The sequence below is a fragment of the Planctomycetota bacterium genome (assembly GCA_039182125.1).
GTDB lineage: Bacteria > Planctomycetota > Phycisphaerae > Tepidisphaerales > Tepidisphaeraceae > JBCDCH01.
The window spans coordinates 1-115343 of sequence record JBCDCH010000001.1 but is presented as its reverse complement, the minus strand read 5'-3'; the positions used below and the strand labels follow the sequence as shown (position 1 = coordinate 115343).

Here is a 115343-nt window from a genome sequence, read left to right as displayed (position 1 = left end):
CGATTCCGCGTTCCCGCTCACAAATGACGCCCGCGAGCTTCAGGCCGTCGTGATAGAGATCGTTGGGCCATTTTATCTTCGTATCCGACGCTCCGAACCGGGCGGCGATGCGGCGGACGAGCACACCCACCACCAGCGGCAGGTGCTCGGGGCGGCGATCCGGGTCGGCCGAGATGGCGAATGTCGCCGTCAATGTCGAGGGTCCGCTGAACCAGACGTTGTCGCCCCGGCCGCGACCGGCGGTCTGATTACCGGTAACCACGAGGGCGGGGCAGTAAAGCTCGCCGGCTTCCTTCAGCTCGATAGCCCGGTCGCTGGTGCTGCGTAAGCGCGGATACCAGTGCAACCGCCATGGGGAAAGCTCGGTGCGGATCCGCTCCAGGTCATATTGTCGATGCGGCATAACATCACGGAAGAGAACTCACGAGGGGCGCAGAACCCCGGCACGGGAAGTAGTGCCCCCACTGTCGTGCCGTCACAGATTGAATCCTAACTTGTCACAACATTGCAAGTCGAAACCTATTTCAAAACGAGCAACAAGTCACCGGCCTGCACCGTGTCGCCGTCCGAGACCTTGAGCTGGGCGAGAATCCCGTTCCTCGGGGCGTAAACGGCGGTTTCCATCTTCATCGCCTCGATGCTCAGCACGCGATCGCCCTCGGTGACTTTGTCCCCGTTATCCACAACGACGTTCGTGATCTTGCCCGGCATCGGGGCGGCAAGGTGGCTCGGATCGTCGGGATCGGCCTTCTCGTGTCGGGCGACCGAGGCCTCCAGTGAACGGTCGACCACCACCACCTCGCGCGGCTGGCCGTTGAGTTCGAAGAACAGCACCCGCGTTCCGTCGTCCCGCGCATCGCCGAGGGCGACGTACTTGACCACCAGCGTCTTGCCCGGCTCGATCTCGACCGCCACCTCCTCGCCACGCTGGAGCCCGAAGAAGAAGTTGGGCGTCGGCAGCACGCTCGTGTCGGAGAAGCGTTGGCAATGACGGTCGAAGTCGGTGAAGACTGCGGGGTACAGCTCCGCGGAGATGACATCGGTGTCGCTGACCGCGCGGCCGAGTTTGGTCGTGAGCTCCTTCGCCGCCGAGTCGAAGTCGACTGCGGGCAGTGTCGCGCCGGGCCGGCCCTTGATCGGCTCGCGGCCCGCGGAGTCGAGGATGATCTTGCGTAGCTTCTTGGGCCAACCGCCCGGCGGCGTGCCGATCAGACCCGCCATCGCATCGACCACGCTCTGCGGGAAGCTGAGCTTCTTGCTCGGGTCCATCACGTCGGCTTCGGTGAGGTTGTTGGTCACCATGAACAACGCCATGTCGCCCACGACCTTCGACGACGGCGTGACCTTGACGATGTCGCCGAACATGCGGTTGACGGTGGCGTAGGCGTCGGCGATGTCGTCCCAGCGATCGGCGAGGCCGAGCGATTGGGCCTGGACACGGAGGTTGGTGTACTGGCCGCCGGGCATCTCGTGGCGGTACACGTCGGCCGTGCCGGCCATGACGTTCTGCTCGAAGGGGTAATACAGCTGCCGCGCCTGTTCCCAGTAGAAGTTGATCTGCTCGAGCAGGTCCACGGGCAGGCCGGTGTCGCGCGGGGTGTTGCGTAGGGCGGCGGTGATGGAGTTGAGGTTGGGCTGGCTGGTCGTGCCGGACATCGCGGCGATCGCGGTGTCGGCGACATCGACGCCCGCATCGGCGGCGCGCAGGACCGACGCGCTGTTGACGCCGGAGGTGTCGTGCGTGTGGAAGTGGACGGGGATGCTCACCGCTTTGCGGAGCGCTTTGAACAGCACCGTCGCCGCATACGGCTTGAGCAGCCCGGCCATGTCCTTCACGCAAAGCACGTGCGCGCCCAGGTCCTCCAACTGTTTGGCCATGTCGACGTAATAGTCGAGGTCGTACTTGGACCGGGCCGGGTCGAGGATGTCACCGGTGTAGCAGACGGCCGCCTCGCACACGGTCGTCTTCGTTGCGAGCACCGCCTTCATCGCGACCTTCATGTTGGTCACGTTGTTGAGCGAGTCGAACACGCGGAACACATCCATGCCGTGCTCGGCCGAAAGATCGACAAAGCGCCGCACGACATTGTCGGCGTAGTTCGTGTAACCCACCGCGTTGCTCGCGCGCAGCAGCATCTGGAAGCAGACGTTCGGAATCGCCTTGCGTAGCTGGGCCAAACGGTCCCACGGCGACTCCTGCAGGAAGCGCATCGAGGTGTCGAACGTCGCGCCGCCCCACATCTCGATCGACCACAGGTGCGGCGCGAGGTGGCTCATCGCCTCGGCGATCTGCAACAGGTCGTAAGTCCGCACGCGCGTCGAGAGCAGCGACTGGTGCGCGTCGCGGAAGGTGGTGTCGGTCAGCAGCAGGCGTTTCTGTTTGCGGGTCCACTCGGCGAACTTCACCGGCCCGTCGGCGAGCAGGCGATCGCGCGTTCCCTTGGCCGGGACGTCGTCCTTCTCGAACGCCGGGACGATCGGCTCGGGCAGCGTGCGACCGTCGGTCTTGCCGCGCACGTCGTCGCGGCCGTTGACGATCACGTCGCCGAGATACTCCAGCAGCTTCGTCGCCCGGTCCCGACGCGGTTGGAAGTCGAACAGCTCCGGCGTCTCGTCCACGAACCGCGTCGTCGCATGCCCGCCGGCGAAGGTCGGATGGCGGATGAGATTTTCGAGGAACGGGATGTTCGTCTTGACGCCGCGCACGCGGAACTCGCGCAGCGCCCGGTCCATGCGTGCGATCGCGTCGGCCAGGTGCAGGCCCGACGCGGTGAGCTTGACCAGCAGCGAGTCGAAGTAGGGCGTGATGATCGCGCCGGTGAACGCGGTGCCGCCGTCGAGGCGGATGCCGAAGCCGACGGCCGAGCGGTAGGTGCTGATCCGGCCGTAGTCGGGGATGAACTGGTTCTCCGGGTCCTCGGTGGTGATGCGCGCCTGCAGCGCGACGCCGCGGACGTTGATGTCGGGCTGCTGTGGGATCTCGATCACGTGGCCGTGCAGGTCGTGGCCCTGGGCGACGAGGATCTGGCTGCGGACGATGTCGATGCCGGTGACCTGCTCGGTGACGGTGTGCTCGACCTGCACGCGCGGATTGACCTCAATGAAGTAAAACTCCTCGCGTTTGACGTCGACGAGGAACTCGACGGTGCCGTCGTTGCACGGAGCAGTCGCGGTCCCAGAGGTGTACAAGGTTGCCGTGGGTGTCGGCGAGGATTTGCACCTCGATGTGCTTGGCGTGTTCGATGTAGCGTTCGAGGAAGACCTCGGATCGGCCGAAGGCGCCGGCGGCTTCGCGGGCGGCCTCCTCCCATTTGCCCTTGAGTTCCTTGGCCGAGCGGACCACCCGCATGCCGCGCCCGCCACCGCCGAAGCTGGCTTTGAGCATCAGCGGGTAGCCGACTTTGCCTGCGGCCTTCTCGACGTCGGCGAACTTGAGCAGCCCCTTCGCGGTGCCGGGGACGGTGGGGACCTTGGCCCGCTCGGCGAGTTTCTTGGCCTGGGTCTTGTCGCCGAACTGGCCCAGCACGTCGGCGGGTGGGCCGACGAAAGCGATGCCGTTCTCGACGCACTGGCGGGCCAGGTCGGCGTTTTCGGAAAGGAATCCGTAGCCCGGGTGGATCGCGTCGACGCCGACGTCGGCACACAGCTCCACCAGCGCGTCGATGTCGAGGTAGCCCTTGACCGGCGCGCCGCCCTCGGCCGGGCCCAGCAGGTACGACTCGTCGGCCTTGAAGCGGTGCAGGGCGAAGCGGTCCTCGTGGGTGTAGACCGCCACGGTGCGGATGCCCAACTCGCTGGCCGCACGCATGACACGGATCGCGATTTCGCCACGATTGGCGACGAGCAGCTTCTTGAAGGTCGTGGGCATGAACCGGGCATTGTTCAGCATGTGCGTGAGGTTGGCAAAAACGTCTTGACCGGGCCTTTGTGGCGATTCTTGGCCGTTGAACTTTTCGCCCCCTGACGCGTCCAACACGCACTCTTTGACACAACCGCGATCCCCGCGATACTGGGACCACAGCCATGACCAAGACGATCCAGAGATTCATCGCCGTCGCCGCCCTCGCCCTCGTGGGAGTCGGGTGCAATAAGTACGCCTCCGTGAACCCCACGGTGACGCCCGGTTACACGCTCCAGCAGCGTGACATCGAGATCGCCCGCAACATCGACATGGAAGGCAAGATGCTGCTCGATGACGCGGACAAGTATCTGCTGACGCGGCCGGTGAGTCAGTTGACCTACTGGAACGTCCGCAAGATGAGCCCGTAACTCGGGTCGTCTTCCGATGATCGATTGACGTGAAAGCCCGCGCCGTTCGGCGTGGGCTTTCCGCTGCGCGCCTACGCTGCCCCCGTGCTGCGGCGTGATGATTCCCCAACCAGTTGGCCGCAGCGTTTGAGCCAACTGGTGGCGTTCTCGCCGGCACGCCAGCCCTACATGGTGCGGCGAAACTACCGCCACGAGATCAAGTCAGCGTTCACGTTTCCACTCGCGATGGCAATGGCCGAAGGGGCGTTCGCGGGAGTGGTGGCCGGCAAGTACTTCGATGCGTCGCAGTTGCTGTTGGCGGTTATCACGGCGGCCCCGATGTTCGGGAACATCGTCGCGCTGTTCTGGGGCCAGGTCGCCGAGGGCCGGCGGAAGGTGCCGGTCATCAATGCTCTGCAGCTCGGTGTGGCGCTGGCCGTGGGAGCGGTGGGACTGACATGGTTCATCCCCGACACGAACGGAATGCCGCCCGCGTACGCCGGCTGGATTTTCGCCGGCCTGATCGTTCTGGCACGCGTCTGCGCCAGCGGGATCGTCACGCTCCGCAGCGCGGTCTGGCGGAGCAACTATCCGACTGCCAGCCGGGCCCAGATTGTCGGGCGGATCACCGTCGTGAACATGGCCACGCTCGCGGTGCTGACCACCGCGGGCGCGCTGCTGCTGGATCAGATGCCGGCCAGTTACGCCGTGATGTATCCGGTCTTCGCCGCCATCAGTGCGATCGGCATTTACGAGTTCAGCCGAATCCGCGTTCGTGGCGAGGCGTTGCACCTTCGCGAACAGCCCCGGATCCAGCGTCGCGGCGGGGTGTTGCGGACATACGCCGACCAGGTCTCGGCCGGCCTCGCGTTGCTCCGTGAGGATCGCGTCTTTGCCAAGTACCAGTGGTTTCAGTTCCTGCTCGGCGTGAGTTTCATGTTCGCCGCGCCGAGCCTGTACTACATGGTCAGCAAGGAGATGACCGATCCCGACCGGCAGTACACGCTTGCGGTGATCGTGCTCTCGCTGATCCCCGTGGTCGCCAGCACGCTCTCGATTCAGTTCTGGGCACCGTTGTACGACTCGATGAGCTTGTTCCGCTTCCGCACGATCCAGAGCGGGATCATCGTCATCTGTCAGGCCACCATTCTCGTGGGTGCGCTGACCGATCAGCTCTGGGTGGTCGCCGTCGGGATGCTGTTACAGGGCGTCTGCTTCGGTGGCGGGGCGTTGGCGTGGCAACTCGGCCAGCACGCGTTCGCCGGCCCCGACCGGATCGCGCAATACATGGGCGTCCACGTCATGCTCACCGGCGTGCGAGGTTGCTTGGCACCGTTTTTCGGTGTCGGGCTGTACTACCTGATCGGTCGGCCGGTGTTCGCGGTGAGCCTGTTCTTCAGCGCGATCGGCGTGGCGGGGTACTGGTGGATGAGCCGAAAGTACGTCCTGCCGTTGGAGAAGGTCTGACGCGGTCAGCCGGCCTTGCGGAGGTTGGATCGGGGGATCGGCTTGCGGCCGCCGGCGGCTTTTCGGGCGGCGATCTGTCGGCCGACCCAGCCGTTGAGCCGGACGTTGCGATCACTGGCGTGTCGGAGGTTTTCCAGATACGCCGCGAGGTCTTCCTCGTCGAAGCCGGCCAGAAACTTCCGGTCCGCGTTCGGATTGAACTCGAGAATGTCGGCAATGAGTTGCTCGGTGCGGGAGTCGGCGGGATTTGACGGGCGGACCATGCCTTGAATGATCGGCCAGACCGGCGGACCACGATGAACGATCCCAACACCGACAACACGGACGGCCAGAACGACGGCATCGCCGGGCTCGCGAAGATGAGCACCACCGCAGGCCTCGGCCACGAGTACCGCGCGGTGTCCGCCGTCGCCGTGACGGCACTGTCGGTCGCGGTGGTGGGGCTGTCGGCGTTGCTTGTCGATGCGCTTTTGATCCTGCCGGTGCTTGCGTTGGTGCTCGGCGTCGTGGCGTTGGTGCGGATCAGGCAAAGCGGCGGGACGCTCACCGGCGTCGGCGTGTCCGGGGCCGCGCTCGCGATCGGCGGACTCGTGCTCGTCGTGGCCGGATCGTCGGTGTTCGGCCGTTGGTCCCAACAGCGTGGCGACACGGCCCGCATCGAGGAAACCATCGGTGAACTCCGGTCAGCCCTGACCCGCGACGACTACGCCACCGCCTACACGCACACCGCGCCCCGCTTCCGAGATCGCTTTCCGGCGTCCTTCTTCTCCAACGTGTTCGACGGCATGCAGGGTGAGTTCGGCAACCTGACCGACTTACAGACCACGGGCCTGATCCGCTTCGACGAGTCGGAGCAGGGCATCCGCTATGCCCAGACGCAGTTGATCTTCACCGTCGAGAACCGCGAAGACCCACTTCGGCACAACGCGATCTTCACCAGCGAAGCGGGCGGGACCTGGCAGCTTTCGTCGCTGCAGGATGTGTTCGAATAATCCTCATCCGAGCGGCGACCCGTGTCCGATAACACGGCCATGCGGACCAAGCTCGGTACCCACCTGTCACTATCGCTTTCGTTGACGGCCCTCGGCTGCCTGTCGTTGTCGGGTTGCGGACTGCTCGGCGGTGGGGGTGGCCTTGATGCGATCACCTCGTTCAACGAGGACGAGAGTTTCACGCCGATCGATCCGGCCGAGTATCCCGACGCCCAGATCACCGAGTCCGGCCCGACCGGCCCCCGGCTCGCGCAGATCGACGCCGACCTGCCGATGTACCTGACCAACGCGCCCAAGGGCACGAACATCTTCGGCGAGTTCAACGAACTCGCGCCGGGGCCGCAGCGTCCGCCGGGGGCGTCCGGCTTCGCACAACTCACGTTCGTCGAGGACGGCTACGACGCCGACGTGTGCGTTGATCGGATCGGTAAAAACCTTGTCTTCGCCTCGACCCGCCACCACGAACGCCCGGAAATCTACTTGCAGAAGATCGGCGGGCAAAGCGTCACGCAGCTCACCGCCGACCCGGCCGACGACGCCTTTCCGACCTTCAGCCCCGATGGCTCGCTCATCGCGTTCGCGTCCAACCGCGCCGGCTCGTGGGACATCTACACCATGACCCGCGACGGCAAGGACGTCACCCAAATCACCGACGGATTCACGCAGGACATGCATCCGTCCTTTAGCCCCGACGGCAACCGCATCGTCTTCTCCCGCTTCGGCGGACGCAGCGGACGCTGGGAGCTATGGATCGTCGACCTGCGGACGGGCGTGAACAAGATGGTCGGCTTCGGTCTGTTCCCCGACTGGTCGCCCGACACGACCCGGGACGTCATCGCCTATCAGCGCGCACGGCAACGCGGCACGCGCTGGTTCTCGCTGTGGACACTGGAGATACGCAACGGCGAGCCGATGGCACCAACCGAGGTCGCCGTTTCGACCAACGCCGCGATCGTGGCACCGACGTGGTCGCCGGACGGCCGAGAGATCAGCTTCGGCACGATCATCGAACCGACCGCTGCCGATCAGCCGGGGCAGCAGGATGTGTGGATCGTCACGGCGGATGGAACGAATCGCCGCCGGCTGACCGACGGCATCGGCACCAACGCCACGCCGGACTGGGGTGCCGACGGTCGCATCTATTTCATCAGCGATCGCGGCGGCAACGAGTGCGTTTGGTCCGTCGCCGCTGACGGCAGCGAAAGCGTCGGCATTGACCAGAACCTCGCCGAGATCGATGCGGGTTTGATCGGTGAGTAGGTCACGAAGTTCGTTCAGGATGACATGATGGTTTCCAACACCTTTCGACATGCGTTGCTTGGTCTTGTTCTTCTGATGCTCACCGGCTGCTTCGGCGGCGGTGATCCGGAGTACGGCGTCGAACGCAAACTCGCCTTCCCCGGCATCCGGCAACAGACCTGGGCCGTCGCGCCCGCCATCAACCTCTCCGGCCAGCGCAGCGTCGACCCGCTGCTGCAGGGCGACTTGTTGTTCCAGGAGGTCAGCCAGACCGAGGGGCTCGTGGGCGTTCCTGTGAACCGGGTGATCGAGGTAATGGCCGCGCTCGGATTCGAGCAGATCCAGTCGGCCGACGAGGGCGCGATGGTGTGCGAGGCGCTCGACGTGGACGCGCTGGTGGTGCCGACGGTGACGATGTACGACCCGTACGACCCGCCGAAGTTCGGCGCGACGTTGACGCTGTTCTTTCGCGGCGGGGCAGTGCGGACCGAGTGGAACGTGGAGGTCCGCGACCTGCAGCGGATGAGCAGCAGCGCCGAGGTGGCGGCGTACGTACCGCCGACGACCTTCCTGCAGACGGCCGAGGTGTTCGATGCGGCCGAAGGCTCGACACGACAAAAACTCTGGGCCTACGCGCAGGGCCGCAGCGATCCGATGTCTGCCGCCCAGGAACGGGAGTACCTGATGGCGATGGACCGGTTCTGCACGTTCGGCTATGCGACGCTGTTGGAAGAACTGCTCAACACGCCCGGCGCGACCGGCCCGATCGTGCAGAAAGTAAATTCCCCTTCGGTGGCCCGCGCTTCAGGCCGATAAGGAGGAGGAGGTATCTGCATGGAATCCGAATCAAAGCCGACCGGCAACGTTCTCGAGACGCGCACCCTTGCCCTGCACAAGGGTGAGCACGAGCACCGCTTTCGTTACGAGCCGGGCGACGAGCGGTCGGTCCTCGATGCGGTAATCGGCATCGTCGGCGACACGACCGGCAAGGCCGACGACGCACATTTGGACTGGTTCGACGCCGCAGTGCTTTCTCACCAACTTGGTGAGCATTTGGCAAAAGAACTCGAAGCGATCATGCCGAAGAAAGCCGCATGAGGTTTGCATTACCGGTCGCTCGAATGCGAGGGTTCCGGTGTGTCGGGGTTTGAGAGTGCACGGGAAGAAAATGCCGGTCGGTCGCCTGCGGGAGTGTGGGTCGTCGATCGTCGCGGTCTGAGGATAAAGCCCGCTCGGGCCGTCAACGCCAAGCCTGCGAGACGTGGAACGTCTCCACGCACTTCGAGTGCCAGCAAGCGGAAGCACGACGGCAAGCCATTCCGGGATTGTTTCCCCCGCGGGACATGCGGTCACTGATGACCCAAACCCGCACCGCGGCACACACTCGATGTACGACGACATTCGCGATATCACCGACAACGGCTCCTTCGCCCAGCCCTCCACCGACACGCAAGACTTCTCCGAGCGCGGCGGCAGCCCCAATCACGGCGACCGGGTCACGGCGACCAACGACAAACCTGACACGGCCCGCGCCGAAACTCCGCAGGAAAAGCAGGTCTCGGACCTGGCCCGCGAGTTCCTCGACCACCTCAAGCTCGAACGGCACTTCTCCGACTACACCGTCCGTAGTTACGGCGCGGACCTGACACAGTTCTGTCAGTTCCTCATGGGCGAGATCGGTCGGAGCTTCAGTAGCATCGACCGTGAGGCCGACGCCCGGCCGATCGACGTGAAGCTCGTCGATGTCGAAGCCGACGTCGTGCGTGAGTTCCTCGCCTACCTCGCCGCCCAGAACTACACCAAGAGCACCACCGCCCGGAAGCTGGCGACGCTGCGGAGTTTCTACAAGTTCCTCATCCGTCGGGGCCGCGTCGAAACCTCGCCGATGAACGCCATCCGCACGCCCAAGCAGGACAAGCGCCTGCCCAAGTGCCTGACGCTCGAACAGATCCAACTCCTGCTCGACGCCCCCGGCGATGCGGACATCCTCTCGCTCCGCGACAAGGCCATGCTGGAAGTGCTCTACTCCAGCGGCATCCGTGTCAGCGAACTCGTCGACCTCACGCTTAGCGATATCGACCTTGAAGAGGGCATTCTCCGTGTCATCGGTAAGGGCCGAAAGGAACGCCTCACGCCCATCGGCTCACAGGCCATCGGTGCGATCCGTCGCTACCTGCAGAACCGCCAGCTCGACAGCCGCATCGACCCGCCCGGCCCGGACCAGAAGGTCTTCCTCAACAAGCACGGCGATCCGCTGAGCACCCGCAGCGTCCGTCGCAAGCTCGACAAGTACCTTGCCCAGGTCGGCCTCGATCCCGGCATCAGCCCGCACACGCTGCGTCACAGCTTCGCCACGCACCTGCTCAATAACGGTGCCGACCTCCGCGCGGTTCAGGAACTGCTCGGCCACCAATCACTGTCGACGACGCAGGTCTACACCCACCTGACCACCACCCGTGTCAAGGATGTCTACGACGACGCTCACCCGCGGGCCCGCACCGACGGCATCAACGGTTACGCGATGCCAAAGGCGTCCTAGGTCGAAGCAATATGTGAATCGCGAAAAGTGGAACGCGAAGTGCGGGGCCGGCCCTCGCACTTCGCGTTCCATGTTTTGTGTTTCACGCTCTCGAAACCGCCCCAACATTGACGAACACGCCCGTACTCGCGACAATCACTGCTCCATGCGATCACACGCCCTCCGTACGTCGTTGAAATCCGCCAAGCTCGCCCTGGCCGCCGCGGCCGTGACGCTGTTCATGGGTGCGGGATGCGACGATCCGGACTCGCCGGAGAACAAGATCAAGGCCGGCCTGGCCAACGCTTCCGGCTCGCTGGCTGCCGAGAACTACGACGCGCTTCGCGCCGACCTCACCGGCCTCACCAGCACCGGCGGCAGCCCGACCGAGCTTGCCAACACCTACGACCTGCTGGCCCAAGTCGAACTCGCATCGGCCCGTGCGATCCGTAACGACGCCAACGCCAAGCTCGTCGATGTCGAGAAGCGTCTTCAAGATCTCGCTGGCGTGTCATCGAACCTCGCCGACGTCAACCGCCGCATTGCCGCCCTCCGTTCGGCCGACCCCGGGCCGGCACTTCAGGCCATCGACGACACCGTCGCCGGCCTTCGCGGTGCCGGGAACGCCGAGACCTTCACCATCGGCGACGTCGATATCGAAACCGTCGGCACGCTCGAGCAGGAAGTGAGCCGACTCCAAGGCGAGGTTGCCAATCTCGAAGCACAACGTCAGCAACTCGAGACCACCCGCCTGGCCGCGCTTAAGCGTGCGTCCGAACTGTTCTCCCAAGCCGACAGCGAATCCGGCGACGCGGGCATGGACACGTTCCGCAACGCCATCGTCGCCCAAAAGGAAGCCTCCAACACCGCGACCCAGCAATCGCAGTTGGACGTCGAACTACTCGCCGTCCGCGGCGATCTCGAAGTGGCTCAGGCCAAGCTGGAATCACTGGCGAAGGGTGTCGAAAACATCGAAGGGCTGAAGGCTGCGACCGAAACGCATTGGGAAACGCTGCAGAATCAGATCGCCGTCCAGCAACAGCGGGCCGAGGCGAAAAAGGCCGAAGCCGACGCATTGATCAGTGGTGGCGATGGCGAATCGCTCGGCGAAGCACTTGCCCAGGCCCAGTCGCAGGTCGAAGCCGCGAAGACCGCGTTCGCGGCCGCCGTCCAACGGTTCAGCGAAGGTGCGAGTCAGGCGAACTCCGCAGGCCGTGACTCGGCCGCGCCACCGAAAGCGTACTTCGATCTTTCCACCGGAGCTGCCCAACGGGAGCAGGGCGAGTTGCTCATGTCCGTGGCGACCAGCGCGTATCTTCGCGAGATCATCGCTCGCAGCGCCGAGAACTCTGGCGTGACGCTGCCCGACGCGCTCTCGTCGTCGGCTTCCGCGGCCGATCTCGATGCCAATGCCGAGGCAGCCAGGGCCATTCTCGCGTCGGCCGAGCAAAGCTTTCTCGATGCCAGCAACGGCGGCGGAACGCTCGGTGCCGAAGCGCGTGCCGCCGTGTCCGACGCCGCGGCGTTCCTCACCGGGTTCACCCGCTTCTCGCTCTCACAAGTCGCGCTGCTCACCGGCAACGACACCGAGGCCGAGCAAGCGCTCAAGAGCGCCGTCGACGCGGTTAGCGAGTTGGACGACGCCGAGTTTTACCCGCTGCCCGTCGCGATGCGTGACTTGCTCAACGGTGTTTCGCGCAGCATGCCCGCCGACGCGCCGTCCGATGAGGAATCGCCTGCCGAGGTCGAGTCGATGGACGAGTCGGAAGAATCACCCGCCGACGACGAGATGTCGGAAACGCCCGACGCGTCCGAAGCCGGCGATGCCAAAGCGATGGAGAAGTAGATCGGCATTTCGCCTAAACTGATTTCGTCGCCAGGGGCGGCCGGCGTGGTGTCGGCCTGAGAAGCACCCTTGGAACCTGACCCGGATCATGCCGGCGTAGGGAGGCGGCGGGCCATCGCACATTCGTGAAGTCCCGCCGTGCTCAACCGCGCCGCTTTGAAGAAAGCCGCCGTGATGAGCACGCCCGATTCCAAGAACGTTCAGTTGGAGTTCCCCTGGACCCTGCCCGCCATCGGCGGCAACCCCGGTGACGAATCCGCCACCACGCCCGGCTCCTTCGCCAACACCCCCGACCTCGGCGGCCCGCTGTCCTTCAGCAGCCCCGACACCCCCGGCATGCCCGAGCCGTCCGGCAAGACGGCGTGGGACTTCCTGCCGGAGGGGTGGTCGACCGAGGTTGAGTACGGCTGTCAAGAATGCGGTCGTGATGAACCACTCACTCTCGAGTTACTTGGCGAATGGCGAAAGAACGCCGGTGATGCGAAGCAGATTCAGGTTCCGTTTTGGCAAGCAGACGGTGGTTCCCGAACAGTCGTCTGCCCAATCGACTTCGTTCCGGTCACCCAACTCGAACACGCTCGCCTCGGCATCATCACCGAGCAGATGCGGCGCGTCGCCGAGCGCGAGCCGCACCTGACCGCGGCGCAGGTCCGCGACGAGATCGCCGCCGGCCGACTCGTCATCCCCGCCAACCGCAAGCATCTCGGGTACAAGCTGGACCCCATGGCCATCGGCCGGTCGACCAAGACCAAGATCAACGCCAACATGGGCGCGTCCCCCGTCTCCTCCGGCACCGACGAGGAAGTCGAAAAGCTCCACTGGGCCGAACGCTGGGGCGCGGACACCGTGATGGACCTCTCCACCGGCGGCGACCTCGACGCCACCCGCCAGGCCATCATCGAGAACTCCACCACGCCCATCGGCACGGTGCCGATCTACTCGATGATCATCGGCCGCAAGATCGAAGACCTCGACGAAGCGATCATCCTCGACACCGTCCGCCACCAGGCCGAGCAGGGCGTCGACTACTTCACGATCCACGCCGGCATTCTGCGCGAGCACCTCAAGTTCGCGAAGGACCGCCTGATCGGCCTCGTCTCGCGCGGCGGCAGCCTGCTCGCCAAGTGGATGCTCCACCACGAGAAGCAGAACCCGATGAACACGTCTTGGGAGGCGATCTGCGACGTGATGCGCGAGTACGACGTAACCTTCAGCATCGGCGACGGCTGCCGGCCCGGCGGACTCGCCGACGCGACCGACAACCTGCAACTGCTCGAGCTCGCCGAGATCGGCAAGCTCACCGAACGCGCGTGGCGCCGCGGCGTGCAGGTCATGGTCGAAGGCCCCGGCCACGTGCCGTTCGACCAGATCGAGTACAACATGAAGCTCCAGCGGTCGCTGTGTCACGGCGCGCCGTTCTACGTGCTGGGCCCGCTGGTCACCGACATCTTCCCGGGCTACGACCACATCACCAGCTGCATCGGCGCGACCGCCGCCGCCTACCACGGCGCGAGCATGCTCTGCTACGTCACGCCCAAGGAGCACCTGGGCTTGCCGAAGAAGGACGACGTGAAGCAGGGCTGCATCGCCTACAAGATCGCCGCCCACGCCGCCGACGTCGCACTCGGCATTCCCAGCACCCGCGACCGTGACGACGAGCTGACCAAGGCCCGCGCCGCGCTCAACTGGCAGAAGCACTTCGACCTCTCCTTCGACCCCGACACCGCGCGGGCCTACCACGACGAAGACCTCGACGTCGACACCGACTTCTGCGCCATGTGCGGCCACGACTGGTGCAGCGTCCGCATCAGCAAGGAGATCCAGGATTGGGCCAGCGGCAAAGCCGAAGGCTTCGAGCGCGAAAAAGTCATGCGCTCCGCCGCCCTCACCGACGAGCAAAAAGCCATCCTCGAACAACGCGGCGTCCTGAGCCCCGAGGAGATCCACAAGCTCGCCACCAAAACCAAGAAGGCCGTGGACACCGACGACCACGGCAAAGCCGCCTGCCACAGCGACTACGTCGACGCCGACGAAGCCAAGGCGAAGCAGAAGCTCGTGCAGCTGAATAAAGCCCCGGCCATGAACATCCCGAGTGAGGACCGGGTGATCTAGACGATGCCACCACCGCGTCTGTTCGTGCTGTTTGCCGCTTCCGCTCCGATCGCGGCGGTCTTGCGTCGCGGTCCCAGCAAGCGCTGGCAAGTCTTCCGGTGGGAGCTCAACGGCGATCAACTAACGCCGGGCGACGTGTTCTTTGGAAGCGTCTATCCCGATGCATCGGATGTCTCGCCTGACGGGAGGTTTCTGCTGCTCAACTGGGGTGATTTCCACTGGCCGCCGCACGAAGAGGTCGGTGAGACATGGACGACACTAAGCCGACTGCCATCGCTTGTGCCGATCTGGCGAAGGCCGGATGAAGAAGGGCACTACTGCGTGGGTGGTCGATTCGTCACCAATGGCGTACACCTGAACACGTGGGTCGACGTCGAAGGGCAGATCGGTCCTTTCTCCCAAGCCACGCCAGACGAAACCGACCTGCTCTACTGGCGTCGCTCGCCCAACGTGTCACACTCAGATCGGCCGATGGATCTCACACTGCCTCACGGGGCCGCATGGGTGATGCGTGACACCCGGCGGCGTGCCATCTTCGTCCGGGACGGTTGTCTGTACCGCATCGCTCGCCACGGCGAGGTTCTTCTGCATGATTTCAACCCGATCGAGTTTGGTCCCCGCGTCGCCAATGAGATGGTAAAACAGTGGCGAGCTCGGCCCAGTACAATGCAATGATGCCAATCCATGACTGGACACGGGTGAGTGCGGGCGAGTTCCATGCCTTTCACACCGGCTGGCTTGTCAGCATGCAGCGTTCGCTCAACAACGGCTTGCTGCCCGACACCATTTACGCGTTGGCGGAGCAGCATGCCGGCGAAATGCACGCTGACGTGCTGACGCTTGAACGACCCGAGCCGGACGGGTCGATCGGGGACTCCGAACACGGCGGAACACTCGTACTTGACCGTCCACCCCAGACCTCCGTGAAGGCCACCATCGCGCGTGAGCCCATGCTCGAAGCGCGTCGACGCTCTCTTGCGATTCGCCATGTCAGCGGCAACCGGCTTGTTGCATTGGTCGAGGTCGTGTCGCCAGCGAACAAGGATCGCTCGTCGGCCGTCGAGCGGTTCATCGACAAGTGCGTGTCGGCCGTGCAAGCCGGAGTGCATCTCGTAGTGATCGATCTCTTTCCGCCGCGTGGCGAAGGAACGGGAGGACTTGGCGCAGCGGTGTGGCGTGAGATCGGTGGAGAACCTGATCTGACAGACCCCGCGACATCGCTCACGCAGGTGGCTGTCCGGGTCGGCTCGGAAGTCTTGGGCATCGGATGCGAGGTGTTCGCCGAGCATGTTCAAGTGGGTGTACCCATGCCTGATTTGCCACTGTTCTATGCCGCGGAGTGGTATGTCAATCTTCCGCTCGAGCGGACTTACAACGAAGCGTTTGATGGGGTGCCTCGCCACCTTCGGCGACAACTAGGCTTTCAAACAAGCGACTGATCCGAGGTTTACCGATACCGCCATGCCCGTCCGCTACGAACACGCCGAGCCGGTCGACGCTTCGCCTGCCGCCGCGTTTGCGCTGATCGACGACCTGCCCCGCGCGGCCGAGTGGCTCCCGCCGTGCGTTTCGCTCACCAACGTCACCGGCCCGCCGAACAACGTCGGCGACAAACTCCACTACGTCTTCAAGCAAGGCGGCAAGCAACAGGAGATGGGCGGCCAGATCGTCGAGCGCGTCGAGAACGAGAAGCTCGTCAACCGCTACGAGGACAAGGCGTTCGCCGTCGTCGTCGACCTCCGCGTCAGCCCCGACGGCGCGAACGCCATCACGCACCACGCAATCGAGATCACGCCCAAAACGTTCATGGGCAAGCTGTTCACGCCGCTGATCAAAATGGGTTTGAAGAAACAGACCCGCGACGCCGCGACAAACCTGAAGCGGCTGCTGGAGGCTGCCTAACCTCCCCCATGCCCACCATCGCACTCCAGCTCTACACCGTTCGTGACGCGCTCAACAACGACCTTGACGGCGGGCTCGCCGCGCTGGCGGAGATGGGGTATACGCATGTCGAACTGGCCGGGCTCTACGGCCTGACCGCCGAGCAGCTCAAGGCCAAGCTCGACGCCAACGGCCTCACCGCCGTGGCCGCCCACGAAGGCTGGATCCCCGGCGGCGATGCGACCGACGCGATCAACACCGCCAAGGTCTTCGGCTACAAGTACATCATCCAGCCGTACTGGCCCGACGACCAACGCACCGTTGCCGGCTACCGCAAGATCGTCGAGGCGATCAACGCACAAACCGCCGAGGGCATCACCTTCGGCTACCACAACCACGACTTCGAGTTCGAGAAGATCGACGGCGACACGACCGGGATGGACGTGATCTTCGACGGCACCGGCGTCACTGCCGAGCTCGACACGTGCTGGTCGGCCGTCGCCGGTGCGGACACGGTCGCGTGGATGCACAAGCTCGCTGGCCGACTGCCGCTGATCCACGTCAAGGACTGCGCCGACTACGGCACCAAGCAGCTCACCGAGGTCGGCACCGGCATCGTCCCAATCAAGGACATCCTCGCCGGCGCGGCGGAAGCGAAGGTCGACTACTTCGTCATCGAGCAGGACAACAGTTGGATCGACAATGACAGCCTCAAGAGCGCGAAGATCAGCCTTGAGAATCTCAAGGGCATGCTCGGCTGATGCAGTGCGACCTCGCCATCGTCGGCGCGGGGGCGGCCGGGCTGTCGGCCGGCATTTTTGCCAAGCAGGCCAACCCCGATGCATCCGTCGTGCTCCTCGACGGTGCGAGAAAGGTCGGCGCAAAGATTCTCGTTGCCGGCGGCGGGCGGTGCAACGTCACGCACCACGCCGTGGACGTGCGGGACTACAACGCGGCGAGCCGCAACTTCGTCAAGAACGTTCTCGCGAGCTTCACGGTCGAAGACACAACCCGCTGGCTCGATGACATGGGCGTGCAGCTCAAGCGCGAGCCGACCGGCAAGCTCTTTCCAACCACCGACAAAGCCCGCACCGTGCTCGACGCGCTGCTGGGTCGCTTGGCGGACCTCGGCGTCGACCTGCGCACCGAGTCGCGCGTCACCGGCATCGTGCCGACCGGCGACGGCTTCACACTGTTCATCAACGAAACCGAGAAGCTCACCGCGCGTCGACTCATCGTCTGCACGGGCGGCCGAAGCCTGCCCAAGACCGGCTCCGACGGCGGCGGCTATGCACTGGCCAAAGCGCTCGGCCACACCGTCACTGACACGCACCCGGCACTCGTCTCGATCGTCCTGCAACAGCACTTCTTTCACGCCAACCTGGCCGGCATCAGCCACGACGCGGAGATCGTCACGACGCTGGATCGCAAGCCGATCGACCGCCGGACCAGCTCGCTGCTCTGGACGCACTTCGGCCTAAGCGGCCCAGTGGTGATGGACGCGAGCCGACACTTTCTCGCGGCAAAGCTCGCCGGCGGCGAGCCGCAGTGGACGCTCAACCTCCTGCCCGGTGAGCGGTTCGACACGGTCGAGCCGAAGCTGCTCGGTCAGTCGAGCGTGACACTCCGCCGCGCGATCGACGGGCTCTCGCCGATGCCGGAGAAGGTCGTCGACGCGATGCTCGCCAGCATCGGCGTCGCGCCCGACACGCCGCTGGCGCAGCTCAAGAAGGATCAACGCCGCAAGGTCGTTCACACGCTCACGGCGTTGCCGTTGCCTGTCGAACAGGACCGCGGCTGGAACCACGCCGAGGTCACCGCCGGCGGCGTCCCGCTGAGCGAAGTCGCCTGGAAAACGATGAGCAGCCGCAAGCACGACGGCGTTCATCTGGCCGGCGAGATCCTCGATCTCGACGGCCGCATCGGCGGCTTCAACTTTCAATGGGCCTGGGCCACCGGCCACCTCGCCGGCAAAGCCGCCGCTCAGGCCTTAGCGTCCGACTTGTCGAACTCCACGTCGGCATAAACCTCCGCCAGCGGTAGGTCGACCTCGACCGAGTCCAATCGGGCCGTTGCGTCCAAGCCTACCGCAACGTCGAACGTCCACGTGCCATCATCGTTGCGTCGAAACACCCGAATCCGTGGTTCGGTCTGACTGATCACGACATACTCTTGAAGTGACTCGACAAGTCGGTAGTGGTCGAACTTCTCTCCAAGATCAAAGTCACTGGTGGAGTCGCTGAGCACTTCCACGATGACACGCGGGTTCAGCACGCTGGTGCGATGCTTGTCGTCCGGCGGGTACTCCGTGTCGCCACAGATAATCATAGCGTCCGGGTAGTAGCCCCGAAGCGCTGCGGGGACTTGAAGCTTCAGCTCGCTGCCGTGGACCTTGCACGGTTTACCTCGCAGGGCGGTGCGAAGTGTGCTCGAGACACCGATCGAGATTGACGAGTGATTCTCGGTTCCTCCCGCCATTCCTTCGGGCGCGGGTCCATCTCCGATCCATTGGATCGGTACGAGCTTGCCGTCGTGAAACTCGTGCTTCACCGGTGAGCTCTCCTCGAACGCGAGATACTCCTCCCATGTGTAGCGCTTGTTGGTCGGGACCGGCTGCTCCATGGGGCGATTGTAACACCGGCGGAGTCACGGTGCGTAGCGACCCACCAGGTGCGTGGTGGCGGCGGGCCAGAGTCGAGATAACGGACGTTGTCAGCATCGCTGTCACGATCGTCGACCGGCGCACGCCCGCCGTCATCTTCTCCGTCCGGGCCGACGGTCCAAACGCGTGGACGGGGATCGACCTCGTCGCCGGAGCTGTAGCGGATCGGTGTGCCGGTCATGGGGTTGATCGCCTCGACCGGCAAGTAGTCCGGCACACAGTCGGAGAGCGATTCGGGCCAGTCGCCGTGCTCGTTTCGATACAGCGAGGTTGCGATGACCGTCGCGGCGAGCAAGCGCGTTCGCTCGGACCGAAACCGCATCTCTGCCGCATGTCGGCCGTACACCGGATTCGCCATGATGTACGCGATGGTGCCGTACCAACTCTCGGGTTCGGGCGGAAGTTTGGCCTCGGTTTCGGCCATTGTCCCCGCTTGATCCAACGCCTGCTTCAACTCGATGGCGTAGTCGGCGAGGTCGGCGGCGCTTTGTCGGTGGGCCGGTCGGCCGACAACCCCAAACGCCGTCGCGTCGTCGTGACGGAGCTTCGTTTGTGCCACGGCTGTTGAGCCGGCGATGGCGTTGGTCAACGCGACGTTAATCGGATCGTCATCGAGCAACATGGCCAACCAAATCTCGGCCTCGGCACAAACCGAAGCGTCCGACAGATCGACCCAAGGCAGCAGTTCGGCGACACGTTCCGCCGCCACCGTGTGCGAACTGAGCGCGTAAACCCCGTCGAGCCAAACGTGTGTTGAACTGCCTAAGGCCTGGGCGTGAAACTCGATCAATCGAATTGTCGCAAGCGCGTCGGCGTGGTCGCCGTCGTGCCACTTCAAGGCGGCCGACATCCACACGAGTCGGTTCAATTCGCCAACGGCCTCAAGATGCGGCAGCTGCGCGTCGATCATCTCCATCACCGAAATGAGATTGCGATACGGATGCGGCCGACGTGCTTCGACGCGATGACCCTCGGCCAGTTGTTCAAGTGGGAAGAGCTCTTGAAGAGCTGCTGAGTTGTCGTCGACGGCGACGACCGCGGCCTGCCAACTGCTCGGGTACACCGTCGTCGCAAACCCATGCTCTGCGACCGCGACGATCGCCTGCTCGGAAGTCAGCCCGGCGTCGATGTATGTCGCGATCTCGGCCACCCGTAACATCTCCGTCTGCTCCTGCGGCGTTTGAGAGAGTTCGTCTTGCAAGGAAACGAGATGTAGGTCGCTGCAATAAGTCTCACGCATGGCGGCGGTTTCGAGCACGAGTGACTGCACGGCCTTGTCGATGATCGGTGCCGCGTTGCGGTCGTCGGGGATGTCGCCCAAGCGTTGCTGGGCGGTCACCACGTCGAATCCGAAGTCGGCATCGAGCAGGCGTTGGTGCCCGGCCTCCATCGCGCGGGTTGCGGCGAACGTCCACACCAGCCATGCCAGGACCAGCCAGACCGGCGTGAGCGTTACGAAGACGGACAAAAGCTTCAATGCTCGACGCATGCAGACACCGTAACGCTGATTAGTGAGATGGCTCGGGAGAAACCGTTGCGACGTTTCTAACGCCACCGGGTGCTGCGGTACGCTGTTCCGCATGTCCCTCGCCACCTCCCTCGACGCCAACATCCATGGCTTTGCGCACAAGCGGTCACGGACTTGGCCTTATGTGGTGGAGCGGTTGAGCGAGTCGGTGTGGGTGGTGGCGGATGAGCCGCGGGCGAAGGCGCGGGTGCGGGAGTACTTCGTGTTGCATGATGACGCGGCGGCGGCGGCGCGGTTCGTTCGGAAGCATGCCGGGCGGGCACCGTTCGTGTTTTGTGTTGGGCATACGAAGCTCGGGCGGGACAACGACATCGAAGCCGCGTACAAGGACGCAGGGCTGCGCTTGTTCGGCAACGAGGGGCTGTTCGTGCGCAAGCTGCCACCACGACCGAGGCGTACCGACAAGCACGATGTTCGCCGGATCGATTCGGTCGAATCCGCGCGGGCGTTGGCGAAGGCGGCAAAGGTGCGTCAGCTCACCGAGGACGAAGCCGCCGATCCCGACGCGGACTTGCGCGTTCACATGGCGGTTGTCGACGGAAAGCCGATCGGCTGGTGCGGATCGGTCCGCACCTCGAAGAAGAGCGCCACGACCATCGACGTCTACGTCGACCGCAACCACCGCCAGCGCGGCATCGGCAAGGCGCTCATGCGGGCCATGCTCGCCGACGACGCCAAGCGCGGCATCACCGCCAACCATCTCATCGCCAGCCGACTCGGCGGCAAGCTTTACGCCAGTGTCAGTTACGACCACATCGGCACCCTCGCCTGCTTCCGCGGCTAACCTGCCCCGATGCAGCGGACGCTCGAACTGTTGAACCAAGGCATCGCGGAGGGCTTGCACCCGGGCTACCAGATCTGCGTGATCCGCGGCGGCGAGACGGTCGTCGATCACCACGCCGGCGAAGCGCGGACGGGCGTGCCGATGACGGGTGACACGCTGACGCTCTGGATGAGTGCCGGCAAACCGATCACGGCGATCGCGGTGGCACAGCAGGTGTCGGCGGGGCGGGTCGACCTGAACACGCCCGTCGCCGAGTACATCCCCGACTTCGGCCAGGGCGGCAAGGGCACGATCACCGTCGCGCATGTGCTGACGCACACGAGTGGCTTTCGCAAGGTCGGCAGCAACTGGTCGACCGAGCCGTGGGACAAGGTGATCGAGCGGATGTGCGCGGCGGAGATCGAGCCGGGCTGGGTGCCGGGCGAGACGGCGGGGTATCACGTTGCGAGTGGTTGGTATGTGTTGGGCGAGATCGTGCGCCGGGTCGACCCGCGGCAGCGCTCGTTGGAGGTGTACCTGCGCGACGAGGTGTTCGAGCCGATGGGCATGGCCGACAGTTGGATCGGCATGCCGGCGTCGAGGTACGCCGACTACGGCACGCGCGTCGGCATGGCGTGGCACACCGAGAAGGGCGAGACCAAGCCGATGCCGTTCCCGCACACGCAACTCGGCTGCACGCTCTGCCGACCCGGCGGCAATGCACGGGGGCCGGCCCGGGAGTTGGCCAGGTTCTACCAGCAACTGCTCGAAGACCGCACGAGTGATCCGGTGATCCGCACGTTCACCCAGCACCAGCGCGACGGGCTCAAGGACCTGACCTTCGGTGCCGTGTTGGATTGGGGATACGGGTTCCTGATGAACGACGATCGCGGCAAGCGGCTGCCCTACGGCTATGGGCCGCACGCATCGCCGCGGACCTTCGGCCACAGCGGTAACCAATCGTCCTGCGCCTTCGCCGATCCGCAGCACGACCTGGCCGTGGCGTGGGTCACCAACGGCCTGCCCGGCGAACTCGCGCACCAACGACGACAGCACGCGCTCAACACAGCCATCTACGAAGATCTCGCGATCAGTTGACCCAACTCCGCGACACGCGAACTGCCGGGCAGGTCCAGCGCTTCGTGCCAGGGTCGGCGGACATGGCTGACCGGTTCCCGACCGTGGTCGAACCATTGCCAGATCGGATGGGCCCCGTAGGCGAACCCCGCGCCGCCGGCCTCGAGTCCGGCGCGGATCGCGGCTTCGACGTCGCCGGCATCGAACCAACCGACGTCGGGATCGAAGTCCATCGGATGGTCCTCGTAGCACGGCTCGGCATCGAGGCAGGGCTTGCCCGGGTCGGCGGCTTTCATGCGGCGGATCAGCTCGGCGGGGCCGGGGTCGGCGCGGTGGTGGCCGGACTGGCACATGTGGAAGTCGAGCCAATCCTCGCCGGCGAGATGGTCGGCGCTGGTCTCCTTGCCCTTGGGGTGGTAGCTCATCAGGTGCGGCGTCTGCTCGGCGGCTTTGATCCCTGCGGCCATCTCGCGCCAGACGGGCCGGTAGTCGACGCCCTCATGCACCGGTGGCCGGTCGCCACCGAGGACCCAGATGAGATGGTCGAGATGGCCGAAGCGTGCGCCGATCCAGGTACCGAAGGCCCGCGCGTTGTCGGCGTTGATGAGGATCGGCGCATTGCCCCAAAGGCGCAGGACGAAACTGCCCCACGTCGGCAGCAGCGCAACACGCAGACCCCGCTCGCCACAACGCCGGATCACGTCCTCGACGAAGTCCATGTACGCCGGGTTCGGTCGCGTGGGGTCCTGGTCGATCAGCGCGAGCTCACCGGCATGGTTCGGCTCGGATTCGCCACCGAGCTCGGCAAGGACCACGGCCTGAATCACCGTGAAACCCTTGGCCGCGCGGTCGTCGAGGTAGCGGTCGACCTCGTCGGGCGTCGCACGATGAAAGAGTTCCCACGCGGTATCGGCGATGTACGGGAACACCCGGCCGTCATCGGTCACGAGGCGATCAGCGGTGGTTGACAACGGTGACATTCGCCCAGCGTATCACGACGTCCGTCGGCATCACCCCAAACGCCAGTGATGCATGCCACCGGTGACGGTCGTTTCGACGTCGGGCAGACGAATGTCGGCGGTGATGGTCTCGGGCAGTTGGAGGTGGACGGCATCATCACGTTGCCAGCGGACGGTGATGTTGCCGTGGGGCGTCGGGAAGACGGTGTCGCACCGACCGACGCGTTGCCAGTCGGTGACGGGTTTGAACGTGACCTGATCCCATCCGGCCGCCGTCTGGCGAATGCCGCCGAGGGTACGCATGAGGTGGTACAGCGGATGCGCGGCCCAGGCGTGAGAAACCGTTTCCTGAACAAGATACGTGTCGGTGGCGAAGGACTCGAAGCAGCCGCCGTACGGGAGCATTGGTGCCCAGTGTCGGGCGATGTGATCGAGCATGGCATGTTCCATGCCGAGCTTCTCGGCGACGTCGTAGACGTAGGTGACCCAGTAGCTTGACGGGTTCGCACCGCCGTGGAGATCGCCGGCGAGGTAGTCGGCAATGCGCTGGTGCAGCGGTGCGTCGTTGCGTAGCTGGGCGAGTAAGGCGAGCGTCTGGCAATGGATCGAGTGACGCGGCACGTGCTCGCCACTGGCATCGAGGCCGTCGATGTACAAACCCGCGTCGGCATCGAAGAGCACCGCGTCGATCCGCTCGAGTTGCTCGGTGCGTTCGGCCCGTAGGACGTACGCGTCCTCTTCGCGATCGGCCGCATCGCAGACTTCGGCCAGCGCATCGAGCATCCAGGCGTGCCAGAGATTCAGCAGCGTCGGCGTACCCGTGTCGTGAAGGTCGCACCAATCAAGGAAGAGCCAGTACCGCGGGTCGTACTTGAGCAGACCGGCTTCGCCCAATCCTTCGGTGCGGAAGTAGCGCAGTACCTTCTGCACGTTCGGCCATTGCTCGAGGAACAAGTCGGTGTCGCCGGTCTGCCACCAGTGATCCCAAAGCGTCATCATCCAGATGAGCGAAAAGTCGGGCAGCACACAGGTGTGCGCCATCGTCGGCGCGTGGCCGTAGGTCAGGCCGTTGGGCAGTTGCTGGCCGATGATGGAGCGGATGCCGCGGACCAACGGCCGATCGTCGTTGACGAGGTGGAACGTGTTCTGGCTCTGCACCCGCGCGTCTCCCCACCACTGCGCCTGCTCCCGCCAAGGCGTATCGGTATACGCGTCGGTCAGACACACCCGCTGGGTTTCGCGGCACATCTCCCAGATCGCATCGACCTCGGCATCGTCGGTCTCGAACGTGCCGGCGATGTCCAGGGGGTAAATCGTCTCACGCAGCGTCGGCATGACTCGCACTTCGCCGGATGCTTGGATGAACAGGTAGCGATGCCCGATCGGTTGGAATGCCTCCCAATGCGTTTGACCCGCGTCGACGCGCAGTTTGGCGGCCATGTCGATGCGGTTGCGGACGGTCTTCGGCGGCAGGATCGGCTCGCCGTCGGCGTCGACGGCTTGAACGAAACTGATTTCCAATTCAGTCGGCGTTTCGGCATCAATGTCGAGGCGGAGCGTTCCCAGTCGTGTTCGTCCCAGGTCGAACGCCAACGTCGCGCCGTCGATCGGCTCGTAGTCGATGATGTCGGTCGTAAGGTGCGGAACGCCGCGCTCGGTCATGCCCGACCACGGTTCATGGCCGAACACATACGCCATCCGCGGCGGGTGCCAGTCGTAGTCGGACGCATCCCCGCCGACCAAATCGGGCGGCGGGCTGTCGGTGAGATCGACATGCTCCTGGTAGCCGAGTTGCACCGAGAGCTTGGGCGTGAGTCGGCTGTGCGTGGCGTCGAGTCGGGTGCCCCAGGACTCGTCGGTGACGATGCGTTGATCCGGCAACTCGATCGTGCAAAGCAGCCCGGCGGCGTCCTCATGGCGGTACTGGAACGTCCCGCGTCCGGGGTTGTGAACTTGGACGGCGATGATGTTTTCGCCGATTTGGAGATGCTCGGCGATGTCGTGCGTGTCGAACGGCCAACTGCGTTGGTATCCGCGGGCTGGACCACGGTTGACGTAGTGCCCGTTGACGTGCAAAACGTACTGAGCGTCGGCGGTGATGTGCATCGAAACCGATGCCGGGACTTCGTCGAGCACGAAGCTCCGCCGAAAGTCCGCGTAGATGTTGTGCAGCACCTCGTAGGAGCCTTGCGGCCAGATCCACATTGCCGACCGCAGTGGATGATCGGGCGGCAGCTCCTCGGGTACGGGCATCCCGGCGAGAATATCCGGCAAGCAAAGGCGACACAAACGTGCCCGAACCGTTCAGCCGTCCGTGCCGAAGCGGTAGACGGTTGTTTGCCGGTAGGTTTCACCGGGTCGTAGGACGGTGTCGCCCAGATGTGGGTGGTGAATGCCGTCGGGATAACCGTGGGCTTCCAGGCAGATTCCGCCGAACTGCGAGTAGGGCTTACCACCTTTGCCGATGTCGTTGCCGTCAAGATTGCGGCCGGTGTAGACCTGGAGCATCGACTCGGTGGTTTCAACATCCATGGACCGGCCTGTGGCGGGGTGCGTGAGCCGGGCGGCGGGGCGGAGTGTGCCAGGCTCACCGGAGACGAAGTACATGCTGCCGTGCTGTTGATCGAGTTGGTCAATGCGATCGGCGAGATGCACCGGCTCACGCATGTCATCGACGGTGCCATCGACACTATGCTTCGCGCCTGTCAGTACCGAGTCGGCGCGGGCCGGGCTGTTCTCGGTCGCATGGACTTGCAGCACGTGATCGTGGATCGACCCGCTGTCGTGGCCGGCAAGGTTGAAGTAGGCGTGGTTGGTCGGATTGACCAGCGTCGGCGCGTCGGTGGTGGCCGAGTACTCGATCGTCCACGCACCGTCGTCCGTGAGCTTGTATGTCACCGCGATGTCGAGATTGCCGGGGTAGCCCTGGTCGCCGTCGGGGCTGTGAAGAGTCAGTTTGAGCGTCGCGTCGTCGATCGGCTCGGCGGTCCAAAGTCGTTGGTCAAAGCCGTCGTGGCCACCGTGGATGTGGCTGATCTCCCCGGGCTCGTTGAGCCCGAGTTGGTAGGACTTGCCGTCGAGATCGAACTTGCCGTCGGTAAGCCGGCCGGCGATCCGTCCGACCAATGCACCGAAATATGGGTGGCGTTTCTGGTAGGGCGGCAGGGTGTCGTAGCCGAGGTTGACGTCGGCGGTGTTGCCGTCGCGATCGGGGGTGTGAATCTCGGTGACCACGCCACCGAGGTTGATGACGCGGAGCGTCACGCCGCCGGCGGAGAAGGTGTAGCGGTGAACGTCGTGGCCATCGGGCGTGGTGCCGAAGAGTTCGCGTTGCATGGGGCGGGTTATCGCCGACGGCGGCGCAAAATCAATCCGCTAGCGCCGTAGCCGGCCTTTCTCGCATCGGGAGGTCACGATTTGGGACGCTTGCCCTTCATTGCCGGGCCGCAACGTGATCCAGGTCACTTTTGCAGTTTTTCGGCGTTTTCGTCGTACCAGACGCAGAATCCCACGATCACAAACGGCAAGGCGATGCCACACCCTGCATGTTGTTCGGGGTTGTGGACAGGGTTTATGTTTCAATCAACGAAACCTTGAGGAGGTTCTCCCCATGCGTCAAAACAAAATGACCAAAGCCGCCTGTCGCGGCTTCACACTCGTCGAGCTGCTCGTGGTGATCGGAATCATCGCGCTGCTCATTTCCATCCTGCTCCCCTCGTTGCAACGAGCTCGCGAGTCGGCGAACTCGGTCAAGTGCCTTAGCAATCAGCGCTCGTTCACACAGGCGTTACTGATTTTCGTCGCCGACCGCAAGGACGGCGAGTTCATTGACTCGGAGATTCGTCGCGGCGCCTTCCCAACCGGAAACGGTCAGGGATCGGTGCCCAAGATTCTGAGTGACCTCGGGTATCTCAATCTGCAGGAAGACCCTGAGATCATCTTCTGCCCGTCCGCGGCCGATCCCGGCATCCAGATCGCAACGCAGCCGAACTTGCTGCACGGCACCGCTCAAACCCACTGGATTCGCGACTTCACAGCTGACGGTAGGGGCTTTGACCCGGCCAATCCGCTGGACAACCCGACGTTCTCCGAGGGCAGCTACGCCATGAACGGGTGGCTGATCTACACCAAGCAGACACCCGGCTCGGGCACCTTTACCTCCGGCGATGTGATTCGGGATCTGCGCGTTCAGGGTGGCCCGCGCGACTCGATCATCGACGAGATGTTCTATGGAAAGATCGCTCGCGTTCGTGACTCGGTGAACACCCCAGTCATCGGTGACGGCGTATGGTCCGAAGCATTCGCTTACGAAGGCGAAGGCGGTGAGTACACGCTCAAATCGCCTGATGACATCAACCCGTGGCCGTTTGCCAGTTCCGAGGCAATCACCGGCGAAAACAGCCAGATCAATCGCTTTCACATCGCTCGGCATGGCAATGGGATCAACATGGCCTTTGCAGATGGTCATGCCGAAAAAATCGACAACCTGAACAACATCTGGCGTCTCAAGCACCACGGTGCATGGGATGAAGACTTGGTCGATCCTGACATCCAAGCCGAGTGGTAGGCAATCGGCCAGCTTGGCTCCATCGGATCCAGTGTGAACAACGCCGTCGACCGTGTGAGGTCGGCGGCGTTGCTCGTTCTATCGCGGTGTGTCAAACCAAAAGCCGTTGCGTCATTGTAACGGTTACGCGGTTTGTCACATTCTGATCCCAAAAGTCACATATCACACCTGGTCAATCAATGTCACACAAACGGCCTTGTCCGCTCTGAAAAGCGGTTTACTTTCGGTGTATCGGCGGCTTGCCCTGGGCCAACGGGTCCGTAGTCGCTGCGAACCAGCCCTTTCCATTTGGAGGACCAATGCAACTTAGCAAAACACTTCTCGCCGCCGCGACCGTGGCGACCTTCGGTCTGGCGTCCACCGCCAGTGCCCAAATCTTCAGCGACACCTTCGACCGCACCAACGGCAGCGGTGACGCCAATGGCTTCGCCAACGGCACCCCGAACGATTCGGACTGGGGCTCCAACGATAATGGCCTCGGCGGAACCGAAGTTCAGACGTACACCTTCGACGAGTCGCGGGGTGGTGGTGCTCAGCAGACCACCAACGGATCGGTTGCTCAATTCGTCGCTGGCGGCGTTCAAGTCGAACTCGACCTCGCACCTCTCGCCCCCGTGGGCTACACCGTTGCCTTCGACTTCCAGCGTGCCGCCGGTGGCACCGCGTTCGTCGGCATGGCGCTCGGACTCGACGACACGGACCTGATCGAGAATACCGGTGGCTTCAACGCCAACACCTTCCTGTTCGCGGATGCTGCTAACGGTGCCGACGGAGCGATTCTGTTCGATGCCGGCGCGGCCGCAGGCGGCGTTGGTGGTGTCCAAGTCTTCGAAGCGGGCGTTCAGGTTCAAGACATTGACGAAGCCGATGGCTACACCGACGACGAGGCCGTAAACTCGGTCGTGATCACCGTTGACGCCCCGACGGGCTACGGTGCCGGCTCGGCCGGTGTTCTTAGCGTTTCCATCAACGGTGGAGCTTCGATCACCGAAGACATCTTGTTCGACGGCGTGTCGAGCGGATTCCTTTCGTTCTACAGCCCAGCGGTCGGTGATCCTACCACCGGCAGCTTCACCAACATCGACAACCTCGTCGTTACCGCGCTGCCCATTCCAGAGCCGGCCACGCTTGGTCTGCTTTCGGTCGCGGGCCTCGGTCTGATGCGTCGTCGGCGCTAAGCGCGTCGGTCGATCATCGTTTCAACTCCTCAACGCCGCGGCGGGCTCAATGCCCGCTGCGGCGGTTTTTGTTTGGAATCTCACAAAATCACTCTATTGGTGTCACACACGGAGTGTTACTGTCACAGAACGCCCGTAGCCGTGCCGTAGCCATGGTTTAAGCTCATCACATCGTGGCAACCAAGGCCATGACCGCCTCAAACGATTTCTTTGCGAAGGAACCCCCGATGTCCCGTGCTGCTTTCCCATGGTTGTCCGTTCCCCGGGGCCTGCTGGCCGTGGCTGGCGCGGCGTTGCTGCTCCCGATGACGTTGCGTGCCGACGAGGCGGCGAACCAGCCGCCGGTCGAGGGCGACCCGGCCAACGCCGCGCCCGCCGCCGACGAAGTCGTCACCCGGGAGCGCGCCGCCGGCGCGGCCGACGGTGCCCAGCTCAACGCCGAGATCCTCCCGGTCGTGCGGCTCACGCCGCGCGACGTGCGTCTGCCCGGCTTCGGACCGCGCGACGTGCTGAGTCTCGACGGCACTTGGCAGTACGCCCGCGTCGTCCCCGAAGGCTTCGACGGCACCGCCGCGAGCATCACCGACAACGGCGGCGAGTGGACCGACATCACCGTGCCCGGCTACGTCGCCTACCAGGGCTTCGAGCGTATGGAGAAGAACACGCCCGACGCCGTGGCGTGGACGCGCACCTTCGAGCTGCCCGAGAACTTCGCCGACAAGATCGTCCGCCTGCGGTTCGAGTCGGTCGACGGTTTGACCAAGCTGTTCGTCAACGGCCAGTACGTCGCGGAGAACGAGATCGCGGTGCTGCCGAGTGAGTTCGACATCACGCCGTTCCTGCAGGAGGGCGAGAACGAGATCACACTGCAGATCAACTGGAGCCTCGCGACGCACTGGGCCAAGCGTGAGCTCGGCGGGATGAGCCGAAGCGTGTACCTGCAGGCACTGCCGCCGGTGAACCTCGCGCGTGCTCATGTCACCACCGAGGTCGATGGCGAGCACGTCACCGCCGTCGCGCATGTGCGCGTCGCCAACGACTCTGACCAGCCGGTCGACGACGTGAACCTGCGGTTCAACATCTTTGACCAGGGCCAGCGCAAGGTCGCGACGGACCTGAACGAAGTGTCGTTGCCGTTGCCGCCTATCCCGGCGGGGCAGGTGCTGGAGATGCAGGTCCCGATCCCGGTGGTCGATGCGGTGGACCCGTGGACGGCCGAGACGCCGAACTTGTACCGCATGGACACCCAGCTCCATCGCGGTGACGAGCTGACGATGACCGCCCGCCAGCAGTTCGGCTTCCGCGAGATCGAGGTCGTCGGTAACGAGCTGCTGATCAACGGCACGCCGATCAAATGGCGTGGCACCAACTACCACATCCAGATGCCCGGCATCGGCGAGAACATGACTCGCCAGCAGATCGAGACCGACATCCGCATGTTCCACGAGTCGAACATGAACGTGCTCCGCTCGCGCCCGACGCCGAGCTACGAGTACGTGCAGGTCTGCGACGAACTCGGCATGTACACGACCGTCGAGGCGATGCTCACACTCATGATGTACGATCGCGGCCCGCGTCAGAAGCACGGCAACACCCCCGAGATCGGCCCCGGCGTGCGCCTGCACATCGCGACCATGATCGAGTCGTACAAGTCCAACCCCTCGGTCATCCTCTGGGGCCTGGGCAACGAGAACCCGTACTACGACTACTTCCGCACCGCCGCGGTGGGTGCGGCGATGCGTGACCCGAGTCGGCCGTTGTTCTTCGGCTCCGACGCACGCCTGGGCGTCGACATCGACTTCATGGACGTCAACGACGACCACTACCCGCGCGTCGGCAAGGTCAACCTCCCCGGCCCGCGTAACGCCTTCCTCGACATCCACGGCAACGAGTGGGACTACCCGACCGATCGGCCCAACATCTTCACCGAGTGGGCACACAAGCACATGAACAACCGGAAGGAGTACGCCTTCGATCCGGGCATCGATGACTACTGGGGTTACTACGCCCAGGCCCACGCCGACTGGACCTACGCCCCCGACAACCAGCACATCCTCGGCGGCTTCCTGTTCAAGGGCGCGCCCTACCGCAACCTCGGCACCGGCGACGATCCGATCTGGCGCGGCATCTTCGACGAGGACCGCCGCAAGAACGACTACTTCTGGCACGTCCAGAAGTCCCACTCGCCCGTTCGCATCGGCGACGTGCAGGGCAAAGTCGCCGACGGCAAAAGCGTCTTCGTCGTCGACAACCGCTACGACTACACGAATCTCAACGAACTGAAGATCGAGTGGTCGGCCGACGGTGAGCGCGGAATCCTTGATCCCGACGTCCCCGCACGCACCATCGGCAAGCTTGAGATTCCGACTACCGCCGCGCCGATCGAACTGACGATCACCGGCACCAACGACGTGGTCGTCGATCGCTACGTGCTCAACGCCGAGGCACCAGCGGTTTCGCCGCTGCCGACGGCCGCGATCGCCGAGGTGCGTGAGACGGATGCCGCGGTGTTCATCACCGCCGGCAACGCCGAGTACGTCATCAGCAAGGAGACCGGCCTGCTCGACGAGGGCACCGTCAATGGCGAGCCGGTCCTGCGCGGCACGCCGGAGCTGGTCGTCCGCCCGACGCAGTTGAAGAACTTCCGCGGCCAGCAGAAGCTCACGCTCGTCAACCAGGCCGCCAACTGGCAGGCCGAGGCCGAGAACGTCGACGTGCAGAAGCTCGACGACGGCGGCGTCCGCGTGATCACCACCGGCAAGTACGACACCGCCGAGGGCACCATCGCCACGTCGATCAACGCCGCCGGCGTCGCGACGATCTCCTACGACTTCAACTGGACCGGCACGCAGGAGTTCAACACCTTCGACTGGGGCTTCGCGCTGCGGGCCGCGCCCGAGGCTGACACGCTCAAGTGGAAGCGCGACGCACAGTGGTCGTGGTACCCCGAGGATCACATGGGCCGACCCGTCGGCACCGCCATCGCCGGCGGCGATGCGTCCTTGGCCAACCTCCGCGGCATCTACACCGGCGGGCTCAAGCCCTGGCCCTTCAGCCAGGACATGCTCGACGGCGTCACCAATGACTTCCGCGCCACCAAGTTCTTCATCCGCGAGGGCGGCCTGTACAACGGCGACGCCGGCGTCGTCGTCCACGGCGACCTCACGCCCGGCGAGCGTCAACACCTCAAGGCCCACCCCGTCGGTGGCGACCTGAGCGATCACGCCGAGGGCGAGGAGCCGACGAGGAACTTCATCTTCGTCGAAGAGAAGCACGGCGATCGCGGTGACGGCTACTGGCTGGAAGTGATCGAGTACCACATGGGCGGCACCGAGCCGCACCTGACCAAGTCGATCCGCATCAGCGACTACCTCACCACCAAGCCCGGCACCAAGTTCACCGGCGAGTTCACCTTCCACCTCACCGGCGGCGAAACCGGGGACAAGGTGACCATCGCCGAGTAACGCAAGACGCCTCCATCTCGACTACCCAACAACGCAAGCGCGTTCGGTGATCCGAACGCGCTTGCGTTGTTTGTAGGCCGCGAAGACGATCAAGCTTCACGCCAACCGGGGTCGCACCATGGGACAGGGTTTCGACGTCTTCATCAGCTACGCGTCTGCCGACCGGGAGTACGCGCAAGCCGTACACGATCAACTCAAAGCGGCGGGGCTTTCGGTCTGGTTCGACCAAGCCCGCCTCAAGCCCGGCCTCGACTGGCACCGTGAGATCGAGGCCGGCTGCGAAGCCAGCCGCGTGATGCTGCCGATCCTCACCCCGCGCTGGGGCGACTCGCGCTGGACCTGCTACGAGACGTACGTCCACAACGCGATCGTCCCGCTGCTGTTCGAAGGGACGGTGGAAGAGTCGTTCACGCCGCCGCTGCGGCGGTTCCAGGCGCAGTCGATCGACTTCCGCACCGTCGAGCAAGACGACTGGGATCGGCTCATCGAACTGGTGCGCGAGCGCGTCAAGCAGATCAAAGCCAACCCGCCCGTCCGCCCCGACCGCACGGCGACGACGGGCTTTCCGCCCAACCCGCACTTCCAAGGCCGTGAAGACACGCTCAACGCGATGATCGATGCGCTCTTCCGCAGCCCGACCACGGCCGTCACGCAGGGCCGCGCGGAGGTCGTCGCCTCCCTCGGCGGCATCGGCAAGACCACGCTCGCCAACGAATTCGTCCATCGCTACTGGCGGCTTTACCAGCACGTGTTCTGGGTCGATTGCCGGCGGGATATCACGACGCAGTTCGCCGACATCGCGCGCCAGCTCTGGCCCGACCAGAAGCTCGGCACCGACTTGACGACACTCGCCCTTGCCGCCGCGAAGGAACTGCACCGCCCGCTGCCGGCCGGTGCGCCGCTGCGGCTGCTCGTGCTCGACAACGCCGAGGGGCCGGACGAACTGAAGTACGAGATCACACTCCCGCAGCCCAACGGCACGATGCTTATCGAAGAGGGCAGCTGGCTCCCGACCTGCGGCAGCTGTCACACGATCCTCACGTCACGCTTCGCCAAGTGGCCGGGCAATGTAGAGATGATCACCCTCGACGTCCTCGACCGTCGGCCCTCGCGCGACCTCCTCGCCGAGCGCGCCGGCAAGCCGTACGTCCACCTCGACAGGGACGAGCGACGCGCGTGCATGACGTTGATCCGCGCGCTGGGCTACTTCCCCCTGGCCCTCGAAGCCGCCGGCGCTTACATCGCCAACGAAGGCCCCGGCTTCGGCATGGCCGACTACCTCGCCTTCTACCAACGCTCACAGGCCCGCACCCTCCGCGAACACGCTGAGGGTTTCACCGACTACCCCGCGTCGGTCTACACCACCTGGCGCGTCACGATCGAAAAACTCTCCCCCGAAGCCCGCGCCTTGCTACGCCTGTGCGCCTGGCTGGCCGCCACGCCGATCCCGCTGGCGATGTTCAGCGCGCAGGGCAAAGGCCTGGCGGCGGCCGGCGCGCTTCTCACCGGCGAAACGCCGACCAAAGAAGCCCCCGACGAAGACGACGTCCGCGGTTACAAGACCGAACTCGTGAACTACTCCATGGCCAAGGCCGTCGGCCTCGGTGACCTCGGCCAAGGCTTCACCATCCACAACCTCACCCAGGCCGTCGAACGCCACAAGACGCCGGAGGAGCAGGCGGATGAGTGGTTTAAGTCGACGGTGAACATATTCCAGGTATTTGCGCCAGCCGTGTTGAACAACCCTGCCGGTTGGCCAGTTTGGCGCTTAATCGAGCCTCACGCCCTGCAGCTTGCTGAGCATGCAGGCGATCAGGCCGGTTCGGACGTCCAAGGCGAACTCACGACCGATGTTGCGAACTACGCCTTCACCCAAGCGCGCTACTCGGAAGCCGAGCCGCTCATGCGGCGCGCGTTGTCGATCGACGAGGCAAGCTACGGCAAGGACCACCCCAACGTGGCCCGCGATCTCAACAACCTTGCACAGCTACTTAAGGCGACCAACCGGTTGGGCGAGGCCGAGCCGCTGATGCGGCGGGCCTTGGCGATCGACGAGGCCAGCTACGGCGAGGATCACCCCGAAGTGGCCATCGATCTCAACAACCTTGCTTCGCTGCTTCAGGCGACCAACCGGCTGGACGAGGCCGAGCCGCTCATGCAGCGGGCCTTGGCGATCGACGAGGCCAGCTACGGCGAGGATCACCCCAACGTGGCCATCCGACTCAACAACCTTGCACTGCTGCTTAAGGCGACCAACCGGCTGGACGAGGCCGAGCCGCTCATGCGTCGTGCGTTAGCGATCGACGAGACCAGCTACGGCAAGGACCACCCCAACGTGGCCATCCGACTCAACAACCTTGCGCAGCTGCTTCAGGACACCAACCGGCTAAGCGAGGCCGAGCCGCTCATGCGGCGTGCGTTAGCGATCGACGAGACCAGCTACGGCAAGGAACACCCCGAAGTGGCCACCGATCTCAATAACCTTGCACAGCTGCTTCAGGCGACCAACCGGCTGGGCGAGGCCGAGCCGCTGATGCGGCGCATGGTCGGCATATTCATGAACTTCACACGCTCGACCGGTCACCAACACCCACACCTGCTCGCCGGGGTCAACAACTACGGGGTTCTGCTCATGGAAATGGGCCACACGCAGGAACAAGCCATCGCCGAGATTCGGGTGATCTGTCCGGGGTTGTTCGCGGACTCGTGAAACCGTGTTTCGTCATGCCGGCGAACTACACCCCGGTGACTTTCGCGCCGTTTTCGCTACGTTCCGCTCATGTCTTTCCGCGACCCATCTCTTCCGCGCGAACAGCGCGTTCGTGACCTTGTCTCTCAACTGACGCTTGAGGAAAAGTGTGGCCAGATGCTGCACGAAGCCAAGCCCATCGAACGGCTCGGGATTCCCGCTTACAACTGGTGGAACGAAGGCCTGCACGGCGTCGCAAGGGCCGGGCGGGCGACGGTGTTTCCGCAGGCGATCAACCTCGGTGCGACGTTCGCGCCGGAGCTGATCGGCCGCGTCGCATCAGCGATCGGGGACGAGGGCCGGGCCAAGTATCATGCGGCCGCGGCCAACGACAGCCGCGCCCGGTACCAAGGCCTGACCTACTGGTCGCCGAACGTGAACATCTTCCGCGATCCGCGGTGGGGGCGTGGCCACGAAACCTATGGCGAAGACCCGTACCTCACCGGTCAACTCGGCTGCACGTTCGTCGGCGGCCTGCAGGGTGACGACCGCGAGCACCTGAAGATCGCCGCTTGTGCCAAGCACTACGCCGTTCACTCGGGGCCGGAGCCGCTACGGCACGTCTTCGACGTTAAGGTCTCCGACAAGGACCTGCACGAAACCTACCTGCCCGCATTCCGTTCACTCGTCGTCGACGCCGGCGTCATGGGCGTGATGGGTGCGTACAACCGCGTCGACGGTCACCCGTGCTGCGCTCACCCGGTGCTGATGGATGACATCCTCCGCGAGCAATGGCAGTTCGACGGGTACTTCACCAGCGACTGCTGGGCGATTCGCGACTTCCACGAACACCAGAAGGTCACGAAAAACTTCACCGAGTCGGCCGCGCTGGCGGTCAAGCACGGCTGCGATCTGAACTGCGGTGTGAGCTACGACCACCTGCTCGAAGCCATCGACGAAGGGCTCATCACCGAGGCTGACATCGACGTGTGCGTGACGAGGTTGATGGACATCCGCGTTCGGCTGGGCATGTTCGACCCCGAACCGGAAGGCCGCGACTGGCACGCCGAGGCCGAGGCGATCGTTCGCAAGCCCGAGCACACCGCCCTTGCCTGCGAGGCCGCCCAACGGTCCCTCGTGTTGTTGAAGAACCATGACAACATCCTCCCGCTGAGCCGGAAGGACACGCGGCACATGCTGCTTGTCGGCGCGCTCGCCACGGACGTCGACGTCATGCTCGGCAACTACTTCGGCACCAGCTCGCACGTCGTCACCGTGTACGAGGGTCTCGCCGCCGCGGCCGACGTCGGTTGCGTAATCGACTACTGGAAGGGCTGCCTGCTGAGCACGCCGAACCTCAACCCGCACGACTGGAGCCTTGGCACGATCGCCGAGACGCAGGTCGTCGTTGCGGCGCTGGGCATCTCGCCGATGCTCGAAGGCGAGGAGGGCGAAGCGTTGGCCAGCGATGCGACGGGCGACCGGCCGAACCTGGGCTTGCCGCCGAACCAGTTGCAGTACCTGCGCGACATCCGCGAGAAAACCGCCCGTCACGGCAAGCCGTTGGTCGTCGTGCTCTTCGGTGGCTCGGCGATCTGCGAGCCGGAACTCGACGAACTAGCCGACGCGATCCTCTGGGTCGGCTACCCGGGCGAGCAGGGCGGTACCGCGATCGCCGACGTGATCTTCGGCAACGTGTCACCGAGCGGCCGGCTGCCGTTCACCTGGTACGAGAGTGGCAGCGATCTGCCGCCGTTCGACAACTACAACATGTATCCCGCCGACCAAGGCGGAACCGGCAATGGCCGCACCTACCGCTACTTCACCGGCACGCCCAAGTTCCCCTTTGGATACGGACTGAGCTACGCACCGATCCGCTACGCGAGCGCCAAGGCTGCCGGCCCGCAACACGTCGAAGTCGAACTCACGAACGATGGCGACAGGGCTGTGACGGAAACGGTGCAGGCGTACGTCCGCCTCACCGGTGCGTCGGTGCCGACGCCACGTTGGGCATTGGCGGGCCTGGCGTCGGTGCCCGTCGAAGCAGGCGCCTCCGCAATCGCTTCGATCGAACTGTCCGAACGAGCGCTCGGGGTGGTGGGCAACGACGGCGTGTGGAGCAAGCACGACGGCGGCACAGAGGTGTACGTCGGTCCATCAAGCCCGATTTCCGACACCCCCGAAACGGGGCAACGCGTACAACTGCGCGGCTGACCGGGATGCTGCGACGTCGAGGCGGGTCGAGCGGCCTGTCGCGAATCGCTGTTTAGCGGCTCAAAACCGGAACACCGGGCGAGGTGCGTGACAATTGAGCACAGGGGTTGACCCCGCAATGTAACCGGTTACATTCGCGGTGATCCGCGATGAAACCGGTTTCATTCGTATCCCGCTCGCTTTCACCCACCGCGCTGTCATCCGCGCCGCAATTGGTGTCGAAGGCACCAACGGGTGACCGGCCGACGATCGCAGACATCGCCCGATATTGCGGTTTGTCCAAGGCCACGGTGAGCCGGGTACTCGGTGCGGGTCGGTCGGCCGACGGCGTCCGGGCGTTGGTCCGTCCCGAGACCCAGGCCCGCGTACAAGAGGCTGCCCGCGCCCTCGGTTATCTGCCGGACCTCAGGGCTCGCGCGTTGGCGGCCGGGAGCACCCACACGATCGGACTGCTCTACACCGGTGACGCCCCGATCCTCGACAGCGTGTACGAGCCGATGATTCGGGCGCTAACCCGACACCTCAGCCAAGCTGGCTACCACCTTGTGTTTATACCCGTCGGAGCCAACGCCGCCCCCGATCATCACAACAACACCCACCCCAGTTGGTCACGCATTGTGGACGGTTACGGGCTCGATGGCTGCATCGCGATGCACGCCATGTCCGATGCACTCCGCGACTACCTCCGCGAAGTCCGCAAGCCGATCGTGTTGCTCAACGTCACCGATGAGGAGCTTCGGCCGGTCGCACTGCCCGACGATGACAACGGTGCTCGGCTGCTCACGGATCACCTCGCCGATCTAGGTCATCGGCATACCTGGATGTGGATCAATACCGAGTGCATCGATCACTTCAGCAAAACAACGCGGGCCAAGTCGTTCGTCAATCAGGCCGAAAAGCATGGGATGCGAACGCGGGTCGAGCATGTGACACGCGATGCATTCCTGTCGATGTTCTTCGACGCACTGTCCGGAAAACCTGCCGATCGCCCGACGGCCATCATGGGATACTCCCATTCGGAGGGCATCGAGCTGCTTCACTTCCTGGTCAAACGAGGCGTCAAGGTGCCTGACGACGTAAGCGTTTGCTGTTTCAACGACGTGTATCCGACGGCGTATACGTCACCTGCACTGACGACGGTGGACGTCCCGGCCGATGCACTGGGCCGACTCGGGGCGACGTTGATGCTTGACGCACTCGACCGCGACAACAAGGGGCTCGAGGTCGATGACACAGCCGCACAAGCGAAGCACATTCTCGATGAACACGTCATCGTTCGAGCGTCGACCGCACCACCACGATCCGGAGCAACCCGAGTGGAGGACGACACCTGACTCATCTGCCGCGGCGTTGATCCGTCGCGACCGACCTTGGCCGTCCGTGGGATGGCCCAATCGCAACCTGTAGGAGGTTTGTTATGAACTGTTCGAAGAAGTTTTCGCAACGCTCGGGCTTCACGCTCGTGGAGTTGCTCGTCGTGATCGGCATTATCGCATTGCTGATCTCCATCCTGCTGCCGTCGCTGCAATCGGCGCGTGCCCAGGCTCAAACCGTCGCCTGCGCCGCAAACCAGCGGTCGATCGGTCAAGGCATCATGATCTACGTCAACGAGAACAACAACACGTTGCCATACGGTTTCTGGGACGGGTTGGCCCGAACTGACGGGAGTACCGCGACGGTCGACAACGGCGACAGCGGTGCCGACTGGACGGTCCTGATCCATTCTCTGATCGGCGGCGGCTCCGGCAACTACGCCGATGACGACGCGGCCGAGCAGGGGCGTGCCAAGGTTCGCCAGGTTTACGAGTGCCCAACGGCCATTGCCAGCGAGATATCGGCTGACGCACAGACGCAGCTCACGCACTACTCGGCCCACCCGCGTCTCATGCCAAACATGGGTGACCAAGACGGATACAAAAACGCCACGAGTACTTCCGGCCAACCCTACTGGTCACGGCCTTACAAGATCACACGTGTGACGAACTCTTCGAGCGTTGTACTGATCTTCGACGGTGCACAAGTGCCCAGCACATTCGATGACCCGGATACCCCGGAAGTCGACCTCAACTGGGGTGCCTTCTCTGGTGCATACCGGCTCGACGCGTTCCGCTTTTACTACGACACGTATCTCACCGACGACTACAGCCTCACCCCGGGCATCGAGTGGATGAACCCCGGCAACTCCATCGACATCACGGACGGCCTCGGCCAGTTCAACACCGATGGTGACCAGAATGGCGGCAACATTCGCTTCCGTCACAATGGCGATTCACTCGTCAATGCTCTTAGTGCCGACGGCCACGTCGAAAGCTACCGCGTGCGTGACCAGTTCCAGACCGAGATGACGCGCGGTCAGATCAACGTCCCCACGCCCAACTGATCGATCACTTCTCACGGCACCCGGCCGCCTGATCGCGGCCGGATGTTTTTGTTTCGCCCGCTACTCCACCGGGACCAACGCCATGCAACGCCTTCTCCTTTGCTTCGTCGCACTTCTGTGCATTGCTGCCGATGACCTTCCCGATGGTGGGACGCCGCTGATCGACGGACCGACGGTCGAAAAGCTTGAGGTTCACCTGCCCGATCCGGACATGGCCGAGGTTGTCGTGGTCGACGTGGACAAGGACGCAGGCGGCGATCTGCCGCCCGACGCAAAGGCGTTTCGGGTCCAGACCATCGGGCAACCAAGCAACCCGTGGGACATCCAGCTTCAGTTCTTCCCGGACAAACCGATCAAACGCGGCGACGTGCTGCACGCCAGGTTTTACATGCGATGTGCCGAGAGCATGACCGGGTCGGGCACGGCGGGCATCGTCTTCCAACTCAATCGCGACGGCTACGACACGTCGGTCAACTTCGAGTCGAGCACCGCCGGCGCTTGGAAGCGGATCGACGTGCCTTTCATCGCGGGCCGAGACTTCGACGCGGGTGATTCCCAGATCTGCATCAACACCGGGTTCTCCAATCAGACCGTGGACATCGCCGGCGTGGAGGTCCTTCACTACGGCGACGCGCTCGGAACGGCCGACCTCCCGAAAACCCCGGTGAGCTACTCGGGACGCGAGGACGACGCGGCATGGCGCCAGGCAGCGCTGGAGCACATCGAGCAAATCCGTACCGCCGACCTGACCGTCCGCGTCGTCGATGCCGCCGGCAATCCCGTCGAAGGCGTGCGTGTCGAGATCGACCAGACTCGCAACGCATTCGCCTTCGGCTCCGCCGTCGTTGCCAACCGGCTGGCAGGCACGGAACCCGCCGACGACTGGTACCGCGACATCGTCGACGAGTTCTTCAACGAAGTCGTTTTCGAGAACGATCTGAAATGGCCGTTCATGGAATTCAACGACTTTGGCGTGTCCAAGCCCGCCGACATCGACGCCGCGCTCTCGTGGTTGGACCAACACGACAAAACCGTCCGGGGGCATGTCCTGGTCTGGCCCGGCTGGCCGAACCTGCCCGAACGATTGCAAGCTCTCGCCGACGAGCCCGAGAAACTTCGCGCCGAGATCTACACGCATGTTCGCGAGACCGTGACCACCCATGCGGGACGGATCGACGAATGGGACGCGCTGAACGAGCCGTTCAACAACCACGACGTCATGGACATCCTCGGCGACGAGGTGATGGCCGAGTGGTTCGAAGCCGCCGATGAAGCCGCCACGGCCGCCGGTGCGGATGACACGAAGTGGTACATCAACGACTGGGGCATCCTCGCCGCCGGTGGTTCAACCAACACGCCGCACCATCAGCGATACTACGAGATCATCCAGATGCTCCTCAACGCCGGCGCACCGATCGACGGCGTAGGCGTGCAAGGGCACTTCGGCTACAGCCTGACCGCACCCGAAACCCAACTCGCGATCTACGACCGCATCGCCGAGTTCGGCCTGGCCATCAAGGTCACCGAGTACGACCTCGACGTCGACGACGATCAACTTCAAGCCGACTTCCTGCGTGACACGCTCATCGCCGCATACAGCCACGAAGATGTCGACGGGTTTTTGGTGTGGGGCTTCTATGCCGGCAATCACTGGCGACCACGGGCGGCCATGTTCGACGAGGATTACCAGCCCCGCAACCATGCCCATACCTGGCGCGAGCTCGTCCTCGATCAATGGCACACCGACATGGTCCGCACTACCGACGACGACGGGCTCGCCCAAGTGCGAGGCCATCTCGGCACTTACGACATCACCGTCACCCTCCCCGACGGCACGACCAAGACCCGCCAAATCGAGCTCACGCGCGACGGGGCTGACATCACCATGAACTGACCCAAGGTGCCGTCCAGCCCGATCGACATGAACTGACGTGTGCCAAAAAGAACATTCGGTGACCGAACCAGCGCTTCCTGATAGCGTTAAGTCGGCATGACGCAGTCTTTCGGCGGACGATCTCGACTTCAACCTATTCTCATCACCGCCGCCGCACTTTCGGTGGCGGGGTGTCTGTCACCCGAGGCGGCGGTCGAGGACGCCGACAAAACCGCGTACGACATCATCCAACAAAAGCAGGCGTCAGCCCTTGGTACGACTCGGCCGTTCTCGATCGAGTCGCCCGAAGACCAACTTCGTCGCCGGCTGATGATCGACCAGGCACTGCCCGGCGCGGGCCCGGCGAGCTTCGGCCGGGAGTACCTCACACCCGTCCCCAAGGAACCGGCCGGCGTGACCGGTGGCGTGCCGCTTCCGGAGAGCGCACACGTTGCTTCGCAGCGCAAGGTCAACGTCACCGGCACCCGCACGCCGACGATCGCCACGGACGTCTTTTCGACGCAGATCGGCACCGATCCCGGCAGTGCCGCACCCGCCGCCGACCCCGGCTTCGTCGGCCCGATCCGTCTCGAACGGGCCACCGGCGACAACGAACCCGAACCCGTCGTCCTCACGCTCATTGATGCGCTGAAAATCGGCGCTCGCAACAGCCGGGCGTACCAGACCGCGAAGGAGGGCGTGTTCATCACCGCGCTCAACCTCGACTTTGAGCGCGACCAGTTCGAGTTCCGCTTTGCCGGCCTGCTCGAGGCGGACGTGTTGAGCGAACTCGAAGGGGCCGACACCAGCGGCGTGGTCGTCTCGCCGTCGCTGAGCCTCGACAAGGCGTTCAAGACCGGTGCCTTGCTCACCACCCGCATCGGCCTCGACCTCTCGCAACTGCTCAGCGGAACGGAAGAAGAGTCATTCGGGCTGTTCGCCGATGCGTCGATCACGGTCCCGTTGCTGCAAGGTGCCGGCGTCGAGATCGTGACCGAGCCGCTCCAACAGGCCGAGCGGAACGCGATTTACTCCATCTGGGACTTCGAACGGTTCAAGCGCGAGTTCGCCGTGGATGTCGCGACGCAGTACTTCAGCGTGTTGCAATCGCTCGACACCATCGCCAACAGCCAGGCCAACTACGACCGACTGCGCTACAACGCCGAACGATCGCGTGCCTTTTTCGAGGAAGGTGAGCTGCCCGGAATTCAGGTGGACCAGGCGGTCAACAACGAGCTCGACGCCCTCACCCGTCTGATCAGTGCCGAGCAGCTTTACGAGGAGCAACTCGACGCGTTCAAGGTGTTCCTCGGATTGCCGCCGGACGCGACGATCGAACTGGACCCGGCGGAACTTGAGCGGCTGCAACCGTTGGCCGAGCGCGTGATCGGAACCGAAGCCATGGCGTCGATCAGGCTGCAGTCCACGACGTCACCCGCCACCAACCCCGGCAGGGCCGATGGTGATGCCGCGACCCAGCCCGCCACCCGGCCTTCCACAAGGCCGACGACCGGACCCGCCACCCGACCGGGAACCCAATCTGGAACTCAGCCAAGCACCCAACCGGGCCGGGACCGCTCCAGCGGCGAGAACACGTCGTTCGCCAATCCGCTGGAGGACGCCGACCGACTGTTCCGCGACTCGGCGATCAAGATCGCGCTGGCCAATCGGTTGGACCTGAGCATCGAGTTCGCCCAGGTGATCGACGCGCAGCGGGCCGTGGTCGTCGCGGCCGACGGTCTGGAAGGCGTGCTCGACTTCTCCGCCGGTGCCGCGGTGGGCAGCAGCCGGGGGCCGTTCAGCGGCAACCTCGATAACGACCTCGACCTAAACTTTTCAGACGGAACCTACTCCGGCGGGTTTCGGTTCGACCTGCCGATCGAACGCACCGCCGAACGCAACGCCTACCGCGTGGCGTTGATCGAACTCGACCGCGCCATTCGTGACGCACAGGAGTTCGAGGACGCCGTGAAATTCGACATCCTCTCAGCCCTGCGGTCGATCCGCGTCGCCGCCGAGAACCTCCGCATTCAAGCCCAGGCCATTCGCGTTGCCGAACGCCGGGCCGCGGCGGCGAATCTGCTGCTCGAGTTGGGCCGCGCCGAGGTGCGTGATGTCACCGAGGCCGAAGACGCCTTGGTCGACGCCCAAGACGGCTTCACGGCGGCTTTGGTGAGCTTCTACCTGTCCGAGTTAGAACTTCAACGCGATCTGGGCGTACTGGAAGTGAATGAAACCGGCATGAATTCAACGGTTTTGGACCTGATCGGAAGCCCGGACTCCTAAGCTATTCTTTTCTCCCCTTCCTCTTCCCAAGAACCATGACCGCCACCAACGCAACCCGTCGCACCAAGTCCGGCCCGATTGTCGCGGCCAGTGTCATCCTCGCGGCCGTCATCGGCGGGGCGGCCTACATGACCCTCGGCGGCGAGTCCGACAACACGGCCGACCAACTCACCTTCGTCACCAAACGCGGCCCGATGGTCGTCACCGTCAGCGAGTCCGGCACCATCAAGGCCGCCGAACAGATCATCATCAAGAACGAAATCGAGGGGCAAACCACCATCCTCACCCTCGCCGAGGAAGGCTCCCAAGTCGAGGAAGGCGATCTGCTGGCCGAGCTCGATGTCAGCCAATTGAGTGACCGGCTTGTCGATCAAGAGATCGCGGTCCAGAATGCCGACGCGGCTTACGTCCGCGCGACCGAAAACCTCGCCGTCGCCGAGAACCAGGCCAAGGCCGACGTCTCCAAGGCCAGGCTCGACTTCGACTTCGCTGTCGAAGATCGCAAAAAATACGTCGATGGCGAGTATCCCAAGCTGTTGATGGAAGCCGAGAACGCGATCGTGCTTGCCGAGGAAGAGTTCGAGCGCGCCAAGGAAAAAGTTGACGGCAGCCAACGTCTCTTCGATGAATCGTTCATCAGCGAAACCGAGCTCAAGGCCGACCAACTCAGTCTGAACCGCGCCGAGGTCAACCTGATGCTCTCGCGTGAAGACCTGAAGCTGCTCAACGACTACACCTACAAACGGCAAGTCGCCCAACTCGACGCCGACGTGGAACAAGCCGAGCTGGCACTGGAACGGACCGAGCGCAAAGCCCGTGCCGATGTCGTTCAGGCCGAAGCAGACGTGCGGGCCAAGTCCGCCGAACTCGAACGCCAGAAGTCCAGGCTCGTCAAGATCAAGGACCAGATCAGCAAGGGCAAGATCTACGCCCCGCGCGGCGGATTGGTCGTGTACGCCACCACCGGCCGTGGCGGAGGCTGGCGCGGCAACCAGGAACCCCTCGCCGAGGGGCAACAAATCCGAGAGCGCCAGGAACTGATCTACCTGCCCACCGCGACCGACCGCGTCGCCGAGATCAAGGTCCACGAGAGCAGTCTCGACCAAGTCCGTATCGGCCTGCCGGTTCGCATCACAATCGACGCACTGCCCGGCAGCGAATATTGGGGCCGGGTGTCCAAGATTGCACCGCTTCCCGACGCGACCTCATCCTGGCTCAACCCGGACCTGAAGGTTTACAACACGGAGATCACCATCACCGGGAACGGCGATGAACTGCGCACCGGCATGAGCTGTCGGGCCGAGATCATCGTCGAGAACTTCGACGAAGCGACCTACGTCCCGGTGCAATCGGTCGTCCGCGTCGCCGGCCAGCCGACGGCGTTCGTGATGACCAAGGACGGCGAGATCGAACAACGCTCGGTCGAAGTCGGCCTCGACAACAACACGATGATCGTCATCACCGACGGGCTCAACGAAGGCGAAAAAGTCATGCTCGCACCGCCGCTCGATGACACCGGCACGACGGGCGCCATCGACGCCGACGCGATCCCCGCGGAGCAGCGTGAAGCCGCCGAGCAAGCCAAGTCGAACCCGACGGCCAAACCCGCCGAGTCCGACGAAAACGCCAACGCCCAGCAGCGTGGCGGACAACGCGGCGGCATGCCCGACGCCGACACCATGGCCAAGTACCGCAAGGCCCAGCAGGAGCTCGAGGCCAAGATGACCGACGAGGAAAAGGCCGAGTTCAAACGGCTCCGCGACGATCGCGACTTCCAGGGCATGATGCGTTATGGCCAAGAGATGGCGAAGAAGTACAACGTCGAGATGCCGAGTTTTGGCGGCGGTGGCCGATGAGCGAATCCGTCACGCGCGACGCCGTCGTCGACCTGCGGCAAGTCCGCAAGACCTACATCATGGGCAACGAAAAAGTCCACGCGCTCGCCGGCGTCGATCTGACCATCCAGCCCGGTGAGTTCGTCGCACTTATGGGACCGTCCGGTTCGGGAAAGTCGACGATGCTCAACGTCGTCGGCACACTCGACCGCGTGACCTCCGGCGAATACCTGCTCCAGGGCCAGGATGTCTCACGGATGAACGATGACGAACTCTCGGACTTCCGCCTGCGTGCACTCGGCTTTGTGTTTCAGTCGTTCAACCTCATCGCGCAGCTGACCGTTCGCGAAAACATCGAACTGCCGTTGTTCTACCTCGATAGTGACCCGGCCCGCGCGGCGGAGACGGCCGCGAAGTTGGCCGAGACCGTCGGGCTCGCCGACCGCCTCAACCACCGGCCTTCGCAGCTTTCTGGCGGCCAACAACAACGCGTCGCCATCGCCCGCTCTCTCGCCAACGACCCGCCCCTGATCCTCGCCGACGAACCGACCGGCAACCTCGATACCGCGACGAGCAACAAGATCATGGAGCTGCTCGTGAGTTTGTCCGACGCGGGCAAAACGATCGTGATGGTGACCCACGAGCCGGAGATCGCCGCCTTCGCGGCGAGGAACATTCACATGCGTGACGGTCTGATCGAGCGGGACGAGTGCCGATCGGTGGTCGCCGCATGAGCAAACTCCTCCGCAACATCCGTCTGGGCATCAAGACGCTCCTGCTGCACAAGCTGCGGTCGGCGCTCACGATGTTGGGCGTGGTGTTCGGCGTCGGCAGCGTGATCGCGATGCTCAGCGTCGGCGAGGGTGCGAGTCGAGAAGCGCGCGAACAGATCAGAAAACTTGGCTCCAACAACATCCTCATCGAGAGCCAGGAACCCGTCGAGGAAGCCAGCAACTCCGGTGGCCAACGTACGCGGCTCAACAAGTTCGGCATCCTCTACGACGACGTCGACCGTATCCGCAGTACCATCCCGTCGGTCGCCCGCGTCGTCCCGGCCAAGACCATCCGCGAAGAAGGGCGGCTCGGACGGAACGTCGAAGAACTCCGCCTTGTCGGTACCACGGCCGACTGGTTCGAGCTTGTTCCCCGGCCTGTCCAGGCGGGGCGGGTGATGAGCCGACAGGATGAACTGAACTTCAATGACGTGGTCGTGCTCACCGAGTCGGGCGCGCGCAAACTGCTGGCCGGCGAGTCGACCGTCGGCAACCGTGTCTCCATCGGCGGCGGCAGTTACGAAGTCATCGGCATCGTCCAGTCCGCCGGCGACGGCACGGCCACCGGCGGGACCGGCTTGCCCACCCCCGACCAGGACGTCGACGCCTACGTTCCGCTCGCCGTCGCCAAGGAACGCTTCGGCGACATCTTCGTCGAAATCTCCGCCGGCAACTTCTCCCGCGAGGAAGTGCAGTTGCACCAGATGATCGTCGAGGTCGACCAGATGGAGAACGTGCCCCAGACCGCGGACGCGGTGCAGCGCGTGATGGACCTGCACCACCCCAAGGGCGACTACAAGATGACCGTCCCGCTCGAACTGCTCCGCCAAGCCGAGCGGACCAAGCGGACCTTCAACATCGTGCTCGGCTCGATCGCCGGCATCTCGCTGCTCGTCGGCGGCATCGGCATCATGAACATCATGCTTGCCTCGGTCACCGAGCGCACCCGCGAGATCGGCATTCGCCGCGCGATCGGGGCACGCCGGTCCCAGATCATCCAGCAGTTTCTCATCGAAACGCTCGTGCTCACGACCGTGGGGGGGCTCGTCGGCATCGGCGTCGGGCTGGTCATCCCTGCGGCAATCACCTGGTACGCCGGCATGCCCACCCAGATCATGCCGTGGATGCTCGCACTTTCGGTCGGCATCAGCGTGGTCACCGGCATCATCTTCGGGCTCTATCCGGCCGTCCGCGCCGCCAACCTGGACCCCATCCAGGCCCTCCGGCACGAGTGACGGCTGCGGGCAACCGCGGACCATCCCACGCCGCCGCACAACCCGTGCATTTCCCCCGTGTTCTCAAGACCCCGAGCCGCGCGCAACGCGTGGGTCGATAATCTGAATTTTTGCTGACCCCGCCCCGATCACCGTGACGCATAGGGGGGCACGAGGGCTTTCCATGCGCGGCAATCGCCGCGATTGCCCTTTCGACTGCATCCGTACGCGCTCCAAGTTTCCGGGAGACCCCATGAAATCCGCCCACGCCGCGCTCCGCCGGGCCCAAGCCGCCCCCGACTTCACGATCGACGCACTCGACCGACGGCTTTTACTGGCGACGTTTCCGGTGACTTCGTTTCTACTCGGTCCGCTGGAGTCGCTGGTGGGCGGTGCACAAACCACGGTCACGGCCGGTAGCGCGGGGCAGTCCGACACATACGAGTTCGACTCGTTCTACGACGGCAAGGTCAGCGTCGCCGTGAGACCACTCGATCCGTCGATGCAACTGAGGGTGACGTACGACGGCGTGACAGAAACCGGCGCGGTCGGTGAGCCCGTGATTCTACGCAACGTCGCCCGGCCCGCCGGTCCGGAGTCGGTCGGCGTCGAGGTGCTCACCGGCAGTGGCGACTACCTGATCGACTTCGCCACCAACGCCGACTGGGAGCTGGAGAACTTCGGCGGCCCGTCCAACGACATCGCACCGGCCGCCCAGGCCATCGACGACTCGGCCATCCCGCTGGGCACCGGTGACCGCATGGCCGTGCGTGGTTCGACGGACAACGGCGCGGTGGATGTGTTTAGCTTCGACGTCGCCGCCGAGCAGCCGGTGTCGGTCGCGATCTCCGGGGTGGCCGGGTTCGACGTTCTCGACCCGGCCGGCAACATGATCGTCGACGCCGCCGATGGTGCGGGGAACGTCACCGAGTTCGTCAAGCACTTCGAAACCACCACGGCCGGCACCTACTTCATCCGTGTGACCGGCTTCTCCGCCGGCACATACAACCTCGTTGCCACCCGTGGCCTTACCCTCGGCATCGACGGCACCCAGGATCTGCTACCCGGCACCGACGTCGCCGGCTTCGGGCAGGCAAGCAGCGGCGGCAACCAAGTCACCGAGTCCGAGTTCAACGACGACATTTTCAGCGCTAACGACGCGGACTCCGACGGCACCGCGATCGTCATCGACGGCTTCATCGAAGGCTCGTTCGGCGATGTCGACATGTTCTACCTCGGCTTCGTCAGCGAGTTTGACATCCTCGAGATCGATCTCGACCTCGTCGATTTCGGAGGCGATTCGATCCTGCGTCTCTTCGACGAATTCGGCGATGAGATCGCGTACTCGGACGACGACAACCCGGACGATGAACTCGACGAGTTCGGTGACCCGGTCGACGACAGCAGCCTCGCGTCGTACATCTTCTTCGATGCGTTCGACTTCGGCTACCAAGGCGATGTCTACCTCGGCGTTTCCTCATTCCCCAACGACTTCTACGACCCGTTCGGCGGCGGCGAGCCCGACTTCGACGGCGAAGATTTCAACTATCAGGTCAACGTGTCGTTCAACGGCAACACGCCCGACGGTTCGGGCGGGGGCGACCGGTACGACCTGATCGTCAACGCCGGCGAAACCATCACGCTCAGCGCCGCCGACAGTACCGAGTTCTTCGTCGACCTCGCGTTGGACCTGTTCGACGAGACCGGCACGCTGATCCTTTCGGCCGACGACACCAACGGGTTTGATCCGTCGATCACGTTCACCGTTCCGACCGGCACACCCGCCGGCTCGCGCTACACCGCCGTCGTCCGCACCAACAGCGGCTTCGGCGGATACCTTGTCGGCAGCGATCACAGCATCACCGTCGGCCCGACCGTTACGTCGGCGACCTTCACCGACCCGTACCGCAGCTACGACCTCGACGGCGTCGCGAGCTTCCCCGAGTCGATCAGCGTCACGCTCAGCGATGCCGTGCTGCTCAGCTCGGTCGACCTCGGCGATCTGCAGATCATCACACCCGACGGCACGTCGCTTTCGGCCAACGGCTTCACCCAAATCTCGGGCAACCGGTTCGTCTTCGACACGTTTGGCCTGTCCGCCGAGCCGGGCTTGTATGAGCTGCGCATCGAATCGGGCGATCTGCTCGGCGCGAGCGGGCTGCCGCTTGCCGAGACGTTCAGCCAGACGTTCGACTTCCTCGGCGGGCCACGCGTCATCGGCAGCAGCGTCATGCCCGGCGACATTGTGCCGGCGGGGCCGTTCACCTATCGCGCGACCTTCGATCGACCGCTGATCGACTTCGTCAGTGGCGGCTTCTTTGGCCAGATCATTCTGACCCTCGACGACGTCACGCTCACCGACGCGATCACTGGCGCGACGATTCCCGGCTCCACGCTGTCCTACCAGGAGCCCGACGACGAAGACCCGTACTTCGACTGGAGCGTGAACGATCTCGATGAAGGCGTGTGGGAGCTTCGGCTGCTCGCCGAACCACTGCCGAACCCCGACGGCACGTTCAACGACGGCCCGCCCCGGATTCAGGGACTCGGCGGCATCTCGCTCGACGGAACGCCATCGTTCGGTCTGCCCTCGGGCGATGGCGTGGTCGGCGACGACTTCGTGGTGAACTTCCTCGTGGATCGCACCGGCGTGACGGCGATGCCCGCGCTCGAAGCCGTCGAGCCGTTCCAGAGCGGCATCTACACCTCGCGGATCGGCGGCACGATCACCGACCCGGCCGACGTCGACACGTTCTCGCTCGCCAACCCGGGTGACGGGCCGATCGCGCTGACACTCACGCATGTGGGCGGGGCGGGGCAGTTCCGCGTGATTGTCCGGGACAGCGGCGGGACCGAACTGGCTAACGTCGCCGCCGATGCCGCAGGTGGCGATGTCGTGTTACCGGTTCTGTCGGGCACCGACTTCGAGATCGAGGTCACCAGCGTTGACGGCGGCACCGGCGCGTACCGCATCGACGCCGCGTATGGCGCGACCAACGCCGAGGCTGGCGACACCGCCGCGACCGCAACCGATATCGCCCCGACGCTCATCAGCTACACCAACGGCTCGGGCCGATACGGCGCGCTCGGTTCGGTCTCGACGAGCATCATCGAAAGCGTCGAAGAACTCAGCGGCGGGTTCACGCTGTACGAGCCGAGGGTCGTGGAGTTTGCCGCGGGCGCCGATCCGGTCGGCGATGTCGTCTTCCAGTTCGACAGCAGCGAGCCGTTCAGCGCGGGCGAGCTGTTCGTGAGTTTAGAGGGTGTCGTCTCGCGGTTCGTCGGTGGCGGTAGCAACAACGTCAACGCCCGACGGGTCACGATCAGTCCGGAGCAATACCGCGAACTCGCCGCCGACGGCGTGATCCGCATCAGCGTCCGGCCCAACATCGGCGTCGTTACGGGTGGCAGCCCGACCAACGAAGTCACCATCACCGAGTCCAAACCTGTCGCCGACGATGCGGACCTCTTCCGCGTCCCGACCGCAGCCGGCGAGGAGGTGTCGCTCTTCATCGACAGCACCGAGTTCTCCGACGTGTTCGTCCGCTTCGAAGACGCTAACGGGAACGTCCTCGCGTCCGACCAACCCGGCTCCGAACAAACCAGCTTCCCCAACGAACGCATCGCCACCTATGTCCCTGACCAAGACGGCGAGGTGTATGCCCGCGTCGTCGGCGCGGGCGGGTATGTGCTGACCGTCGGCAAGGACGCGACCGTCCGCGGCCATGCGTTCAACCCCGCGAGCATCATCGGCCCGTCGGGCAAGTCCATCGACGATCTCCGCGCGTTCAGCGCGTTCGTGAACTACCGCTTCTTCGCCAAAGCCGGCGATGTCGTGACCGTCGAGACCGGCACGCCGTTCATGCCCGAGGGCAACGATCTCAATCCCAGCATCCAGGTATCGAGTCCGAGCGGCGTTTCGCTCGGTGCCGACGGCGACTCGGGCGAAGCTGTCAACGCGCGGCTCACGTTCACCGCCACCGAAACCGGCTATCACAACATCCGCGTCAACCGCAACAGCGGCGGGGGCCTGCTCACGCTCACCATCACCGGCAACAGCGCCGACGACATCCCGCCGACGATCGTCGAAGCCACACCCGCCGACGGCGGCCTCGCGGGGGGCGTCGCCGAACTGCTGTTCCGCTTCGATGAGCCGGTCCAACTCGGTGCCAACGCCGCGGCGGCACTGAGCGTCGACAACGAAACGACCGTCAACGCGGTCGAGATGATCGACGCGTACACCGTCCGCTACACGCTCGACAGCCCGGGCGGCAACTTCGACTACGCATACACCCTTGCCGCCGGCGCGGTCACCGACGTTTACGGCAATGCGAATGCGGCGTTCGCCGGCATCTTCGTGGTCAACCCCGGTGGCCCGGTCTACGTCGATTCCACGCCCGCACAGGCCGCCGCACCGTTTTCGGAAGCCCGGTTCAACTTTGACTTCCCGATCGATCCGGCCAGTGTCACGCTCGACGATCTCATCGCCTTCACCGGTCCCGGCGGCGTCGACCTGCTCGATCAGATTGACTCGTTCAACGGCATCGAGGTCGTCGACGGCTCGATCGTGCTCCGCTTCGCGGATCAGACCGTCAACGGCGACTACACGTTCACCTTCCGCCCGACCATCCAGAACACGCTCGGCACCGCAATCGACCAAGACCAGGACGGCACGCCCGGCGAGGTCGGTGACGACAACGTAGTGGCCGTTATCACACTCGCGAATCCGGATCTGGCTGTCGCGGCCGCGACCGCGCCGCCGACGGTCACGATGACCGTCCCATTCGTCGTGGACTTCACCGTCGAAAACGTCGGCACCGACCCGGCAACCGCGCAGTGGGCTGATCGCATCCTCATCTCCACTTCGCCGATCCTCGACGGCACGGCCGAGTCGATCTACTTCGAGCGAACCGCGGACGTGATCCCGCTCGCCGACGGCGCGACGTACAACCGAACGCCACAGATCACGCTCGGCCTCGACACCAATCGACCGCCCGGCACGTACTACCTGCACGTCGTCGCGGACACCAACGGACAAATCACCGAAGCCAACGAAGCCGACAACATCGTCACGATCGGCCCGATCACGGTCGAGGCACCCGCGCTGCCGAACCTGACCGCGACCAACGTCACCGCGCCCGCCGCGGCGTCGTCGGGTGAGACGGTGAACGTCACCTGGACTTTGACCAACGCGGGCGATCAGGACTTCACCGGCACGTTCAACGAACGCCTGTTCATCAGCACAGACGACACCATCGGCGGCGATCAGTTCCTCAAAGACGTTCCGTTCACCGGCACACTCCTCGCGGGCCAGTCGATCAGCCGCACCGCGACGGTTGATGTACCGCTCGATGCCGATGGCGAGCGTTGGTTTGTCGTCAGCACCGACATCGGCGACGTCGTCGAAGAATACCTGAACGAGACAGACAACGCCGGGATTACGTCGACGCCAACGACCGTCACGCTCGCCCCGCAAGTCGACCTGATCCCAAGCAATATCCAAGGCCCGACGACCGCACTCTCGGGTGAGACGATCGTCATCACCTGGACCATCACCAACGACGGTACGGCCGACTTCAACGGAACCTATTCCGACCGGCTCTACCTCAGCAGCGACGACACGATCGGAAGCGACAGCTTCATCGGTGACTTCAGTTTCACCGGCACCATTCCGGCGGGCTCGTCGGTCCTGCGAACGGTCGACATCACGCTCCCGGTCGATCTCGACGAGGATCGCTTCATTGTCGTGCAAAGCGACGTGTTCAACCAGGTCGTCGAAGTCGGTGGTGAAGCGAACAACGCCGCCGTCTCCAACTTGCCGATCGACATCAGCCTCGCACCGCAGCCGGACCTGGTGACGTCGAACGTCGACGGGCCCGACAGCATGTTCAGCGGTGAGACGACGACGGTCACCTGGACCGTGACCAACCAAGGAACGGCCGACACCAACGCGAGCGTCTGGTACGACCACGTCTACCTTTCACTCGACGATGAGATCAACACCGGCGACCAGTATCTCGGCCGGGCACGCAACGCCGCATTCCTGCGACCCGGTGAGAGCTACGCCAACAGCCTTGATGTCACGATCCCGATCGAGTTCGCGGGCAACTACCAGTTCGTCGTCCGCGCCGACGGCAACAACAACGTCCGCGAGGTCGGCCTCGAAGACAACAACGACGCGGCCAGCCAGACGATCGACGTCCAACTCACGCCGCCGCCGGACCTCACGGTCGGGTTCAGCAACTCGCCCAACAACGCCTTCAGCGGGCAGCCCGTGCTCGTCACGTTCCGTGTCGACAACATCGGCCAAACGCCCAGTGGCGGCTTCAACAACCGCATCTGGCTCAGCAACGACGATCAACGCGGCGGCGACACGCTGTTGCAAACCTTCTCCAGCCCCGGCATCGCGGCCAACGGGTCGGTGGTTTACGAGCAGTTCGTCACGATCCCGGTCGGTCTGAGCGGTGAGTTCTTCTTCCTCTTCGAAGCCGATGCCATCAACCAAGTCTTCGAGGGTCCGTTCGAGAACAACAACCTCGCCTCCGAGGCGGTCAGCGTGTTGCTCACGCCGCCGCCGGACTTGGTGGCGACGCCCGTATCGGTGCCGACCGAGCTTGTCTCGGGCAAGCCGGCGGCGATGACGTTCCGCGTCGACAACCTCGGCTCGACCGCGACCGATCGCGGTAGCTGGACCGACGCCGTCTACATCTCCGACGACGACATCCTCGACGGTACTGATCAACGCATCGGCACGCGAAACTACAACGGCGTGCTCCAACCCGGCGAGGGCTACGACACGACCATCGGCTTCACTGTGCCTGTCGACGCGAGCGGCACGCAGTTCCTGATTCTCCGCACCGACTACCTTGTCCGCGTTTTCGAGCTCGACCGCGACAACAACCTCATCGCGTCATCGGTCGATGTCGCCGAGGAACTGCCGGACCTGCGAATCACGTCGAACAACCTGCCGTCGACCCTCGTGACCGGCGAGCCGATCCTCGTCGACTACAGCGTCGTCAACGAAGGCATCGGCGACACGCGCACAGGCCAATGGGAAGACCGGCTTTACCTGTCGACCGACGAGACGTTCGGCTTTGGGGATCTGTACCTTGGCAGAGTCCTGCGCGACGAGATTCTCGACGCGGGCGAGTCGTACGACGCGTCACTGTTCGCCGCCGTCCCGCAAGGCACCGATCCCGGCGACTACTTCCTCATCCTACGGACCGATCACAACAACCGGGTCTTCGAGGGAGAGGACGAGGTCGACAACGACATCGTCGTGCCGGTCGCCGTCACCGAGAACTTGCCCAACCTTGTCGTCAGCGACATCGCCCCGCAAACCCCGACCGTCAGCGGCAGCCCGATCACCGTCACCTGGACGACGACCAACCAAGGCGGGGGCCCGACTGAGACAGACTACTGGGAAGAGTCGGTCTACCTCTCGACGGATTCGATCTTCGATCCACGCGATCCGCGGATCGGCATCTACCGCAACTACGACATCCTTGATGCCGGCGAGAGCTACACCGGTGGCATCTCGTTCACCGAGCAAGTGCCGGGCGACTACTTCGTGATCGTCGTGACCGACTCGTTCCAGCGCGTGCCCGAAGGGGTCGCCGGCGAGGTCGACAACATCACGGTACAGCCGATCACCATCACGCCCGGCCCGACGCCGGATCTGATCATCACGAGCATCGACGCGGCCGACACGGGTTTCTCCGGCCGCGACATCGACATCGACTTCACCGTCCGCAACGACGGCGATCTCACCACCGGCCGCAACTTTTTCACCACGTTCTACCTGTCCGCCGACACGTCGTTCGACTCCGGCGACCAAACGCTCAAGAGCGTGCTCGTGGGCGACCTCGACGCTCAATCCGAGTTGCCGTTGAACACGAGCGTGCGTCTTCCGGCCGGCGTGACGGGCAACTGGTTTATCGTCGCCCGGGTCGACTCGGGCGGCTACATCCCCGAGCGCAACGGCGAGCTGAACAACACCGCCGCCGATCCCGACGGCATCGATATCGAGCTCGCGCCGCCGGTCGATCTCGTCGCGGGCCTGATCCCGTTGCCGGTCGACGCTTTCGCGGGGCAGGACGCGTCGATCACCTACTCCGTGACCAACAGCGGCCCGGCCGAGATCATCGGCAGCTGGACCGATTCGCTCTACATCTCGGCCGACCCGGTCTGGGACATCAACGATCCGCTCTTCTCCGAGGTCCGCGTCACCGGCCCCGTCGCCGATGGCGAGACGTACACCCGCACCGCGACCGCGCCGCTGCCGGGCCTGCCGACCGGCGACTACTACGTCATCGTCCGCTCCGACATCCTCAACTTCATCGTCGAAACCAATGAGGACAACAACGCGTCGGCAACGATGGACGCGTTCGAAATCACCATCCCACAACTCACGCTTGACGTGCCGGTGGACACGACCGTTCAGGGGGGACGGTTCGTGTACTACCGCGTCGAGGTAACCGCCGATCAGACGCTCCTGGTGGATCTCAACGCGACCAGCGGGTTCGGTGCGACCGAGCTTTATGTGAAGTACGACAGCGTTGCGTCCCGCAACAACTTCGACTTCGCCTACGACCGGCCGCTCCAGCGCGACCAACGGGTCGTGGTCCCCAACACGCAGGCCGGCACCTACTTCGTCACGGCGTTCGTCTCCGAAACCGACTTCTCACCGGACAACGATCTGACGATCACCGCCCGGCTCGTGCCGTTCGGCCTGCTCAGCGAAAACCTTGGGATCGGTGGCAACGCGGGGCTTCGCACCGTCGAGATCGACGGCGCACGCTTCGACCGCACCGTCACCGCGACACTTGTTACCGGCGGCACCGAGATCGCCGCGCAGAGCTACTTCCGTGTCGACGACGCCAAGCTCTATGCCACGTTCGATCTCACCGGCATCGAGGCGAGCAGCTTCGGCCTGCGGCTCGACAAGGCCAGTACCGGCGAGTCCGATCTGACGCTCGACGTCTTTGAGGTCGTCGACACCCTCGCGACCGATGGCGCGCAGTTCAACGGCATCACCCCCGGCAGCGCCCGCCCGGGAGCGCCGACGCCGCTGACCATGTCGTGGGGCAACAGTAGTCTCAACGACGTGTTCGCACCGGTGTTGCAGTTCAGCGACATCGGCATCGGTTATGGCTTCGGCGGTGACTCGATCACCCGACCACGTCTGACGTTCGTCGGCCTCGCCGATTCCGGGCCGCGCGGCATCCTCCCCCCCGGCGCCGCGTCCTCGATCGTCCTCACCAGCCCCGGCGGTCTCACCGACGGAACCCACGACGTCAGCGGTTTCGTGCTCAGCGAGGACCCGAGCGTGCCCATCGACTACGAACTTGTCCGGGAAGACCTACGGGAGCTGCAACCGACGTGGTCACAGGACCGCTTCGATCAGGCGTTCGATCGGATGATCGAGGTGGTCGGACCGGATTGGGGGGCACTGCTCACGGCGATGTCCGAGAGTGCGAACCGACTCATCACCAACCCGCAGGTTGCCTTCGTTCCTGAGTTGCTCGAACTGAACTTGATCGCCGCTTATGCCGAACTTGGCCGCTCGATCGGCGGTCATGTGACGGCCGACAGCTTCCGCGTCGACATCGCCAACCGCGTTGTCGAGGCTCGCAACATCGACACCGGCGAGCGGTTCCTCACGACGACGTACCGCGACGGTCGGTTCCATCTGCTCGATGTAAGCGAGGGCACTTACCGGCTGACCGTCACTGATGGCCTGCCGATCGCTGACGTCGAGGTTCAGGTCGGTGCCGAAGATGCAGTCGCCGGGATCGAAATCGCGCTACAACAGAGTTCGGAGATTCGCGGCACGGTGTTCGATGGCGACGGGTCGCCGGTGCAGCCGGAAGTGACACTGCTCGACGGACCGCCGGTTTCGCTGCGTGGCGACGTCGACGGCACGTTCCGCATTAGCGGCCTGGAAGCCGGCGATTACCGGCTGATGGTCGATGCCGACGGATTGGCCCGACGGATCATCGATGTCACGGTCGGTGGGGATGGTGACATCGTTCTCCTCAACACCACCTTGGAGCCCGAGTCCATCATCCGCGGCAAAGTCACGATCGACGGTCAGCCGATCGGGATCGCGGAACTGCTTGCGACCGTCGACGTACCTGGTCAACCGCCGATCATTGGAACCACTGGCGGGGGCATCTTCCTCGTCGAGCACCTCTCGGCCGGCACGTATGACCTCACGCTCAAGGCCGAAGGCTCCCTGGCCCAGACGGTCTCGGTGACGATCGGTGCCGCCGGGGAAGTCGACCTCGGAACGATCGATCTGACCCTGGCCGCCTCGGCATCCGGGACGGTCGATCTTGTCGACCTGCCCGACGTGCAGCAAATCACGGTTCAACTCTTCCGAGACGGGGAACCTTTCGCCCAGCAGACCATCGGCGTTGATGACGAGTTCAACTTCGGCGATCTCGAAGCCGGTGACTACGACCTTCGCGTGATCGATGGACAGGGCGTTGCGACGCCGGTGCCGTTCTCGCTCGCCGAAGGTGAGCAGCGCTCGAACTTCGACCTCGACGTGTTCCCCGGCGGAAACATCTCAGGCCAAGTCACGCTCAACGGATTTGGCGTCGGCGGTATCGCGGTGTCGGTCACCGAGATCGACGGCGAGTTCGCCTTCACCCGCCGGACCAACGCCAACGGGTCGTACGATGTGGGCGGTCTGCCGGTCGGTGATTACGTCGTGGTCCCGGTCGTCGGTGATGTCGGGAGTACCGCGATCAACATTCCGTCGCTCAATACCGAGCGCGAAATCGATTTCGCCATCACGTCAGAAGCAACGATCGGCGGGATGTTGCTTGGTGCCAACAACGCGCCGGCCGGTGAGGCCATCGTCCAGCTCCGTCGTGCCAACGACGAAGTCGTGATCGCGACAACGCAGACAAATGCCGCAGGCGTGTGGTCGTTCGCCATCCTCGAGCCGGGCGATTTCGTGGTCAGCGCGACCGCCGGTGGCCAGACGTTCGGCCCGACGCCCGTCACTGTCAACAGTGGTGACGATCTTGACCTCTCGCTCACGGCCGGTTCGGCATCACTTTCGGTTCAAACCGCAAATGTCACCGGCGGCGGCGGGGCGCGGGTGTTGCTCATGGCCGTGATCGATGGCCGACTCGATATCCTTGACGGCCAGTTCGTTCCCGAGGGTGCGACCGCGACGTTTAACGGTCTCGGACCCGGCACCTACCAGATCGACACCTTCTACGCCGACGGGCGTGAAGACTCCGAGACGGTCACGATCACCGCCGCAGGCGGCACCGTCGACGCGGACGCCGCGATCATCACCATGCTGACCGGCAACATTGTCGATGCCGCGGGTGATTCGCTCAGCGCGGGCGTCGTCACCCTCACCGACCCGGTCGGCGGCGCCGTCGTCGGCACCAGCGTGCTTCGGCCCGACGGATCGTTCTCGGTCGTCGCTGACCCGGGCACGTACGACGTCACCGTCACCGTCGAGGGCGTGGGATCGGAGGCCTTCGACACGTTGGTGCTCGGGGGAGCACCGCCGCAGCTCATCCTCGACACGACTACGCAACGCGTCACGGGCCGATTGATCGCCGGCGTGAATCCGGTCTCCGGCGGAGCGGTCCGACTGCTCAACGCCGACGGTGTGGAGGTCGGCAGCGCGACGGTCGGGACCAACGGTACGTTCGAGATCTTCGCCATCGACGCGCCGGGCAGCACGATGACGCTCGAAGTCGAACGCCTCGGCTACGCCAGCGATGACATTCCCGTCGTGCTCAGTGGTGGCGTGGACGCGGTCGGTGACGTGGCCGTGACGGCCATCGCCTTCGGCATCGACGCACCAGAACTACTGTCCCTCGCGGAGATCACCGTCCCCAGCCCGGACGACGGCTTCCTCGATTCGCTAAGTCTGGCCAACTTCTCCCGTGCTTCGCTCGGCTTTCCCAACCTTGAAATCTCGACGTTCGGCGACCGCTTCGTGCTTCCGAGCGAAGCGGCGGTCGAGGCCAACTGCCCGGCGTGTCTCGACGAGCTGATCTTCCTCAACACGCTCATCGAGCTTGAGCAGGTCATCGCCCAGCGTGCCCGCGAGGCGAACGAGGCCTACGAACGCACGGCGCAAGACGCGTTCCTCGTCTACGTCCAACGGGCAGCCAAGCTCACCGGTGCGGTCGCGGCGGCATACGTTGGCGTGGCGGCCGCGCTGGGCGTCACGGCCACCTCGGCCGCCGCCACTGCTGCGACCGCCGCTGGCGCACAAGGGACCGGCGCCGTTGCGGTTGCCGGCTTCCTCGAAAGTGCGTTCTTCGCGACCGGCGTGCTCGACGCGGTGGTCGGCCTGGGTCAGGCGGTCCGCGGACTGGTCAGCCCGTCGACCGACGTTTCCGTGGCTCAACAGAAAGTCAACGCGGCCAACAACAGCGTCGGTTTCCTCAAGGGAACCTTCGATACCTCGGTCGCAGCGCTGACCAAAGTCATCGACAGTGCCGACGACTTCTACCAGACAGGCTTCACCAACGTCGGCGCCGCCTCGGCCGTTCTTGGCCTGTTGCTCGATCTGAAGAACATCATCTTCGACGACGGCATCTACAACGACATGAAGGACCGGCTTGCCGATGTTGAGCGAGACCTGCGAATCGCCGAGACCGCGATCTGGCAGCTCGATCAAATGCGGCCACGCATTGAAAACGCACACCAGCGATTCAAGCTCTGCCTTCAGAACAACTGCGACGATCAACCCGACTGGGACGAAGTCGATCGCCTGCGTCGCTGGCAGGCACGTCTGGCACGGGTCGAGTCGTTCGACCCCAACGACATCCTCGGACCCGAGGGTTATGGCGACAGCCGGTTCGTCACCGCTGAGGAAACGCTCGGCTACCGCATTCGCTTCGAGAACGAGGAGACGGCGACCGCGCCGGCGCAATTCATCCGCATCGAGAACCCGCTCGACGATTCGTTGGACTTCCGCACGTTCCGCCTGGGCGGCTTCGGGTTCAACGACGTCACTGTCGAAGTGCCCGAAGACGTGCCGTTCTTCCAGACCCGGCTCGACCTGACCGAAACCAAGGGCTTCCTCGTCGAAGTCACCGCCGGCATCGACATCATCTCCGGTGTCGCGTTCTGGGAATTCGAGACCCTCGACCCGGACACCGGCCAACGCCCGGTTGACCCGACCATTGGGCTTCTTCCGATTAACGACGGTACCGGCATCGGCGAGGGTTTCGTGGACTACACCGTGCGGTCGCGAACCGACACGCCCACCGGTACGGTTATCGCGGCCGAAGCATCGATCATCTTCGACGCCAACGCACCGATCCTCACCCCCGAGTGGGCGATCACGATCGATGGCGACAAGCCGACGAGCATCGCGTCGGCACCGACGAACTCGGAGACAACAACGTTCAACGTCGCATGGGCCGGGTCCGACCCGACAGGCGGCTCGGGTCTGGCGACGTACAGCGTGTTCGTCTCGGTTGACGGTGGTCCGTACGAGCCGTGGTTGCTCGGAACCGAACTGACCAGCGCTCCGTACCAGGGTGCCGCAGGGCGAACGTACGAGTTCGTCACGATCGCTCAGGACAACGCCAGCAACCGAGAGGCATTGCCGCAAATCGCCGACGCGACCGTGGTCGTCGCGGGCTCTTCGGTGGTCGGTCGGCACATCTTCTACAACGACAGCGGCTTCGACGGCGACGCCGGCCCCAGCGTCAACGACGATGCCGCCATTGCACCGGACAAGGTCGCGTTGCTCCCCGGCGGCGTTGCGACTTTTGCCAACTACACCAGCTACATCAACGGGCTCAACGGCATCATGATCGATATCGCCGGCTTGCCCGACGGTGATGACCTCTCGGTCGACGACTTCGCGTTCACGGTCGGCAACGACAACGACCCGGAGGCATGGACCGAAGCAACCGCACCGACGAGCATCACCGTCCGACGCGGGGCCGGTGAGGGCGGCAGCGACCGCGTCACGCTCATCTGGGACAACGGCGCGATCACCAAGACCTGGCTGGAGGTCACGGTCCGCGCCATGGCCAACACCGGCCTGAGCGCACCCGACGTGTTCTACTTCGGCAATGCCCCGGGCGAAACCGGCAACATCGCGACGGACGCGATCGTCAACGCCGGCGATGTCATTCTCACCCGACAAAACCTCAGCGGGTTCTCGTCGATAGGGCTCGACAGCAACTTCGACTTCGACCGTGACGGCGATGTCGATGCCGGCGACGCCATCATCGTTCGCAACAACCTCAGCGGCTTCACGCCACTGCGCTTGATCAACCTGAGCGGCGAGTCCGACGGTGGGCGCGACAGTGGCGGTGCCAAGGGAACCTTCGGCGGCGTCATCGGCGGGCGTACGCCGTTCGGACGAACACCGCTGCTCTCCAGCGGCGGCAATGACGACGACCAGGCAGGACTGATCGGACGCATGGGAATCTAACCAACGTTCAAGAGGGAACGTGTTACATTGAGGGTCGGCGGACCCATTTCACAGGAGAAAACGAGTTATGTTCAAATCCACCACTTTCATCGCGACCACGGTCGCGTTCTGTCTCGTCGGCTCTGCCCGAGGGGCGACGATCGACGTCGGAACGTTCAACCTCGCGGCGGACACGCCGGGACAGACGCTGGAGATCAACGTCACGGGCGGCGATGCCGTCGCGGGCGTGGACTTCTTCGCGGAGATCTTCAACGACGCGCTGGCCGTGACGCCGGTCATCGCCGACGTCGACTTGCTGACCGGCACGATCTTCGGCGAGCTCGGGTCGGCCAATCAGACCAACTCGATCGCCGAGCCGACCCGCATCTACAGCATCATCGACGCGACCGAAACCGCCAATGCCGATGGGCTACTCGTCACACTCGAGGTCGATACCACCGGCGTGAGCGACGCGAGCTTCAACCTGCTGCTCGCGGGCGTCGCCGACGGGGCGGCGGACACGCAGTTCTTCGACCTGGCCGGCGCGGGTATCACCACGAACATCGTCAACGGCCTGATCGTCGTCGCCGCGGTACCGGAGCCGGCGCTTGCCGGCCTCGCCGGTCTGGGCCTGCTGTTGCGACGACGATGATCCCAAGCCTCTCGGTCAAACCGGAGTGACGACCTCGCCAAGGATGGCGTCATCGGTGTCGCCAGTTCCGGCGAAGAACCAGTCGGTGCCGGACTCGCCGAAGATGGTGTCGGGCGTGCCGTCGGCGAGGACGGTGATGCCGGCGGCCAGGCGGTATGGACCGGTGCCGATGCCGTTGGCCCCGACGCCGGTGGCGATCGACGCGACTCGGCTGTTGTAGCTCAGGTCCGGCCGGGTCCAACGATCGCGAATCGCGTCGAGGGCCTCGAAGGCTTCCTCGATCGCGGTCGGCGGTTCGCCAAACGCACTGGCGGTCAGGTCAAAGCCGCTGGAGATTCCCGCGAGCACCTCGGCATAGGTCAGGCGATCGCCGATGACGATGTCGTCCTCGACACTGTCGTCAAAGACTGTGCCTCCGTTGAGGTTGTCGGAACCGTTTCCGCCGACGATCAGGTCACGGCCGCCGTCGGGGTCGGTGCTTCGGTCGCCGAACAGGATGTCGTTGCCGTCGCCGCCGAGGACGATGTCGTTGTCTTCCTGACCGGACATTCGGTCGCTGCCCGCTTTGCCGATGAGGATGTCATCGCCCCGGCCCGAGAAAATCGTGTCGTTGAGGGCGCCGCCGACCAGCAGGTTGTCGGCGTCGTTGCCGGTGAGGTTGTTGGCGAAGGTCTGAGAGCCGATGACGTTCTCGAAGTTGGAGCCGTCGGGGTCGGTGCCACCAAGACCATCCGGGGCGAGCAAGTTGATCGTGGCGGCTCCGCCGACGACTTGTGACGGGACGGTCAGGTTGAAAGTGACGTTGGTGGTAAAGGCGTTGAAGTCAAGCGTGTCGTTCCCGCCGCCTGAGGCGAGTCCCGACGAAACGGAGCCGTCGGCCTCGAGAATGTTGTTGGTCGAGACGCCCGCCGAGCTGAAGAAGTACAGATCGTCGCCGCCGCCACCGTCGAAGTCGTTGGTCCCACCGCCGGCGGACATCGTGTCGGCACCCTTGTTGCCGATGATGGTGTCGTTCTGGGCACCGCCGAAGAGGACGTTGTCCTTGTCGTTGCCGGTGATGGTGTTGTTGCCGTTGCTGTTTCCGATGACGCTCTCGAACTGCGTGCCGATGCCGCCGACGAACCGCCCGGCGTGGCTGGCGATGACGCCGAAGGCATCGGAAGAAATATCCACCGTGACATCGACGAACGCACCGACGCCCTGGAAGATCAGTCCGTCGCGGTCGGTGGTGTCGTTCTCGACGAGGAAGTCGAACTCGGTGCCAACGGCCGGCTCGAAGACATAAATGTCGTCGTCACCACCGCCGACGAGCGAGTCGTTACCGCCGCGGCCGTTAAGGAAGTCGTTGCCGTCGAGGCCGACGAGCGTGTCATCGGTGCCGTCGCCCGTGAGGTTGTCGTTGAAGTTGGTGCCGATGATGCGGTCGAAGCTGGCCGGACCGGTCTTGTCGATGACATAACCGGTACCGGTGCTGACGAAGGCGGCGTTGAACGCGGGATTGACGGTGACGCCCAGACTCAGGGCCGACATGTCGAGGATGTTCGACCCGATGTTGTCATCAAGTACTTCGGTGTCGCCGCCGACCGGGTCGCTGAACTGGTAAACGTCGTCATCGCCCTGGCCGAACACTTCGTCGGAGCCGATGCCGTCGATGAGGGTGTCGTTGCCCGCGCCGGCCATGATCGTGTCATCGCCAGCGCCCGCGTCGATGAAGTTGTCGGACGCGTTGCCGGTGATGTCGTCGTTGCCGGTCGAACCGAAGACGTTCTCGAAGCCGTCGCTGGAGAAGATCTGGTGATTCGTGCTGTCGGCGAGGAAGCCGACGCCGGTGAGGTCGATGACGTAGCCGTTGGACGTGTTGGACAGGTCAAGCGTGTCCTGTTCGCCCTGGCCAAAGCTGTCGAAGACGGTGTCCTGCACGAGACCGGCCAACGGGTGCTGGACGAACTCATAGTAGTCATTACCGAAGCCGCCGCCGATGATGTTCGCGCTGGTGTTGTCGCGGAAGAAGTCATCGCCGTCGCCGCCGAGGACTTGCTCGATGTCAGGACTGCCGGCGTTGAGCACGAGGTTGGTCCCGCCGATGTAGCTTGCAATCACGGCCGGGTCCGAGAGATCGACGATCACCGGTTGGGTTTCGTCGAGCGCGGAGAAGTCGATGCGGTCGGTCGTGCCTTCGCCGGGCAACTCGACGAGCGAGTCCGACTGGCCACCGGTATCGGGGCGGAAGAAGTAGATGTCGTTGTCGGTTCCGCCGGCGAGGGTGTCGTCGTCGTCACCGCCGTCGAGCGTGTCATTGCCGCCGAAGCCGCGCAGGGTGTCTTCACCCTCGGCACCGACGAGGCTGTTGGCGAGGTTGTTGCCGAGGATTTCGTCGTCGAAGTTGGTGCCGATGGCGTTCTCGATGACGCCGCCGCCGGTGAAGTCGCCGACGGTGCGCAGGCCGTCGGTCATGAGCGTGGTGCTGTTGAGGTTGATGATGAGCCCGGTCGCGCCGCCGGGGAGGCTGGTGTACGCGGAGAAGTCGATCGTGTCGATGCCCGCGGCGAAGCCGGCCAGTTCGGTGACGACGTCGGCCTCGGCGGCGGTGGGGGTGTCGAAGAGGTAGAGGTCGTTGCCGTCATTGCCGATCAGATCGTCGGAGCCGGCGTTGCCGACGATGGTGTCGAGGTTGGGCGTGCCGAGGATTCGGTCGTCGCCATCGCCACCGATGAGTGTGTTGCGTACACCGTTGAACCCGGACGCGTCGATGATGTTGCTCGAGGACCCGCCGGTGAGCTGCGACTCTTCGAAACCGCGCAGCGTGTCGTTGCCCTGGCCGGTGAGACTGATATTGGTGAGGGTGATGTTGTTGTCGACGGCGAGCTCGATGAGGTCGGTGCCGTCGTCGGTGGTCGCGTCGCCGCCGAAGAGCAGGTCGTTGCCTTCGGAGTTGGTCGGCGCGATGTCGGCGTCGCGCTTCGGACCGCCGGAGATGGTGTCGTCGGCCTGCTGACCGCGGACGGTGTCGTCGTCCTCGCCGCCAAAGATCCGATCGTTATCGCCGTCGGGGACGATGATGATTTCGGCGGTGTACTGGAACGGGTCGGGCAGGTCGTGGTCGCCCCAGACGTTGTCGTCGCCGGCCTGCGCGTCGATCGTGTCGGCACCGTCGATGAAGCCGAAGCGGGCGTTGGAGAGTTCCATGCCCGAGAGGTCTTCGTTGTTGGTGCCGATGGAGATCGGGTTGTTCAGATCGCCGTTGTCATAGCGGCGCAGGAAGCTGAACTGGTTGCTGCCGTTGGTGAGGTAGAGGGTGTCGCCGACCCAGTCGGCCCCGGCGAGGTTGCCCTCGCTGGCACCCTCGGCGATCGGGAAGAACTCCAGCGAGCCGGTGGCCTGGAAGAACAAGCCGGTGCCTGCGTCGAAGGCGACGCCGACGCCGGTGTCGTCGCGGAACGCCAGGGCCGAGGGGTCTTCGACGCCTTGCAGGATGCGGTACTCCTGAATCGACACGGGGCCGTCGGAGGGGTTGCTCAACCGGGCGTAGATCCAGGCACTGGGGAACTGACCTTCGGGTTGCCTGTCGCGACCCACGACACGCGGGCTTTCGCCGACGCTGATCGACGGGATGAACTCGGCGAGCATCAGGACATACATCTGGCCGCTGAACTCGTTGAGGTCGGCCGGCATGAAGTCGAGCGCGCCTTCGTTTTGCAGCAAGCGACGAATCTCCGGCGGCGTTCCGATCGGGCCGCGATCGGTCGGTGCGCCGGTGTCCTTGTCGATCTCGAAGACGTTCATCGTCGCCAGGCCACCGGGCTCGCCGGCGGGTCCGATGCCGAAGAGCGTGCCGGCATCGTCGCCGACGGTCGCATTGGAGATACCGATCATGAACGACTGGGTCATCCGGTCGTTGGAGAGGCCGGCGGTGTTGAGGTCGATGTCGTAGAGGTCGGCGTCGCGGTAGCTGACCACGAGGCGTTCGGGATCGGGGAAGATGTCGGTCGGATCGTCCGCCGCCGGGCTCTCGGCCAAGCCGGCGATCGCCGAGCCGGCAAGGAACGCACCCTTGGCCAAGCCACGCCCGTCGGGCGTCTCACTCGCCAGTCCATTTCGACCGGTCATGACGCGGAGCGCTTCGCCCTTGTCGCTGATGGTCAGATCGATGTTGCCCACGAACACCGTGGCACTTCCACCAAAGCTCGATCCGCCGAGCGTCACGCCCGGAGTCGGTGCCGGCGGGGCGACGAAGAAGCGACCGGCCGCGGGAGCTTGCAGCTGCACTACTGCGAAGGGCAGTAGCACCTGGTTGTCGCGCGTGATGATGAGGTCGACCGCGTCGACCTTGCCGGACTTGTTGTGGTCGGCGGCGGTAGTGATCGGCTGTCCGCCGAAGAGTGTCTGCGAATCGCGGACGGCGATGAAGTCGGCGGTGTCGACGGGGAAGCGGCCGTTGAGCACGCGGCCGTCGGTGTCGCCGGGGTTGGTGCCGAAGTAGAACTCCTCCGGCTCGTCGAAGCCCGCGCCTTCGTTGATCGTGACCTGCAGCCAGCCGTCCTCGAGCGTGTTGTTCGGCCAGACCATCGTGTAGCGGCCGCTGCCGTCGGTCGCGCGGCCACCGGCAAACTCGATCTCCGGAGCGGGCGCCAGGTCCCATTGGCTCGGGTCCTGCGTGTTGCCGAAGCGGAACGTGAAGTCGTTCACGCCCAGCGGCCGGCTCGCGGCGGAGATGTCGAAGATCAGACCGTTGATCCCGAACCAGTAGCTGCTGACGTTCTCGAAGGTCGCCAGCTCGCCGGGACGCAGCGGGGTCTTGTCGGGCGCGATCGCCTCGGCGTCTTCAGGGGTGATCGCCGGGTCGTTGTTGTCGAAGGAAGACTCGTTGTAGAAGAAGACGGCTTGGTCGACCACGGCAGGCCCGGTGTCCTCGGCGAGGCCGAAGTCGAGAAGGCCGAAGAACTGGCTGGATCGCATGCGAACCAAGTAAGCCCCGTCACCCGCCTCGGCGTTGGGCTCGGTGAGTTCCAAGCCCGCGGCGGGAACGTGAACGGTGCGCCACAGCCCTTCGTTGACGCCGCCGAAGAAATAGACGCCGCCGGTGCCGGTGACCTCGGTCGGCTCGACCATGTCGGCCAGCAGTTGCCACTTGTTGACCGAGATCAGCTCCGGCCGGTCGGAGGTCAGGCTCAACTGCCAGACGCCCTGCAAACTGTCGCCGTCGAAGAGCGCGAGGAACTCGTCGGGCTCGAAGGTGCCCTGGGTGTCGGCCGTGTTGCCCGGAATGCTCGCCGATGCGCTGTCGTCGAAGGTGACGTTGAATCGGCCCGCACCGGTCGCGTCGGTGGTGAAGTTGAACAGGTCACGCACCGTGCCGTCGGGCGCGATCAGTTCGCCGACGATGGTCGCGGTGCCGGTGAAGCCGCCGGCGAGGGTGAAGTCGACGTTGACGTCGAGGTCATCGACGGTGCCGATGACGCGTTGGACGTCGATGGTCTGCCGGCTGAGCAGTTCATTGCGGACGCCGGAGTACTGGGCGTGGTACTCGTAGGTCCCGGCGACGCCGTCGCCGAGCGCTTCGTTGGTGGTACCCGGGCCCTGGTCGGGGGCGTCGAGGAAGACGGTCTCGCCAATCCGGCCGGTCTCGGCACCGTTGAAGTCGCCATCGCGGTTGGCGTCGTTGTAAACGAAGCCCTCGATGTTGCCGGGTGCCGGGCGCTGGGCGAAGTCGCCGGTGACCTGGCTGAAGCTGTTGACGGTGACCAGCTGTTGCTGGACGTCGCCGGAGAATCCGGGGCTGCCGGCGATCCAGCCCTCGGGCAAATCGGTCTCGACGCGGTAGGTGCCGGGCGCGACGCCGATGAACTGGTAGACGCCGCGCTCGGTGAACGGGTCGATGAAGCCGTCGTCATTGAGGTCGACGCTGCCGGTGGTGGCGTTGGCGATGATCTCGCCGGTGGTGAGGTCGAGCAGACGGACGCCGCGACCGTTGAGGCCGTAGTCGCCAAAGGTCACCCGGCCGTCGGCGTTGTCGTCACGCATGACCCGGCCGACCGCATCGCCGACACGCGGGGCATTGCCGAAGTCGAAGTCGCCCTGCGGATCGCCGCCGGTGACGGTGACGTAGTGCCCGCCGCCGAGCGTGCGGACGGACACGTTGTCGATGCCCCAGAACTCGCCGTCGCCGGCGGTTTCGTTGGGGCCGTCGTTGTCGAGGCCGCTGCCGGTGAAGTTCATCGTCAGCAGCGACCCGGTGTGCGGGATGATGTAGCGGAACTTGTAGACCGCGTCGCGGATGTTGGTGGGGTTGCCGTCGAAGACCGACTGGTAGCCGAGCGACCCGGTCGCGGCCGCGCCTTCGCCCGGATCGTTCACACCGCCCAGCGCCGCCGGCTCGGGGAACGATTGCGGGAAGCTCGGCGAGTCGGGGCTGATCTCGACGTTGGAGAAGCTGTAGGTTTCGTTGACGTTCTCGCCGTCGGCGATGATCGAGACCGACCAGAGGTCCTCGTCAAGCCCGAACGGGAACGCGCCGGTGTCGACGCCTTCCCAGGTACCGATGATGTACAGGTCGAACTCGATGATCAGCGCCGAGTGCTCGACGCTGGTGTCGACGGTGGCGGTGACGGTTTCGTTGGCGTAGAGCCCGGCGAAACGTTGGCCATTCGGGGCGAGGGCGTTGGACGCGTTGGACCAGATGGTTGCGGGGGTACCGCCGGAGAAGTTGTCGGCATATAGCGGGACGCCGGCTGCGGGGAAGGTCTGCACCGGCGCGACGCCGGGCACAACCTCACCGATGAAGTAGTCGCCCGGCACTACGTCATCGAAGACGTAGCGACCCTCTTCATCGGTCGTGGTCGAGTCGATGATGTTGGTGCCGGTCTCGTCGAAGAGGTTGATCGTCACGTCGGGCAACGCCGGCTCGCCGGGGTCCTGGAAGCCGTCGCGGTCGAGGTCGAGCCACTTGATGCCGGTGACGCCGCCGAGGTCGTCGTCAACGAACGCCGCGACCACCGCATCGCCTTCACCAACGATCAGTTCGATCGTTTCGTTGTCAATGGGCGTGACCTGGTAGAAGCCATCGGGCACGACCTGCTCGGCGGTGTAGGTGCCCGGCTCGACGCCGGTGAAGATCGCCGCACCGGTCGAGTCGGTCGCGACTTCGTCGAACAAATCACCGCCGGCGTCGAACAGGCGGATGGTGACGCCCTCGAAACCTTCGGGCGCGTCGAACTCGCCGTCACCGTCCTCGTCGTCGGCGACGTTGACGGTGATGGTGCCGCTGACGACTTCGATCGGGAGCGGAAGCGTGTCACAATCGACCGCGTCCCAGCCGCCCAGCGACGTCGGCGCGACGATCTCGCCGGCGACCACCTCGGCCAGGACCAGCACCTCGTCGAGGTAAGTCTGGCTGGTGCCGCCGACGATCGTGTCGTCGTCGTCGCCACCGCAGATGAAGTCGTCGCCCGGGCCGCCCTCGATGAGCTCGCCGACGCCGGAGGTCGGGTCGGCGATGTCGTTGGCGATGAGCACGTCGTTGCCCCAGTTGCCCAGGATCGTGTCGGACCCGGCCAGGCCGAGCACGAAGTCGTTGCCCCGGCCGGCGTCGGCGAAGTCGTTGCCCGCGCCGAGTTGGATTTCGTCGTTGCCGTCGTCGCCGGTGACCACGTCGTCGTTGATGCCGGCGTCGATGAAGTCGGAACCGCCGCCGCCGGAGATCGTGTCGTTGCCGTCGGCACCGAGGATGGAGTCGGTGGCGCCGCCGCCGGACAGATCGTCGTTGCCGGAGAGGCCGAGGATGGTGTCGGAGCCGCCGCCGCCCTCGACACTGTCGTTACCGCTGCCGGCTTCGATGTAGTCCGGGCCCGCGCCGCCGATGATCGTGTCGGCACCACCAGCGGAGAGGACGCTGTCGGCGCCTGCGCCCGCGTCGATGTCGTCCGTACCGCCGCCGGTCATGATGGTGTCGGAGCCGCCGCCGCCGAGAACGGTGTTGTTGCCCTCGCCGCCATCGATCGTGTCGGCACCCGCACCGCCGTCGATGCTGTCGTTACCGCCCTCGGCGACGATCGTGTCGTTGCCGCCGCCGCCGAGGACGGTGTGGTTGCCGGCGAAGGTGAAGATCTCGTCGTTGCCTTCGCCGCCGTCGAGCGTGTCGTCGACGACCGAGCCGTTGAGCGAGTCGTTACCCGCGCCGCCGAAGGCCATGACCGGGATGTCGAAGACGCCGTCGGCCGAGGAGAGCAGCGTGAGTGAATCGTTGCCTGCTCCGCCGTCGAAGAGGATCGCGGTGACGCCGGTGAACCCTTCGCGGATGTCGAGGACTTCGACCTGGTAGACGCCGGGGGCAACCTCGTCGATCGTCGCGGCTTCCGACGTGTCCGACGCGCCGCCGCCGCGAAGGCTGGCGAACTCGCCCGCGTGGACCACGAGCGTCCCGGCCGGCAGTGGTGCGCCGTTGTAGTCCAGCGGATTCGAGCCATCCACAAGCGTCGCGGGCGTGACCTTCGGACACAGCCCTTCGTTGGTGATCTCCAGCAGCGTCGCATCCAGCAGGTCCGCGTCGCCCTTGAAGAACAGGATCTCCCAGTACACGCTCAGCACCACACGGATCTGCGCGGTAATGTCGAAGAGGCACTCGATGCCGTCGGTGACGACAATCGACGCGATCTCGTCGAGGTAGAGCTTGGTGTCGTTGTCGGGGTCTCGGAAGTTGAAGTCGACGCTGCCGATGAGCGTGCCTTTCACGCCGGCCTTGAGCCCCGGCACACCCACGCCGGCGCCGAGAGACGCTTGCAGCTCAAGACCGAACTCGGCGATGTCCTCGAAGTTGCCGAAGTCGACATCCGAGAAGAAGAACCCATCGATAAAGTTCCCCGTCCGCAGGCCGCGCGTGTCGTAACCGATCGCCAAATCCACGAACGCCTCGAACCCGAGCCCGAGGTCCAGCACGATCGGCGGCACCGGCCAGATGTTGAACGACACGCCCCAGTCGAATCCGAGCTCCAGCCGCGGCAGGTCCCACGTGATGATGTTCACGTCCTGCCCGAGCAGGAAGCGGAAGATGTTGGCCGGGTCGAGGATGTCGAGCTTGATGCCCAGGCCGCCGTCGTCGGGGCTGCCCTCGGCGGGCTCGGCCTGGATCGTGCTGAGGATGCCCTCGACCGCCGCGTTGCCCGAGTCGAGCACCTGCTGGGCAGCGTCGAAGAAACCGGTCACGCCGTTGGTTTCCAAGTCGCTCGCGGCCGAGAGGATGGAGTTCGGATCGCGCGGGTCGAGCCCGGCGTTGTCGTAGAGCGGGCCGAAGCCGTAGCTGCCGAAGTTGATGAACACCTCGCCGTTGTCGACGCCGATGACCGACGCGATGTCGAGGATGGTCTGGGCGACGTTGAGGAACTGCTTGGCCGGGCCGGCCGCGTCGGGGACCTGCAGCAGCGCCAGATCGATCACGCGCACCGGGCCGTTGCCCGCGAGCTGGCTGATCTGGCTCACGCCCGGCACCTCGGTGTTGAGGATGCTCAGCAACGGCTCCAGCGGCTGCAGAATGTTCGCGAAGAACTCGACCGGGCCGCCGAGGTACTGGCTGATGAAGTCGCCCAGTTCGAGGCGGACGTCCTGGAAGCCGATCGACGGGTCGTTGCCGAAGTCGAACTCGATGCCCTCGGAGCTGAACGACGCGTCGATGCCCCATTCGCCAACGAGATCGGCCGCGATGGAGGGGAAGTCATCGCCGAAGCCCGCGTCGAGCTCGACGTCGATCTTCGCATCGAGCGTGGCCAGCAGCGCGAAGCTGCCAGTGAAGTCGCTGATGATTTCGGAGATGAGCTTGCGGCCGTCGGTGAAGCCGAGGATGTCGAGCCCGAGCGAGCCGAAGATGCCGGTGCCGGGCATGGAGCCGACGTTGTTGTCGGTCGCGGTGAACTTCAGACCGAACAGATCCAACTCGAAGCTTGTCGGCACCGCGACGTCGCCGGAATCGTCGACCGCGAGGCCGGCGACGATGTCGAACTCGAACTCAGCATCGCCCTGCGGGTCGGCGGTGAGGTAGACGCCGGTGTTCCGGTCCACGCCGATGCCGACGAACACGTCGTAACCGAACTGCACGGTGAGTCCGCCGTCGGCGCTGATCGGGAAGCCATCGAGGCCGGTGGTGAAGTTGATGCCGGCGATCTCCGACTTGCCACCGATGCGGAAGCCGATCTCGAAGTTGTTCTCGGTGAGTTCGACGATGATGTCGCTGGGCGAGACCGCGCCGCCGCCGGTGAGCTTCGCCAGCAGTCCGCCGTCGCCGATGCTGGTGAGCGTGGAGAAGAGGAAGTTGCGGACCGCCGTCTCGACGGCCTCGAACGTGTCGCCGATGTTCGGAGCACACAACAGTTCCAGCAGCGGCTGCGTAATGTTCTCACGCAGGTCGCCGATGAACGTCCCGGCCGCATCGACATCGCTGCCGATCAGCGGCAGCTTCTCGAAGATCTCGGCTTCGAGCGATTCCTCGAGGAAGTCGAGGAACAGGTCGATTCCCGCGACGATCGTCTTGAAGTTGAAGTCGAGGTTGGTGAACAGGTCGAGCAGCGCTTCGTCGTCGATCTCCAGGCGCGGGCCGTTGGAGATGAGCGAGCGCAGATCGGTCGCTACGAGCACGGCGTTGGACGCGGTGGAGCCGAGGAACGTCGCGTCGAGGGCGGCGGTGAGGATGCCATCGATCTCGGTGTCGATGCCGCCGGAGAACGCGCTGCCGAGGCTGGTCGCACCGATGGTGTTGCCGGCGTCCGGCGCGGCACCGAGCGTGAACTCCAACGACGCACGATCGCCGGCGGTGGACGGATCGGGGGCCGGGGCGTTGGCGCGGTAGATCGCGGTGACGGTGCTCGGGCTGACGCCAGAGAAGGTCACGGTCGTGCCCGAGACGCTGTAGTTGGCCGGGTCGATCAGCGAGGAGCCGTCGTACAGGAAGAGAAATTCCTCGATGATCGTGCCGTTGCGCTGGTAGGGGGCGGTCGAGAGCGTGATGCTCCCGCCGCCGACGGGCAGGTTCTCGTCGATGACCGCATCGACCAGCCCGGCGTCAGCCTCGGCACCGATCAGGTCCAGCGCGCCGAACTGCACCTCGCCGTCGAAGTCGCCCTCGAAGCCGGCGGTGATCGTCAGGCCGCTGGTGCGGCCGTTGCCCGTCGGGTCGTCAGTGATCAGGAACGCGTTAAGCCCGCCATCGAGCGCGAGGCCGAAGCCGATGTTCAGCTCCGCGCCTGCAAACAGCTCGAAGTCCGCCATCGTGTCGAGCGTGACCGGCCCGAACATGCCGGTCGGCAGGTTCGGCGCGACCATGATCGGATCGAGCTCGTACGCCACGTTCAGCGTCGAGACGATCGCGTACTGGGTCCCGGCCGTGCCGGTGTCGAAGTCGACCAGATCAAGGTCGATCGTGAACGGGTCACCGCCCAGCGGCCAGGCGTCGTTGAGCGCGTCCGTCAGCTTTGCACCAACCTTGCCCAGGTCGAACTGTGGAAGGTTGAAGTCGAACACGTCGAACGCGTCGAGCAGCTCTTGAAACTGGATGTTGGCCGCGCCGCCGGGCACCAAGGCTTCGAGATCGGGCAGACGCAGCTCGATCGTCTTGAACAACCCGACCAACCGGCTCGGCAAGCGCAGCGGATCACCCTGGAGCGCAAACTTGAAGTCGGAGAGCAGGTCGAAGAACGGCTGTTTGAGTTCGAGATCGATCGGCAGGTTCGCAATCGCCGCACGCAGGTCGAGCTCGATCTGCGTGAGCGCCGGGATGTCGATCGACAGGCCGCCGAGGTCTTCGATAGTGTCGAGCACGAACTCGCCAGCCTCGATCAGGTCGTTGAGCGAGAAATCGACCAGCGGGATGTCGAAGTTGAGCAGATCAAACGTCCCGGAGTCCGCGAGCCCTTCGAGGAAGCCCCGCAATGCGCCGATCAGGTCTTCGAGGCTGAAGTTCTTGATCTGGTCGATGAGCGCCTGGAAGTCGAGCGTCTCGAACGTGAAGTCGAAGCTCAGCGGGTCGTTGGGGTCGGTGAGGGTGACGCAGACCTCGCCGAGCGTGCCGGAGACCGCGCCGCCGATGTCGCCGGCCAGTTCGAAGCAGCCGTCGAGCGTGACGTTGAGCAGATTGGTCGTGTCGATCAGCGCGTCGATGTCAGTAAGGTTGATCAGCTCGGACACGAAGATGCGGCCGTCGGCATCGTCGCCGGTGCCAGGGTCGGTGAGGTTGATCGACGACGAGAGCGTGGCGACGAAGTCCTCGGAGTTCTGCAGCACCAGCCCCGCGAAGCCGAGCGACGCGCCGAGGTTCACATCGCCGGCATCGGCGGTGAAGCTCAGGTCGATCGAGAGGTTGTCCGGATCGGAGCCGGTCGGCTCGGCGATGAACACGCGATCGAGCAGCCCTTTACCGTGGGTCTGCCCGCCGTTGAGCACGCCGACCTCGGCGGGCGACGGTGCTTCGGCGACGCCGAGGATCTTGAGCGACAAGCCGGCGGGGGAGGTGAAGCCTTCGTTGACCTCGATCGTCATCGGGTCGTCGTTGTAGGTCGCCGGGATGATCGCCACGCCATCGCCGTTGCTGGTGGGCGTGATGACCAGCGTCGCGTTCTCGGCGTCGAAGGTGACGACCACGTTCGCGAACGCCGACTCCATACGGCTCTTCACGTCGCCGAGCGTCACCGCACCGCTGAACGAGATGGCGGTCAACGCACCGGGGGTCATCGGCGTCGGACCGACGTACATGAGCAGGTCCGGCAGCGTGTCCGGCCCGGTGCCGTCGTCGATCTGGATACCGCTGAATCCGAAGCCCGCGCCTTGCTGGACTTCGAGCGTGTGGATGTCTTTGTCAACCGAAACGATCGCGACCCGACCGGTGGCGTCATCGACGACGGCATTGAACAAATCGCCGAACCCCGCGTCCTCGATGGCCATGTTCAGGTCGCCGACGAGCATCTCGATGCCAGTGTTGTCCACGGTGTCGAGGGCGGCGACGTTGACGGAGTAGAAGTCTCCGCCGCTGCCCGGGCCCCCGTTGGTGAGGATGTCGACCTGCGTGTCGGCGAGCAACGTATCGCCGGCCGGCGGAGCACCATTTGCAATCACGCCGGTGAGGATCGGGACGCCCGCGCCGTCGTTGAGCACGGTCAACGGCGTCGTCGCTTCGAAGCCGCCGAGCCCTTCGGCGAAGTCACTGAGCACGATGCCCACCCGCAGCGACGCACCGACCGTCGCCGACGCATCCGCCTCGGCACCGCCGGCCACTTCCAGCGTCGCGATCCCGCCCAGGTCGATGCCCTCGGAGAAGTCCAGGTCCAGCGTTCGCTCGAACGTCTCGGAGATCGTGAGCGTGAACAACAGCGAGCGCGTGGCTTCGTCGTATTCCCAGTTGAGCGCGTCGGTCCCGCCGCCGAACTCATCCACGCCGAGCTCGTCGGCGATCGCTTGCATGAGCGACGGAATGTCCTGGTACTTGGGCTCCGCGATGGCCTGGCCACCGAGGATGCCGAGGTCGGCGAACTCGGCCTGGGTGGTGTCTTGCGACGAGGCGTTGTTGGTGAAACCGAGCGTCGTCTCGCCGGCACCGCCGAGGGTGATGCGGGCGATGTCTGGGTTGGTCGTGATGAGCCGAAGGTTGGAGCCGTCGACGATGAAGCTCAGATCGTTGCCGAGTCCGCCGATGCCGTCGGCGGCGAGATCGTTCTCCGGCGAGGAGACGGTCGCGGTGACTTCCAAACCGACCAGCGCGAGGTTCAGGTCGTCGGCCAGATCTTGGAGCGTCGTGTTAGCCGTCGTGTCGGAGGCGAGAACGGTGACCGGCACGTCGTTGTACTCGATCAGGTTGCCCTCCTGATCACGAGATGCAATGTCAATCGTGTAGTTCAGGTCGGCCCCGAGTTGGCCGAAGGCAGGACCGGCGGAGGTGGCGTCGACGCGCGTGGTGGAGACCAGCAGCGTTTGCGGCAGACCGAACGTGCCGAGGACATCGACCGCGCGGAAGCCGAAGATCCCGGCGTCGATGAACGGCTCGATCACGTCACCGAGACCCGCAGCTGCGAGACCGGCATTGGCATTGGCCAGCAGGGCGGCGTCGTTGGCGGCGGGGGCGATCTCGACCATCGTCGGCTCGAACAGGTCCGTCTCGAGCACGAACCGCGTTGTCACCGTCGGATATGCCACCGGCGACGCCCCACGAATCTCAGCCGGGTCGAGCAGGTTGGACACGAGCTTGCGCAGCGTGTTGCCGAACTCGGCGATTTCGTTGAGCTTCTGCTCCACGAACGGGATGCCCGAGTACAGGCCGGGGTTGGGCACTTCGCCGACACCCGGGATGCCTGAAACGGCTTCGGTGTAGCTTTGGAACGCCTCGGTCGCGCGCTCGATCAGCTCGTCGCCGAGTCGTTGCAGCGTTTCGAGAATGTTCCGCAGTTCGGTGGCTTCGAAGTCGGCCAGCGAGACGCCGACCCGCGGGGCACGCAACCCGACGAACATCCGATCGCTGGGCATCTGCGCGCCGCTGTCCGGATCTTCGGTGAACGCCAGCGGGTCGGTGTCGCGCGGGATGGCGGCGTTGATCGCACCGACCACCGTCGAGTCCGACAGCGTCGAACTGTTGAGCACGACCAGCGAGAGTTCGGTGCCGAGCCCGATGGTGCCGGCGGCGGTCTCGAGGGCTTGAACGAACGTGACAATGTCGGCTTGACTCGCGCCGGCGATATTGAACGTCGCGCCCATGCCGGCGGTCTGGCCTCGGGCGACGCTGTGACCAGGGCTGCTGCTCACACCGTCCTCGGCGCTGAGCGACTCGAGGGTGATGCCCGGGGAGGTGATGCCGACGACCGGGGTGAGCGTGTCGACCATCCAGCTGGTCGCGAAGTTCTCGACCGCCGCGCCGAAGGTCTCCCACTCCGGGGCGAGGGTGTCGTTGAACCACTCTTGGGCAAGGAACGACACCTCCGCGAGGAAGTCGCCCGGCTCGGACTGGGCCGCCGCGTCGATGGCCGCGCGGAACAGTTGCAAGGCGGCTTCGATCTCGCCGACCGTGGCGGTGACCGGGTCGTCGATGTAGCCCAGGTCGGCAAGACGCTCGGTGAGGTTGTCGAACTCGGCGACGGTCTGGTTAATGGTGACCGCCGGATCGCCAGCGGTGAGGCCGACGAGGGACGGTGCTTCGAGGCCCCGCCCTTCGAGGAGCACGCGCTTCTCCAGCTGATCGAGCATCATCGCCGAGCCGGACGTGCGGTTGCGCAGGGCCTTGGCGGTGCAGGCGGCGGCGTCGAGGATGGGCTTGCGCTTCCCGCCGCCGGGGGACCGGCCACCGTGATCATCGGGGTCGATGCGATAGTGCCGGCCGCGCTTGTTTACGCCTCCGGTCAGGGACTCGGCGGCGAAGTCAACGGGGCGATCGGCGCGTGCGCACATAGCAGACTCCTGGTCTGTCGCTAAAGCTGGTTTGTCGAACGCCGCACGCCTGTGAAAATCGGCGCGCGACCTTCCTACCCATGGCCGGTCCCAGTGGCCGGCCTTCCATCAATCACGCAACCCGACGCTCGATCGGACGGCGCGAAATGTCTTCCCCTTACTGACCGACGCTCAGCGCCGACGCCGCAGCAACGGCAGACCCCCGAGTCCGATGAGCGATACCAACGCCGGCTCTGGCACGGCGATCAACGTCACGATGCCGTCGTTGAGCGTCGTCGGAAAAACCGTCGGGATCGCTCCGGCCGACACGATCTCCGTCGGCCCGAACAAACTGTTCACTTCGAGATCGAACACCTGCCCGGCCGAGAAGCCGGTCGTGTCGATGAAGAAGGTCGCGAGCAGTTCGTCCACCCCGACCTCGATGTCAGCGCCAGTCACACTCAACGCAACGCTGGCGTTTTCGTCGTTCGGGAACCCGTCCACACCGCCGCCGACGAGGTCATCGACATCGGTCACGGTCACGGCGACACCGTCGAAGATCGTGCCGGTGGTGACGTCGAAACCCGTGATCTCGGGCGCGGGGCCACCGCCGGGATCGCGGATGCCGAGAATGATCGTCGCGCCGCCGACACGATCGGCCGGGTTGTCGTTCGAGATGCGGATCTCGAGCGGCTGCATGACGGCGTTCTCGAACGCCACTTGGTCACCCGCGTCGACAATAAACGCGGCACCAGCAATCGACGCACTGGCACAAAACGCGCCAATTCCAAAGGCAATTCGCATGATTCCTCCTACCCGGGCTCACCAACGTCAAGAGCCCTTGATCGTGTTTGCCGCGAAAATCGAGGCCGCCGCGACACAAAACGGCCGCAAGTCAGCGACCGTTTCCCTCAGGTCGCTGGCGCAATTCATACCAGATTCCTGTCACATGTGGATGCCACGAAACGTGAAAATTTTGGGCACGACTTTGTCCGTGATGCCCGTTGACCTTCGGGGTGCGAAAGCGAGGGGGTTGCGGTTATGCTCGCGTCAAACCACCGGAGGACATCCATGAACCGTTCAATCATTGCCGCCGCGGCTTGTTTTGCGCTGACTTCGCCAGCCCTCGCTCAGTTCGAGCCCGAGGATCGCACCGTGGCTGACGACGCTTTTCCTTTCGTGATCCCCAACGACGCCGCACCAAACGGGACCGCGATCGACGTTTCGCGCCTCAACACCAAACCCGCGGGTGCCAACGGTTTCATTACCACGCGCAACGGCGTGTTCGTCGAATCCGACACGGGCAGACGCATCCGGTTCTTCGCAACGAACATGGGCGCCGGCGAGGCGTTTCCGACAAAAGAGGACGCCGACGCGTTCGCCGCGCACCTGTCCAAGAAGGGCATCAACCTCGTGCGGCTCCACCACCTCGACAACAACTGGATGTACCCCGGCGGCGCGGGCACGATCTGGGACAACTCCGAGGGCAAGCACCAAGCTTTCAACCCCGTCGAACTCGATAAGCTCGACTACCTCATCGCCGCCCTCAAACGCAACGGCATCTACGTCAACATCAACCTGAAGGTCAGCAAGGAACTCGCCCCCGAAGACGGCTTCCCCGAGAGCATCAAAGACATCGGCTACACGCATCAGAAGCGCGTCGACCGCTTCGAACCGCGGATGATCGAGCTGCAGAAGCAGTACGCCCGTGACCTGCTCGGCCATGTAAACCCTTACACCGGGCTGCGGTACGCCGACGATCCCGTGGTGGCGTTCGTGGAGATCAACAACGAGAACAGCATCATGCACGAATGGCCCGGCCAGCCGCTCGGCGGGGACTGGGACCGGCTGCCAGAGCCGTTCAAATCAGAACTCGTGCGGCAATGGAACGTCTGGCTCGGCGACAAGTACGACAGCGAAGCGCGGCTGATCGAGTCATGGACGGGATCGACCCAACCACTCGGCGCGAGCGTTGTCCCCGAGGATCCCACCTGGGTCGAGGACGAGCACAACGGCACGACGCTCGACATCACGCCGGCCAACGGCGGGGCGGTCATCGACGTCACGAACGTGACGGGCACCGACTGGCATGCCCAGGCGCTCATCACCGGACTCACCATCGAGAACGGCGACACCTACACACTCCGCTTCACCGCGTCCGCGCCCGGTGTCTCGACGTTCAACGAGGACAAGCCGAAGCTCATGCGATTCAGCACCAACCTCGACATTCCCGAATGGACCAACCTCGGCCTCAACAACACCGTCACCCTCAACGAAACCCCACGCGTCGTCGAGGCAACGTTCGTCGCTCAGAACGCCATCCCCGACCACGCCCGCATCTCCTTCAGCGTCGGCAACGACGTGGGCAAGGTGGTACTCGAGGACATCGAGTTGATGCCGGGCGCGCCGACGTTCGAGATGGGCGCGGGCGAAACACTCGCCGACGGCACCATCGGCATGCCGACCGCGTCGACACCCAACCAGCGCCGTGACTGGATCGCATTCCTGACCGACACCGAGTTGGCGTTCACGAACCAGATGCGCGACCTGATCCGCAACGAGATCGGCGTACGCGTACCCATCGCCGACTCGCAGGTGCAATGGGGCGGGGCGACCGCTTACGTCCGCGAAGCCGACTCCGATTTCATCGACACACACGCATACTGGCAGCACCCGCAGTTCGGCGGCGAGGCTTGGGATCCGAACAACTGGACAATCGAAAACTCGTCGATGATCGCCGAGCTTGCGCGAGGGCGGTCCGGCTCGTTCGGCCTGGCCAAGTACCGCGTCGCCGGTAAGCCGTTCACCGTCAGCGAATATGATCACCCGGCCCCGAGTGACTTCACCGCGGAGTACATCCCGCTGTTTGCGACTTTCGGCGCGGCACAGGATTGGGACGCGCTCTACACATTCTCCATCGCCGCGATCGGCGCCGACGTCGATCGCATCACCGGCTTCTTCGACCAGAACAACAACCCCGCGAAGGCCGGCTTCTATCCGGCGGCCGCGTTGATCTTCCGCAACGGGCTCATCGACCCGATCGACACCGCCGCGACGCTGCGTGCCCCGGTGCCGTTGTGGAAGGCGGTCGAGGACGTGAACGCCGCGTGGCGGCGCGGCGATTTCGCCGACGCAGACCTCGCGTGGTACCGCGTCGCAATCGACCTCGATCCGGAGGAACCGGTCGAGGAAACGAAAGTCGACCGCACCGAAGCACGCGGAAGCACCTCCCCGCTCAACGTTACCGAAGACGGCGTGTACACCGCCGTCGGCGACGGGGCGGTCGTGGTCAGCGGCTTCATCGGCGGCAAGTCGATCGACGCCGGCGGGATCACGCTGACCGCCGAGCCGGCCGGGCTGGAATTCGGGTCGTTCATCGCCGTCACGCTCAACGACGATGATCTGGCCGACAGTGACCGCATGTTGCTGACTTACATCAGCCGGGCGTCCAACCAGAACATGGGCTGGAACGAAGCCCGCACGACCTTCGGCACCAACTGGGGCCATGGCCCCGTGCTCGTCGAAGTCCAGCCGGCGACGATCACGCTTCCGTTCGAGGACGTCACACTCTTCGCCCTTGATCCCCTCGGCAATCGCATCGCCGAAATCGAGACCACGCGTGTCGCTGGCGGGACGCAGTTCGATTGGTCGAATGATTTGAAGACGATCTACGTCGAAGCCGTCCGCGAGTGATCCCTCGGGCAGGAACCTATTGTCGGTCGTCCGCAACATCTGCCGATGTCGCGGCGTCGTAGTTACCGATGCTCCCTGCAATGTCGTCCGCCCGCCAGATGTATCGCATGTCCTTCACGGTGCCGTTCACGCACCGGGTCGTGTTCACGCGCGACGTCCTGGGCGACGACGCGGACGCGCTGATCGACGTGCTCGAAGCCGATGACCGCCCGCGTGTGATGTTCGTCGTCGACGACGGGCTCATCGACGAAGCTGGCACGCTGCTACACAAGATCGACGCATTGGGCGATCGCTTCGATGGTCGGTTGGAAATCGTCGGGGAGACCATCCGCGTCACCGCCGGGGAGGATTCGAAGAACGACCCGGTCGTCGTCGAACAACTGCTCGCTGCGATCGAAGCGCACGGCCTGGACCGACGCAGCTACATTGTCGTCATCGGCGGCGGGGCGGTCCTCGACACCGTCGGCTTCGCGGCAGCGATCGCCCACCGCGGCATCCGTCTGGTCCGGCTGCCGTCCACCACCCTCGCCCAAGCTGACAGCGGCATCGGCGTGAAGAACGCCGTCAATCTCCACGGCAAGAAGAACTGGCAAGGCACGTTCGCCGTACCCTGGGCCGTGCTGAATGACGAGGCACTGCTAGCGACTTTGTCGGATAGGGATTTCCGGTGTGGCTTCTCCGAGGCGGTCAAAGTCGCGCTGCTCAAGGACGCCGGCGAGTTCGACAAGCTCTGCGAAGACGCGGAGGCCATTGCGGACCGCGAGCCGATCGCCAGCTTCCGCGCGATCGAACGCTCGGCATTCTGGCACCTGATGCACATCACCCGTGGCGGCGACCCGTTCGAGATGCTCGAAGCACGCCCGCTCGACTTTGGCCACTGGTCCGCCCACCGGCTCGAACCCATGACCGACTTCGCCCTGCGCCATGGCGAAGCGGTCGGCATCGGCGTCGCCATCGATTGCTACTACTCGACGCTCACCCAGGGCTTCCCCGAGGGCGACACGCAGCGCGTGGTCCAATGTCTCACAGACCTGCAACTGCCACTGACGCACTCGGCCCTAACGCGGACCGACGAACTACTCGGCGGCCTCGAAGAGTTCCGCCAACACTTGGGCGGTCGACTCACGATTACGCTGCTCAAGCGCATCGCTCAGCCGATCAACGTGCATGAGATTGATGCCGTCGCGATGCGTGAAGCGATCGACGCCGTCCGTGAGCAGGGCGGCGACGAACCGGTCAACGATGCGATCGACGCGGCCTAAGCGTCATAGTCGAAGATCACCGGATTGAGCGGACTGTCGACGATTTCGCCGGGCTGAACACCGGGGCACCAGCTGGCCGCGTCGCGTTTGCGATTCTCGGTCTTCGGGTCGAGCAGCGTCATGTCGCGATCCATGTAGATGATGGTGTGGACCTTGCGCGGTTGGTCGGTCGTGTTGCCGCCGGCGCGATGGAGCGTCCAGCCGTAGTGGAAGCTGACTTCGCCGAGGTCGTACGGCTCGAAGCTGGAGACGACGCCGTGCTCCTTGATCGCGTCGCGGATGCGGCGCTCGGAGTCCTCGCCGATCTCCAGATCACGGCCAATGTTCTTCAGGTGACTGCCCTTGCCGAACTCGAGCGGGCCCATGTCGATCGGCGTCGCCTGCAACGGGATCCATGCGGTGACGGTTTGGCTCGTTGCAAGCGGCCAGTATTGCTGATCAACGTGCCATGGCGTGAATCCGCCGGCGGGCTCCTTGTAGAGGGCCTGATCGTGATAGAGCCTGACGCCGCGCGTTCCCATGAGATCCGTGGCGATCTTTCCGAGCCGTTTACTGAGCGTCAGTTCACGGCCGACCGCGGAGTTCTCCCAGATCCGGCCGAGTTGGATGAACGCCTTGCCGTAGGTATCGCGCTCTTCAAGCGGCCGATCCTTGTGGGGATTGTTCGCCATCACATGATCCGTGATGGCATCGCCGTAGTGCCGAAGTTCGTCCGGGGTGAGAATGTGCTTGAGTTTGATGAAGCCATCCTCACGGAACTGGCGAATCTGTTCCGGGGTGACATCGATCAACGTATCTAGGCTGAGTTGATCCGCGGTGGTGTTCATGGCTGGAAAGATAAACTGTCGCACCCATCCCAGCTTCACCACGTTTGGCCATTTCTGATACTCAATTGATTGTCCATGCGAGAACTACCCGGTGTTGTGGAGTATCTTGCACCAGCATGCTGCCAAGCCGAGAGCACATCCGATTGCCGATCGACGGCTCGTTTCGCGTCTCCCGATCGGTGTCACCGCGCGGCTTCCCGTTCACATGGCATCGTCACGATGAGGTCGAGCTCACGCTCATCGAGCAAGGGATCGGCCGACGATTCGTCGGCGACAGCATCGAAGCATTTGCCACCGGCGACGTGGTGTTGCTCGGCCCGAACGTCCCGCACACTTGGCAATCCGATCCACCCAAACACGACATCTCGATCGTGGTGCAGTTCCAAACGAAACTACTCGCGGACCGCCCGGAACTGAAACGTTGCCGGCGGCTGGTCGAAAATGCTCGCCGCGGACTTGCGTTTCGTTGTACGCCGAAAGAACGGTCGGCCTTTGTCGAACTCACCGAGGCATCATCGCTCGACAGGTTGGTCGGGCTGTACCAACTCCTCGACCGTCTCTCGCACAAGCGCGGCCGGCCACTGGCGAGTGACGGATACCTGACCGAAACAACCAGCAACGTGGTCGATGCGTCTCGGCTCGACAGGGCTATCCGTTTCGTTGAAACCCGCCGCAAGCGCGACGGCGTTCCGCCGGAACAGCGGACGGTCGCGCGGCACATCGGCCTGACGCCGTCAGCATTCTGCCGGTTCTTCCAACGCGCGACCGGCCGGTCCTTCACCGACTGGACCCGCGAAATCCGTATCGGTCGTGCGTGCAAACTGCTCGACGAAACCGACCTGCCAATCACGCACGTCGCTACCGAATCTGGCTACGCCAATCTCTCGCACTTCAACCGCCAGTTCCGCGAAGTCCGCGGCACCACGCCACGGGCGTACCGCCAATCACGTCCGGGGTAAGCGGCTCTGATCATTCGCCATGGGCTGTTGCCGCTAGCGACATCACTTAGTCAGTCATGCAATACACACTCTGCAAGTCAACGAAGCTATGAGCTTTCTTCGATTCCAAAGCTACCGAGCCTTGTTGCGCCCGACATCAGGCAGATGTCGAAATCAAACGTCGACTAAAGTCGAGTGTTGGAATTACGGTCGGTTCGAGTAGGAGTCCACGATGGCAACCTTCAAGCGACAGCCTCAACAGAAGCTCGTGCAGCACCGTACCGCTGCACGAGTTGCGTAGGGGTGAGCATCCGGCCGTGCGGAAACAGCACATGGCGCAGCGCCCGCACATAAGCCCAACACGCCAACGCTTGGATTTAACATAAGGCCGATTATCGGACGCCAACTTCAACACGGTCATCGAGGGTCCATCCGACCGGCTTGTTCTCGGCGGCGCGTGCCTGTTGTTGTGGCTTGCGTTAGGTTGTCCGGCCACGATGCCCGCGACACCAGCCGACCAACCATGGACCGACACCGTGAGACTCGTCAATCCGCTTTGCGGGTCCGAATCCGAGCGTGATTACTCGACGGGTCTGACCTACCCGGCGGTCGGTGTGCCGTGGGGAATGACGTACTTCTCACCGATGAACCGGCCAGGCGGACAGGTATTCACCCGGCGGCGCGACTGGCCGATCAACCGCCTCGACGGCTTCGTCGCGACCCATGCGGCCTCGGCGTGGGTTGGCGACTACGGCAGTGTCTCCGTCCTGCCAGGCGTCGGAACCGTGCAGGAACATCCGGCCGACCGTGCCGACTGCTACCGGCTCGACACCGAGCACAGCGCACCACACGACTACCGCATCCGTCTCGCCGCTTCGGGCATCGGATGCGAGCTGACCGCGACGGCCCGGTGCGGCATGCTCCGTCTCAACTACCCGGCCGACGCCGACGCACACCTGCTGGTGAATCTGACCACCGATGTATGTGAAGTTCACCAACACGGCGACCACGAACTCCACGGCACCGCCCGCGACGGCGTGAACTTACCCGAAGGTTTTGCGTGTAGATATGTCGTGCGTCTTGATCGGTCGATCACTTCGATCGAGCGTGTCAATGGTGCGTTGGTGGTGCGTTTCGACGCCGGGGATGGTCCGGTTCATGTCACGCTGGCGACGAGTTTCATCGACCACGAGCAGGCCCAACGAAACGCCAACCGCGAGATCGGCGGGCGCGACTTCGACGCCGTTCGTGCCGAGACCGAAGCCGCCTGGCGGGCTGAACTGGATCGTGTCCGAATCACCGGCGGCACCGACAACCAACGGCGAACGTTCTACACCTGTCTCTGGCGCACGTTGCTTTTCCCGCGCACGCTCACCGAGTTCGACGCGGATGACAACCCGGTCCATCGCAGTCCGTACACCGGCGGCGTCAAGCCGGGTCACCTCGTCACCGACAACGGATTCTGGGATACGAGCCGAACGGTCTACCCCCTGCTCTCGCTGGCTTGGCCGACCAAGCTCGGTGAAACTCTCGACGGTTGGCTGACCGCATATCGGCAGAGCGGGTGGATGCCCCAATGGGCAAGTCCCGGCCATCGCGCCGCCATGGTCGGTACCCACTCGGCTGCCGTCTTTGCCGACGCCATCGCCAAGGGCATCAAGGGCTTCGACCACGCGACCGCGTTCGCCTCGATGCTCAAAGACGCGACCGTTCCAGGACACCCCGACGGCGTGTACGGCCGACAGCAACTGCCCGAGTACCTTGAGCGCGGCTATTGCCCCGAAGTCGACGGGCTCGACAGCGTGTGCCGGTCGCTCGACTACGCGTACAACGATTGGTGCGTCGCCGTGGTTGCGGACGTGCTGAGCGAAACCGAACACGCGGCGACGTTCCGCAAGCGCGCCGAGAATTGGCGCACGCTCTTCGACCCCGTGACCAAGTTCTTTCGGCCGCGTGACATGGACGGGCAGTTCGTCGAACCGTTCCGAGAGTTTCTCTGGGGTGGCCCATATCGCGAAGGCGGGCCGTGGCAATACCGGTTCGCGGTGCCGCACGATCCGCGGGGACTCGCCGACGTCTTCGGCGGTTCGGACGCGCTGGCGGCCGAGATGCAACGCATGGTCGATACCCCGCCGCACTTCGAGGTCGGTACTTACCGCAAGGTCATCCACGAGATGGCCGAGATGGCCGGGGCGAACTTCGGCCAATATGCGCACTCGAATCAGCCCGTGCATGGCATGCTGTTCACCGCCGCACGAGTCGGTCGGCCTGACGTGACGCAGCGCTTGGTCAGGCGCGTGCTCGATGAGTTGTACTCGCCCGACGACTATCCCGGCGACGAAGACAACGGCGAGATGGGCGCGTGGTACGTCCTCGCGGCGATCGGCCTGTTCCCGCACTGTCCGGGCGACCCGAGCTACACACGCCTGCCGAGCCTGTTCGATGATGTCGTACTGCACGCCGACGATGGCCATGTGATTCACTTGCCGCGCGTCGAAACGACCGGCACCGTCGCGCACGCTGACGTGATCAAGGCGACACACCGAGGCGTATGAACTGTTCCGGCGGCGCGTCGGCTTCTCGCATCAAGGCCGCCATCTGGCTGCACATCCGCCGCTCGATTTCAAGGTCGTCGACCGGCGACGCCTGGTCGGGATCGTGCGACAGGTCGAACAAAAGCGTGTCGTTCGAGCCGGGAAAGTCCTTGTGCGGCACGCGCCAAACCGAGACGCCGTGCGTGTGGTCGAAAGGACCGGCCGGCTCGACTTGCAGCAGCCGCGGCAACTCGTAGCGGGAGTTCATCGCCGTGAGTTGCATTGTGTACGTCGACGCCGGCGGCGTGTCCTCACGGCCGCCACGGTAGTAGACGTGCGTGTCACCGACGATGTTCACACCCCGCCCGTGGTACCCGAAGATCGCCGCGTCGCGCACCGGTGTGTCGTCAGCGAGGACCGGCCCAAGATCCTTGCCCAACAACGTCGCGTCTGACTCGGCACCGAAGAACCCCAACAACGTCGGCGCGAGGTCAATGGCCGGCTGGACCAACGCCCTCCGCCGCTCACCCCCGACCGGCCGACGCGGATCGTGGATGAACAAAGGCGTGTGGCTGATCTGCTCGTACATCGGCGGATCGTTCTTCATCATCCAACCGTGCTCGCCGAGCAGGATACCATGGTCGGTCCAGACGACGAGCATCGTGTCCTTCCACATGTCGTGGCGGTCGAACGCGTCGAGCACCTTGCCCAGCGAGTCGTCGCACTTGGCCAGCAGCGCGGCGTACCGCCGGCGCGCTTGCTCAATGAGTGCGGGATCATCCGGCACTCGGCCGTAGTCGGGCCAGTCGTACAACGGTCGCTCGAAATCCGGCGATCCGATCACGTCAAGCCATTGGTCATCGCAGAAGAAGGGCTCATGCGGATCGAAGCACTCGACCTGCAACAGCCAGTTGTCTTCGGCTGCGTTGCGATCGATGAACGTCAGCCCCGCATCGATTGTCAGCGACTGGCTTAGCTTCTCGTCCGGCTGCATGTACGGCCGGTTGATCCAGTCCTGACGACGTCCCTTTCCGTTGACGTTATCGGGGATCTCCGGCTCGGCGACTTGCCCAATCCACGGATCGCCTTCCTGACCGCGGAACAACTCCCATGTGTCGTAGCGGCAGTGATAGTTCGCACCGCCATCCTCGAAGTAGTGATAGTGATCCGTTGCAAGATGTGAATACACGCCCTGTTGATCACGAAGCGTGTCAAACACGCTGCGATCGAACGGCTCGAGCGGGCCCCATCCGCGATGAAGAAATCCGGGCCGGCCGGTGTGCAGGTCGCGTCGCGCCGGCATGCAAGGCATGCTGCACACGTAGCTTCGTTCAAACGTCACCGCGCGATTGGCAAGCCGCTGGAAGCTGGGCGTGTGGGTCCAGTCGCAACCGTACGGCGCGAGCATGTGCCGATTGAGCGAATCGAACATCAGCATGACACATTTCATGCGATTATCGTCGCAGAAACGTGTTGCGTCACAACCGCGGGATCGTCAGCCCGCCATCGACTGTCACGACGCTGCCGGTCGCGTAAGTGAACTGCCCGAGTGCCAACGGCAGCACGGCTCGGCCGATGTCTTCGGGCTGGCCCCAACGCGGCTCGACGGTCAGGCCGTCGGCGATCAACGCGTCGTATTTGTCGGTGACGCCGGCGGTCATGTCGGTCTTGATCACGCCTGGGCGGACCTCGTACACGCCGACGCCGAACTCGGCCAGGCGCACCGCCCAGAGCTGCGTCGCCATCGCGAGCGCGGCCTTGCTGATGCAGTAGTCGCCGCGGTTCACGCTCGCGACGGTCGCGCTCACCGATGTGACGAACACGACGCTTCCCCGCCACCGCGCGTCGGCCTCGTGCTGCTTGCGCATTTGGTTGGCGACGGCCTGCGTGAGGAAGTACGGGCCCTGCGTGTTGATCCGGACGAGCCGCTCGAAGCTGGCTTCGTCGGCGTCGAGGATGTCCGCGCGGACATCGGGGGCGACGCCGGCGTTATTGATCAGAGCGTCGATGCGGCCGAACTTCGCAACCGTCTCATCGACAAGCTTTTGCCGATCTTCAGCGCTGCCGATGTCCGCCGAGACGTAATACGCACGCTCCCCGAGTTCCGCGAGCGCTTCGTCGGCCGTCGGCTTGCGGCCATTGATGACGACCGAACAACCCTCCTGGGCAAGGCTTTTAGCGATACCCAGGCCAATGCCGCGTGACCCACCGGTCACGATCACCACGCGTCGATCATCACTCATCACTTATCGCCTCCGAGACAGTCGAAGAACCGGTAATCCCTACCCGCCGCGAACCGCTGAACGAGCAACGCCGCTTCACGCAGGTGGTAGTCGCCCCACATACACGCCTCGCCGCGGGCGATCTTGGAACCTTCGGGCACATGGTCCCAGCCGAACGGCTGGTGATAAATGCTGTGGAGCAACAGTCCCTCGTGGTCGGCGTCGGTCGAGAGATACGGTTCGTCCAGCAGCGTCTTGAGGGTGGTCAGCCCGGCGGCAGTGTACTTGGCCTCGCCCGTGAGTCGGCCGTAGCGAATGAGCCCCTGGCACGCGATCGCGGCGGCACTACTGTCGATCGGCTCGTGATCGTTGAACGGATCGCTCGGCTTGCCGCGCCAATCGCCGATCTTGTCGAGGCTTGGGGCACCCGTGTCCCAGTATGGCACGCCGTCGGTCGGCGTGTGTTCGAGGTAGAAGTCGCACGTTGCTGCCGCGGCCTTGTGCATCAGCTTGAGGATCTCGTCGTCGTAGAGTTCGGGACGCTCGGCCGCGAGTTCGAGCTGCTCCGCGAAGCCGACCATCGCCCACGCCAAGCCACGCGTCCACGTGCTGAACGGGCTGTAACCCTGCTGCGTCGACGGGCATCGGTATGCTCCGCTCACAGGGTTCCAAAGCGTCTCGTGCGCCGTCCGGCCGCGGATGTCGTACGTGTCTCGGCCCTCGCCGTGGAACACGTTGTACTCGGCCGTCTTTCGCAAGTGCTCCCTCAACCGCCACGGCAAGTCGAGGAGTGCATCTTGCTCGCCGAGCGGGCGGTGTCCGAGCAGATGGCTCACCGCGACGATCCGGCAGCTGCGCACCGTGTCGACGAACAAACTCTGCGGCCCATTGAACGAATGGATGAACCCCCCACCGTCGGCCGTCTTCGTCCAACGCGCCGCCTGGACCGCGCCGCTGATCTGCAGCGCGAGTGTGTAAAAGGCCTCTTCGTCCTCGCACATATCGAACCGCCCTGCCCGGCCGAGCCGCAGGAGGTTGCCGTAGGTGCTCAGGTTGTTGAAGCCGTGATCGTGTACCCCGCCGTGGCTGACGTGGTTGTGCATCTTCTCGCGCGTGTTTCGCCAGCCGATCTGCAGGAAGCGATCTTCGTCGGTGACGTCGTATTGCAGCACCGCGCTGCCGTACTGGAAGCCCTGCGTCCACTCGGTCCAACCCTGCGGCTGATAGACACCGTTCACGGTGAACACCGGCGTCTTGCCGTCGCGCTGATCGGCGGACGCCTCAATGCGTTCGATCTTCCGACCGGACAAGTCCCACATGCGTTCGATCGCCGGGAGTAGGTCGGCCGGCGAGAGGTCAGGGTTGTGCTTGATCACGCTCATAGAGTACCTCGGACCGTTCGTGCTCGCCAAGCGTATGTGTCCGTTTTGGCAAAGTCGGTATACTGCACCCATGACCGGGCGAACACAGGTCCATGCAGCGATCCGACAGCTTTGCGGCGCAATCTTCAACGAACCGCAACGGCTTCGGGATGTCGTGAGCCATCGTGTAACCGGCACGTTCTCGATCGCCTCGCATCGCCATCGCGACGAGTTGCAGTTCGACCTGCTCGAGGATTGTTGTGGCGAAGCGTTGCTCGGTTCCGAGGCATGGCCGGTCTCTGGGCTGACGCTACTGGTGCACTATCCAGGCGAGCGTCATGGCTTCACGCTACGTGGGGGCCGGCGTTGGCATTTGAAGCTCCGCATGCCTCGGGTGGATCGAGTGTGGCCGGAGATTGTCACCGCTGCGCCGGCGATGCCACGGATCGGGCGGATCGCCCGTGAACTCGCAAGTTACTCGATTCAAAAGGAGGATCGGCCACCAAGGTTGCTCGCGCTCGTGACGGACCTGATGGCAAGCTGGCCGGTGCGGGACGTGTCGGCGCTGGACGCGGCGAGCGTGGAGGACGCGCGGGATTTGGCCGACGCCGTGGCATTGGTGCAGGCGAGCAAGGGGCCACCACCGAGTATCGCGGAGATGGCCGCAGCGGCTCACCTCTCACGGCGGCACTTCGCTCGACGGTTTCGCACGCGGTTCGGCTGCACCCCGGCGGAGTTCGCCGACACACACCGCCTGGCCCGGGCAAAGTCACTATTGCTCGGCGGGCAAATGTCGGCCGCTGCTGTCGCCGACGCCGTCGGCTTCACGACACACAGCGCGTTCACCCGCTGGTTCACGCGACACGTCGGCCAATCGCCACGTCGTTTCCGGACCGATCCACAGACCGCGTGAAATTGGCTGCTTGCGCACAATCACCAGGCTCGCGCTCGTGTAGACTCCACGCATGGAAACACGCAAGCTCGGCATTGTGATGAACGGCGTCACCGGACGCATGGGCACCAACCAGCACCTGATCCGCTCGATCCTCGCCACCCGCGATCAAGGCGGCGTGAAAGTCTCGCCGGAACTCGTGCTGATGCCCGAGCCGATCCTCGCCGGCCGCAACGAGAACAAGCTCCGCGACTTGGCCACCAAGCATGGCGTCGAGAAGTTCACCACCGATGTCGAAGGTGCGATCAAGAGCGACGACTGCGACATCGTCTTTGACGCCTCGGCCACGCAGCTGCGAGGTAAGTTCGTTCAGCTCGCGTGTGACGTGGGCAAACCGGTTTATTGCGAGAAGCCGACGGCGATCGAGACCGACGAAGCGCTACGCCTCGCCAAGCTCGCCGAGGACGCAGGCATCAAGAACGGTGTCGTACAGGATAAGCTCTGGCTTCCCGGCATCCGCCGACTCAAGCAACTCATCGACCAGGGCTTCTTCGGCGAAATCCTCAGCATCCGTGGCGAGTTCGGCTACTGGGTCTTCGCCGGCGACATCGACGACCAACCCATCCAACGCCCGAGTTGGAACTACCGCAAGGAAGACGGCGGCGGGATCATGGTCGACATGTTCTGCCATTGGCAGTACGTCCTGGCCCACACGTTCGGCCCGGTGAAGCGGCTGGTGTCAGCCGCTCGCACCGACCTGCCCGAACGACGCGACGAGGGCGGCAAGCCGTATACATGCACGGCCGACGACAGTGCGTACGCCATCTTCGAGCTGGCCGGCGGGCACAACGTGCCCGACGGGACGATCGCGCAGTTCAATAGCAGCTGGGTCACCCGCGTCCGCCGCGATGACCTGCTCACGATCCAAGTCGACGGCACCCACGGCAGCGCCGTTGCCGGCCTGCGCGAGTGCCACATCCAACACGCAGCCAACACGCCCAAGCCGGTCTGGAACCCCGACATCCCGCAGCCGATCGACTTCTACGAGAACTGGTCGCAAATGCCGGCCGCCACCGATTACGACAACGCGTTCAAGATTCAGTGGGAGATGTTCCTGCGTCACGTCGCGCTCGACGAGCCGTTCCCGTACACGCTGCGTGAAGGGGCCAAGGGCGTACAGTTGGCCGAGCTTGGACTGAAGAGCGCGGCCGAGCATTGCTGGGTCGACGTGCTGGAGTTGAAGTAATGCCAGAGCTATCCCGATGCGCCCCGCACACGATTACCTGCAAGCCTTGGTCGCTGGCCGAGTGTTGCGAGAAGTTCGCGACGGCCGGCTGCGGGGGCATCAGCGTCTGGCGTGACGCGATCGAGCCGGTCGGGATCGACGAGGCGGCGCGGATCGTGAAAACGAGCGGGCTCAAGGTGCCGGCGTTGGTGCGTGGCGGATTCTTTCACGAAGCCGATGCAATCGACGTGAACAAGACATGCATCGACGAAGCCGCCGCGCTCGGAGCGGAGATGGTGGTGCTCGTCGTTGGTGCGGTCCCCGGGCAGCCGATGGATGAGCAACACAAGCGCGTCGCCGACGCCATCGCGGACGTCGTCCCGCACGCCGAGGCCAACGGCGTCAAGCTCGCGATCGAGCCGCTGCACCCGATGTACGCCGACACGCGCAGCTGCGTCACCCGGCTCAAGGACGCGACCAACATCGCCGAGCACATTGGCCATCCGCTCGTCGGCGTCGCGATCGACGTCTACCACGTCTGGTGGGATCCGGACCTGGCGTACGAGATCGAAATGTGCGGGCGGTTCGATCGCATCTTTGCATTCCACGAGTGCGATTGGCGTGTGCCGACGCGAGGCTTTCTGCTGGATCGTGGCGTCATCGGCGAGGGCTGCATCGATGTGGCCGGCATTCGCGGTATGGTGGAATCCGCCGGCTTTGAGGGCCTGCACGAAATCGAGATTTTCAGCGAGGAAGGCTGGGTCTTGCCGCAGGACCAATGGCTCGAACGCAATCTCGCCGGTTACAAGGAGCACGGGTGAATGATTCACGCATGAAAAGCGGACTTGTGTCCATCACGTTTCGACAGTTGGACTGTGCCGGTCTCGTCGACGTTGCGGCACGCGCCGGACTGCAAGGCATCGAATGGGGCGGTGACGTCCACGTCCCCCACGGCGATACCTCAGCGGCCCATCTCGCAGCCCGCATGACCACCGACGCGGGACTCGCTGTCGCGGCGTACGGGTCGTACTTCTCGTGCCAACCCGGCGAAGCGTTCGGCCCCGTGCTCGAAACGGCCAAGGCTTTGGGCACGCCGGTGATTCGCATCTGGCCCGGCGATCGCATGCACAGCAACCCCGAAGATCCCGCCGCGATCGCCGATGCCTGCCGAAGTGCCGCCGAGCAAGCGGCGGCGCTTGATATCGTCATTGCCGCCGAGTGGCACGGCAACACGCTGACCGAAACCCTCGCCGGCGGGCTCGACCTGCACCGGCGCGTGGATCATCCGAACTTCAAGCTCTACTGGCAGCCGAGCCAACGCCGCACGTTCGAGCAGCGCATGGCCGAACTCGAAGCGGTGCTGCCGTGGCTGGCGCATGTGCACACCTTTAACTGGATCAACGGCACCGAGCGACAACCGCTCGCCGAGTCCGCCGACGATTGGCAACGCTACCTGACAAAGGCCGCGACCGCACCGCCGTTCGATCGGTATGCGATGATCGAGTTCGTGCCCGACGATGATCCGGCGATGTTGAACCAGGAAGCGGCGGTACTGAACGGGTGGTTGGGCAAGCTCGACGCAGCCTCTTGACGGCGATTTACCCGCGTGGCTCGATGTCGCCGCAGAGGTTGACGTCGAGGCCGAGGGCGGCCATGGCGTGGGCCTTTGCGAGCAGGCCGCGGGTGGCGGCTTTCTCGTCGGGGGCGTAGACGACTTGGATGTGGTTGGACTTGTGCTTGGCCATCATCTGGTCACGCGTCGTGCCGCGTAGGACCGCGTGCATGATCGGCCACTGCGGCGTGGTCTGGTCGAGGCGGTCTTGGGTTTCGTCCCTGGGCAGGCCGACGACGTCGGCGAGGCCGATGTCCATCTTGAGTTTGCCACCTTCGACGAACACGCGGGACCAGACGACGTGGCCGGGCTTGGACACGCCGGAACACGTCCCGCCGCCGAGGCGGAAGTACATCGGCGGCTGGCGGTGGCTGTGCGTGCCCTTCCATCCGCCGATGAAATGCGCCGGTGGTGCCGCGCCGCTGATCTCCAACACCCAAACGTAGTCGTCGAGCTCGGCCTTCTTGCCGTGGACGTCCTTGCCCGGCCCGGTGTAATGCCGGCCCCAGCGCAGGTCGTGCAGCGTGTTCTCCGGCGCGTAGCCGAGTTCCTTCCACAATCGGTAGGTCACCAGCCCGTCGAGCCCAGCACACTCGTCGACCTCGTTGAAGTGCGGCAGCGCTTCGCCCTTGTACAGCACGCGCTTGCCGTCGGCCGACTTCACCGGCGGACGGACCTTGTTGTTGAGCGTGCCCTCGACAAGGTCCGACGCGGGGGCCAGGTCCTTGAGCCCCTGCTGGTACTGGATGCCGATGGTGTCGCAGCCGAACTCGTCGGCGATCCGCATCGAAGCGATGTACATCTTGCACTGTTCGAGGACTTGGGCCTTGGTCAGCTCGGTCTTTTCCTTCTTGCCGAAGTGGAAGTTCACGCCCTTCTTGACGTACCAGTCGAAGACTTCCTTGGCGTCCTTGTTGCTGACCTGCGTCATGGCGTAGTAGAGCGCCGACTGACTGAGGCGCTCCTTGAAGACGCCGGTCGGGTTGAGCAGGTGGTCAGGCACGATCGCGTTGAACATGCCCATGCAGCCCTCGTCGAACACGCCCATGATCGGCTTGCTCGCACGGAACGCCTCGGCGAACTTGCTGCCGATCTTCTCGGTCTCGCTGACGAGGCTCTTGGCAAGCTTCGCCTTCTTGAGCTTGCTCGCCATCGTGCCGCTGTGCGATGTGTTCCAGCGCACGGGCTTGCCGGCGAGCCAGTCCGAGAGCTTGGCTTTGAACTGATCATCGGTCGCGAAGTCCTCGCTCCAAAGCGAGTCGTACTTCACGCCGGCCTTGGTCAGCGAGCCGTTGAGGTTGAGCATCCCGACCAGTCCCGGCCAGGTGCCCGACCAGTTCGCGACGGTGACGATCGGCCCTTCATGCTGGATCAGGCCGCTAAGCACATGATGGCTGTACTGCCAAACGGCTTCGGCAACGATGAGCGGCGCATCCTTGGGGATATCCGCGAAGACCTCCCGACCGTGCTTCTGCGAGTCGATGAAACTGTGGCCGACGTCTTTTCGGAAGCCGTGCGCCCGCTTGACGTTCGCGCCCAGTTCCTTGCACACGGCGATGAGGGATTTCTCCATCGCCTGCTGGGCGGGTTCGCACTTCTTGTTCGCGGATGGACGCAGGTCGCCGTTGGCAATGAGGTAGACGGTTTTGGCCATGACGGCATGGTGCCATGCCGGGCGAAAAGTTCAACGGTGAACGGGGTTCACGCCGAGCTGCTTCGCCTTGTACCGACGTGGCGTCGTGCCGAAGCGCCGCTTGAAGCGTGCGTGAAAATGGCCGAGGTTGGCAAAGCCGCTTTGCAGGCACGCGTCGGTGACACGCACGTCCGGGTCGGCGAGCAACCGAGCGGCATGATCGAGGCGAGCGTCGGTGACAAGGTCGGTCGGCGACTTGCCGAGTAGCGCCTTGCATGTGCGTGCAACGTGCTCATGGCTGTACCCGCAGGCGTCAACGAAGTCCGGCACACCACGCCGCAGGAGGTCGCCCGACAACGCCGACCGAAGCCAACCGGGTAACGGCGATGCCGTTGGCATCGGCGCGAGCAGGCCGACGAGCGTCAGCATGAATCGGTCGAAAGTCAGCAGATCACGCCGACCAGCCCGCATCGGCTCGGCCACCCGCCAAAGCTGCTCGAGCGCATCAACGTCGAGCGTTGTCCTCGTATCGCCGTTCACCTCTGGCCAATCGCTGTACCGCCGGCGCAGCGTCGTGAGCAATCGCGTCGGGAACGCGACGTTGCAAAGTGTGAAATCCTCCCGGCCATCAAATCCGTGGATGACGTCACGGTCGGCGATCCCCACATCACCCACGCTCAACAAGCGTTCGGCGTCGAGCCGACGCTCGGCCCCTTCGCTGCGGACAACCCAAAATATTTCGGCAAAATCATGCCCGTGCTGCATCGGTGACATTGCCCTGGGTCGCACCTGCGCGAAGTGAAACAACTCACCTCGGGCCAATAACGGGCTGAGTCGGATTGTCCTAATCGCGGGCGCGGGCATCAACACAACGTACCTTTTTTTCAAGCCGATGTGCGACAGTCGGCCACGTTTGTGCGAGACTTTCAACCATGACCACCGCCACGCATCCCAACATCCGCACGGACGATCCGCGTCTGACGCCGAACTTCGACGTCACCGTCGGCACCTTCCGCAAGCCGCGCTTGGACCAGGACGACGTCGCCGCTTACTGCCGCGATGGGTATCTGCTTTACAACAAGCCGGTCCTGCGCGAAGCGCAGTTCGACGGGCTCAAGGCGCACTTTGAGATGCTCCTCGAAGAACACACCAAGTCCGGCCTGCGGCCCGAGGCGATGGACACGCCCCACTTCGGCGATCACCGACTCTTCGAGTGGATCTTCTCCGACGAGATCCTCGACCTGGTCGAGCCGCTCATCGGGCCGAACATCGCGCTGTTCTCCAGCCACTTCCTGGCCAAGCCCGCGGGCAACGGCAAGCGCGTGCCCTGGCACGAGGACAGCTTCTACTGGAAGGACCTGATGAAGCCGATGCACGTATGCACGGTCTGGCTGAGCATCGACGCGTCGATTCACGAAAACGGTTGCATGAACGTGATCCCCCGTGCCCTGCACGGTTACAGCGAGTACGCCGACGTCGACGCGGACGTGAACGTGTTCGGCTCGGAAATCAAGTGGCTCAAGAACGTCCCGACCGACGGCGTGGCCGACCTGACCGATGCGCCGGAGAACGTGCTGCTCCGCTCGCAACGCTGCGAGCTTCGGCCCAACGAGGCGTCGCTCCACGACGCCCGCCTCATCCACGGCTCCGACCCGAACCACTCCAACATGCGCCGCTGCGGCTACACGATGCGGTTCATCCCCGCGTCGGTGTTATACGAAGCGAAGAACCACAAGTGGCCGCACCAGATTTACCTGGCCCGTGGTAGCGGCCACCCGGACAACCAGTACGCCGACCCGACGAGGGATTACCCCGACCTGTTCGCCCAACGCTTCGGGACGGGCAACAGTCACTGAGCAACGCCCGTATCAGAACCCGACACGATTGCGGGTGCCCTTCTTGCCGATGGCGACCTGGTCTTCCCACACGGCCAACCCGCGGCCGTCGGTGAGCGACATCTGGAAGATGTAGACGCTCTGCTTGAAGTCGCCGGCTCGCGTGTAGTTCTCGATGATCTTGCCGCTGAGCGTGTAGTCTGCCGGCGCGGTGTTGGACCGTCCGGTGAGAAACTGCTCGGCCTCGGCGGCTTCGCTGGCCAGAACGTCTTCGTTGCCGATCGAACCGACCGTCGAGGTCAGCACCCGGCCGCTCTTGTTGAGTTCGACCCGGATGGTCTTGTTGACCTGGTCCACGTCGAACTGGCGGTCGGAGACATTCGCGCGAACGCTGCTGACGGCGAGGACCGCCGGATCGTTGGCGTCGAAGCGTGTGATGGCCGGGTGCTGGAGCAGCGAGTTGACCAAAGCAAGCGCGGCTTCGTTGGCGTCCTTCGGGTCGATACCGCGGACGCTGGTGATGGCTTGATCCTCGGCGTAGGGATCGATCTTGATCGCCTCGCGGCCGCAACCGACAAGCGTAATACCGAGTCCGGCGAGCAACGTGAGTTTGAGAGCGATGTGATTCATGGGTTGTTTCCGTATCGGCCGTTAGTCCGCCGGCTCGGTCAGCTTCAGCTTGAAATCGCGCACGCCCGGAACCGGGGCAACGCCTTCTAGGTACACAATCTCCCGACCGCGGATCCATTCCTGACGCCAAGCGTCCTGGCTGTCACTTTGGTACACGAGGCCGTTGGGCAACACCCATTCCCACTGGTACAGAAACCGTTGCGGCTCGCGGGTGAGGTTTTGGATTTCCACCTGCACAACGTACGGCTCGGTCTCCCGCTGCTCACGAGCGCCAACGACCCGTGCGACCCTGTTCAGGCCGGGATCCGTGATGACCTTGTTGAGCAGTACCGGATCCACGACGGCGGTCTTCTCCACCGGCTCGTAGGTGTTGGTGCTGGAGCAACCGAGCAGCAAGGCGACGGGAATGAGGAGGGCGGGCAGTTTCATGGTCGTTGGGAAAGACACGGGACATGTCGCGGCGTTAGGGGACGGGAAACTCCCGCACGAGTAATGGCGTGCCAGGGTAAACATGGCGGACGAGCACGACGTTGCTCCGGCCGCCGGACAGTTCGATACGGACGGGCCGCCCGTCGGGCGTTTGTAGTTCGAGGACGCGGTTGTCCGGCGTGGGGATCGCGAGGATTTGATAAGTCTTGGGCAACGTACGCCAGGTGCGCAAGTCGGCTTGGTTACTCGCGGTGAGCCAGAGGAGCGTGGCGATCTGCACGGCGGCATCGGCGGTGCCGTTGCTGCGTCCGTCGCGACCGACCGACTGCAAGCCGGCCGCGACCGCGCTTTTGAACACCGCGATGGTCACCGACTTGGTGATGATCCCCGGCAGTCGAGCGTTGAACTCGCTGCCGATGACCTCGTCCATGTCCGCGACGATCTCACTCCGATATCGCGTGCCATCGGCGTAGACCGTGAGGTACGGCGCGCTGCTCGGTTGACGCTGTAGAAACGGAATGGCGATGTTGAAGGAACTGAGTCGATCGGTGACGAAAATCAGGGGCAGGTCGAGCCGGAACTCCTCGAGCCGCGGCGCGAAACCCTCGGCGAAGATCACATGCGTCACGCCCGGCGTCCCCGCCGCACCACGGTCGGCGGCGTCCTGCAACAGCGCGACCGTCTCTTTCGACACGCGGTCCGGCAGCATCCGCTGCACCCGGTCGAAACTACGCCGTGCCTGATCCAAATCACCGGACGACTCGGCCGTCAAAAGCCAAGTCAGGCCGGCGACGTACTCCGCATACGGGTTGAGAAACATGCCCTCGCCACGCAACGCATATCCCTCGGCCTCAGTCAGATCACCGCCGGCCGCACGCATGCGGGCACGGGTACTTTCGGCAAGTCGCGGGTCTTGCAACGCATCGGCGGCACCACGCCCCTCGCGTCGGCCCAGCGCTTCCGCCGCCGCCGCGTTCTCGGCTTCGATCTTCTCCGTGTACCGGTCGGCCGCGTCGGTCTGGCGGTTGCGGATCGACACCGCCTCACGCCGAGCACCCTCGTAGTCGCCGAGTTCGAGCAGGATCAACGTCTTGAGCGTCGGCACGAGAATGCGGTCGGCCTGCGTGCCGCGATACGGGAGAAACGTCAGATTCGTGAACGCCGCCCCGCCCTCGTTGACGAGCCGGATGTACGGCCGGTCGTCGTGGACCGCGATGATCTCGTCGGCCCGGTCGAGCGCGAACAACGCTTCGTCGAGCAGCCCGACCGTGTGGTAGACACTGCCTTGTTCCACGCGTGCCAGCAGTGCATCGAGCGCCGGCGGGCGCGGCTCGCCGCGAGATTCCCGGTACGAACGAAGCTCGCCGTAGCTGCCGTCGATTTCCGCCGCCAAGTACCGGACCGATCGCTCCGCCGACTCAAGCCGGCCGTCCTGCAATGCGCCCACCACCGGGTCCATGTGCGCGTTGTACGACTTGCGACAACCAACGAGGGCGAGCGCGAGAACAGCGAGAATGGCGATACGCGTCACGTTCATCGGGGCGACGGCGAGCTACTCCTGCTCCATCGATTCCATCTCTTCCATCGGCGGTGCGGGCCGGGCGATCAAACCCTTTTGCAGCGGGCCGCTCTGGTCGAGGACGATGGCAACCGAGAAGTTCGGGCGGACACGAACGATACGGATGGCACCGACGAACCGTTCGCTCGTGCCGAGTACTTCGCCGGTGTCCGGATCGACGAGCGGCTCACCGGGGGCGAACAGTTCGTAGACCTGTCCCTCCTGTGCCCCGCCGGTGTCACCGCGATTGATCGTCACGTCCTGCGGGCCGACGGCGACAACCTTGGCCGGATAGATCACGTCGGTAACCCGCTGTACCGCGATGGCGGCAAACTGATTCGACGCTTGCCGGATAGCGATACGGGTTGGGTCACCGTCCACGAAAGCGCGATCCGAAACAGTGTCGCCGCTGCGTGGCGTGACAACGAGGTTGACGGATTCGATCAGTACGCCGGTGTCAGCGTCGTAAATCTTCATGACCCCGCCGAGCTGCACATCCCGCCGCATAAGCGTGCGCCCGCTGGCCGGCTGTACGAGCGTCGCGCCGATGTCCTGGTAAAAGTCGATGTCTAGCACGACGAGAAAATCGAGCCCGGGAACCTGAAACGCATCGCGCGTCGCCGGCCCGTTGCGGTTGCTCAACGCCTTTTCGTTTCGCAGGTCGTCCAGATCGCCTCGGGCAACCACCTCGAACTTCCGAGCCCCGTTGAACGCATCGAGCAGTTGGTCGTCGATCGCCTCCCTCAGGACACCGAGCGAAAGGCCCTTGCCCTCCTGCTGGTTCCATTGGCCGACACTATCGGACACGGTCACGGGTGCGATCCCGATCACCGGCCGTTCGGCAAACGCGGGGATAGTCAGGCAAAAAGCGACGAGAAACGTGCAGATTCGTTGCATGGCGAACGTTGAGACACGCAGCCACCCTGTCCGTTGGCCTCCAAACACCCCGATCATTTCCGGATCGTCCTTAACCCTGACCCAAACGTACTAGCAGATTCTAGGGAGTTGGCGAAGCTCTCTTCGTGGAACCGTCTTCCGGTAATCCCAATCCTGCTTTCGAGGAGGAAAGCCACTACTGCACCGCCGTGGAATCGGCGCTGGAGTCGGAACGTCGACGCATCGCTCGAGAGTTGCATGACGGTCTCGCCCAAGACCTGACGGCGCTCTCGTTGGTACTCGGCGCAGCGACGTCCCAGCAGGAGCTGCGCCAGGCCGCCGAACTCGCCGGACGGGCGTGTGACACGGTGCGGCGACAGATGATGTTGCTGCATCCACCGCCGATGGGCCGTGACACGCTCATTGGCTCGCTGCGGGCTTTGGCGGAACGAACGACCCACGAAACGGCCACGATCGTCACCGTCGACGACCGCCGGCTCACCCGTTCCCCAGGTGCCGTCGGCTACGACCTGCTCCGCGTCGCCAGCGAAGCGATCCACAACGCCCTGCACCACGGCCGAGCTCGTAACATCCGCATCAGCCTGCGTGACACGGTCGATGCGACCGACCCCGAACACCGCTGCCTGCGGCTCACGATCACCGACGACGGTCGGGGCTTTGATCCAACCACGACCAAGCCCCGAACCGACGGGACCGGCCGTGGCCTGGGGTTCATGCGCGAACGTATCGAGGACGCCGGTGGCATCTTCATGGTCCGCTCCACGCCCGGTCGCGGTACGCGCATCCTCGTCGAAGTCGCCGCGGCGGCAGACCAATCGGTCATCCCGGATGTCTGGAAAATGGAGGTCGCCCGGACGCTCGCCAGTCGCGACTCCGACGTGAATTCTGACCCGAAGCCGGAGTCAGATTCATGACCAAAGGCAACGGAGCACCGCCCAACGGCGAAGCGGCCGCCAACCGACCCGGGCCCAGTTTCGTGAAGGCCCGTGAGTTGGCCGGCCCCGCGTGGCTCGGCCGATGGCTTCTTCGCGGCGAAAACACCGGCGGATCGCTCGCCCTGCGCGAGTGCGAGCTTCCTGTCGGCTACGCCACCCCGCCGCACATGCTCCTCCACGACGATGTCAGCGTGATGGTCCTCGAGGGCCGCGTGGACTTCGCCTGTGACGGCGAACGGGCCGAGTTGGGGGCCGGCGATTGTGCTTACCTCCCCGCACGTCGGCCCCGCTCGCTCAACAACCTCGCCCCCACCGCCTCGCGCGTTCTTTTGGTGTTTGCACCGCCGGTGACCTTGGAGACAATGCTCAACGAGTTCGATCGCCTCGCGGCCGCGGGGAATCTCACCCCCGGCGAGGCCCGCCGCCTCGCGACCTTCTATGGTCTGATCGTCGCCGACCCCGGCAAGGCAGACGCATGAGCCACCTGTCCCAACACTTCAGACTCTTGGTCAACACCACCCCGGCCGTGTGGTGGGCGGAGGTGGCGTAATGAGCACCACGAAGTACCGAAAAGGAAACGGCCACGCGACTCCCGCTGTCCGGCTACATGAGAAGTGCCAAGAGGCAGCTCTCCAGCGGGTTTGGGTGAACTCAAAAACCTGGGTCGAGAATGGACCGCTCCGCGAGCAGATTGTCATGTGTAAGTCCTTGCGGCAAGGATCCTTCTTGCGAGGTCGGCAGAGCGAGTTCACGCCTGTTCCATCAATGCCAGAGTTGTGCTTGATTTACTTTTCTGACTTATCCAAGACAGCATGCCGCGCGTTCGACTTCGGCCACGGTCGCTTTTCTGGTCCGTCACCTCGTAACGCCTTTTTACTCACGCCGGCTCATCTGCTGTCTGTCCTTAAGGGGCCGGCGCAAGATCATATGGATTACTTCGTGCTCTCCCAACCGATGGCCGAGGTGAACCGCTTGGCCGCGTCAGCGGGATTGACCACGCCCGACCTCGGGCCGTTGCACGCGGGGGTCATTCGCGATGCCACGCTCGAGCGGATGATGTTGCTGCTGGCCGAGCAAGTGCAGGCCGGTGATGCCGCGTCGTCGCTCGCGGCCGACGGGCTGCGGGTGTCGATCACAGGCCGGCTGTTCAGTCTGGCGGACACGCCGGTACCGACCGCGCCCAAGCGGGCCAAGCTCACCGGTGCCGCGTTGGCGAATGTGCTGGAACTCATGCACGCCCGGCTCTCCGAAGGCGTCTCGCTCGACGAACTCGCCGTCGTGGCCGGCGTGAACCCGATGCACTTCGGCAAACTGTTCAAGGCCGCCACCGGCGAACCGCCCTATGCACACCTGACCCGCCTGCGGATCGAAGCCGCCAAGCGACTGCTGCGCGACCGCCCCGAATGGACCATCGCCGCCGTCGCTCAGGACTGTGGCTTCTTCGACCAAAGCCACCTGTCCAAGCACTTCAAGAACCTCGTCGGCACCACCCCTGCGGCATGGCGCGACCAAGCGTGAACGTCATGTCGGGGCGAGGCGCTGACTATTCCGTCAACTCGTCCGTGGACACGTCCGCGACACCGAGGGCGCTCAAGCGGGTCTGGGCTTCGACGAAATCGGGCTTGAGGTCGAGGGCTTCGGTGTAGCAGTCGGCGGCTTCGCGGAACTTGCCCTGGCGCTCGTAGATCGCGCCGATGTTGTAAAGCACGGCGTGCGCGGGAAGCACTTTCGAGAGGTGGATCGTGCCCTCGCCGACGCGACCCGTGCGAACCAGAAGCAGACCGTAGTTCACGCGTGACGCTTGGTGATACGCGTCGGCGTCGATGCCTTTGGCGTAGGCGGTCTCGGCACCGAGGCGATCACCGGAGAGTTCGAGGCAGTAGCCAAGGTTGGCGTACGCCGCGGCCGAACCGTTGGTGGCCGAGACGTAACGGTTCCAGACATGGCGGGCCTCGTCGTAGTTGCCGCTGCGGGTCAGGAGTACGCCCAAGTGGTAGAGAGCCCGTTCGTGGTTCGGGTTCAGGTTGAGGGCTTTGCGGTAGCTGCTCAGCGCTTCGGACGTTCGGCCCTGCATCTCGGCGAACTGACCGGCGGCCGCGTGAGTGTCGGCGGTGATCGTGATCTTGCCGCGCGAGAAATCGTCGTCGGCCGTGAGTTCCTGCTGTCGCAGCGTGTTGTTGCCGAAGCCGTCCTTGTTTTGGTTACAACCGACGGCCGTCGACAGCGTGAGGGGGCAAGCGATCAGGGCGGCGAGGACGAGGGTGTTGCGCATAGGAAAGGCTCCGCGGGGGATTTGGACCGTTGGAGGTGATATCGGCCGATCACACGCGGAGGCATGAACGATCACATCCGAACCCTTGCACGGGGCAGCGGACGGTCGTATCACGGGGAAGTGGCAAGCCCGAACATTCTTTTTATTCACTCGGACCAGCACCGCTTCGACTGCGTCGGCGTCAACCAGCCCCACGCCCTGGACGGGCCCAACCGCCTGGTCAAGACGCCCAACCTCGACCGCCTCGCCGGCGACGGGGTCAACTTCACCAGCGCGTACACGCCCATCCCACTGTGTACCCCGGCCAGAGCGTGCTTCCTCACCGGCACCTGGGCGTCGATCCACAAGTCGTGGGTCATCCCCAACACGCTCGGCTACCGCCCCGCTCCGGACGAGCTGCCCAACCTCTACCGCCTCTTCTCCGACGCCGGCTACCGCGTCGCCCACATCGCCAAGTATCACAAGGAACTCACCGGTACCCCACTCGACCACGGCGCGGCTTTCTACCAGGACGAGGAAGACGGCTACGACGAATGGCGTGCCGAACAGGGCCTGGAAAAACGCCCGATGACCAACGGTTTCTGGGGCGAGACCGACGACGTCGACGAGGACATGGGCCGCATTGCGTGGGGCGCGCGTCACACGGCGGACCAGATCAAGGCGGGCGTCGACGCGGGCAAGCCGTTCTTCGTGCGGTGGGATCCGAGCGAGCCGCACCTGCCGAACATCGTGTCCGAGCCGTGGGCGTCGATGTATGAGCCGGGCGAGGTCCCGCCGTGGCCGAGCTTCCCCGACCCGCTGACCAACAAGCCACCGATGCAACGCCGGACGCGCGAGCGCTGGGAGTGCGAGGGTTGGGACTGGGAACAATGGCAGCCGGTCGTCGCCCGCTACCTCGGCGAAATCGCCCTGCTCGACAAGCACGTCGGCAAGCTGCTGGACCTGCTCGACGAGCTCGGCGTGGCCGACGACACACTCGTCGTCTACTCCACCGACCACGGCGACTTCTGCGGCGGGCACGGGATGAACGACAAGCACTACTGCGGCTACGACGACATCCTCCACGTCCCGCTCATCGCCCGCTTGCCCGGCAAACTCGACGCCAACACCGAGTGCAACCGCTTCGTCGTCCACGAGCTCGACTTGGCCAAAACCTTCCTCGACGCGGCGGGGATCGACGCACCCAAGTCGTTCGTCGGGCGCAGCCTGTTCGACGAGGTTGCCGACGTCGAGCCGGCGCGGCAGGACGTGTTCATGCAATACAGCGGCACGCAGCAAGGCCGGGTCGATCAGCGCTACCTGCGCGACCGCCGCTGGAAGTACGTCTACACCCCCGCCGCCACCGACGAGTTGTACGACTTGGAGAACGACCCGGCCGAACTGACGAATCTGATCGACGATCCGCGGTACGCCAACGAACTGCACCACCTGCGCGAGCGGATGATGGTGTCGATGAAGGAAGCGAAAGACCCGCTCACCGGCCCGCTGTGGAAGTGGCCCGAGCGGATTCAGCCGTAAATCTATAGTTTCGGCTTGACGCCAAGTTGATGGAAGCTATCCTCAAATGACTATGACGCGTGCACGCTTTACCTTCGCATATCGCCTCACGCTGCTTGGCAGCGACGGATGGTGCATGGACTGACGCGTGAGCGAGTCGAACGACTCTGAGAAACGCCCGGTCAGGCACCATCCGCCTGATCAGGCGTTTTTATTTTGTTTTCGGCGTATTCCTGGGTGACGCCAGCGCCGAATCACAACACGGGATGGCAGCTCGATGGTCGAGCGTCCGACTGAAACTCGGAAGGTGGAGGTTCGAGTCCTTCCCATCCCATTAATGTATGTATGCAATCATTTTCCATAGTTCCGGGTCGTGTTCCCCATGTCTGCCTGTAAAGCAGATGCGACACAACATTGGGGCGGCACGCGATCGGTTCGACTCCGACGCGACCCACTTCACACCGTCCGCGTAGCCCAACTGGCAGGAGGCGTCTGGCTCAGGTCCAGAACAGTGCAGGTTCGAATCCTGCCGCGGACATTCCCCCCCTCATCACCCCGGCACCGTACGCCAACCGGCAGAGCGGCCTGTTCGAGAGACAGGTGACCTGCGGGTTCGACTCCCGCCGGTGCCACCTCAACCGAAATCGCAAGCGCAGTCGAAGTTGCCGCAGCCGACGTCGAACACACCGGCCCCGTCGGCGACCCCGCAGTCGAGCGGCCCAAGGTCACAACTGGGCACGTCGCAGGCCGACATCGCGCAGGCATCGATGGTGTTGTCACGAAACGCGTTTCGACGGTCGCGGCGTTGTTGCTTGGTCTCGCGTCCGATCACCTTCGCCGCCGCTCGGCAAGCGGCAAACCGACGTTGCATGAGCAGGCGAAACCGCAGCACCCCGGCTCGACGTATGACACGCAGGCCATATGCCGAGCACGAGTCGCCACCGTGGAGCAAGCGATGCGGGCACGCGAAACCCTTGCGTGGCGAGAGCCAACGTCGATAGGCGTGGATCAGAACGAGGCCGGCAGCATCGACCGGACGCAGGCGTATCGCTCCCATGGCCGGCGAGCGTAACCCGGCGTTCGACAATCACGCGTGAGAAACATCGGCCAAGTCTGTAACGGTCACTCCTGCGGCCCACGCGGACCCGCACCGGGCCCACCCCGGCCAAGACGCGGCCGACCGCCGAAGTCCAACGCGGGCGGAAGCTCACCGTCGAGCAATCGCTCGACTTGCTCCTCCGACCGCTCGTCGAGCGCAGCCTTTTCTTCTTCGACCGCCGCCATCTCACGTTGCAGGCGCTCCCGCAATCGCTCGAGGCGATACTCGCGTTCGCTGAGGCCGACGAGGATCAGTTGTTGGACCGCCGACTTGAGTTCGTCACGGGCCGAGGCCTTGGCGTCTTCGCCCTCGGCGGAGCGAAATGCGAAGGCGAGTTCGGCGATCCGATCCTCGGCCGACACCCGCTCTATCGCCAACTCCCGCGATCGTGCCCCAAACCGCTCGCTGGACAGGTCGATTCGAGCATAGTTCATGACCATCCGCTGCCGCAGGCGGGCGACGGCGACCTGCTGCTCCTCGCTCGCATCCTCGGCGAACCTGGTGAAGAGGCCGTACCGGAAAGGTGAATGCTCCTCGAAGAACGCCAATGCCGAGTCGACGGTCTCGGGATTGTTGGCGGCCTGCATCGCCCGACCCCATTCGCGCAGCGGACCGTCACGCCACCGATCCCCGGGCCCCTCGCCACGGGGACGCCTGCGCTCACCTTCGTCCACCGCCGGGCCGCGTTGGTCATTCAAAAACCGTTCACGCATGCCACGCCGGAGACGTTCCGTGACGCGCTGAGCCCGCTCCTGCCGAACTTGCTCTTGAGCGTCCGGCTCGTCCGCAGGCGCATCGCCACCGTCCTGAGCAAACGTCGGACACGCCAACAGCGTCAGCACCGCGACCACCGAGAAGATGCGAACAGGTTTCATCAGTAGACCTCCAGGATCGGGGCAAACGCGTCGTACCCGAAGTCATCGAAGCTATCGAGGTCGTAGTACAGCTCGTCGACCGAACCGGCCGCGTACTCGAGGCCGGCTGTATCGTCGACCGTGTCGGCCAGCCCGTCCCCGATCAGTTCGTCAACGCCAAATGCCCACTCGACCTGGCGCTGCAACGTGGTGACGTGCTCGTCGGGCAGCGTGATGTCGCCGTTGCCAAAGTTGTTGGCGATCGACGGGCCAATCTCGGTCGGCGTGTCACGCAGGCCCCAGTAAAGGAACCCGCCAATGACCACGGCGGCAGCGGCCGCGCTGCTCAGAACCCAGTTCGGCACCCCCGCCAACGGCCGCTTCCACGGCTGTCGCTCCGGACGCTCGACCGCCGGCTGTGTCAGCAGCTGCTCGCGAACACCCCGCAGGGCTGCGGTCGTGCGGACCGGACGCGCGCCGGTGTCGGCTTCGGACACCGCTTCATCGAGCCATGCCAGATCTTCGGTGAGCCCGGCATACCGCTGCCGCAGGTCCGGGTCGTTGGCGAGTTTGGCCCGCAACTGCTCGGTGGCCGCATCGTCGAGTTCGCCGACCGCCAGCAGCATGAGGTCCGCGTCGAGCGGGTCGAGATGGTCGTTTACGCCGTTCATGGTTTCACGCTCACGTGTCTAATCCTTCCAACGCTCCACGGAGCTTTTTTATTGCCTTGTGCATTCGGCCAAGGGCGGTGTTCAGCGGACAGCCGAGCATGTCGGCGATCTCGACGAACTTCAACCCGCTGTAGTACCGGAGCATCACGACCTGCTTCTGGGCGTCGGGCAGGTCGTCGATCGCGGCTTTGAGCCGGTCCGCCGTCTCGCCGTATTCGATCTTTGTTCGGGCGTCGTCGGCGTGGGCCATATCACTGACGAGCCGGAGGTGGGCCTGGGCGTTGCGGTCACGCTTGGTCCGGCGGTGGCCGTCGTAGGCCTTGTTTGACGCGATGCGAAAGAGCCAGGCTTTGAAGTTCGCGTCCTTGGCGTCCGCGTCGAACCGGTCGAGGTGTTCCAGCACGCTCAGCCATGTAGCTTGCATCAGTTCCTCGGCCGCGTGTTCCGAGCCGCCCACCCGCCGGAGATAACCGCCCAACGGCCCGGCGTACCGCTCGATGAGCTGCTCGGCGGCATGCGGGTCGCCGTCCTTGAGTTGGCGCACCAACACCACGTCGTCCACGTCGGATCCCGCCAGGCGCAACGCGGGCACGGGATCCTCCGGGTTGGTGTTGGGCACAACCGCCACGCGTGGCACCATAACGCACCGCCCGCGAAATCTATTGCAACCTCGACCCGCAATTTTTCTACTCTCATCCAGATGACCGACCCCTACACCAATGCCCCAATGCGCTACCAAGCGGACCGATCCAACGCCAGCGGCCTTGGCATCGCCGGGCTCATCCTCGGCGGTATCGCGATCTTCATCGCTTGGATCCCGTGCGTGAACGTCGTCGCGGCGGTCATGGCCGTGGTCGGACTCGCACTCGCGGGGGTCGGACTCTTCGCGGCGATGGGCGATAAGCGCGTCGCACGCGGCTTCCCGATCGCCGGCCTGCTCGCGTCGGTGATGGCGCTGGTTGTCTTCGTGGGCAGCTACGTCGTGGTCGGCCTCGCCGTCGAGAAAGGCGTCGAGGAAGCCAAGGAAGGATTCGCCGAGGCCAACGCCAACGCCCGCGTCGAGATGATCGACCGCGCCGGTGCCCTGCTCGACGAAGCCACCGCGTTCATCGCCGACCCGGACATCACCCAGGCCGAGCGCGACCGCCTGACCGACCTCACCGACCGCATCGCTGCGGAGTTGGAGAAGGAAGAAGATGCCGGCTTCGGCAACAACCTCAAACTCGGCGGCCTCCTGCTGGAACTGGAAAGCCGTCTGCAAGTGATCAAGAACCGCCCGACGACGCTGCCGGCGGAAGTGGAAGCCTTTTCTACAGAGTTCGAGTAGCGGGACGCACGTTCAGCCGCACTTCGTCGTGAAGATCGGGCCAACGATCGATGCGGGCTTTGGCTTCGAGGTAGCAAATGTGCTCGACATCATCGATCGCATAGCGCGGCCAGACGTCGGCGGGAATCTTGATGAGCAACGCATCGTGCGGCGGTGCCTGCTCTCCGACGGCAATGGTAACGCGGTGTAACTCCTCAACCTCAAAGCTACTTGAGCGTCGTTCCTTGATGCACATCTCCTGACGGATGACCAACGTGAGCCGCCAGTCGTGGAGAAGGTTAGCATTGCCGAGGACGCGAACCTCCAGAGCCGCGGGTTGGCCGGCGGTAAGCGTCGGCGGATCGAGTATGACCTCGAGCTTAGGGTTGCCGAGCTGCAACAACCGGCGACCGAATGTCCATCCCGCCATACACGTCAGGGTGACGATGATGCCGGCAAAGACCACATTAAAAGCTGGTATGTATCCGCGACGCCATCGAGCGAAAAGCAGACGGCCACTGCGAGCGGCAAGACGGCTGCGAACAAGGTACCGGCCCAAGCGGCGCTCGCAGTGCGCTCCGCTCCGGCGATCCAACGGAAGTGCTGAGTCGAACGTCGCGGGCGGGTGAGAAAGCCGGTCACGAGCATCCCAATGCCGATACCCAACGACGCGAGGCCGCTAATGACATACCACGATTCGCGATTCCAACCCGGTTCCAACAGCGCACGGCCTGGTGCGACCGGGTCGACGACACAGGTGGTGCGGCTTTCGAGCACTTCCCGCCGTGCCTCGGCGGCGGCGCGAGACTGGCGACTGGGGCTGGTCAGACCGAGGCGTTCACCACGATGCACCGTGCCATCGTGGACGTACGTGAAACTGCCGACGATGTCGTAGTGGACCCGGCTCTTTGGACCTTTGCGTTCGTCGATTCGCAGGTCAACGTCGACAAGCTCGGCCTCCACCCACGCACGCTGTTGCCACCATTCCGCCACCGTCGGCCCTGTTGACAACCAGAACCACCCACAACCGAACGCAATGAGGACGGGGGCGATGAGCCAGTGCCAGCCCTTGAACGACATCTCGCGCCAGAACGGTATCGGGTAGATTTGCCCCATGATTCGATGATACCGATGCCCGTTCCGAACCGCGATGCGGAGCATCGCAGCTTGGCGCGGGAGGGTTCAGCACGCCTGCCGGAAGTGTTGGGATTGAAGCACATAGCTGCGACGCCCCAGCGTCGCGGCTGGGCTACGGTTCATGCCACCCGTTCTCGAACACGCGCCAGCACCGCCTCGTACCGCTCCCTTGGTACACGCCTTCGGTTACCCGGTCGGCCCAACGTGATCCATTTTTTCGCGCCGCCGTGGTAGTCGCTGCCGCCGGTGCGCAGCAGGCCGTGTTGCTTGGCGAGCAGGTCGAGTTCGTGGGTGAAGCTTTCGCGGTGGTCGTTGTAGATCGTCTCGATGCCGTCGAGGCCGAGGCGCGCCAGGTCGGCGATCTCGGCGCGGAGTTGGGCGAAGTTTTCCTTGCGGAGCTGCTTGGGGTGGGCGAGGACCGCGACGCCGCCGGCGGCGTGGATCATTTGGATCGCCTCGGCAGGCGTGGGCTCTTCGCGGCGGACCTGCAGGTGGCTGGCCTCGCCGAGGTACCAGCGGTAAGCGAGGTTGGGGTGCGCGACGTAGCCGCGATCGGCGAGAACTTTCGCGAAGTGCGGCCGACCGATCTGCCCGCCACCGGCGGCCGCCTCGAGTTCGCCGAGCGTGATCGAAATGCCGGCGTTGTTGAGCTTCTCGAGCAGTTGTGCATTGCGCTGTTCGCGGGCCCTTTGGAGTGAGTCGGTCAATGACAGCAGTGCGGGTGAGTCCACGTCGATCCCGTAGCCGAGCAGGTGGATGATGCCCGGGCGTGGGTAGAGGCAGGAGACTTCAATGCCGGGAAGAAAGTCGATGCCGAGGCGTCGGCATTCGGCGGCGGCTTCGGCGCAGCCGGCGACGGTATCGTGATCGGTCAGCGCGATGGCCGAGAGCCCCGCCGCCTTGGCCTTGCGCACCAGTGCCGCCGGCGCATCGGTGCCGTCGGACGCGGTCGAATGGGAATGCAAATCGCAGAACAGCGGGCGGGTGAGACTCACGAGGCTTTCTTTGGCTGGCGCTTCTTCTTCACACTAGCCGGCAAGTTCTGCTCGTAGATCGAAACGAATTTCTTGACAGGCATCTTCGCCACGCACTGGCCGACGACCTTCAACGGCACGTCGTCGAGCGACTTGACGCGGATGCAGCTCGCGCCCATGTCCAGCTTGCGGCCGTCCTTGGTCCGTGCGTCGACGAACCATTCGCGCAGCTCCGGCTCCATGTAGCTGCAGAAAAGGTAAATGCCGATATGGTTCTTCTGTGACGCGAGGTGGGCAAATGGCAACGGCTGTTTCGGGTCGCAGTGGTAGCCGTGGGGGTACAGCTCGTGCGGGACGTACCAGCCGATCATGTTGTACTGGATGCCTTCGGCGTACCCCTTGGGCAGCTTCGCGTTGATCGCAGCGCGGATCGCCGACACCGCTTCGCGGCGATCATCCGGCAACGCGGCGAGGTACTCGTCGACGGTGGTGATCTTCGCCGAGGTCTTGGCCATCGCGACAGGGTATCACGAAGTCGCTTTCGTCAAGTAGACTCCCGAGCGATGAAGTGGATCGCGATCATGATCGTTCTCGGTTTGGCGTCGATGGCGCATGCGGATTTCTGGGACGAGCCGCGACACGGGGCCAACTCGTTCAACGGCGCGCCACCGGACCGGACGTACTTCGATGCCGCTTCCGACGCGGGGATCGAGTGGATCCGCCTGACGTGGAGCAAATGGCCGAGCGCGGCCGACGATGCGACCCTGGGTTCGTTCCTGCAGGGCAGCGCGGATGACTACGACGGATTGATCGACGCGGACCTCGCGGTGTTGCGGCGGGTGCTGGATGACGCGGAGGCGGCGGGCGTGAAGATCGTGCTGGTCCCGCTCTCGCTGCCCGGTGCGCTCTGGCGTCAGCACAACGACTACGAGAGTGACGCGCGGCTCTGGACCGATCTGGCTTACCACGACCAGGCGGCGCGGTTCTGGGCCGACCTTGCATTGGCGGTCCGCGATCACCCCGCGCTCGTCGGGTACAACATCGTCAACGAACCGCACCCGGCCCGCTCGGTCGAAGGCGACAGCGTCGACGTGGTCGCGTTCACCGAGAAGCAGCGCGGACAGGCCGGCGACGTCAACGAGTTGTATCGGCGGGTTGCGAAAGCCATCCGCGCGGTGGATGCCAAGACGCCGATCATGCTCGACGGGCCGAACTATGCGGCGGTCGGGTCGATCGCGGCACTTCAACCTCTACCAGACGAACTGGGACCGACGTTGTACGCGGTGCATTTCTACGAGCCTTGGGCGTTCAACCATTGGCCGACGCACGAAGGCGCATGGTCGTACCCCGGCATCATGGACTTGCCCTGGGGTGAGGGCGCGCAGCGGGTCGACGCAACCTACATCGACGGCAAGTTCGAGAGCGTCGACGCATGGATGGCTCAGCACGCGGTGCCCGCGGCACGGATGGTACTCGCCGAGTACGGCATTCAACGCCGCAACACTGGTGCCGCCGAGTACCTTCGCGACGTTCGCCGGGCCGCGACGGGCCGCGACCTGCACACCGCCTTCTACGCCTTCCGGGAAGACGTCTGGCCGATGATGGATTACGAGTTCGGCATGCAGTTCCCGCCGACCCAGCGTCACGACAACGAGTTGTGGCGTGCGGTGCTGGGCGAGTGAGATGAAAACGAAAGCCCACGCCTTCAGGCGTGGGTCTGCCGCCGGTCACGCATGCAGACCCACGGCTAAAGCCGTGGGCGTTCGTTGCGAAAGGTCACACCGTCACGCCCGGCGCTTCGGGCGTTGCCTCGAAGAGCGGCGTGGAGAGGTAACGTTCGCCGACGCTGCACATGATGGTGACGATGGTTTTGCCCTTGTTCTCGGGGCGGGCAGCGATCTTGGCGGCGCAGCAGATGTTGCCGCCGGAGCTGATGCCGCCGAGGATACCCTCTTCGCGCGCCAGGCGTCGGCCCCACTCGAAGGCCTCCTCGTTGGTCACCGTCATCGTCTCGTCGACGGCGGGGATGTGCAGGTTGCCAGGGACGAAGCCGGCGCCGATGCCCTGGACCTTGTGCGGGCCTGGCTTGACGTCCTTGCCTTCCATCGTCTGGCAGATCACCGGCGAGTTTTCGGGTTCGACGGCGATCGCCTTGAAGTCCGGCTTGCGCTCCTTGAGCACTTCGCTCACACCGGTGATCGTGCCACCCGTGCCGACGCCGGCGACGATGATGTCGACCTGGCCGTTGGTGTCCTGCCAGATTTCCTCGGCGGTGGTCTTGTGATGGATATCGACGTTGGCGGGGTTCTGGAACTGCTGGGGCATGATCGCGCCGTCGTTGTCCTTGAGCAGTTCCTCGGCCTTGGCGATCGCGCCGCCCATGCCCTTCTCGGCCGGCGTGAGCACGACCTCGGCACCGAGGTGCGCGAGCAGCCGTCGACGCTCGATGCTCATGGATTCGGGCATGGTCAGGATGCAGCGGTACCCCTTGGCGGCGGCGACGAAAGCGAGCGCGATGCCGGTGTTGCCGCTGGTGGGTTCGATGATGAGCCCGCCGGGTTTGAGCGCGCCCGACGCCTCGGCCGCCTCGATCATCGCGACGCCGATGCGGTCCTTCACGCTGCTGAGCGGATTCATGAACTCGCACTTGGCGAGGACGGTCGCGTGGTCGGCGGGGACCAGGCGGTTGATCTTCACGAGCGGGGTGCCGCCCATGACGTCGGTGATGTTGTCGTAAACGCGGCCGTGGGGTTTCAGGGGCATCGGATGTGTCTCCTATGGGGTTCGCGGGAGTGTAGCCGCGTTGCTCCGCAACGCTGGGGTAGCGGGG

Annotated in this window: 74 protein-coding genes, 3 tRNA genes, 1 pseudogene and 1 riboswitch (1 of these 79 running past the window's edge); of the genes and pseudogenes, 48 read left to right on the top strand and 30 right to left on the bottom strand. The window is 64.4% G+C overall.

Going from position 1 to position 115343, the window contains the following annotated elements:
- Both AAGD32_00390 and AAGD32_00385 read right to left on the bottom strand, forming a co-directional pair.
- Positions 1–403, bottom strand: the 5' portion of a protein-coding gene (locus AAGD32_00390; protein MEM8872690.1) for a biotin--[acetyl-CoA-carboxylase] ligase. The gene continues 347 nt to the left of window position 1, outside the view; only the first 403 of its 750 coding nucleotides appear in the window; it begins with the start codon at positions 401–403; its stop codon lies off the left edge, out of view.
- A 116-nt stretch (positions 404–519) separates the two neighbouring features.
- Positions 520–3868, bottom strand: a pseudogene (locus tag AAGD32_00385) (pyruvate carboxylase).
- Between the two features lie 155 nt (positions 3869–4023).
- Between AAGD32_00385 and AAGD32_00380 the strand changes: the two are divergent.
- Complete coding sequence (locus AAGD32_00380; protein MEM8872689.1) at positions 4024–4269, top strand: hypothetical protein; 246 nt, start codon at positions 4024–4026, stop codon at positions 4267–4269.
- 84 nt (positions 4270–4353) lie between these two features.
- Positions 4354–5715, top strand: coding sequence for an MFS transporter (locus AAGD32_00375; GenBank protein ID MEM8872688.1), 1362 nt, complete (start codon positions 4354–4356; stop codon positions 5713–5715).
- 5 nt (positions 5716–5720) lie between these two features.
- On the opposite strand, the gene AAGD32_00370 is transcribed toward AAGD32_00375, so the two are convergent.
- Positions 5721–5978, bottom strand: coding sequence for a hypothetical protein (locus tag AAGD32_00370; GenBank protein MEM8872687.1), 258 nt, complete (start codon positions 5976–5978; stop codon positions 5721–5723).
- 33 nt (positions 5979–6011) lie between these two features.
- Between AAGD32_00370 and AAGD32_00365 the strand changes: the two genes are divergently transcribed.
- From AAGD32_00365 to AAGD32_00310, 12 genes are all read left to right on the top strand, one after another.
- Positions 6012–6707 (top strand): DUF4190 domain-containing protein, encoded by a 696-nt coding sequence (locus AAGD32_00365; protein MEM8872686.1) that lies wholly within the window; start codon positions 6012–6014, stop codon positions 6705–6707.
- Positions 6708–6728: 21 nt separating this feature from the next.
- Complete coding sequence (locus AAGD32_00360) at positions 6729–7967, top strand: hypothetical protein (GenBank protein ID MEM8872685.1); 1239 nt, start codon at positions 6729–6731, stop codon at positions 7965–7967.
- Between the two features lie 27 nt (positions 7968–7994).
- The gene (locus AAGD32_00355) at positions 7995–8762 is read left to right on the top strand and encodes a hypothetical protein (GenBank protein ID MEM8872684.1); all 768 of its coding nucleotides are present in this window, start codon (positions 7995–7997) and stop codon (positions 8760–8762) included.
- A gap of 18 nt (positions 8763–8780) precedes the next feature.
- Positions 8781–9044, top strand: a complete 264-nt coding sequence (locus tag AAGD32_00350; GenBank protein ID MEM8872683.1) for a hypothetical protein — start codon at positions 8781–8783, stop codon at positions 9042–9044.
- 289 nt (positions 9045–9333) lie between these two features.
- Entirely contained in the window at positions 9334–10485 is a 1152-nt protein-coding gene (gene xerC / locus AAGD32_00345; GenBank protein MEM8872682.1) for a tyrosine recombinase XerC, read from the top strand.
- Positions 10486–10630: 145 nt separating this feature from the next.
- Positions 10631–12310, top strand: a complete 1680-nt coding sequence (locus AAGD32_00340; protein MEM8872681.1) for a hypothetical protein — start codon at positions 10631–10633, stop codon at positions 12308–12310.
- A gap of 22 nt (positions 12311–12332) precedes the next feature.
- Positions 12333–12430: riboswitch (TPP riboswitch) on the top strand.
- Between the two features lie 18 nt (positions 12431–12448).
- The gene (gene thiC, locus AAGD32_00335; protein ID MEM8872680.1) at positions 12449–14422 is read left to right on the top strand and encodes a phosphomethylpyrimidine synthase ThiC; all 1974 of its coding nucleotides are present in this window, start codon (positions 12449–12451) and stop codon (positions 14420–14422) included.
- A gap of 3 nt (positions 14423–14425) precedes the next feature.
- On the top strand, positions 14426–15097 hold the full coding sequence (locus AAGD32_00330) for a hypothetical protein (protein ID MEM8872679.1): 672 nt from the start codon (positions 14426–14428) through the stop codon (positions 15095–15097).
- Positions 15067–15861: a DUF4058 family protein gene (locus tag AAGD32_00325; protein MEM8872678.1), complete on the top strand. Its 795-nt coding sequence runs from the start codon at positions 15067–15069 to the stop codon at positions 15859–15861. The genes AAGD32_00330 and AAGD32_00325 overlap by 31 nt, the downstream gene beginning before the upstream one ends.
- Positions 15862–15883: 22 nt before the next feature.
- A complete protein-coding gene (locus AAGD32_00320) occupies positions 15884–16324 on the top strand; it encodes an SRPBCC family protein (GenBank protein ID MEM8872677.1) in 441 nt (146 codons plus the stop codon).
- Between the two features lie 8 nt (positions 16325–16332).
- The gene (locus tag AAGD32_00315) at positions 16333–17064 is read left to right on the top strand and encodes a sugar phosphate isomerase/epimerase (GenBank protein MEM8872676.1); all 732 of its coding nucleotides are present in this window, start codon (positions 16333–16335) and stop codon (positions 17062–17064) included.
- Entirely contained in the window at positions 17064–18329 is a 1266-nt protein-coding gene (locus AAGD32_00310) for an aminoacetone oxidase family FAD-binding enzyme (GenBank protein MEM8872675.1), read from the top strand. Before AAGD32_00315 ends, AAGD32_00310 begins: the two co-directional genes overlap by 1 nt.
- On the opposite strand, the gene AAGD32_00305 is transcribed toward AAGD32_00310, so the two are convergent.
- Both AAGD32_00305 and AAGD32_00300 read right to left on the bottom strand, forming a co-directional pair.
- Positions 18287–18925, bottom strand: coding sequence for a Uma2 family endonuclease (locus AAGD32_00305; protein MEM8872674.1), 639 nt, complete (start codon positions 18923–18925; stop codon positions 18287–18289). The genes AAGD32_00310 and AAGD32_00305 overlap by 43 nt on opposite strands.
- Positions 18850–20454 (bottom strand): hypothetical protein, encoded by a 1605-nt coding sequence (locus AAGD32_00300; protein ID MEM8872673.1) that lies wholly within the window; start codon positions 20452–20454, stop codon positions 18850–18852. Before AAGD32_00300 ends, AAGD32_00305 begins: the two co-directional genes overlap by 76 nt.
- Positions 20455–20545: 91 nt before the next feature.
- Here AAGD32_00300 and AAGD32_00295 point away from each other — a divergent pair, with 91 nt between their 5' ends.
- Together AAGD32_00295 and AAGD32_00290 are read left to right on the top strand one after the other, a co-directional pair.
- Complete coding sequence (locus AAGD32_00295) at positions 20546–21277, top strand: GNAT family N-acetyltransferase (GenBank protein ID MEM8872672.1); 732 nt, start codon at positions 20546–20548, stop codon at positions 21275–21277.
- A gap of 9 nt (positions 21278–21286) precedes the next feature.
- Positions 21287–22354, top strand: coding sequence for a serine hydrolase domain-containing protein (locus tag AAGD32_00290; protein MEM8872671.1), 1068 nt, complete (start codon positions 21287–21289; stop codon positions 22352–22354).
- Here the strand turns inward: AAGD32_00290 and AAGD32_00285 are convergent.
- Genes AAGD32_00285 through AAGD32_00275 form a run of 3 tightly spaced genes read right to left on the bottom strand, consistent with a single transcriptional unit; the run spans position 22330 to position 26628 of the window.
- Positions 22330–23313: a DUF4038 domain-containing protein gene (locus AAGD32_00285; protein ID MEM8872670.1), complete on the bottom strand. Its 984-nt coding sequence runs from the start codon at positions 23311–23313 to the stop codon at positions 22330–22332. The genes AAGD32_00290 and AAGD32_00285 overlap by 25 nt on opposite strands.
- A 30-nt stretch (positions 23314–23343) precedes the next feature.
- Entirely contained in the window at positions 23344–25545 is a 2202-nt protein-coding gene (locus AAGD32_00280) for an alpha-L-rhamnosidase C-terminal domain-containing protein (GenBank protein MEM8872669.1), read from the bottom strand.
- Positions 25546–25596: 51 nt separating this feature from the next.
- Positions 25597–26628, bottom strand: a complete 1032-nt coding sequence (locus AAGD32_00275) for an aldose epimerase family protein (protein MEM8872668.1) — start codon at positions 26626–26628, stop codon at positions 25597–25599.
- A 100-nt stretch (positions 26629–26728) separates the two neighbouring features.
- Between AAGD32_00275 and AAGD32_00270 the strand changes: the two genes are divergently transcribed.
- From AAGD32_00270 to AAGD32_00205, 14 genes are all read left to right on the top strand, one after another.
- Positions 26729–27859: a prepilin-type N-terminal cleavage/methylation domain-containing protein gene (locus tag AAGD32_00270; protein MEM8872667.1), complete on the top strand. Its 1131-nt coding sequence runs from the start codon at positions 26729–26731 to the stop codon at positions 27857–27859.
- A 299-nt stretch (positions 27860–28158) separates the two neighbouring features.
- Positions 28159–29037 carry a PEP-CTERM sorting domain-containing protein gene (locus AAGD32_00265; protein MEM8872666.1) on the top strand — a complete coding sequence of 293 codons (879 nt, stop codon included), beginning with the start codon at positions 28159–28161 and terminating at the stop codon, positions 29035–29037.
- Between the two features lie 227 nt (positions 29038–29264).
- Positions 29265–32501, top strand: coding sequence for a glycoside hydrolase family 2 TIM barrel-domain containing protein (locus tag AAGD32_00260; protein ID MEM8872665.1), 3237 nt, complete (start codon positions 29265–29267; stop codon positions 32499–32501).
- Positions 32502–32619: 118 nt separating this feature from the next.
- Positions 32620–35211, top strand: coding sequence for a tetratricopeptide repeat protein (locus tag AAGD32_00255; protein MEM8872664.1), 2592 nt, complete (start codon positions 32620–32622; stop codon positions 35209–35211).
- Between the two features lie 69 nt (positions 35212–35280).
- Complete coding sequence (locus AAGD32_00250) at positions 35281–37404, top strand: glycoside hydrolase family 3 N-terminal domain-containing protein (protein MEM8872663.1); 2124 nt, start codon at positions 35281–35283, stop codon at positions 37402–37404.
- A 149-nt stretch (positions 37405–37553) separates the two neighbouring features.
- Positions 37554–38738 carry a LacI family DNA-binding transcriptional regulator gene (locus AAGD32_00245; protein ID MEM8872662.1) on the top strand — a complete coding sequence of 395 codons (1185 nt, stop codon included), beginning with the start codon at positions 37554–37556 and terminating at the stop codon, positions 38736–38738.
- Between the two features lie 83 nt (positions 38739–38821).
- Positions 38822–39784, top strand: coding sequence for a prepilin-type N-terminal cleavage/methylation domain-containing protein (locus AAGD32_00240; GenBank protein ID MEM8872661.1), 963 nt, complete (start codon positions 38822–38824; stop codon positions 39782–39784).
- Positions 39785–39866: 82 nt separating this feature from the next.
- Positions 39867–41678 (top strand): endo-1,4-beta-xylanase, encoded by a 1812-nt coding sequence (locus AAGD32_00235; protein ID MEM8872660.1) that lies wholly within the window; start codon positions 39867–39869, stop codon positions 41676–41678.
- 96 nt (positions 41679–41774) lie between these two features.
- A complete protein-coding gene (locus tag AAGD32_00230) occupies positions 41775–43943 on the top strand; it encodes a TolC family protein (GenBank protein ID MEM8872659.1) in 2169 nt (722 codons plus the stop codon).
- A 35-nt stretch (positions 43944–43978) separates the two neighbouring features.
- Positions 43979–45799, top strand: coding sequence for an HlyD family efflux transporter periplasmic adaptor subunit (locus tag AAGD32_00225; GenBank protein MEM8872658.1), 1821 nt, complete (start codon positions 43979–43981; stop codon positions 45797–45799).
- A complete protein-coding gene (locus tag AAGD32_00220) occupies positions 45796–46512 on the top strand; it encodes an ABC transporter ATP-binding protein (protein ID MEM8872657.1) in 717 nt (238 codons plus the stop codon). Before AAGD32_00225 ends, AAGD32_00220 begins: the two co-directional genes overlap by 4 nt.
- On the top strand, positions 46509–47786 hold the full coding sequence (locus AAGD32_00215) for an ABC transporter permease (protein ID MEM8872656.1): 1278 nt from the start codon (positions 46509–46511) through the stop codon (positions 47784–47786). Before AAGD32_00220 ends, AAGD32_00215 begins: the two co-directional genes overlap by 4 nt.
- Before the next feature lie 232 nt (positions 47787–48018).
- Positions 48019–62205: a CARDB domain-containing protein gene (locus tag AAGD32_00210; protein ID MEM8872655.1), complete on the top strand. Its 14187-nt coding sequence runs from the start codon at positions 48019–48021 to the stop codon at positions 62203–62205.
- Positions 62206–62272: 67 nt separating this feature from the next.
- Positions 62273–62836 (top strand): hypothetical protein, encoded by a 564-nt coding sequence (locus AAGD32_00205; GenBank protein MEM8872654.1) that lies wholly within the window; start codon positions 62273–62275, stop codon positions 62834–62836.
- 15 nt (positions 62837–62851) lie between these two features.
- Here the strand turns inward: AAGD32_00205 and AAGD32_00200 are convergent, their stop codons facing one another.
- Both AAGD32_00200 and AAGD32_00195 read right to left on the bottom strand, forming a co-directional pair.
- A complete protein-coding gene (locus AAGD32_00200; protein MEM8872653.1) occupies positions 62852–78241 on the bottom strand; it encodes an SdrD B-like domain-containing protein in 15390 nt (5129 codons plus the stop codon).
- A 171-nt stretch (positions 78242–78412) separates the two neighbouring features.
- Complete coding sequence (locus AAGD32_00195) at positions 78413–79024, bottom strand: hypothetical protein (protein MEM8872652.1); 612 nt, start codon at positions 79022–79024, stop codon at positions 78413–78415.
- Positions 79025–79375: 351 nt separating this feature from the next.
- On the opposite strand from AAGD32_00195, the gene AAGD32_00190 reads away from it, so the two are divergent.
- The gene (locus AAGD32_00190; protein MEM8872651.1) at positions 79376–81913 is read left to right on the top strand and encodes a hypothetical protein; all 2538 of its coding nucleotides are present in this window, start codon (positions 79376–79378) and stop codon (positions 81911–81913) included.
- A gap of 80 nt (positions 81914–81993) precedes the next feature.
- Positions 81994–83175, top strand: coding sequence for a 3-dehydroquinate synthase (locus AAGD32_00185; protein ID MEM8872650.1), 1182 nt, complete (start codon positions 81994–81996; stop codon positions 83173–83175).
- Here AAGD32_00185 and AAGD32_00180 read toward each other — a convergent pair.
- Positions 83172–84002 (bottom strand): phytanoyl-CoA dioxygenase family protein, encoded by an 831-nt coding sequence (locus AAGD32_00180; GenBank protein MEM8872649.1) that lies wholly within the window; start codon positions 84000–84002, stop codon positions 83172–83174. The genes AAGD32_00185 and AAGD32_00180 overlap by 4 nt on opposite strands.
- Before the next feature lie 116 nt (positions 84003–84118).
- Here AAGD32_00180 and AAGD32_00175 point away from each other — a divergent pair, with 116 nt between their 5' ends.
- Both AAGD32_00175 and AAGD32_00170 read left to right on the top strand, forming a co-directional pair.
- On the top strand, positions 84119–84961 hold the full coding sequence (locus AAGD32_00175) for a helix-turn-helix domain-containing protein (GenBank protein ID MEM8872648.1): 843 nt from the start codon (positions 84119–84121) through the stop codon (positions 84959–84961).
- 476 nt (positions 84962–85437) lie between these two features.
- Entirely contained in the window at positions 85438–87495 is a 2058-nt protein-coding gene (locus AAGD32_00170) for a GH92 family glycosyl hydrolase (GenBank protein MEM8872647.1), read from the top strand.
- On the opposite strand, the gene AAGD32_00165 is transcribed toward AAGD32_00170, so the two are convergent.
- The 3 genes from AAGD32_00165 to AAGD32_00155 are packed head-to-tail and all read right to left on the bottom strand — an operon-like array spanning position 87470 to position 91072.
- Positions 87470–88924 (bottom strand): sulfatase, encoded by a 1455-nt coding sequence (locus tag AAGD32_00165; GenBank protein MEM8872646.1) that lies wholly within the window; start codon positions 88922–88924, stop codon positions 87470–87472. The two genes, AAGD32_00170 and AAGD32_00165, sit on opposite strands and share 26 nt — an antisense overlap.
- A gap of 28 nt (positions 88925–88952) precedes the next feature.
- Positions 88953–89717, bottom strand: coding sequence for a 3-ketoacyl-ACP reductase (locus AAGD32_00160; protein ID MEM8872645.1), 765 nt, complete (start codon positions 89715–89717; stop codon positions 88953–88955).
- Positions 89717–91072, bottom strand: a complete 1356-nt coding sequence (locus AAGD32_00155; protein ID MEM8872644.1) for a glycosyl hydrolase — start codon at positions 91070–91072, stop codon at positions 89717–89719. The genes AAGD32_00160 and AAGD32_00155 overlap by 1 nt, the downstream gene beginning before the upstream one ends.
- Positions 91073–91148: 76 nt before the next feature.
- Here AAGD32_00155 and AAGD32_00150 point away from each other — a divergent pair, with 76 nt between their 5' ends.
- From AAGD32_00150 to AAGD32_00135, 4 genes are read left to right on the top strand one after another with little or no spacing between them, the layout of a single operon-like run.
- Entirely contained in the window at positions 91149–91970 is an 822-nt protein-coding gene (locus tag AAGD32_00150) for an AraC family transcriptional regulator (GenBank protein MEM8872643.1), read from the top strand.
- Positions 91971–92022: 52 nt separating this feature from the next.
- Positions 92023–93195: a Gfo/Idh/MocA family oxidoreductase gene (locus tag AAGD32_00145; GenBank protein MEM8872642.1), complete on the top strand. Its 1173-nt coding sequence runs from the start codon at positions 92023–92025 to the stop codon at positions 93193–93195.
- On the top strand, positions 93195–93995 hold the full coding sequence (locus tag AAGD32_00140) for a sugar phosphate isomerase/epimerase family protein (GenBank protein ID MEM8872641.1): 801 nt from the start codon (positions 93195–93197) through the stop codon (positions 93993–93995). The genes AAGD32_00145 and AAGD32_00140 overlap by 1 nt, the downstream gene beginning before the upstream one ends.
- 11 nt (positions 93996–94006) lie before the next feature.
- Positions 94007–94765, top strand: coding sequence for a TIM barrel protein (locus AAGD32_00135; GenBank protein MEM8872640.1), 759 nt, complete (start codon positions 94007–94009; stop codon positions 94763–94765).
- Positions 94766–94772: 7 nt separating this feature from the next.
- Here AAGD32_00135 and AAGD32_00130 read toward each other — a convergent pair whose 3' ends face one another.
- A complete protein-coding gene (locus tag AAGD32_00130) occupies positions 94773–96440 on the bottom strand; it encodes a fucose isomerase (protein ID MEM8872639.1) in 1668 nt (555 codons plus the stop codon).
- 30 nt (positions 96441–96470) lie between these two features.
- On the bottom strand, positions 96471–97193 hold the full coding sequence (locus AAGD32_00125; protein MEM8872638.1) for a helix-turn-helix transcriptional regulator: 723 nt from the start codon (positions 97191–97193) through the stop codon (positions 96471–96473).
- Positions 97194–97351: 158 nt separating this feature from the next.
- Here AAGD32_00125 and AAGD32_00120 point away from each other — a divergent pair, with 158 nt between their 5' ends.
- A complete protein-coding gene (locus AAGD32_00120) occupies positions 97352–98275 on the top strand; it encodes a phytanoyl-CoA dioxygenase family protein (GenBank protein MEM8872637.1) in 924 nt (307 codons plus the stop codon).
- 12 nt (positions 98276–98287) lie between these two features.
- Here AAGD32_00120 and AAGD32_00115 read toward each other — a convergent pair whose 3' ends face one another.
- From AAGD32_00115 to AAGD32_00100, 4 genes are read right to left on the bottom strand one after another with little or no spacing between them, the layout of a single operon-like run.
- A complete protein-coding gene (locus tag AAGD32_00115; GenBank protein ID MEM8872636.1) occupies positions 98288–98884 on the bottom strand; it encodes a hypothetical protein in 597 nt (198 codons plus the stop codon).
- 21 nt (positions 98885–98905) lie between these two features.
- On the bottom strand, positions 98906–99313 hold the full coding sequence (locus tag AAGD32_00110) for a YcfL family protein (protein ID MEM8872635.1): 408 nt from the start codon (positions 99311–99313) through the stop codon (positions 98906–98908).
- Between the two features lie 34 nt (positions 99314–99347).
- Positions 99348–100850 carry a hypothetical protein gene (locus tag AAGD32_00105; protein ID MEM8872634.1) on the bottom strand — a complete coding sequence of 501 codons (1503 nt, stop codon included), beginning with the start codon at positions 100848–100850 and terminating at the stop codon, positions 99348–99350.
- A 15-nt stretch (positions 100851–100865) separates the two neighbouring features.
- Positions 100866–101768, bottom strand: coding sequence for a hypothetical protein (locus AAGD32_00100; GenBank protein ID MEM8872633.1), 903 nt, complete (start codon positions 101766–101768; stop codon positions 100866–100868).
- 125 nt (positions 101769–101893) lie between these two features.
- On the opposite strand from AAGD32_00100, the gene AAGD32_00095 reads away from it, so the two are divergent.
- The 3 genes from AAGD32_00095 to AAGD32_00085 all read left to right on the top strand — a co-directional run bounded on the left by AAGD32_00095 (position 101894) and on the right by AAGD32_00085 (position 104221).
- Positions 101894–102682, top strand: coding sequence for a sensor histidine kinase (locus tag AAGD32_00095; GenBank protein MEM8872632.1), 789 nt, complete (start codon positions 101894–101896; stop codon positions 102680–102682).
- Positions 102679–103182, top strand: coding sequence for a cupin domain-containing protein (locus AAGD32_00090; GenBank protein ID MEM8872631.1), 504 nt, complete (start codon positions 102679–102681; stop codon positions 103180–103182). Before AAGD32_00095 ends, AAGD32_00090 begins: the two co-directional genes overlap by 4 nt.
- Before the next feature lie 460 nt (positions 103183–103642).
- Positions 103643–104221, top strand: coding sequence for a helix-turn-helix transcriptional regulator (locus tag AAGD32_00085; GenBank protein MEM8872630.1), 579 nt, complete (start codon positions 103643–103645; stop codon positions 104219–104221).
- 25 nt (positions 104222–104246) lie between these two features.
- On the opposite strand, the gene AAGD32_00080 is transcribed toward AAGD32_00085, so the two are convergent.
- Positions 104247–104975 (bottom strand): tetratricopeptide repeat protein, encoded by a 729-nt coding sequence (locus AAGD32_00080; protein MEM8872629.1) that lies wholly within the window; start codon positions 104973–104975, stop codon positions 104247–104249.
- A gap of 120 nt (positions 104976–105095) precedes the next feature.
- Here AAGD32_00080 and AAGD32_00075 point away from each other — a divergent pair, with 120 nt between their 5' ends.
- The 4 genes from AAGD32_00075 (at position 105096) to AAGD32_00060 (ending at position 107104) form a co-directional block, all read left to right on the top strand.
- On the top strand, positions 105096–106493 hold the full coding sequence (locus AAGD32_00075; protein ID MEM8872628.1) for a sulfatase-like hydrolase/transferase: 1398 nt from the start codon (positions 105096–105098) through the stop codon (positions 106491–106493).
- 242 nt (positions 106494–106735) lie between these two features.
- A tRNA-Phe gene (locus AAGD32_00070) sits at positions 106736–106806 on the top strand.
- A 129-nt stretch (positions 106807–106935) separates the two neighbouring features.
- Positions 106936–107010: transfer RNA gene (locus AAGD32_00065), tRNA-Leu, on the top strand.
- 19 nt (positions 107011–107029) lie between these two features.
- A tRNA-Leu gene (locus tag AAGD32_00060) sits at positions 107030–107104 on the top strand.
- Between the two features lie 2 nt (positions 107105–107106).
- Here AAGD32_00060 and yidD read toward each other — a convergent pair.
- The 4 genes from yidD to AAGD32_00040 form a co-directional block, all read right to left on the bottom strand.
- Positions 107107–107529, bottom strand: coding sequence for a membrane protein insertion efficiency factor YidD (gene yidD, locus AAGD32_00055; protein MEM8872627.1), 423 nt, complete (start codon positions 107527–107529; stop codon positions 107107–107109).
- Positions 107530–107594: 65 nt separating this feature from the next.
- Positions 107595–108446, bottom strand: a complete 852-nt coding sequence (locus tag AAGD32_00050; GenBank protein MEM8872626.1) for a hypothetical protein — start codon at positions 108444–108446, stop codon at positions 107595–107597.
- The gene (locus tag AAGD32_00045) at positions 108446–109096 is read right to left on the bottom strand and encodes a hypothetical protein (protein ID MEM8872625.1); all 651 of its coding nucleotides are present in this window, start codon (positions 109094–109096) and stop codon (positions 108446–108448) included. Before AAGD32_00045 ends, AAGD32_00050 begins: the two co-directional genes overlap by 1 nt.
- Positions 109097–109106: 10 nt before the next feature.
- On the bottom strand, positions 109107–109724 hold the full coding sequence (locus AAGD32_00040) for an RNA polymerase sigma factor (protein MEM8872624.1): 618 nt from the start codon (positions 109722–109724) through the stop codon (positions 109107–109109).
- Positions 109725–109796: 72 nt separating this feature from the next.
- Between AAGD32_00040 and AAGD32_00035 the strand changes: the two genes are divergently transcribed.
- Positions 109797–110423, top strand: coding sequence for a hypothetical protein (locus AAGD32_00035; protein MEM8872623.1), 627 nt, complete (start codon positions 109797–109799; stop codon positions 110421–110423).
- On the opposite strand, the gene AAGD32_00030 is transcribed toward AAGD32_00035, so the two are convergent.
- The 4 genes from AAGD32_00030 to AAGD32_00015 form a co-directional block, all read right to left on the bottom strand.
- Complete coding sequence (locus tag AAGD32_00030) at positions 110407–110832, bottom strand: hypothetical protein (protein MEM8872622.1); 426 nt, start codon at positions 110830–110832, stop codon at positions 110407–110409. The genes AAGD32_00035 and AAGD32_00030 overlap by 17 nt on opposite strands.
- A 5-nt stretch (positions 110833–110837) precedes the next feature.
- On the bottom strand, positions 110838–111518 hold the full coding sequence (locus tag AAGD32_00025; protein MEM8872621.1) for a hypothetical protein: 681 nt from the start codon (positions 111516–111518) through the stop codon (positions 110838–110840).
- Between the two features lie 140 nt (positions 111519–111658).
- Entirely contained in the window at positions 111659–112534 is an 876-nt protein-coding gene (locus tag AAGD32_00020; protein MEM8872620.1) for a PHP domain-containing protein, read from the bottom strand.
- A complete protein-coding gene (locus tag AAGD32_00015) occupies positions 112531–113028 on the bottom strand; it encodes a DUF1801 domain-containing protein (GenBank protein ID MEM8872619.1) in 498 nt (165 codons plus the stop codon). Before AAGD32_00015 ends, AAGD32_00020 begins: the two co-directional genes overlap by 4 nt.
- A gap of 48 nt (positions 113029–113076) precedes the next feature.
- Here AAGD32_00015 and AAGD32_00010 point away from each other — a divergent pair, with 48 nt between their 5' ends.
- Positions 113077–114195: a cellulase family glycosylhydrolase gene (locus AAGD32_00010; GenBank protein ID MEM8872618.1), complete on the top strand. Its 1119-nt coding sequence runs from the start codon at positions 113077–113079 to the stop codon at positions 114193–114195.
- 94 nt (positions 114196–114289) lie between these two features.
- Here AAGD32_00010 and cysK read toward each other — a convergent pair whose 3' ends face one another.
- The gene (gene cysK, locus AAGD32_00005) at positions 114290–115276 is read right to left on the bottom strand and encodes a cysteine synthase A (GenBank protein MEM8872617.1); all 987 of its coding nucleotides are present in this window, start codon (positions 115274–115276) and stop codon (positions 114290–114292) included.
- Between the last annotated feature and the right edge of the window lie 67 nt (positions 115277–115343).

What these genes read in the sequence shown, in the direction of transcription:
- AAGD32_00170 (MEM8872647.1), top strand. Translation starts at nt 85,438, where the DNA reads ATGCCCGCGACACCAGCCGACCAACCATGGACCGACACCGTGAGACTC.
- AAGD32_00320 (MEM8872677.1), top strand. Translation starts at nt 15,884, where the DNA reads ATGCCCGTCCGCTACGAACACGCCGAGCCGGTCGACGCTTCGCCTGCC.
- AAGD32_00230 (MEM8872659.1), top strand. Translation starts at nt 41,775, where the DNA reads ATGACGCAGTCTTTCGGCGGACGATCTCGACTTCAACCTATTCTCATC.
- AAGD32_00030 (MEM8872622.1), bottom strand. Translation starts at nt 110,832, where the DNA reads ATGGCGGGATGGACATTCGGTCGCCGGTTGTTGCAGCTCGGCAACCCT.
- AAGD32_00035 (MEM8872623.1), top strand. Translation starts at nt 109,797, where the DNA reads ATGACCGACCCCTACACCAATGCCCCAATGCGCTACCAAGCGGACCGA.
- AAGD32_00340 (MEM8872681.1), top strand. Translation starts at nt 10,631, where the DNA reads ATGCGATCACACGCCCTCCGTACGTCGTTGAAATCCGCCAAGCTCGCC.
- AAGD32_00215 (MEM8872656.1), top strand. Translation starts at nt 46,509, where the DNA reads ATGAGCAAACTCCTCCGCAACATCCGTCTGGGCATCAAGACGCTCCTG.
- AAGD32_00015 (MEM8872619.1), bottom strand. Translation starts at nt 113,028, where the DNA reads ATGGCCAAGACCTCGGCGAAGATCACCACCGTCGACGAGTACCTCGCC.
- AAGD32_00380 (MEM8872689.1), top strand. Translation starts at nt 4,024, where the DNA reads ATGACCAAGACGATCCAGAGATTCATCGCCGTCGCCGCCCTCGCCCTC.
- AAGD32_00195 (MEM8872652.1), bottom strand. Translation starts at nt 79,024, where the DNA reads ATGCGAATTGCCTTTGGAATTGGCGCGTTTTGTGCCAGTGCGTCGATT.
- AAGD32_00150 (MEM8872643.1), top strand. Translation starts at nt 91,149, where the DNA reads ATGACCGGGCGAACACAGGTCCATGCAGCGATCCGACAGCTTTGCGGC.
- AAGD32_00250 (MEM8872663.1), top strand. Translation starts at nt 35,281, where the DNA reads ATGTCTTTCCGCGACCCATCTCTTCCGCGCGAACAGCGCGTTCGTGAC.
- AAGD32_00330 (MEM8872679.1), top strand. Translation starts at nt 14,426, where the DNA reads ATGCCACCACCGCGTCTGTTCGTGCTGTTTGCCGCTTCCGCTCCGATC.
- yidD (MEM8872627.1), bottom strand. Translation starts at nt 107,529, where the DNA reads ATGGGAGCGATACGCCTGCGTCCGGTCGATGCTGCCGGCCTCGTTCTG.
- AAGD32_00050 (MEM8872626.1), bottom strand. Translation starts at nt 108,446, where the DNA reads ATGAAACCTGTTCGCATCTTCTCGGTGGTCGCGGTGCTGACGCTGTTG.
- AAGD32_00265 (MEM8872666.1), top strand. Translation starts at nt 28,159, where the DNA reads ATGCAACTTAGCAAAACACTTCTCGCCGCCGCGACCGTGGCGACCTTC.
- AAGD32_00080 (MEM8872629.1), bottom strand. Translation starts at nt 104,975, where the DNA reads ATGCGCAACACCCTCGTCCTCGCCGCCCTGATCGCTTGCCCCCTCACG.
- AAGD32_00300 (MEM8872673.1), bottom strand. Translation starts at nt 20,454, where the DNA reads ATGCGTCGAGCATTGAAGCTTTTGTCCGTCTTCGTAACGCTCACGCCG.
- AAGD32_00135 (MEM8872640.1), top strand. Translation starts at nt 94,007, where the DNA reads ATGAAAAGCGGACTTGTGTCCATCACGTTTCGACAGTTGGACTGTGCC.
- AAGD32_00130 (MEM8872639.1), bottom strand. Translation starts at nt 96,440, where the DNA reads ATGGCCAAAACCGTCTACCTCATTGCCAACGGCGACCTGCGTCCATCC.
- AAGD32_00110 (MEM8872635.1), bottom strand. Translation starts at nt 99,313, where the DNA reads ATGAAACTGCCCGCCCTCCTCATTCCCGTCGCCTTGCTGCTCGGTTGC.
- AAGD32_00165 (MEM8872646.1), bottom strand. Translation starts at nt 88,924, where the DNA reads ATGAAATGTGTCATGCTGATGTTCGATTCGCTCAATCGGCACATGCTC.
- AAGD32_00180 (MEM8872649.1), bottom strand. Translation starts at nt 84,002, where the DNA reads ATGAACACCACCGCGGATCAACTCAGCCTAGATACGTTGATCGATGTC.
- AAGD32_00120 (MEM8872637.1), top strand. Translation starts at nt 97,352, where the DNA reads ATGACCACCGCCACGCATCCCAACATCCGCACGGACGATCCGCGTCTG.
- AAGD32_00285 (MEM8872670.1), bottom strand. Translation starts at nt 23,313, where the DNA reads ATGTCACCGTTGTCAACCACCGCTGATCGCCTCGTGACCGATGACGGC.
- AAGD32_00280 (MEM8872669.1), bottom strand. Translation starts at nt 25,545, where the DNA reads ATGCCCGTACCCGAGGAGCTGCCGCCCGATCATCCACTGCGGTCGGCA.
- AAGD32_00310 (MEM8872675.1), top strand. Translation starts at nt 17,064, where the DNA reads ATGCAGTGCGACCTCGCCATCGTCGGCGCGGGGGCGGCCGGGCTGTCG.
- AAGD32_00225 (MEM8872658.1), top strand. Translation starts at nt 43,979, where the DNA reads ATGACCGCCACCAACGCAACCCGTCGCACCAAGTCCGGCCCGATTGTC.
- xerC (MEM8872682.1), top strand. Translation starts at nt 9,334, where the DNA reads ATGTACGACGACATTCGCGATATCACCGACAACGGCTCCTTCGCCCAG.
- AAGD32_00045 (MEM8872625.1), bottom strand. Translation starts at nt 109,096, where the DNA reads ATGAACGGCGTAAACGACCATCTCGACCCGCTCGACGCGGACCTCATG.
- AAGD32_00305 (MEM8872674.1), bottom strand. Translation starts at nt 18,925, where the DNA reads ATGGAGCAGCCGGTCCCGACCAACAAGCGCTACACATGGGAGGAGTAT.
- AAGD32_00145 (MEM8872642.1), top strand. Translation starts at nt 92,023, where the DNA reads ATGGAAACACGCAAGCTCGGCATTGTGATGAACGGCGTCACCGGACGC.
- AAGD32_00160 (MEM8872645.1), bottom strand. Translation starts at nt 89,717, where the DNA reads ATGAGTGATGATCGACGCGTGGTGATCGTGACCGGTGGGTCACGCGGC.
- AAGD32_00235 (MEM8872660.1), top strand. Translation starts at nt 39,867, where the DNA reads ATGCAACGCCTTCTCCTTTGCTTCGTCGCACTTCTGTGCATTGCTGCC.
- cysK (MEM8872617.1), bottom strand. Translation starts at nt 115,276, where the DNA reads ATGCCCCTGAAACCCCACGGCCGCGTTTACGACAACATCACCGACGTC.
- AAGD32_00275 (MEM8872668.1), bottom strand. Translation starts at nt 26,628, where the DNA reads ATGCAACGCGAACTCTTCGGCACCACGCCCGATGGCCACGACGTTCAC.
- AAGD32_00210 (MEM8872655.1), top strand. Translation starts at nt 48,019, where the DNA reads ATGAAATCCGCCCACGCCGCGCTCCGCCGGGCCCAAGCCGCCCCCGAC.
- AAGD32_00100 (MEM8872633.1), bottom strand. Translation starts at nt 101,768, where the DNA reads ATGCAACGAATCTGCACGTTTCTCGTCGCTTTTTGCCTGACTATCCCC.
- AAGD32_00260 (MEM8872665.1), top strand. Translation starts at nt 29,265, where the DNA reads ATGTCCCGTGCTGCTTTCCCATGGTTGTCCGTTCCCCGGGGCCTGCTG.
- AAGD32_00370 (MEM8872687.1), bottom strand. Translation starts at nt 5,978, where the DNA reads ATGGTCCGCCCGTCAAATCCCGCCGACTCCCGCACCGAGCAACTCATT.
- AAGD32_00220 (MEM8872657.1), top strand. Translation starts at nt 45,796, where the DNA reads ATGAGCGAATCCGTCACGCGCGACGCCGTCGTCGACCTGCGGCAAGTC.
- AAGD32_00200 (MEM8872653.1), bottom strand. Translation starts at nt 78,241, where the DNA reads ATGTGCGCACGCGCCGATCGCCCCGTTGACTTCGCCGCCGAGTCCCTG.
- AAGD32_00125 (MEM8872638.1), bottom strand. Translation starts at nt 97,193, where the DNA reads ATGTCACCGATGCAGCACGGGCATGATTTTGCCGAAATATTTTGGGTT.
- AAGD32_00105 (MEM8872634.1), bottom strand. Translation starts at nt 100,850, where the DNA reads ATGAACGTGACGCGTATCGCCATTCTCGCTGTTCTCGCGCTCGCCCTC.
- AAGD32_00185 (MEM8872650.1), top strand. Translation starts at nt 81,994, where the DNA reads ATGTCGTCCGCCCGCCAGATGTATCGCATGTCCTTCACGGTGCCGTTC.
- AAGD32_00295 (MEM8872672.1), top strand. Translation starts at nt 20,546, where the DNA reads ATGTCCCTCGCCACCTCCCTCGACGCCAACATCCATGGCTTTGCGCAC.
- AAGD32_00205 (MEM8872654.1), top strand. Translation starts at nt 62,273, where the DNA reads ATGTTCAAATCCACCACTTTCATCGCGACCACGGTCGCGTTCTGTCTC.
- AAGD32_00245 (MEM8872662.1), top strand. Translation starts at nt 37,554, where the DNA reads ATGAAACCGGTTTCATTCGTATCCCGCTCGCTTTCACCCACCGCGCTG.
- AAGD32_00315 (MEM8872676.1), top strand. Translation starts at nt 16,333, where the DNA reads ATGCCCACCATCGCACTCCAGCTCTACACCGTTCGTGACGCGCTCAAC.
- AAGD32_00350 (MEM8872683.1), top strand. Translation starts at nt 8,781, where the DNA reads ATGGAATCCGAATCAAAGCCGACCGGCAACGTTCTCGAGACGCGCACC.
- AAGD32_00365 (MEM8872686.1), top strand. Translation starts at nt 6,012, where the DNA reads ATGAACGATCCCAACACCGACAACACGGACGGCCAGAACGACGGCATC.
- AAGD32_00010 (MEM8872618.1), top strand. Translation starts at nt 113,077, where the DNA reads ATGAAGTGGATCGCGATCATGATCGTTCTCGGTTTGGCGTCGATGGCG.
- AAGD32_00090 (MEM8872631.1), top strand. Translation starts at nt 102,679, where the DNA reads ATGACCAAAGGCAACGGAGCACCGCCCAACGGCGAAGCGGCCGCCAAC.
- AAGD32_00175 (MEM8872648.1), top strand. Translation starts at nt 84,119, where the DNA reads ATGCTGCCAAGCCGAGAGCACATCCGATTGCCGATCGACGGCTCGTTT.
- AAGD32_00025 (MEM8872621.1), bottom strand. Translation starts at nt 111,518, where the DNA reads ATGGGGCAAATCTACCCGATACCGTTCTGGCGCGAGATGTCGTTCAAG.
- AAGD32_00255 (MEM8872664.1), top strand. Translation starts at nt 32,620, where the DNA reads ATGGGACAGGGTTTCGACGTCTTCATCAGCTACGCGTCTGCCGACCGG.
- AAGD32_00115 (MEM8872636.1), bottom strand. Translation starts at nt 98,884, where the DNA reads ATGAATCACATCGCTCTCAAACTCACGTTGCTCGCCGGACTCGGTATT.
- AAGD32_00355 (MEM8872684.1), top strand. Translation starts at nt 7,995, where the DNA reads ATGGTTTCCAACACCTTTCGACATGCGTTGCTTGGTCTTGTTCTTCTG.
- AAGD32_00240 (MEM8872661.1), top strand. Translation starts at nt 38,822, where the DNA reads ATGAACTGTTCGAAGAAGTTTTCGCAACGCTCGGGCTTCACGCTCGTG.
- AAGD32_00140 (MEM8872641.1), top strand. Translation starts at nt 93,195, where the DNA reads ATGCCAGAGCTATCCCGATGCGCCCCGCACACGATTACCTGCAAGCCT.
- AAGD32_00290 (MEM8872671.1), top strand. Translation starts at nt 21,287, where the DNA reads ATGCAGCGGACGCTCGAACTGTTGAACCAAGGCATCGCGGAGGGCTTG.